Consider the following 115,343-nt stretch of genomic DNA (forward strand, 5'->3'; position numbering starts at 1 on the left):
CGCGTTGGGGGAAGGTTCACAGGGCTCAATTCTCAATGGAAATTATGCGCCTAACCGGCTCAGTTCCGCGTGCAAACTAACACGGATGATTGGAAAAGCCCTTTGAAAATCAACACCTTTTTGATTTCAAACGGGTAATTATGGTCGGAGTGGAGAGATTCGAACTCCCGACCCTCTGGTCCCAAACCAGATGCGCTACCAGACTGCGCTACACTCCGCCGATCGCCGCGAGATACACGCTTCCCGGCACTGCCGCAACCGATAAATCAGAGGCCGGCTGATTCCTCACGATCCACGCGTACAATGCGCGTAAGCCTCTCGCTCATCGAGGCCTCTCCCATGGATCGGGAACAGGCGCCCGTTATGGTCCACCGATCGCCGGCGCCTCGACGCGATCGCCCGGAGCGATCTCAAGCCTCTCCACCGTGCCGGCGGGAAGCTCGAGAACGAAAGCGACGGGCACGCCGGAGTCGATCAGCGCTTCTGAGTGCGGAACCGCGTCCTGGCGAAGCGTCGCAACGACGCCGTCCTTCTTGATGAACAACATGTCGAGCGGAATGAAGGTGTTACTCATCCACATCGTCACGCGACGCGTTTCCGCAAAATCGAACAGCATGCCTCGATCGGCCGCAAGCGCGTGGCGGAACATCAGGCCCCGCGACCGTCGCTCGCTGGTATCGGCGAGTTCCACCGTGAATGGGTGAATTTTTCCGCTCGCAGTGACGATGCGCAAGGGCTGCGTTGGGAAGTCGATCCTGTCCTGCGCCCACAGGTGTCCGGCCATCAGCAATGAAAAAAGCGCCAGAACGGCGCTTCTCATCCGTAGATGCCACGGGCGAGGCATCAATGCGACCGGTTCCCCGGCGCGGGCACGTCGGGATGGATCTCGGCCGCCATCAATCCCTTGTCGCCGTCGCCGAAGCGCACGAGGACGACCTGGCCCGGACGAAGCTCGGTCAGACCGAAGCGACGCAGGGTCTCCATATGGATGAAGATATCCTCGGTGCCCTCGCCTCGCGTCAGGAAGCCGAAACCCTTGGTCCGATTGAACCACTTGACGAGAACCCGCTCCAGCCCGCTCGTCGGCGTGACCTGGACATGGGTCTTGACCGGAGGCATCTGCGAGGGATGAACGGCAGTCGACTGGTCCATCGAAAGGATGCGGAACGCCTGGTAGCCGCGATCGCGCTTCTGAATGAGCGCTACGACGCGCGCGCCTTCGAGAACGGTCTGAAAACCGTCGCGCCGCAAGCAGGTCACATGCAGCAGCACATCCTGCATGCCATTGTCCGGAATGATGAAACCGAAACCCTTGGCGACGTCGAACCACTTGATCACGCCCGTGATTTCCATCAGATCCAGAGCATCGCTGCCGTACTCGTCACGCTGAATGACGTCCTTCGAAGAAAACCTGTCCGCCATGGTTTCGCAGCCCCTCGATTACGCGTCACTCTGAATACGGTTAACTGATTCTTGAAATCAAGATAACATCGTCTCAAGGCGGTCGCGCAAGCCCTTCCGTCAAAATTGCCTGTCTCCGTGCTTACGCCGTCAGCCTTGCCTCTGGCTTGTTCTCCTCTATGGTTCTGCCGCATTCCCGCCACAACACCCGGAGGAAACACCATGCGCTACCTGCACACGATGGTCCGCGTCAAAGACCTCGACGCCGCGCTTCATTTCTACAGCACGCTGTTCGGCCTCGTCGAAACGCGGCGATACGAGAACGAGAAGGGCCGCTTCACCCTCGTCTTCCTCGCCGCACCCGAAGACGTGGAAAGCGCCAAGGCGGGCGCCTCGCCTTGCCTGGAGCTCACCTACAACTGGGACAGCGAGGACTATACCGGCGGGCGCAACTTCGGCCACCTCGCCTACGAGGTCGACGATATCTACGGCTTCTGCCAGCATCTCATGGACAACGGTGTCACGATCAACCGCCCGCCGCGCGACGGCCACATGGCCTTCGTGCGCTCACCCGACGGCATCTCGATCGAAATCCTTCAGAAGGGCGCCCACCTGCCGGCGCAGGAACCGTGGTCGTCGATGGGCAATACCGGCAGCTGGTAAGCCTCGCGCAACCGCGGGCGACGAAGACCCTGTCCTGCCGCCGGCCGGCTCGTCGCCGGCGGCCTTGCCCAAGGGACCGCTGATTTACATTCGCGCGTGTTTTGGCTACAGATCTTAACCGACGTTAACCGGCCGTGATCGGCGACCGGGACAAGGCGTCCGCAGTTGCGCTCCGTCGGCGCCGAACGGGACAGAGATGGACACCACGACCGATACGCCCTCGCCTGCCGGCGACCGGAAACCCTTCGCGCCGCGCCTTCTCGGCGTCTGCATGACCGGGCTGGTGGTGCTGCTGCTGACAGCCTGCTCGGCGACCGACAAGGCACTGACGCTGACGGCCACGGACGCCGCCGACGTCGCGGAGACGGGCGAGACCACGAAGGCGGCGGACGAAACGGCGAAGAACGGGCCCAAGGCGGAGGATATGCGGGTCGCCGCCGCTGCGCCGGCGGCGGGCGAGGATCCGGTCTCACAACCGGGGACCGACGCCCAGGCCTATGCCCCGCCACCCTCGGGTGGCCAGACGGACTCGGTCGTGATGCAGGCGAACGGCCTCAATGCGACCTCCAACAGCATCTTTTCCTCGCGCCCGGTCGCAACAGGCGATACGCCGTCGACCGCCGCCGCGCCGAACAGCCTGTACAAGGCCGCGCCGGCAGCGGCGACATCCGGGGAGCAGCCTCCCGAATTGCCGCTGAAACCGCTCGAAGGCGCCGATGCCGGACAGGCCGCATCCGGCAGGAGCGCCGACACCGAGGCGAAAACGGCATCGGCCGGCGGCGACATCCCGGCAAAGGCGGATGCCGGGGGCAAACAGGACAAGTCGGCGACCGATTCGGCCGACACGACGCTGGTCGCAGCCGGATTGTTCCGCACCAAGCGGCGCGTTGCCGGCAGCTTCGAGAAGGAGCGTTTCGGCAGCGAAAAGCCCCGCCGCAGCCTGACGGGCGCGCGCAGCACGGATACCGCCTCGCTCGCCTACAATGCCCTGCCGGGCGTCAGTACCAATCCGTTGTTCTCGATGACGGGGGAAAGCGAGCTCGACGCGCTCGACGATCATGCCATGCCGCAGGTCGAGGTCGCCTCTCTCTCGGGCCTCGCCCGCCTGGCGCCCAACGGGCTGATGCACCAGACGGCCTCCGTCGACAGCGGCTGCTTCAAGCCGAGACTGATGGGCATGCTGAAGCAGATCGAACAGCATTACGGGCGCAAGGTCATGGTAACCTCAGGCTACCGGCCGCTCCAGGTCAATGCGAGGGTCGGCGGCTCGCGCGCGTCGCGGCACATGAGCTGCGAGGCGGCGGACATCCAGGTCGACGGCGTCAGCAAGTGGGACATCGCGAAATTCGTTCGCTCCATGCCCGGCCGCGGCGGCGTCGGCACCTACTGCCATACGGAATCGGTTCACGTCGACATCGGTCCGTCACGGGACTGGAACTGGCGCTGTCGCCGGGGCAAAAGCTGAGGCCTGTCGCCAAGTTACTGAGAGAAAATGACTTTTTCGCTCTCGTTTTCTTTTTTATTTTTTTGCTGGATTCGGGATTTTGGCGCTTGCGGGAATCCGGGGCGCTGACTATAAGACGCCCACATCGAAGCGCACGCGCCCTTCGTCTATCGGTTAGGACTCCAGATTTTCATTCTGGCAAGAGGGGTTCGACTCCCCTAGGGCGTGCCACCTTCTCTTGAAGCGTGGAAATTCGATGCTACATGAGACCTGAACGCGCCCATCGTCTAGCGGTCAGGACGCCGCCCTCTCACGGCGGTAACACGGGTTCGATTCCCGTTGGGCGTGCCATACTTTCCATACCGACTGCATCGGCCAGACAGGTTCATCGCTAACGCCAAGCCTTTGGCTCGGCATCGTTTTTTCCTGTCAAAAAATGACGGACGAGATGAAAACAAGGCTTGCGGGCGCGAAATCCTGCCTCTATAAGACGCCTATCGAAGCGCAGGCGCCCTTCGTCTATCGGTTAGGACTCCAGATTTTCATTCTGGCAAGAGGGGTTCGACTCCCCTAGGGCGTGCCACTTCCGTACCTCTCTTTTGAATTTAAGACGTCCCATCAGGTGGGCTTTGCCGCATCGATGACGCGCATTTGCACGCGCCGTGTCCCCTGCCAGGAATCGGCGGCGAGAGTGCCCGCAAGGTGGACCGTTGCGCCGCGCGCCGACAGCAGGAAGCGGCCGAGATCCGAATCAAGCGCCCGGAAGGCGATGGCGTCGAGCCTCGCTCCCTCCTGCCCGACCAGGGACAGCTTCACGTGATGGGCGCCCACCTGGCGGGCATCGGCGATCCGGTGGGCAGGAAAGGCGAAGACGGGCTGCGGATGACCGGAGCCATAGGGGCCTGCCCGTTCCAGCTGGTCGATCAGGCTCTCGGTCGCGCCGGAGGCCGAGAGCGCGCCGTCGACCTTCAGCGACTGCGTTGCGGCGAGCGCGGCGACCGGACCGCCGGCCCGCTCGTCGAAGAAATGCCGCAGGCGGCCGAGATCCGCGCGCTGCACCGTCAGTCCGGCGGCCATGGCGTGGCCGCCCCCCTTGACCAGCAGGCCCGCCTCCACGGCCGCGCGCACCAGGCGCCCGATATCGAAGCCGCTGATCGACCGGCCGGACCCCGTGCCGCGACCGTTGGCGTCGAAGGCGATGGCGACGGCGGGACGGCGGAACTTTTCCTTGAGGCGGGCCGCCAGGAGGCCGACGACACCGGGATGCCAGTTCTCGCGCGCGGTGACGATGACGGCGGCCCCCTCGCCCGTGCCGTATTCGGCGATCGCCTCGGCCTCGGCCTCGACGAGCATCGCCGCCTCGATCGCCTGGCGTTCGCGGTTGAGCGTGTCGAGCGTCAGCGCGATCGCCTGCGCCTCGCCGGCATCGTCCGAGGTCAGAAGCCGGCTCCCGAGCGCCGCATCGCCGATGCGCCCGCCGGCATTGATGCGCGGGCCGATGAGGAAGCCAAGATAGTAGGGCGTGACCGGGCCGGAGAGGCCGGCCTGCGAGAACAATGCGGCAAGGCCCGGATTGGCCATCCGCCGCGCGGCGACGAGGCCCTTGACCACATAGGCGCGGTTCAGACCCTTGAGCGGCACGACGTCGCAGACCGTCGCCAGCGCGACGAGGTCGAGAAGACCGAGCAGATCGAGCGAAGCGGCACGCCGGTCTCCGGCCGCGCGCAGCAGGCGCAGCGCGTTGACCAGCACCAGATAGACGACGCCCGCGGCGCAGAGATGCCCCTGTCCGGAAAGATCGTCCTCGCGGTTCGGATTGACCAGCGCCAGTGTCGGCGGCAGGTCGGTGCCGACCTGGTGATGGTCGATCACCACCGTGTCGACGCCGCGCTCGCGCGCCAGCGCGAGCGACTCGTGGCTGGTCGAGCCGCAATCGACCAGAACGATCAGCCCCGCGCCGCCGTCGATCAACTGGCCGATCGCCTGAGGATTGGGGCCATATCCCTCGAAGATCCGGTCCGGAATGTAGACCTCGGGGTCGACACCGAAATGGCGCAGGAAACGGACCATCAGTGCCGCCGAGGCCGCGCCGTCGACATCGTAGTCGCCGAAGACGGCGATCTTCTCGCCGCGCCCGATCGCCGCGACGAGGCGGGCGGCGGCGGCATGGCCGTCGGTGAGTCGGTCGGGATCCGGCATCAGCCGGCGCAGCGTCGGGTCGAGAAAGGCGACCGCATCGTCGAGGGCGACACCGCGACCGGCAAGCACGCGAGCGATCAGCTCCGGGATGCCGTGGATCTGGCTGATCGCCAGCGCCCGGTTCTGCCCGGCGCCGTCGAGACGGGGAAGCCAGCGCTGGCCCGTCGCCGAACGCTCGACGCCGAGGAACGCGCGTTCGACGGGATCGACCATGCCTTGCCTCTCCCCGGGATCCGGATGACGGCGCGCTCAGCGCGTGCGCGGACGCTCGATGCGGATCACCTGCGGCTCACCGAAGAGATAGCCGTCCGAGCGGATCGAGGCGGCAGCCCGGCGCACGGAGTCTTCCGTGGTCGCATGGGTGACGAGGACGATCGTCTGCGGCGCGTCGGTCCGGTCGTGATGCTTCGGCCGCTGCACGATCGATTCGAGCGAGATGTTGTTCTCCGCCATGCGCGTCGCGATGCCGGCAAAGACGCCGGTGCGATCGGCAACCGTCAGGCGGATGAAATAGCCGCCCTCATGGCTCTGCATCTCCGCCTTGACGGAGGGCGTCAATTCGCCGACGGGACGGCCGAACACCGGCACCGTCTGGGCGCCGGGGCGACTCTTGGCGATGTCGGCGATGTCGCCGAGCACGGCGGAGGCGGTCGCGTTGCCGCCCGCGCCGGGGCCGGCCATCAGCAGTTCGCCAAGGATATCGGATTCGATCGCCACGGCATTGGTGACGCCGTCGACCTGGGCGATCACCGACTCGCGCGGCACCATGGTCGGGTGCACGCGCTGCTCGATGCCGCTTTCGGTGCGCTGGGCGACGCCGAGAAGCTTGATGCGGTAGCCGAGATCGGCGGCGGCGTGGATATCCTCGATCGAGATGTTGGTGATGCCCTCGAGGTAGATGTCGTCGGCGGCGATGGCCGTGCCGAAGGCAAGCGAGGTGAGGATCGACAGCTTGTGCGCCGTGTCGTTGCCCTCGATGTCGAAGGCCGGATCGACCTCGGCATAGCCGAGCCGCTGCGCCTCCTTCAGGCAGGCCTCGAAGGACAGGCCCTCCTTCTCCATCTTGGTCAGGATGTAGTTGCAGGTGCCGTTCATGATCCCGTAGACGCGGGAGATGCGGTTGCCGGTCAGCGATTCGCGTAGCGCCTTTATGACGGGAATGCCGCCGGCGACCGCCGCCTCGTAGTTCAGGAGCGCCCCCTCGCCTTCCGCGATCGCTGCCAGCCGCAGGCCATGGGACGACAGAAGCGCCTTGTTGGCGGTGACGACATGCAGGCCGCGCGACAGCGCCGCCTCGACGGCGGAGAGCGCCGGGTCGCCGGCGCCGCCCATCAGCTCGACGAAGACGTCGATCTCGGCCGTGCGCGCCAGTTCCACCGGATCGTCGAACCAAGAGACCGCGGAAAGGTCGACGCCGCGATCGCGCCCGCGATCGCGGGCGGAGACGGCAGCGATCTCGATCGGCCGGCCGCAGGAAACCGCCAGCTCCGCACGGCGCGTCTGCAGGATGCCGACCAGCGCCGCACCCACGGTTCCAAGCCCCGCAATGCCGATCTTCAGCGGTTCAGTCATGGCGATATCCTCTGCGTGAAACAGGCCCGGCGGGGCGGCGGCAGGCGCCGCCGAAACGGACGGCGAAACCGCCGTCCTCCCGGTCACCGGGCGAAAACCTCAACGGCGGGCGTTGAGCGAAATAACGTTGTGCATCGTGTCGTCCGCCGTCGACAGGAACTTCTTGATGCTGCGCGCCGCCTGGCGGATACGGTGCTCGTTCTCGACGAGGGCGAGGCGGACATAATCGTCGCCCTGCTCGCCGAAGCCGATGCCGGGGGCGACGGCGACATGGGCCTTCTCGACGAGGAGCTTGGAGAATTCAAGCGAGCCGAGATGGCGGAACTTCTCCGGGATCTTCGCCCAGGCGAACATGGTGGCGGCCGGCGGCGGCACCTCGAAACCGGCCTTGCCGAAACTGTCGACCATCACGTCGCGCCGGCGCTTGTAGACGGCGCGCACCTCGGCGATGTCGGAACCGTCGCCGTTCAGCGCGTGGGTGGCGGCGACCTGGATCGGCGTGAAGGCACCGTAGTCGAGATAGGACTTCACCCGCGTCAGCGCCGAGATCAGGCGCTCGTTGCCGACGGCGAAGCCCATGCGCCAGCCGGGCATCGAAAAGGTCTTCGACATGGAGGTGAACTCGACCGTCACGTCCATCGCGCCCGGAACTTCCAGCACGGAGGGCGGCGGCGCGCCGTCGAAATAGATCTCCGAATAGGCGAGGTCGGAGAGGATGACGATGTCGTGCTTCTTGGCGAAGGCGACGACGTCCCTGTAGAAATCGAGCGAGGCGACATGGGCCGTCGGGTTCGACGGATAGTTGATAACGAGCGCGATCGGCTTCGGGATCGAGTGGCGGATGGCGCGCTCGAGCGGCGGGAAGAAGGTCTCGTCGGGCTCGACCGAAATCGAACGGATAACGCCGCCGGTCATCAGGAAGCCGAAGGCGTGGATCGGGTAGGTCGGGTTCGGGCAGAGGATGACGTCGCCGGGCGCGGTGATCGCCTGCGCCATGTTGGCAAAGCCCTCCTTGGAACCGAGCGTCGCCACGACCTGGGTCTCCGGATTGAGCTTCACGCCGAAACGGCGGGCGTAATAGGCGGCCTGCGCGCGGCGCAGGCCCGGAATGCCCTTGGAGGACGAGTAACGGTGCGTGCGCGGGTCCTTGACCACCTCGCACAGCTTGTCGACGATCGCCTGCGGCGTCGGAAGGTCGGGGTTGCCCATGCCGAGATCGATGATGTCGGCCCCGCCCGCGCGCGCCGTCGCCTTCAGGCGGTTGACCTGTTCGAAGACATAGGGCGGCAGGCGCCGGACCTTGTGAAACTCTTCCATGTTGAACCCCGTCTGGCGCGCTTCCTGCCGCCGGTCGTTGAGGCAGCGTCCGCCGATCTTGCCATCATGTGGACGGATGCTTGCGTCGGGCCTTCGGCCCATTGACATGGCTTTGCGACCGAATCAGCCGAAAGGCAAGAGCTAATTGGTGATTTCCCTGAGCGTGTCGGCGCCGTGATTGTCGGCGAGCGCCTCCAGTTCGCGCCGACGCCGCTCGTATTCGGCGACCGAAATCGCGCCGCTCGCCCGGGCGGAGGACAGCCGCGACAGGCGCGCCTCCATCGACTGGGCCTCGGCATCCGTCATCTGCGCCGTCGCGCCCTGCAAGGGCGTGTAGACGGAGGGATAGGCCGCCGGCGTTGCGGCAACGGGCGCCGCGTCGTCGAGCGAGGATGAGGTGCAGGCCGACAGGGCGAGACATGCGCCAAGCGCGACGATGCCCGTCAGAAGGCGGCTTGCCGCCGGTCGCGCCCCATATGCTACCATCGTGTCGATCCTCATGCTCGCGCTGGCACTTGTAGACGCTTTGAGGCAGAATGTAAAAATACAAAAAGATCGATGCCGGGGAGGACATGCGTGGCAGCGGAGACCAGGACGGGCGACCCGGCCGGAAGCCGGACGGAAGGCGAGCGGGAGGCGTTTGCGGGTTTCGATGCGAAAAGCGTCGAACCCTATATCGTCAGGGATCCCGAGGCCTTCACCGTCAACCTCGCCCGGGCGGTCGAGCAGGCCGGCAAGGCGGCATCGGCCTGGCTCGCCCCGCGCGAGACCGGCGAGAAGACCGATGTCGTCGCCGAGCCCGTCGTCGACATGGTCAAGACCCTGTCGAAGGTCAGCGAATACTGGCTGAGCGATCCATCGCGCACGCTGGAGGCGCAGACGCACCTGCTCGGCAGCTACATGTCGATCTGGTCGCGCAGCCTGCAGAAGATGGCGGGCGATCCTATGCTGCCGCCGGCGCCGGCCAACACCGACAAGCGATTCTCCGACAAGGACTGGGTCGACAATCCCTTCTTCGACTTCCTGCGGCAGGTCTATCTCGTCACCTCGGACTGGGCGGACCGCATGGCCTCCGGCGCGGAAGGCCTCGACCCCCACACCCGGCACAAGGCGGCCTTCTACGTCCGCCAGCTTTCGAGCGCGCTGTCGCCGAGCAATTTCGTCGCCACCAACCCGCAGCTCTACCGCGAGACGGTCGCCAACAACGGCGCCAACCTCGTCAGGGGCATGCGGATGCTGGCCGAGGACATCGCCGCCGGCAAGGGCGACCTGCGCCTGCGCCAGACCGACACCAGCAAGTTCGCCATCGGCGAGAACATCGCGCTGACGCCGGGCAAGGTGGTCGCCCAGAGCGACATCTGCCAGATCCTCCAGTATGACGCGACGACCGAGACGGTGCTGAAGCGGCCCTTGATGATCTGCCCGCCCTGGATCAACAAATTCTATGTCCTCGACCTCAACCCGCAGAAATCCTTCATCCGCTGGGCGGTGGACCAGGGCCATACCGTCTTCGTCATCTCCTGGGTCAACCCGGACGAGCGGCATGCGGAGAAGGACTGGGAATCGTATGCCCGCGAGGGCATCGGCTTTGCCCTCGACACGATCCGGCAGGCGACCGGCGAAGAGGAGGTCAATGCGATCGGCTATTGCGTCGGGGGCACGCTGCTCGCCGCGACGCTGGCGCTGCACGCGCAGGAGGGCGACACGCGCATCCGCACCGCGACCCTCTTCACCACCCAGGTCGACTTCACCCATGCCGGCGACCTGAAGGTCTTCGTCGACGAGGAGCAGATCGCCCAGATCGAGGCGTCCATGCAGCCGAACGGCTATCTCGAAGGCTCGAAGATGGCAACGGCCTTCAACATGCTGCGCGCCTCGGAACTGATCTGGCCCTATGTGGTCAACAATTACCTGAAGGGCCAAGAGCCGATGCCCTTCGACCTGCTCTATTGGAATTCCGATTCGACGCGGATGCCGGCGGCCAACCACTCCTTCTACCTGCGCAACTGCTACCTCGAGAACACGCTGTCCAGGGGCGAGATGCGGCTTGCCGGCAAGACGCTCTCGCTCTCAGACGTCACGGTGCCGATCTACAACCTCGCCGCCAAGGAGGATCACATCGCGCCGGCGAAATCGGTGTTCGTCGGCTCAGGGCTCTTCGGCGGCAAGGTCACCTACGTCATGTCCGGCTCCGGCCATATCGCCGGCGTCGTCAATCCGCCGGACAAGATGAAATACCAGTTCTGGACGGGGCCGGCACCGAAGGGCGCCTTCGAGGACTGGGTGAAGAAGGCGAAGGAAACGCCCGGATCCTGGTGGCCGCACTGGCACCAGTGGATCGAGAAGCAGGACGGGCGCCGGGTTCCCAGGCGCAAGACCGGGGGGCCGCTGAACTCCATCGAAGAGGCGCCCGGCTCCTTCGTCCGCGTCCGCATCTAGACGGCTGATCCGCGATGCGCTTTGCCCCGCCGCTCGTGCCGGCAACCCTGGTGCGGCGCTACAAACGCTTTCTCTTCGACGCCGTCACCGGCACCGGAGCGGCGATCACCGGCTTCTGCCCGAACACCGGCTCGATGCGCGGGCTGACGGAACCGGGCATCCGCATCTGGATGTCCGAGCATGACAGCCCGGCACGGAAATACCGTCATGCGCTGGAAATGGTCGAGATCGGCGGTGACTTCATCGGCGTCAACACGGCCCTTCCGAACCGGCTTGCGGAGGAAGCGATTGTCGCCGGCCAGGTGGCGGATCTCGCCTCCTATGCGACGCTCGAACGGGAGCGCGCCTATGGCGCGCAATCGCGCATCGACATGCTGCTCACCGACCCGGCGAAGGGCCGGTGCTATGTCGAGGTGAAGAACGTCCATTTCAGCCGCAGCCCGGGCCTCGCGGAATTCCCGGACAGCCCGACGCAGCGCGGCGCCCGCCATCTCGACGAGCTCTCCGCCATGGTGGCGGCGGGCCACCGGGCGGTCATGGTCTACCTGGTGCAGCGCGGCGACTGCGACAGGCTCGCGATCGCCGCCGATTTCGATCCGGCCTATGCCGACGCCTTCCGCCGGGCGCGGGCGGCAGGGGTGGAGGCCTATGCGGTCGCCTGCGCGGTTTCACCGGCGCAAATCACGCCGACCGGCCTGATCGCGATAGACGAGCAGGGTCCGGCTGCATTATGACAGCCGGAAGGAAGAACGGATGTTTCACGGCATGGTCACCTATATCGACGCCGCCTCGGCGCCCAACCGCAACACCGGCGTGATCCGGCTCCACGACGCGGAGGCGTTCGACGGCATGCGCAGGGCCTGCCAGCTGACCGCGCGCTGCCTCGACGCGCTTGCCGAGCGCGTCTCGCCCGGAGTGACCACCAACGAGATCGACCGCTTCGTCTACGAATTCGGACGGGACCACGGCGCGCTTCCCGCGACGCTCAACTATCGCGGCTACACCAAGTTCACCTGTACCTCGATCAACCACGTCGTCTGCCACGGCATTCCCGACGACAAGCCGCTGCGCGAGGGGGACGTCGTCAATATCGACGTGACCTTCATTGTCGACGGCTGGCACGGGGATGCGAGCCGGATGTATCCCGTCGGCCAGATCAAGCGCGCCGCCGAGCGGCTGATGGAGGTGACCTACGAATGCCTGTTGCGCGGCATCGCGGCGGTGAAGCCCGGCGCCCGCACCGGCGCGATCGGCCAGGCGATCCAGTCCTATGCGGAGGCCGAGCGCTGTTCCGTCGTGCGCGACTTCTGCGGCCACGGCGTCGGACGGCTCTTCCACGATACGCCGAACATCCTGCATTACGGCCGCGCCAACGAGGGACCGGAACTGCGCGAAGGCATGATCTTCACCATCGAGCCGATGATCAATCTCGGCCGGCCGCATGTGAAGGTGCTGTCGGACGGTTGGACGGCGGTGACCCGCGACCGCTCGCTCTCGGCGCAATACGAGCACACGGTCGGGGTCACGGCGACCGGCTGCGAGGTCTTCACCCTTTCCCCCGCCGGTCTAGACCGGCCCGGCCTTCCTGCCTGACGCGTCCAGGGCACCGAACCGATGGCCAAGTCTCCCCCGCCGCCGATCGACCCGAACATCGAGGACGGCGACGAGCGGGGTTTCTTCGCCGAGCAGCAGGGCCGCGCTGTCGGGCCCGCAGACGGCGAGCACTACCACGGCCATCGCGACCGGCTGCGGGCGCGTTACAAGGACAACGGCGATGCGGCGCTCGCCGACTACGAGATCCTCGAACTCCTGCTGTTCCGCCTCATCCCGCGACGCGACACCAAGCCGATCGCCAAGGCGCTGATCGCGCGGTTCGGCACGCTTGCCGGCGTTTTCGGCGCGCCTCTGCCGCTGCTCCGGGAGGTCAAGGGCGTCGGGGAGGCGGTCGCGCTGGACCTGCGCCTGGTCGGCACCGCCGCGCAGCGGATGCTGAAGAGCGAGCTTCGCGGCAAGCAGGTGCTGGCCTCCTGGTCGTCGGTCATCGATTATTGCCGCAGCGCCATGGCCTACGAGACGCGCGAGCAGTTCCGCATCCTTTTCCTCGACAAGCGCAACGCGCTGATCGCCGACGAGGTGCAGCAGACCGGCACCGTCGACCACACGCCGGTCTATCCGCGGGAGGTGGTGAAACGGGCGCTGGAACTGTCGGCGACTGCGATCATCCTCGCGCATAACCATCCGTCCGGCGACCCGACGCCGTCGCGCGCCGACATCGAGATGACCAAGCTGATCATCGACACGGCAAAGCCGCTCGGCATCACCGTGCACGACCACATCATCATCGGGAAGGACGGCCAGGTCAGTCTCAGGGGGCTGAAGCTCATCTGAATATTGCCGTCATGTTCACGCAGTAAGGAAAAGCAACCACTCCACCTCCTTCGGGATCAGCCATGACCTTCACGTTCCGCATCCCGCATCTCCTCCGCGACACCCGGCTGCGCCGCACGGCGCTCTGGATCCTCGCCGTGCTCGTCTTCGTGCCCGCGGACCATGCGGTCAGGCTCTATTCGAGCGGCAATTTCCACACGGTCGTCCCCGGGGAGGTCTATCGCTCGGCGCAACTGACGCCGGAAGCGCTGACGGCGATCAACAAGACCTACGGGATCGGCACCGTCCTCAATCTCCGCGGGGAAAGCCGCGGCGCGCCCTGGTACGACCGGGAGCTCGAAGCCACCCGCGCGCTCGGCATCGATCACGTGGATTTCGGCATGTCGGCCAACCGCAAGCTCAGCCAGGCGGAAGCGCAGGCGCTGATCGCCGTGATGCGCGCGGCGAAAAAACCGCTGCTGATCCATTGCAAAGCCGGCGCCGACCGCACGGGCCTTGCCGCCGCGCTCTACCTCGCCGCGATCGACGGCGCTGGAGAAGAGGCCGCGGAAGGCCAGATCTCCATCAATTACGGGCATATCTCCCTGCCCTATGTCGGCGCCTATGCGATGGACGAGACCTTCGAGGACATGGAACCGGCACTCGGTTTTCCCGATTCCTGACGCCGATAACAGATCGGTGAGATTGATTTGTTAACCTTGGCACTCGACACTTCTGTGCAGTGCACAATGATTCTCTCGACCCGACCGGACATCAGCCATGAACCAGTATGACCTCGTCGTCGTGGGCAGCGGGCCCGCGGGCCGCAGGGGCGCCATCCAGGCGGCCAAGCTCGGAAAGAAAGTCCTCGTCATCGAACAGGGAAAGCGGGTGGGCGGCGTCTCGGTCCACACCGGCACGATCCCGTCGAAGACGCTGCGCGAGACCGCGCTCAACCTGTCGGGCTGGCGCGAGCGCGGCTTCTACGGGCGCGCCTACCGCGTCAAGCAGGAGATTTCCGCCGACGACCTGCGCCGCCGCCTACTGATCACGCTCGACCATGAAGTGGAGGTGCTCGAACACCAGTTCGCCCGCAACCGGGTGCAGCACATGCGCGGCAAGGCGAGCTTCCTGTCGCCGAGCACGCTGCAGGTGGTCAAGGACGACGGCGACGTGATCACCGTCAGCGCCGTCAGCATCCTGCTCGCCGTCGGCACGAAGCCGTTCCGCCCCGACTACATGCCGTTCGACGGCGAATCCGTCATCGACAGCGACGAACTGCTCGACATCGGCAACCTGCCGCGCTCGATGGTGGTGATCGGCGCTGGCGTCATCGGGATCGAATATGCGACGATCTTTTCGGCGCTCGACACCAACGTCACGCTGCTCGATCCGAAGGCGACGATGCTCGACTTCATCGACAAGGAGATCGTCGAGGACTTCACCTACCAGCTTCGCGACCGCAACATGAAGCTAATCCTCGGTCAGAAGGCGGCGAAGGTGGAGAAGATCGGCCCCGGCCGCTGCCAGGTGACGCTCGACAACGGCCGGATGGTCCATTCCGAAATGGTGCTGTTCTGCGCCGGGCGCATGGGCGCGACCGATACGCTGAACCTCGACGCCGCCGGCCTTACTGCCGACAATCGCGGCCGTCTCAGCGTCAACCCGGAGACGTTCCAGACCGAGGTTCCGAACATCTATGCGGCCGGCGACGTCGTCGGCTTCCCGAGTCTGGCGTCCACCTCGATGGAACAGGGCCGCATCGCCGCCCGCGTCGCCGTCGGCGCCATCGCCAAGGAGCCGCCGAAATATTTCCCCTACGGCATCTATGCCGTGCCGGAAATCTCCACCTGCGGCCTCAGCGAGGAGGAGGTGAAGGAGCGCGGCATCGGCTACGAATGCGGCATCGCCCGCTTCCGCGAGACCTCGCGCGGCCACATCATGGGGCTCGACTCCGGCCTGCTGAAGCTGATCTTCTCGCTGAAGACGCGCCGCCTCCTCGGCGTCCACATCGTCGGCGAGGGCGCGACCGAACTCGTGCACATCGGCCAGGCGGTGCTGAACCTCAAGGGCACGGTCGAGTATTTCGTCGAGAACACCTTCAACTATCCGACGCTTGCCGAGGCCTACAAGATCGCCGGTCTCGACGCGCTGAACCGCATGGGCGAACCGAAGCCGCCCGCCCCGCCCTCGCCGACGGCGGCGTGACACGCCCACAAAAAAGGCCGCTTCGGAAGCGGCCTTTTTCTTGATCCGGTGAAGGAGATTTACTCCGCGTCTTCGGATGCGGCGTCCTCTGCGGCAGCCTTCTTCTTCGAGGCCGCCTTCTTCTTCGGAGCCGCAGGCTCCTCGCCGGTCACTTCCTCGGAGGCAGCGGCGGCGGGCTTCGTCTCGTCCTCGTCGTCGGCGAGCAGCTCTTCCTTGCTCACTTCACGATCGGTCACGTCGATCGACGACAGCAGGTGGTCGACGACCTTTTCCTCATAGATCGGCGCGCGCAGCGAGGCGGACGCGCCGGGCGTGTTGCGGAAATAGTCGAGGATCTGCTTCTCCTGGCCGGGGAACTGGCGGAGCTGCTCGTAGAGCGAGCGCTGCATCTCTTCTTCGGTCACGTCGATGCCGGCCTTCTCGCCGATTTCGGACAAGACCAGGCCGAGGCGCACGCGGCGCTCGGCGAGCTTGCGGTATTCGACGCGGGCGTCCTCTTCCGTCGTCTCCTCGTCGGCGAAGGTCTTGCCGGCCTGCTGCAGGTCGGTGTTGATCTGGCGCCAGATGTTCTCGAACTCGGCATCGACGAGGCGCGAGGGCGTGTCGAAGGCATATTGCGCGTCGAGCTGGTCGAGGATCTGCCGCTTGACCTTCTGGCGGGTCACCGAGCCGTACTGGCTCTCGATCTGGCCGCGCACGATCTCGCGCAGCTTGTCGGCGGATTCGAGGCCGAGCTTCTTGGCGAGGTCGTCATTGATTTCGACCGGCTGGGCTGCGGCAACGGACTTGACCGTGATGTCGAAAGTGGCGTCCTTGCCGGCGAGGTTCGCGGCCGGATATTCGGCCGGGAAGGTGACGTTGATCACCTTCTCGTCGCCGGCGGAAAGCCCGACGAGCTGCTCCTCGAAGCCCGGAATGAACCGCTTGGAACCGAGGACGAGTTCGGCGTCCTCGTCCTTGCCGCCGTCGAAGGCCTCGCCGTCGACCTTGCCGAGATAGTCGATGGTGACGCGATCGCCGTCTTCGGCGGCGCCCTCCTTCGTCTCGTAGCTGCGGGCGTTCTCGGCGATCTTGAGGATCTGCTCCTCGACCTCCGCATCGTCGATCTTGACGACGTCGCGGGTGATCTTGATGCCGCTGACGTCCTGGAGCTCGAACTTCGGCAGCACTTCATAGGCGAGCGTGAACTCGAAATCGGCCTTGGCATCCAGGATGCGCTCGGCCTCCTGCTGGTCCTCGGTCATCGCCACTTCCGGCTGCGTCGCCGACTTCTCGCCGCGGCCGCTGAGGATCTCGGTCGGCTTGTCGCGGACGATCTCGTTGACGAGCTCGGCCATGATCGACTTGCCATAGACCTTCTTCAGATGCGCGACCGGCACCTTGCCGGGACGGAAACCGTTGATGCGGATGCGGTCCTTGGTCTCCGCGAGGCGCTCGTTCATCCGAGCCTCCATGTCCGCGGCCGGGATGACCACCTTGAGTTCGCGCTTCAGCCCTTCAGCGAGCGTTTCGATAACCTGCATGTTCAAACCTTCGTGTTACGGTGCGGGCGCCAGGCACAGCCTTGGCGCCTGAAGGCACCTGCGCCGATCCTTGTTCCGGGTGTGGCCTTTACGCATGTCGCCCGCCCTGTTGCAAGCAAAATGGCGCCAGAACCGGGCGTTCTGCCAAAAAACTGCATGCCGCAACGCACTCTATCCCGGCGACCGCGCGGCGGCGGAAGCGCGCGAACCCGGACGGCCGGGGACGCGGGCGTCGTGCATGCGATCCGAGGCAAATACGCCATCGCACCGGCCAAGGCAAGGCGGCGACGGACGGCGGCCCGGGCGGGGCTTGCAATGCCCGTGGCCCTTGTTTAACAGGGAACGGCTCCAGCATGCCCGGTTGGTGGAATTGGTAGACACACTTGGTTTAGGTCCAAGCGCGAGAGCATGGGAGTTCGAGTCTCTCACCGGGCACCATTTCCCTCTGCGGAAAAACTCATTTGCGATTTTCCGGCAATAGGTTACGCGCTGTCCGCACCCTATAACGCGCCTCATCTCCTCACCCCACGGTGCCGTTGAAGGGGTTTAGAGACCCCGAAGCGCTGCCCTCACCCATTTGACGCCGATCGGACGCGGCAGTGACGGCTACCGCGGCCGGTGGTGTCGCATGACCTGCGCTGTCTGCAATCCGGGATCAGCGGGACCTGCGGCACCGACGTGCGTATGAAGAAAGAGAGCGCTTGTTCCATGCCGAACCCTTCTCCCGCATCTTCGGCACGTTCCGTCGGAAACCTTTGAAACCGTCGGCCGTTCCCCGGAGATGAGAGGGAGAACCGGCCATGGGACAGATCTGGAAAGCAACGGCGCTGACGATATCGGTCGCGGGCGCCGTCCTGTTTTCGCAGGCGCCGGAATTCGCACAGCAATATCGCCAGCGCATCGGCGGCGCCCTTGACGAACTGCGCGCGATCGTCACCGACTTCGAGGCGCGGGCGCAGGCGGGCGGCCTCGACCGGGAGCGGGCCCTCGACCTCTACGCCAGCTCCACGGAAGGCTTCATCCAAGATCAGGGCCAGGCTATGCGCGCGACCTTCACGCGCTACGAAGTGCTCAGCCGGCAGAGGGAGGCGCTCGACGGCGCGCCGCCGCTGCTGCGTCCCGCAATCCTGATCGCCCACCCCGACGCGGCGCTGATGGCGCGCGCCTGGGAGGATTTCGCCCCCGCCGTTCCGGTCACGCTGGCAGGGCTCGCCTGGGCGGGCGCGGGCGGCCTTGCCGCAGGCCTTCTCGCCGGCGCAGGGCGCGTCGCCTTCCGCCGGCGCCGCCGTCCGGTCGCCCCCCGGGTCGAACCGGGCATCGACGCTACGCTTCCGGCGCCCGTTAACCCTCCCACCCCGCCCTGACCGGCGAGGCCTTGTTTTCGCCGGGATCGTCTTCATCTTCTGTTAACCGAAGACCATCCCGGAGATCTGTTCATGGCGCTCGGCGCGAACCACCGCTTGCAGGACGGCATCGACGCCGTTGAGACCATGACGCGATTCGCGCTCGCCGTGCTGGCGCTCGCCTCCGGCGTCTACACCTATCTCGGCGTGCGCTCGATCCTCGACGGGTCGGCAACCGCCGTCTTCTTCGCCGCGATCATCTATTCGAGCGCCGTCTCGGTCGCCATATACGCCTTCTGGTCCTACATGGCGCGCTTCTATCCGCATGTGACCGGGGCCGCCGGGCGCGGCGCGATGCTCGGGGTCATGGCGCTCGGCTGTGCGATGATCATCGCCATGTCGAGCTGGCTGAACGCGGCGGCGCTCGCCGGCTCCGCCGCGCTCGAGCAGCATCTCGCCGAAACGCTGGAAGACTACACCGCCGACCTCGACAAGGCGCACCAGAATGCGCTCGCCGCCCAGAGCCTGCTGCCGGACATCCAGCGCACCTCGGAACGCTTCGCGCGGCTCGCCGAGGATGAACGCAGCACCGGCGCCCTGACCGGGACCACCGGCGCCGGCAGCGTCGTGCAGTTGCTGAGCCAGATGGCGGCGCAGCTCAAGGAGCTCGAAACCGGCATCGCCACCGCGCGCGAACGGGTGACGACCCTCTTCGACGAGGGCCGGACGCGGCTTGCGACGATGCGGACGCTGGTCTCCGCGCCGGGCGCGATCGAGCCGAGGGCGGACAGCTTCTCCTCCGAGGTGGTGGCGCTGTCCGGCGTCATCGCGGCGCTGGAGCAGACCTCCATCGCCGCCTCGGTCAAGCGTGCGGCCGACGACCTCTCGCTCGGCTTCATCGCCCCGGTCGCCAGCGGCACCGAGGCCGATCTCGCCAGCCGGCAGGACCAGGTGATGGAGACGATCCGCGCCTCGGTCGCGGCGCAATCCAAGGTGCTGTCGCAGGCCGCCGACGAGATCCTCGCCCGCGAGCCTGTCGGCGAGCGCCGCTTCGTGCCGCTCTCCTCGGCGGAAGCGGTGCTGCGCTACGCCTCCGACTTCATCCCGAGCTGGGCCGGCGCCATCTCGATCGATCTTCTGCCCGCCGTTCTCGTCTTCATGCTGTCGATCGTCCATGCGGCGATGCGCCGGCAGGAAAAGGCCCTGCCCTTCGCCGAACGGGTGACGGCCGCGGAACTGTTGCAGGCCCTGGAGGTTCAGCGCGCAATCGCATCCGTCGAGACCGCGCGTCCCGCCGATGCCGCCTCGACGGCCGAGGTGCAGCCCTCTCAGAGTGCCGAGGCGACACCTCCGATACCGACGGCCGATCCGCCGCCGGCGGAACCCTCGAACATCACCAGCCTCGATCTCGCCGGCAAGACGCCGCGAAAGGGGCCGCCGGCATGATGCTCTCCCGCCCGACCGTGGACGGCTGGAAGAGCCGCGTTCTCGCGCTCGACGACGGTGCGCTGATGCGTGCCGCCTTCCTCATCCTGCTTGCAGCCGCCGGCGTCTTCCTTGTCATCGACCTTCGCGAGATCGGGGCCTCGAACGCAGCACGCCCCGGCGCGAGCGCGACGCCGTCGGACATACCGATCCTGCCGCCGGTGCTGACCGGCGGAGAACCCGACGATCCGCCCTCCGAGATCCTGACCGACGCCGAAACCCTGCAGAAGCCGATCACCTTCGAGCTTCTGGCCGGTGGCATCCTCAGTGCCCGTGGCGCCATCGATCCGGGCGCGGCCGCCCGCTTCAGGAGCGAAATCGAGGCGCGCGGCGAATATGTGACGACGGTCGCCCTCGATTCGCCCGGCGGTTCCGTCGAGGACGCGCTGGACATGTCGACGCTGATCCGCGAGCGCAAGCTGTCGACCTCGGTGGCGGGCGGCGCGCTCTGCGCCTCGTCCTGTCCGCTCGTCCTTGCCGGCGGGGTGACGCGCACCGCCGCCGATGGCGCGGTCGTCGGCGTGCACCAGGTCTTCAACGGCTCTGCCGACCGTCCCTCGCCCGAGGAGGCGATGGCGACCGGCCAGCGCCTTGCCGCCCGTATCAGCCGCCATCTCGACGCCATGGGGGTCAAGCCCGGCCTCTGGCTGCACGCGCTCGAGACGCCGCCGGACCGACTCTACTACCTAGACGGCAAGGAGATGCGCGCGCTTGCCCTGACGACGCCCGCCGCCGCGGAGACCGCGAGCGCGAAGAAGAGAAAGTAACGCCGCATCCGCATCGCCGGACGACGCCGCCGGTTGCGCCGTCGCATGTCTCCCGCTCCACAAAGACGACAAAAATCGTGCGTGGCGCGACATTGGCGCTTGCCAATCCATCTGGGTCGCCATTAACTGACGGCGATTGCGTTGGGAGAAACCGGCTTGCCGGTGCCGAAGGAGCAACCGCCCCGGAAACTCTCAGGCCAAAGGACCAGCGCGGTGCTTTCAGGACTCTGGAGAGAAGCGTCACCACGCTCGCCGAAGGGATAACAATCTCAGGCGCCAAGGACAGAGGGGGCTCGAACACGCGGCATTCCCATTGCCGCACGGATGTTGAGCAGGCGCGTCCGCGCCATACCTGGAGGCCGGCCTTGTCCGACGACGCCGATCTGAAGAAGACACCGCTTTACGACCTGCATGTGGCGCTCGGCGCGCGCATGGTTCCCTTCGCCGGCTATCTTATGCCGGTCAGCTATCCGCTCGGCGTGCTCAAGGAACACCTGCATGTGCGCGCCGCAGCCGGCCTGTTCGACGTCTCGCATATGGGACAGGTGGCGCTCCATCCCCGTTCCGGCGACATCGCGGATGCCTGTCTTGCGCTCGAAAGCCTCGTTCCGGCCGATATCCTCGGCCTGAAGCCGGGCCGGCAGCGCTACGGCGTCTTCACCAATGCCAAGGGCGGCATCGAGGACGACCTGATGATCACCCATCGCGGCGACCATCTCTTCCTCGTCGTCAACGCCTCGCGCAAGGACGAGGATGTGGGGCTGATGCAGGCGGCGATCGGCGAGCCCTGCGAGATCCGCCGCCATGACGACCGCGCGCTTCTGGCGCTGCAGGGGCCGGCGGCGGAACGGGTGCTCGCCGAACTCTGGGCCGATGTCGCGTCCCTGCGCTTCATGGATGTCGCGGAGGCCTCGATCCACGACGTTCCCTGCCTCGTCAGCCGCTCGGGCTACAGCGGCGAGGACGGTTTCGAGATCTCGATGCCGGCGAAAAACGCAACGGACGTAGCGAAGCGCCTGCTCGAACATCCCGATTGCGAGGCGATCGGCCTCGGCGCCCGCGATTCGCTGCGCCTCGAAGCCGGCCTCTGCCTCTACGGCAATGATCTCGATCCCGCGACATCCCCGGCCGAGGCCGCAATCGAGTGGTCGATCCAGAAGGTGCGCCGTCAGGGCGGGGCCCGCGCGGGCGGCTTTCCCGGCAGCGACCGCATCCTGACCGAACTCGCCGAGGGTGCGCGCCGCCGCCGTGTCGGCTTGCGTCCCGAAGGCCGCGCGCCGGTGCGCGACGGCGCCACGCTTTTCGCCGACGCTGCGGGCCGCCGGGCCGTCGGCTGCGTCACCTCCGGCGGCTTCGGCCCGAGCGTCGGCGCACCCGTCGCCATGGGCTATGTCGACCACGACGTCGCCACCGTCGGCACGCCGCTTTTCGCCGAGGTGCGCGGGAAATTCCTGCCGCTTGCCGTGTCCGCCCTGCCGTTCACGACCCCTACCTACAAACGCTGATCCGGAGACCCCGACATGCTGAAATTCACCGAAGACCACGAATGGCTGAGGATCGACGGCGACGTCGCCGTGGTCGGCATCACCGCGCATGCGGCGAACCTTCTCGGCGACCTCGTTTTCGTCGAGCTGCCGTCCACCGGCGCCAGCTTCTCGCGCGGCGATTCCGCCGCGACCGTCGAATCGGTCAAGGCGGCCTCCGACGTCTATTGTCCGCTCGACGGCGAGATCACCGAGGTCAATCAGGCCATCATCGACGATCCGGCCCTGGTCAACGCCTCGCCGGAGGCGGATGCCTGGTTCTTCAAGCTGAAACTTGCCAATCCCGCCGATGCCGAAACGCTGCTCGACGAGGATGCCTATCGCGGGATGACCGCCTGATGGCCGATACCGACTTCAAATTCACCGACTATCAGCCCTACGACTTCGCCAACCGCCGCCATATCGGCCCCTCGCCGCGCGAGATGGCCGAGATGCTCTCGGTCCTCGGCTATCCGAGCCTCGACGCGCTGATCGACGATACGGTGCCCGCCTCGATCCGGCAGGCGGAACCGCTCGCCTGGGGCGCGCCGAAGACCGAGCGCGAGGCGCTCGATACGCTGCGCGAGACGGCGGGCAAAAACAAGGCGCTCGTCTCGCTGATCGGCCAGGGCTATTACGGCACGATCACGCCGCCGGTCATCCAGCGCACCATCCTCGAAAACCCTGCCTGGTACACGGCCTACACGCCCTACCAGCCCGAGATCAGCCAGGGCCGGCTGGAGGCGCTGCTCAACTACCAGACCATGGTCTGCGACCTGACCGGCCTCGACATCGCCAATGCCTCGCTGCTCGACGAGGCGACCGCCGCGGCGGAAGCGATGGCGATCGCCGAGCGCGTGGCGAAATCGAAGGCGAAGGCCTTCTTCGTCGATGCGCATTGCCACCCGCAGACAATCGCCCTGATCCACACCCGCGCCGAGCCGCTTGGCTGGGAGGTGATCGTCGGCGATCCGCTTGCCGATCTCGATCCGGCGGCCGTCTTCGGCGCGATCGTGCAATATCCCGGCACCTACGGCCATGTGCACGATTTCACGCCCGTGATGGCGAAGCTCCATGCCGCCGGCGCGATCGGCATCGTCGCGGCCGATCCGCTGGCGCTGGCGCTGCTGAAGTCACCGGGCGACATGGGTGCCGACATCGCCGTCGGCTCGACCCAGCGCTTCGGCGTGCCCGTCGGCTATGGCGGGCCGCATGCGGCCTACATGGCGGTGAAGGACGCCTACAAGCGCTCGATGCCCGGCCGCCTCGTCGGCGTGTCGGTCGACGCGCGCGGCAACCGCGCCTACCGCCTGTCGCTGCAGACGCGCGAGCAGCACATCCGCCGCGAAAAGGCGACCTCCAACATCTGCACCGCGCAGGTGCTGCTCGCCGTGATGGCGTCGATGTATGCCGTCTTCCACGGTCCGGAGGGCATCAAGGCCATCGCCCAGAACGTCCACCAGAAGACCGTTCGGCTCGCCAAGGGGCTGGAGAAGCTCGGCTTCACCGTCGAGCCGGAGGTCTTCTTCGACACGGTGACCGTCGATGTCGGCCAGCTTCAGGGCGTCATCCTGAAGGCGGCGGTGGCGGAAGGCGTCAACCTGCGCCGGATCGGCGAGCGCCGCATCGGCATCAGCCTCGACGAGCGCTCGCGGCCAGTAACGCTGGAAGCGGTCTGGCGTGCCTTCGGCGGCGATTTCTCCGTCGACGATTTTGCCCCAGACTACCGCCTGCCGCGGAGCCTGTTGCGCACCAGCGCCTATCTCACCCACCCGATCTTCCACATGAACCGGGCCGAAAGCGAGATGACGCGCTACATCCGCCGGCTGTCGGACCGGGATCTGGCGCTCGACCGCTCGATGATCCCGCTCGGCTCCTGCACGATGAAGCTGAACGCCACTGCGGAGATGCTGCCGATCACCTGGCCGGAGTTTTCCGAGATCCATCCCTTCGTCCCCGCCGACCAGGCCGAGGGCTACCGGCTGATGATCGACGACCTCGCGGCCAAGCTCGCCCTCATCACCGGCTATGACGCGGTCTCGATGCAGCCGAATTCCGGCGCGCAAGGCGAATATGCCGGGCTGCTGGCGATCCGGCGCTATCACCTGTCGCGCGGCGACGCTCACCGTACCGTCTGCCTGATCCCGACCTCGGCGCACGGCACCAACCCGGCCTCCGCCCAGATGGTCGGCATGACGGTCGTGACGGTGAAGGTCAGCGACAGCGGCGACATCGATATCGCCGACTTTCGCGCCAAGGCGGAAAAATACGCCGAGACGCTCTCCTGCTGCATGATCACCTATCCCTCGACCCATGGCGTGTTCGAGGAGACGGTGAAGGAGATCTGCGAGATCGTCCACGCCCATGGCGGCCAGGTCTATCTCGACGGCGCCAACATGAACGCCATGGTCGGTCTCGCCAAGCCCGGCGAGATCGGCTCGGACGTGAGCCACCTCAACCTGCACAAGACCTTCTGCATCCCGCATGGCGGCGGCGGCCCCGGCATGGGCCCGATCGGCGTCAAGGCGCATCTCGCGCCCTTCCTTCCCGGCCATCCGGAAAAGGGGGATGCGGAAGGCGCGGTCTCGGCCGCCCCCTTCGGCTCGGCCTCGATCCTGCCGATCTCCTGGAGCTACTGCCTGATGATGGGCGGCGAAGGGCTGACGCAGGCGACCAAGGTGGCGATCCTCAACGCCAACTATATAGCCGCCCGGCTGAAGGGCGCCTATGACGTGCTTTACACCTCCAAGAGGGGCCGCGTCGCGCATGAATGCATCATCGACACGCGGCCGCTTGCGGCAAGCGCCGGCGTCACCGTCGACGACGTCGCCAAGCGGCTGATCGACTGCGGTTTCCACGCGCCGACGATGAGCTGGCCGGTCGCGGGAACGCTGATGATCGAGCCGACCGAGTCGGAGACCAAGGCTGAACTCGACCGCTTCTGCGACGCGATGCTGGCTATCCGCGAAGAGGCCCGCGCCATCGAGGAGGGCCGCATGGACCGGGAGAACAACCCGTTGAAGAACGCGCCGCACACCGTCGAGGATCTCGTCGGCGCCTGGGACCGGCCCTATTCGCGCGAAGAGGCCTGTTACCCGCCCGGCGCCTTCCGCGTCGACAAGTACTGGTCGCCGGTCAACCGCGTCGACAATGTCTATGGCGACCGCAACCTCGTCTGCAGTTGCCCGCCGCTCGAGGACTACTCCGAAGCGGCGGAGTGACGCGTCACACCCTGCATGGCCGGCGCAAAGGCCGGCCATGCGTTTAAGCTATTGAATGTTATGAATTAAATCCCGTGTCTTCAGAAATCGATTCAAGACGCTTCAGAATGTGATTCAAGAGCATCGGCGCGTTGCCGGACAGAATCCGGAAGCCGTATTAAATGACTGAAATCATACATATTTATAATTTTAAACCGCTCGGTCAGCCCCGTTCCTTGCGCAGCTTCCCCCACCAGTCGAGCCGCTTGCGGATCTCGCGCTCGAATCCGCGCTCCGGCGGGTCGTAGAAGGTTTGCCGGCCCATCTTCTCCGGAAAATAATCCTGGCCCGAAAACGCGTCCGGCTGATCGTGGTCGTAACGGTAGCCGTCGCCATAGCCTTCGCCCTTCATCAGCTTGGTCGGCGCGTTGAGGATGTGCTTCGGCGGCAGCAGCGAACCGTGCTCCTTCGCCGCCCGGACGGCCGCCTTGTAGGCGGTGTAGACCGCGTTCGACTTCGGAGCGGTGGCGAGGTAGACGCAGGCCTCGGCGAGCGCCAGTTCGCCTTCCGGCGAGCCGAGGAAATCATAGGCATCCTTCGCGGCGGTGCAGACGGCGAGCGCCTGCGGATCGGCAAGGCCGATATCCTCGACCGCCATGCGCACCAGCCGCCTGGCGAGGAAAAGCGGCGACTCGCCGGCGTCGAGCATCCGGCAGAGATAGTAGAGCGCGGCGTCCGGGTCGGAGCCGCGCACGGATTTGTGCAGCGCCGAGATCAGGTTGTAGTGCCCGTCCTGGCTCTTGTCGTAGATCGGCGCGCGGCGCTGCACCACCTCCTGAACGGCCGCCGCATCGAAGACCTCGCCCTTGCGCGCCGCACGCCAGACCTCTTCCGCCAGCGTCAGGATCGCGCGGCCGTCGCCGTCGGCCATGCGGATGAGGCTCGCACGAGCCTCCGCGTCGAGCGGCAGCGGCCTCGCCTCGACGGCCTCCGCCCGCGTCAGGAGCTCCGAAAGGCTCGCCTCCGTGTGCGAATGGAAGGTAAGCACACGGGCGCGCGACAGCAGCGCGGCGTTCAGTTCGAAGGACGGGTTCTCCGTGGTCGCGCCGACGAGAACGATGGTGCCGTCCTCCATCACGGGCAGGAAACTGTCCTGCTGGGCGCGGTTGAAGCGATGGATCTCATCGACGAAGAGCAGCGTCTGCCGTCCCGACATGCGCCGCATCCGCGCCGCCTCGAACACCTTCTTCAGGTCGCCGACACCGGAAAAGATCGCGGAGATCTGCTCGAAGACGAGGCCCGTCTCGCCGGAGAGGAGCCGCGCCACCGTGGTCTTGCCTGTGCCGGGCGGTCCCCAGAAGATCATCGAGCCGAGCGAACCGGCCTCGATCATCCGTGTCAGCGCCCCGTCCGCGCCCGTCAGGTGATCCTGCCCGACGACGTCTGCAAGCCTTTGCGGCCGGAGCCTGTCGGCAAGCGGCCTCGACTTCGCCATCGCCTCCGGCTCGGATGGCGAAAACAGGTCGGTCATCGGAAGAACTGGCGGATGACGCGGCCGTCCCGCTCGATCTCCACCCGCCAGAAGGCCGGATCGTCGTCGACCGCCTTTTCCAGCGTCTCGGACGTTTCGATCGTCGTGCCGTTCACCGAGCGGATGATGTCCTTCGGCGCCAGCCCGATCCGTGCCGCGGGCGAGCCGCGATTGACGGTCGTCACGACGACGCCTACGGAACTCGACGGCATGCGCAGGTCCTCGGCAAGGCGCGGCGACAGGTTGGCGACGACGGCGCCGGCAAAGGGATTGCGTCCCTCGATCAGCCGTTCGTCGGGCGGGGTCGTCTCCGGCGCGCGCGTCAGCGCCAGCGTCACGTCGCGGGTCTTCGCGCCGTCGGCCAGCGTCAGCCGTGCGTCGTGCCCGACGCCGACCGTCGTCAGCCGATAGCCGAGCGCATCCGGATGCTCGACCTCGATGCCGTTGACCGCCGTGATGACCTCGCCCGGGCGAATGCCGGCCTGTTCCGCCGGACCGCCGGGCAGGACGGCGGTGACGAGCGCGCCGCGCGAACGCTTCAGCCCGAGCGCCTCGGCAACTTCGGCGGTCACGGGTTCGAAGCTCGCGCCGATGAAGGGACGGACGAAACCGCCGGCACCATTGGCGGCCGAGGTGACGAAGGCCTTGACCAGGTTGGCGGGAATGGCGAAGCCGACGCCGTTCGAACCGCCGCCGCGCGAGAAGATCGCCGTGTTGATGCCGATCAGTTCGCCCTGCATGTCGATCAGGCCGCCGCCGGAATTGCCGGGATTGATCGCCGCATCGGTCTGGATGAAGAAGCCGAAATCGCCGGACGTCACCTGATTGCGCGCCAGCGCCGAGACGATCCCGCTCGTCACCGTCTGGCCGACGCCGAAGGGATTGCCGATGGCGAGAACGAGGTCGCCGACCTCGACCCGGTCCGAATCGCCGATCGGCATCGCCTCGAACGGCCCGCCGCCCTTGATCTTCAGAACGGCGAGATCGAGCCGGTCATCCTTCAGCACCACGGTCGAGGCAAACTCACGACCGTCGGCGAAGGCGACCTTGATATCGTCCGCACCCTCGATGACGTGATTGTTGGTCACCACCGTCCCGTCCGCGCCGACGACGACGCCGGAGCCGAGCGAGGATTGCTTCTCGCTGCGGTTCGGCATGCGCTGGCCGAAGAACTGCTCGAAGAACGGGTCGTCGCCGAAAAGCGATCGCTGCTGCACCATCCGCTCGGCATAGACGTTGACGACGGAATTGGCGGTCTTCTTCACGAGCGGCGCGAAGGAGAGCTGCATGGCCTCGCGCGAGGGCGGAACCGTGCGTTCGGCGACCTCGCCGGCAGGCGTCGTTACGGCGGCGGTCGCCATGGGATCGAGCGGCGGGCGATCCGTTCCAAAGGAGAAGGCAGCCAGCGCCACAAGCGCGGCGCCGGCCATGGCGATCAGGGGGCGGTAGGGAACGCTCATGCGTGAACGAGCCTCGACATTGTCTCTTCTGGCGATAGTCCGGTGACGGGAGCCGTCATCACTGCAGCGCGGCCATCACCCGGGCGTGCCAGAGATAGGCAACGGACGGCCGAAATCAATAAACCGCCACGATCATCCGCCGCCGGCGGATCCTCAGAACGGAATGTCGTCGTCCATGTCGCGCGAGAAATTGCTGCTGCCGCCGCGACTACCGCCGCTGCCCGAACGCGCCGGCGCCGAGGCCGCCGGCCCGCGCTCGTAATCGTCGCCATAGCCGCCCGACGCGCCGAAATCCTGTCCGCCGCCGCCGCTTCTCATGCCGCCGCCCTCGCCGCGTCCGTCGAGCATCGTCAGCGTCGAATTGAAACCCTGGAGCACGACTTCCGTCGTATAGCGGTCGTTGCCGGTCTGGTCCTGCCACTTGCGCGTCTGGAGCTGGCCCTCGATGTAGAGCTTCGCACCCTTCTTCACATATTGCTCGACGACCTTGCAGAGGCCCTCGTTGAAGACGACGACATTGTGCCATTCTGTCTTCTCGCGGCGTTCGCCGGAATTGCGGTCGCGCCAGGTCTCCGAGGTGGCGATGCGCAGATTGGCGATCGGCCGGCCGTCCTGGGTCCGGCGGATCTCGGGGTCGGCCCCGACATTGCCGATCAGTATCACCTTGTTCACGCTGCCAGCCATGGTCTTCATTCCCGTTTTTCCGGCCCGGAAGGCCGGCAATGTCCATCGATCTGGAGGACTTTAAACGCACCGTCGGCGCCTGACGCCCCGCAGCCGCCGCTCATCCACAACAGTTTTCAATTTTGTTCTTTATATGTTCTACGAAATCGCTAATATCCTGTCAATGCCGCGACGAAGGGACAGGTTTGCTGCATTGCGGCTCGACATCGTTTTGCCGGCCGTTACATAAGGTGCCAGGGCCCTTCACGGGCGGGATTTCAAGAAGCGACAGCCGGATGAGCGAACTGAAGACCATTTCCGTGCGCGGCGCGCGCGAGCACAACCTGAAGGGCATCGACCTCGACCTTCCCCGCAACAGCCTGATCGTCATGACCGGCCTGTCCGGCTCGGGCAAGTCCTCGCTCGCGTTCGACACGATCTATGCCGAGGGGCAGCGGCGCTATGTCGAGAGCCTGTCGGCCTATGCCCGCCAGTTCCTCGAGATGATGCAGAAGCCGGATGTCGACCAGATCGACGGCCTGTCGCCGGCGATCTCGATCGAGCAGAAGACGACCTCGCGCAACCCGCGCTCGACCGTCGGCACCGTTACCGAGATCTACGACTACATGCGCCTGCTCTTTGCCCGCGCCGGCGTGCCCTATTCGCCGGCGACGGGCCTGCCGATCGAGAGCCAGACCGTCAGCCAGATCGTCGACCGCATCCTCGGCTATGACGAGGGTACACGGCTTTACATCCTCGCGCCGCTGGTGCGCGGCCGCAAGGGCGAGTACCGGAAGGAACTCGCCGAGCTGATGAAGAAAGGCTTCCAGCGCGTCAAGGTCGACGGCCAGTTCTACGAAATCGCCGAAGTGCCGGCGCTCGACAAGAAGTACAAGCACGACATCGACGTGGTCGTCGACCGCATCGCGGTCAGGTCCGACCTCGCGCAGCGGCTCGCCGATAGCGTCGAGACCTGCCTGAGGCTCGCCGACGGCCTCGCGATCGCGGAATTTGCCGACAAGCCGCTGCCGGAGGGCGAGACCGCCGCGGGGGGTGCGGCGAACAAGTCGCTGAACGAGACCCATGAGCGGGTGCTGTTTTCGGAGAAATTCGCCTGCCCCGTCTCGGGCTTCACGATCCCCGAGATCGAGCCGCGGCTGTTCTCGTTCAACAATCCCTTCGGCGCCTGCCCGACCTGCGACGGCCTCGGCAGCCAGCAGAAGATCGATGAGGCGCTGATCGTGCCGGAGGCCCAGCGCACGCTACGCGACGGCGCGATCGCGCCCTGGGCGAAATCGACCTCGCCCTATTACAACCAGACGCTGGAGGGCCTTGGAAAAGTCTACGGATTCACGCTGAAGAACCGCTGGAACGAGCTTTCTTCCGCCGCACAGAAGGCGATCCTGCACGGGACCGACGAGAAGATCGAGTTCCACTACAAGGATGGCGCCCGCTCCTACAATGCGACCAAGACGTTCGAGGGCATCGTGCCCAACCTGGAGCGGCGCTGGAAGGAAACGGATTCGGCCTGGGCGCGCGAGGAGATCGAGCGCTACATGTCGTCCGCCCCCTGCCCCGCCTGCAACGGTTTCCGCCTGAAGCCGGAGGCGCTGGCCGTCAAGATCGCCGGCCTGCATATCGGCCAGGTGACCGAGATGTCGATCCGGGTCGCGCGCGACTGGTTCGAGGTTCTGCCGGACAAGATGACTGCGAAGCAGAACGAGATCGCCGTACGCATCCTGAAGGAGATCCGCGACCGGCTGCGCTTCCTCAATGATGTCGGCCTCGACTATCTGAGCCTCGCGCGCAATTCCGGCACGCTGTCCGGCGGCGAGAGCCAGCGCATCCGGCTTGCCTCCCAGATCGGCTCGGGGCTGACGGGGGTTCTCTATGTGCTCGACGAGCCGTCGATCGGCCTGCACCAGCGCGACAATGCGAGGCTGCTCGATACGCTGCGCCATTTGCGCGACATCGGCAACACGGTGATCGTCGTCGAGCATGACGAGGATGCCATCCTGACGGCCGACTATGTCGTCGACATCGGCCCTGCGGCGGGCGTCCATGGCGGCCAGGTGGTGGCGCAAGGCACACCCGCCGAGATCATCGCCCATCCGACGTCGCTGACGGGAAAATATCTTTCCGGTGAACTCTCCGTCGCCGTGCCGCAGGAGCGGCGCAAGCCGAAGAAGAAAAAGGAAATCCTCGTCGTCGGCGCCCGGGCGAACAACCTCAAGAACGTCACCGCCGCGATCCCGCTCGGCGTCTTCACCGCCGTCACCGGCGTTTCCGGCGGCGGCAAGTCGACCTTCCTGATCGAAACGCTCTACAAGGCGGCCGCCCGCCGCGTCATGGGCGCGCGCGAGAACCCGGCCGAGCACGACCGGATCGACGGTTTCGAGCATATCGACAAGGTGATCGACATCGACCAGTCGCCGATCGGCCGCACGCCGCGCTCGAACCCGGCGACCTATACCGGCGCCTTCACGCCGATCCGCGACTGGTTTTCCGGCCTGCCCGAAGCGAAGGCACGCGGCTACCAGCCCGGCCGCTTCTCCTTCAACGTCAAGGGCGGGCGCTGCGAGGCCTGCCAGGGCGACGGCGTCATCAAGATCGAGATGCATTTCCTGCCGGACGTCTATGTCACCTGCGATGTCTGCCACGGCAAGCGCTACAATCGCGAGACGCTCGACGTCACCTTCAAGGGCAAGTCGATCGCCGACGTGCTCGACATGACCGTCGAGGAAGGCGTCGAGTTCTTCGCCGCGGTCCCCGCCGTGCGCGACAAGCTGCAGGCGCTGCAGGATGTCGGCCTCGGCTACATCAAGGTCGGGCAGCAGGCGAACACGCTGTCGGGCGGCGAGGCGCAACGCGTCAAGCTCGCCAAGGAACTGTCGAAGCGTTCGACCGGCCGCACGCTCTACATCCTCGACGAGCCGACGACCGGCCTGCATTTCCACGACGTCGCCAAGTTGCTGGAAATGCTGCACGAGCTGGTCAACCAGGGCAATTCGGTGGTGGTGATCGAGCACAATCTCGAGGTGATCAAGACCGCCGACTGGGTGATCGACTTCGGCCCCGAGGGCGGCGACGGCGGCGGCGAGGTGATCGCGGCCGGGACACCGGAGGAGATCGTCCGCGAGCCGCGCTCCTACACCGGGCAGTTCCTGAAAGACCTTCTGGAGCGGAGGCCGGTGCGCAAGATTGCGGCGGAGTGAGACGATGATCCTGATCGGCCAGTATGATTCCTCCTTCGTCCGCCGGATCGGCATCGCGCTGACGCTCTACGGCATCGCCTTTAAGCATCGGCCCTGGTCCATCGTCGGCGACGCGGAAAGGATCCGCGCGGTCAATCCGCTGATCCGCGTGCCGACGCTCATCCTCGACGACGGCGACGTGATCGTCGACAGTCCCTCGATGATCGACCATATCGACGGACTTGTCGTGCCGGATGACAGATTGCTGCCGCAGGCGGAACCGGAGCGGCGCCGGGCGATCCGCATCATGGCGCTGGCGACAGGCCTTGCCGACAAGGGCGTCAGCCTTTTCTACGAGACGCGGCTGCACGATGCGCCGTCTCCGGTCTGGGCGGAGCGCTGCCGTGTGCAGATCGCCGGCGTCCTGGCGGCGCTCGAAACAGACCGCGCCGCGCTCACGACTCCCTTCTGGTTCGGCGCGGCGCCGGGACATGCCGACATCGCCGTCGCCTGCGCCATCCGCCATGTGTCCGAAGCCCATCCCGGTCTTATCGCGGCCGAGGCCTATCCGGCTGTGTCGGCCCATTGCGCGACGCTGGAGGCCCTGCCGGTCTTCCGGCAGATTTCCCAACCCTTCATCGCACCGGCCTGACCGGCCGAGGAGACATGATCATGGCGACATCTGGCGTCATCCGCACCGGCATCGGCGGCTGGACCTTCGAACCCTGGGAGGGCAGCTTCTATCCCGACACGCTGCCGAAGAAGTGGCAGCTCGAATTCGCCAGCCGAAAGCTGACGGCGATCGAGGTGAACGGCACCTATTACAGCTCGCAGAAGCCGGAAACCTTCGCCAAATGGGCGGCGGAGGTGCCGGAGGATTTCGTCTTCTCGCTGAAGGCCAGCCGCTTCGTGACCAATCGGCGCGTCCTCGCGGATGCCGGCGAGTCGATGCGGAAATTCCTGACGCAGGGCCTGACGGAACTGGGGACCCGTCTCGGGCCGATCCTCTGGCAGTTCGCGCCGACGAAAAAATTCGATGCCGACGATTTCGCGGCCTTTCTCGCGCTGCTGCCGGAGACGCAGGATGGACTGGGGCTGCGCCATGTCGTCGAGGTACGGCATCCCTCGTTCCAGGTGCCGGAATTCATCGCCCTTCTTGCCCGGCACAACGTCGCCGTCGTCTGCGCCGACCACGCCGACTATCCGATGCTGCCGGACGTGACGGCGGATTTCGTCTATTGCCGCCTGCAGAAGGGATCCGACGATGTCTCGACCTGCTATCCCGAGGACGATCTCGCCGCCTGGGCGACGCGGCTGAAATGCTATGCCGGCGGTGGACGGCCGGGCGACCTTGCCGCGATCGCCCCGGAACGCCAGGCGGATGCAGCACCCCGCGACGTCTTCGCCTTCTTCATCACCGGCGGCAAGGTCAATGCGCCGGCCGGCGCGCAGAGGCTGCAGGAGCGGCTTGCGGCGGACGGCTGATCCGGCGCGCGCCTCTCGCTCATCAGGGCATGCGAGCATGACGTCGCGCGCTCGGCTTGCCGGTGATGATCACCTCGCCCGGTTTCATCGATCCTGGCCGATGTCTCCTCAGCGACGTCGCCGTCTTGCCGCCCGGCGACACCCCTCGACAGTCCTCGTCCCGCCGGTTCTCTCACGCGATCCAAAGATCGATGCACCGGCAGGAGCTTCTGCCCGGTTTTTTTGATGCATTTCAGGAAAATACAACCTTTGATATGTAAATTATGACAGTGTCGTGAATGCGCCAGCCGGCGTCGCGGCCTTGCGGGCAGCGCCCCGCAGCAAGACCCAAGGTGAGCGATCGCCAATGCCGGCCTTTGCCGGCAGCGGCGCGGGCTCGTGTTGAGCATTGCGGGATCGGTTCGGCGTTGCATTGCCGAAAGAACGAGAAAAGAGAGCATGTCCGGTGACTGCGATGTCACGGGAAAGGCTCCAGGGGCACGAGGTTGGCGGCATGACGGGCTCCATCGTTTTCATCAATCTCGCCGGGGCGGTCGCCCTGCTTCTCTGGGCCTCGCGCATGGTCCGGACCGGTATCGAGCGCGCCTATGGCAACCTGTTGCGCGAAAAGCTGCGTCTCGCCGTCGGCCATCGGGTGACGGCGGCGATCGCCGGCTTCCTCTTCGCCATCGGCCTGCAAAGCGCCACGGCGGTCGCCCTGATCGTCTCCGGTTTCGTCGCCAGCGCCTACATCACCCCGGCGATCGGCATCGCGACGCTGCTCGGCGCCGATCTCGGCTCGGCCTTCGTGGCGCGGCTGTTGCGGCACGACCTGTCGATCTTCATTCCGATCCTCCTGCTGATGGGCACGGTCTCGTTTCGCGCGACCGAGGCGCGCGACTGGCGGCAGGCAGGCCGCATCTTCTTCGGTCTCGGCCTGCTGCTCCTGTCGCTGCGGCTGATCGGCGAGGCGTCCGATCCGCTGAAGACCAGCGAGCTGCTGCCGGTCGTCATCAATTACCTGTCGCGCGACTGGATCACCGCCTTCCTGCTCGCGGCGCTGATGGCATGGCTGTTCCATTCCAGCGTTGCCAGCCTGCTGCTGCTCGCCTCGCTTGCCGACCGCCATCTGCTGGCACCCGTCTTGATCATTCCGATGGTGCTCGGCATCAATTTCGGCGCGGCCGTCATCGCGGCGGTGCTGACGCGCAACGAGGCGCGTGATGCCCGCATCGTGCCGCTCGGCAATGTCGCCATCCGCGGGCTCGGCACGCTTTTGGCGCTCGCCGGCCAGTTCGCCTCTCCGCTGTCTCCGGACCTGTTCTCGAGCCATCCCGGTGACGCGGTCGTGCTCGTCCACCTGGCGCTGAACGCCGCCGTCGTCCTTCTCGGCCTGCCCTTCTGCGGCACGGTCGCCCGCCTGCTCGACCGCTTCCTTGCCGTCCCGGCGACCGAAGCCAAGCCGCTCGACTATCGCCGCTCCGCGCTCAATCCGGACGATCTTTCCGATCCCCGGCAGGCGATCAACAGCGCCACGCGCGAGGTGCTGACCGTCTGCGACCGGATCGAGCTGATGCTGGTGCAGATCTTCGAAGCCTATGAAAAGCCCGATCCACGCGCCATGGAGCGCATCGAGATGCTGGACGACGAGATCGACCGCATCCATCGCGACATCAAATTCTATCTCGCCCGCATTTCGGCGACGACGCTGGATCCGGCGACGGCCGCCGAATGCCAGGACCTGCTCGGCGCGACGATCAAGCTCGAACAGGCCGCCGACATCATTGCCCAGAACATGCTGACGCGGGCGCGCAAGAAGCAGGCGCGCGGTGTCGCGTTCTCGTCGGAGGGCTGGCGTGAACTGTCGGAAATGCACGACGAGGTGATGAAGAATGCCCGCCTCGCCTTCAATCTCCTCGTCAACAGGGATGTCGAGCATGCGCGCCAGCTCGTCGCCCAGAAGGAGATCGTGCGCAATCTCGTGCGCGTCAGCGAGGAACACCACCTGCAGCGGCTGCGCGACGGCAATGTGGCGAGCTACGATTCCAGCTCCATCCACCTCGACACGATGCGGGACCTGAAGGAGATCAACTCACTCGTCGTCTCGATCGCCTATCCGGTGCTCGAAGGCGCGGGCATGCTGCGCGCGAGCCGGCTGCGGTAGGGCGCCGTCAGCGAAGCGGCGGGATATGGTCGACGAGACTGTCCGCCGTCAGGCCCTCGCCCGCGGCGCTGCCTGCCGCGCCATGCCGCCAGACGCCGGCGGCGGCCGCCTCGAAGGCCGGCAGTCCGTTCGCCATATGGGCGGCGATGATGCCGGCGAGCACGTCGCCCGATCCGGCGGTGGCGAGAAAAGGCGGCGCGTTGCCGTTGACGACGGCGCGCCCGTCCGGGGCGGCGATCACGGTGTCCGCGCCCTTCAGGACGACCACGCCATGGCTGCGGCGCGCGGCGGCGATGGCCTTGTCGATCTTCGAGGCAGAAGGGTCGTCGGCGATATCGGGAAAGAGCCGCCGGAATTCGCCGTCATGCGGCGTCATCACCAGCCGTACCGGCCCCTCGGCGAAGGCGGAAAACAGGGCGGCCGGATCCCCGGCGAAGGCGGTGAACCCGTCCGCATCCAGCACGAGGTGACGATCGGAGAGCGCAGCCGCGTAGGACCGCAGCCGTCCGCCGTCGCCGAAACCCGGGCCGAGCACGAAGGTGTTGATCCGCCGGTCGCCGATCCATCCGGCGAGATCCTGCGCGCCGGCGATCTCGCGCAGCATGATCGCGGTGACGTGGGCGGCGTGCACGGCGAGCGCGCCGGCGTCCCCCGCAAGCGTCACCAGCCCGGCGCCCGCCTTCAGCGACGCCATCGCCGAAAGCCGCGCGGCTCCGGTGGTGCAGGCCCCGCCGGAGAGGACGGCAACATGCCCCCGGCGATATTTGTGATCGCTTGACGCGGCGGGCGGCAGGGCATCGGCCCAGACAGGCGGTCCGTTTTCGCAAACGGCGGACGCGTTCGCGGAGAGGATGCGCGCGGGGATGCCGATGTCGGCGATCTCGACCACGCCGCAGGCCGAGCGCCCGGGCAGAAGCACATGGCCGAACTTGCGCGCGGCGAAGGTCACGGTCCGCGCGGCCTGGAAGCTTGCGCCGAGAACGGCGCCCGTGCGTCCGTCGATGCCGGAGGGCAGGTCCACGGCCAGAACCGGCACGCCGGCGGCATCGACGCGGGCAATCACGGCCCGCAACACCTCAGGGACCGCCCGGGACAGGCCGGCGCCGAAAACCGCATCGACGACCACGTCGCCCGGCAGGGGTGCATAGTCGGTCAACGGGCGCGAGGTCATGGCGGCAGCGCGGAATGCCTCGGCCACAGCCCCCGTAAGCCGGTCGGGATCGGCAAGGTGGAACACGGCGACCTCGGCTCCGGCGTCGCGCAGCCCCGCCGCCGCGATCCACCCGTCGCCGCCATTGTTGCCGGGACCGCTGAGGACGACGAACCGCGACGCCCCGGCGAAATGGCGAAGGGCGGCCGCGCAAACGGCAAGGCCCGCACGCCGCATCAGCGCGGAGACGGCAATTCCTGATTGTGCGGCCGCCCGGTCGACGGCGGACATGTCGAGGGGCGAAAGGAGGGGTGGAACAGTGTCGCGCATGCGCCATCATCTACCGTCAAGACGGCGAAACGCAAGCCGCGCCGGCCCACCGGATCCGGAGGAAACTGCACGTTAAATCATCATTTGCTCATAAAAAATGCTTAAATAGCGTGCTCGTGAACACAGTCATTGGCCAGTCGACTGCTGCAATGCAGCATTTTTCTGCGTCGACGCAAAATTTAGGCAGAGGCGAGCGAATATTTTCCCGGAAAAAGCCGCCGGCGCATGGTGCGGCGATGGGAACGGTGTAAAGTGCGGCAGGAGGCGCGTAGACTGGCATAATACGTGCATAACACGGGCGGGCGGGTATGTTCCTGCTTTAACGGGAGAAGCGGAGAGCCAATTTCTCATGAAAAAGATCGAAGCGATCATAAAACCCTTCAAGCTCGACGAAGTGAAGGAAGCCCTTCAGGAAGTCGGCCTGCAGGGGATCACGGTCACGGAGGCGAAGGGTTTCGGCCGTCAGAAGGGCCATACGGAGCTCTATCGCGGTGCGGAATATGTCGTGGACTTTCTCCCGAAGGTGAAAGTAGAAGTTGTCCTGGCGGACGAGAACGCCGAGGCTGTGATCGAGGCGATCCGCAATGCCGCCCAGACCGGCCGCATTGGCGATGGAAAGATTTTCGTCTCCAATGTAGAAGAGGTCATTCGTATCCGCACCGGTGAAACGGGGATCGATGCCATCTGACGCACCGGGCATGCCAGCCGGGTGAAACGCGCCATAACCGCGAAGAAAAACAAGGACCTCTAGGGATATGACGACTGCAAGCGACATTCTGAAACAGATCTCGGACAACGACGTGAAGTTCGTCGATCTGCGCTTTACCGACCCCAAGGGCAAGCTGCACCACGTGACCATGGACGTCTCCTGTGTCGACGAGGACATGTTTGCCGATGGCGTGATGTTCGACGGTTCGTCGATCGGCGGCTGGAAGGCGATCAACGATTCGGACATGGTGCTGATGCCGGATGTCGAGACGGTCCACATGGATCCGTTCTTCGCGCAGTCGACCATGGTGATCCTCTGCGACATCCTCGATCCGATCTCGGGCGAGGCCTACAACCGCGATCCGCGCGGCACGGCGAAGAAGGCGGAAGCCTATCTGAAGTCTTCGGGCATCGGCGACACGGCCTTCTTCGGCCCCGAGCCCGAATTCTTCGTCTTCGACGACGTCAAGTACAAGGCCGATCCCTACAATACCGGCTTCAAGCTCGACTCCTCCGAACTGCCCTCGAACGACGACACCGACTACGAGACCGGCAATCTCGGCCATCGCCCGCGCGTCAAGGGCGGCTACTTCCCGGTCCCGCCGATCGACAGCTGCCAGGACATGCGCTCCGAGATGCTGACGGTCATGAAGGAGATGGGCGTCGTCGTCGAGAAGCAGCACCACGAAGTGGCCGCCGCCCAGCACGAGCTCGGCGTGAAGTTCGACACGCTGGTCGTCAATGCCGACAAGGTGCAGATCTACAAATATGTCGTGCACCAGGTCGCCAACGCCTATGGCAAGACGGCGACCTTCATGCCGAAGCCGATCTTCGGCGACAACGGCTCGGGCATGCACGTGCACCAGTCGATCTGGAAGGACGGCAAGCCGACCTTTGCCGGCGACCAGTATGCCGGCCTCTCCGAGACCTGCCTCTACTATATCGGCGGCATCATCAAGCATGCCAAGGCGATCAACGCCTTCACCAATCCGACGACCAACTCCTACAAACGCCTGGTTCCGGGCTACGAGGCGCCGGTGCTTCTCGCCTATTCGGCCCGCAACCGCTCGGCCTCCTGCCGCATCCCCTTCGGCTCGAACCCGAAGGCGAAGCGCATCGAGATCCGCTTCCCCGACCCGCTGGCCAACCCCTATCTCGGCTTTGCCGCCATGCTGATGGCCGGCCTCGACGGCATCAAGAACAAGATCCATCCCGGCAAGCCGATGGACAAGGATCTCTACGACCTGCCGCCGAAGGAATTGAAGAAGATCCCGACGGTTTCGGGTTCGCTGCGCGAGGCGCTGGAAAATCTCGACCGCGACCGCAAGTTCCTGACAGCCGGCGGCGTCTTCGACGACGACCAGATCGACGCCTTCATCGAGCTGAAGATGGCGGAAGTGATGCGCTACGAGATGACGCCGCACCCGGTCGAGTTCGACATGTATTACTCGTCGTAATCGCGCCGATAGGTGCGGACGAAAGGCGGCATCGACGATGCCGCCTTTTTTCATGCCCGCCGCACGCCGCAGGGATTGAGAATTGACGACGGCCGCCGCAGCGACCGCCGACGGGACGAGACAGAGCATCTCCGTTTTCTGTATCGCCCCGACATCACATCCGTTCCGGGGCCGACGGGACACGCGCCAAGACGCGGAGAATGTCAGTTCTGCTTGAGGCGCTGCTTCAAGAGGTCGAGATATTCCTCGTTGCCGCCGCTCGCGTCGTCGGGCGCGCCTTGCGCGATGCAGGCCGGCCTGTAGTCGAGGGCCATGCCGGCGCGGACGCAGACGCCGACCTGCCAGCCGGGCGGCAGGGCCGTCAGATCGACATCCTTCCATTTCGGATGGCCGTTTTCCTTCAGCCGGTCGAGATTGTTCAGAATCAGGCTGGAGAAATCCGAGACGGCCTTGCAGCTCTCGCGCTGGTAGGCATTGCGCGTGACGTCGTAGTCATAGGTCATCATCACCGCCTTGACGGCGATCAGGTCGACGGGCTCCGTCTGGAAATCATAGGTGCCGCGCTCAATGCGCGAGCGGATGTAGGTGGCGAGCAGCGGCGCGTCGGTGATCGGCAGCAGGTGGAATTTTGCGCCGTCGATCCGGTTGTCGCGGAAGAGCGGCGCCGGGGCGCCGGCGACATAGAAGAGCGCGTCGATCTCGCCCGATTGGAGCTTCGGCAAGGCCGCATCCGGATTGACGAGCACGCGCTCGCCGAGCTTCACCTGGAGGATGTCGAGGATCAGCGAGGCCGTCAGAAACGTGCCGCTGTCCTTGACGCCGATCGCCACTTTCTTTCCCGCGAGCTCGGCGACGGACCGGATGTCGCTGCGCGCCAGAAGGTGCACTTCCTCATTGTAGAGCGGGAACATGATGCGCACGCCGCGCACCGCCTGCTGCACCTCCGGATCGTTCGCCTCGAAGGTCTTCAGGTATTCGAGCACGTCGTTCTGGACGATGCCGAACTGGGTGTTGCGCCGGTTGCGCACGCCGACGAAATTCTCGAGCGAGCCCGCCGTCTCTCGCACGTTCAGTGTCAGTCCACAGCTCTTGCCGAGATCGGCGATGTCGCGGCCGATGCGGATATAGGTCCCTTGTGGTCCGCCCGTCATGATGTTCTTCTCGAACTCGGCGGCTTTCCCCAGCCCCGGAACGAGCAGAGCAACAAACGCGACCAGCGCCGCAACGCATTTGAACATCGGCGAAACTCCCCTGCCGTCGATCGTCGGACAAGACTATAGGTCCGCGCGGCAAATTCAACGCGGCGCGGACAACCAATGCGCCTGTTTCAGCAGCCGCTTTCGAGGCCGCGGATGAGGTTGCGCATGACGATGATCGGAACCCGGTCATAGACGCTCTCCAGCGCCTGCGTGACACAGGCGCCCTCGATCAGGCGGTCGCGCAGGCGCAGCCGGTCCGCGGCCGCGAGGCCGGACATTCCGGGTGTCTGCGACAGGACCGCATCCACCCGCGCCGGATCGCGCGGCGTTGCAGCGCGGTCGGCGGCGGGCGCCTCGTCCGTCCCGGCAGGGGCCTGGGTCGTCCCGGCAGGGGCCTCGGTCGTGCCCGCAGGGGCGGTGTCCGCCGCGCGCAGCAAGGCGTCGCGCTCGGCCTCGACGCCGCGCCGGGCGGAACGCTCCGCCGTCAGTGCCTCGCCTGCCTCAGCCGCCGCCGCGCGCGCGGCATCGCGCTCCGCACGCAACGCGTCGCGTTCCTCCTCGGCTTTCGCATCCGTCACCGCATCGTCTGCCTGCGCGGCCTGCCGGGCCTGCGCAAGCTCCGCCTCCAGCGCGCGGACCCGCTGGCGAAGCGCGTCGATCTGCTGCCGGCTTTCGGCGCCGGCGGCGTCGGCTGCCCGGTCCTGCCCCGCCCGAAGCGCAGCCAGGGCGCTTTCCGCTGCCGCGAGACGGTCACGGAGTTGCGTCGTCTCGGCCGCGTAGGCTTTCGCCTCGCCTTCCCGCGCGGTGTCGGCCTCACGACGCGCGGCGTCGCCTTTCGCGACCTCCGCCTTCAGCGCCGCTTCGGCGCGGCGCGCGGCATCGGCCTCCTTCGCCGCCCGCGCCTCGACGGCGGCCTTCTCCTTCTGCAGCGCGTCGAGATCGGCGTCGCGCTTGTCGAGGAGGCGCGTCAGCTTCGGCAATTCGTTGAGTTTCAGCTCGGCATAGTCCTTCTCGAGCTGTTCGGCCCAGTCGCCGGCGTTCCTCTTGAGATCGCCAAGACGTGCCTCGAGATCCTGATGGGCCTTCGCCGCCTCGACGAGGCGTTCACGCGCGTCATCCCGCTCGGCCGTCAGCGCGGCGATGCGCCCGTTCAGCCCCTCGCGCGTATACCAGCCATAGCCGATGCCGCCGAGGATGACGACGAGGAGAGCCGCCGCCAGCAGGAAACCGCCGCCAGGCCCCGATGGACGGGCCTGAACGCCGCCGCTGTTTCTGCCCCACTGATTGACCACGAAATGCCGCCCTCGCTGCTCGCCGCGCCGATGACGGATGCGGATCCCGCCGGACACGACCGGCTGATGGGATGCACCCGTCAGCCGAATTTAAAGCGCGGCCGGCCCCTCGCAAAGGTCGAGACACCGCGAAGACGAAAGAAAGATCAAAGAAAGATCATCAGCGGCGGGAAAGCGGCAGGAACCGAAGGCCGCCCTTGATGTCGGGGCGAAAACCACCACATGATAAGGCGAAAGGATGTTCAGCCATGAAACAAAGACACGCGAAATTTCAGATCGGTCAGGTCGTGCGTCATCAGATGTTTCCGTTCCGCGGTGTCATCTTCGACGTGGATCCTGAATATTCGAATACGGAGGAATGGTGGAATTCGATTCCGGAAAACCTGCGCCCCTCCAGGGACCAGCCGTTCTACCATCTTCTGGCGGAGAACGACGAGAACGAATACATCGCCTACGTCTCGGAACAGAACCTCGTTTCCGACGAAAGCGGCCTTCCCGTGCGTCACGCCAAGGTCGATGCCTTCTTTGATCCCGGCGCCGATGCCGGCCACTACAAGCCGAAGATCGTGCACCAGCACTGACGAAGGCCGGATCCGGACGACAAAAAACCCCGCAGTCTCCTGCGGGGTTTTTGTTGTCCGGACCGTCAGGGATCCGAAACGGATCAGCGCGAATAGAATTCGACGACGAGGTGCGGCTCCATGACGACCGGATAGGGGACGTCGGAGAGGCCGGGAACGCGCGCGAAGGTCGCGGTCATCTTGTTGTGGTCGGCTTCGATATAGTCCGGAACGTCGCGCTCGGCGAGCTGGACGGCTTCGAGGACGGACACGAGTTGGCGGGACTTCTCGCGCACGGCGATGACGTCACCGGCCTTGCAGCGATAGGAACCGATGTTGACGCGCACGCCGTTGACCGTGACATGGCCGTGATTGACGAACTGGCGGGCGGCGAAGACCGTCGGCACGAACTTGGCGCGATAGACGATGGCGTCGAGGCGCGACTCGAGCAGGCCGATCAGGTTCTCCGACGTGTCGCCCTTGCGGCGGTCGGCCTCGGCGAAGATGGCGCGGAACTGCTTTTCGCGGAGATCGCCGTAATAGCCCTTAAGCTTCTGCTTGGCGCGCAGCTGAACGCCGAAGTCGGAGAGCTTGGACTTGCGGCGCTGGCCGTGCTGGCCCGGACCGTATTCGCGGCGGTTCACCGGGGACTTCGGACGGCCCCAGATGTTTTCGCCCATGCGGCGGTCGATCTTGTACTTGGACGATTCGCGCTTGCTCATCGCATTTCCCTTCTTTGTTCTTGTCGGCCCGTTACCGGGCCGGTTTCAGGAAACACGCCCTCCTCTGGCCCCTTCTTGAGGCCTGACAGACGTCCCGCGATCACGCAGGCCGGGGACGTCACGGGACATGTCAAATAAAACACCGGGCGTTTCCGCCCGGCGCTGGGCGGGTCTTTAGGCAAAGATGACGGAATTGTCAACGGCGGGCCGGGCGAACATCGCTATTCGGCCGCGGCTGCCGCCGGTGCCGCATCGCCGGGCGCATTCGGGTCGCCCGCCGCCGTCTCGCAACCGAGATCGGGGAAGGCGACGATGCGCAGGCCGAAGCCGGTCGTGCGCAGCACGATCAGGCCCTGCTCCTCGAAATAGCCGAGAAAGCGGCGGGCGCGACGGGCGGAGTGGGTGCCGTAGGCGCGCGCGAGCGCCATGTCGGAAGGACAGGGCGCGCCGGTGAGCGCGCCGACAGCGAGACGCAGGAAGATCGCCTGCAGATCCTCGCTGACCCCGCCCATGAGATCGAGCGCCTTCGCCCAGCCCTCGCCGGCCGCCGTTTCGGCATCGACGCCGGACCGGGCGATCGCGAGCCGGCGGCGGAAATCGGCGAGCGGCGGCGGCGTGCCCGGCAGACGGCGCATGCGCAGCCGCACGAGGAAATCCTGGTAAAGCGCCGCATCGGTGGCGAAGCCGCCGTCGGAGGCCGCATGGATCGCCTCCAGCACCTCCCCGATCGCCGCCTCGCGCTCCTCCTCGGACATGTCCGGCTTCTGGAGACGGGGTGCGGCCGGCAGGGCCGGCTCCGGCGCCGGCCGGGAAAGTTCCGCGAGAATGTCCGTGGCGGGACGCGGCTGCGGCGCGATCCTGCGGGCCGGCCGCATGGCATCCTCGGGATCGGCGCTGAAGATCAGCGCATCGACATCCTCGACCGCGTCCGGCAACGGCATCAGCATCGGGCTGGTCGATCGGGCCGAGGTCTCGACCGGGCCGATGGTCACCTTCAGCGGCCGACGCGACAGAGCCGGGCCGAGCGCGACGAAGGAACCCCGCTTCAGGTCGCGAAACATCTCCGAGGTGCGGCGGTCCATGCCGAGAAGGTCGGCGGCGCGCGCCATGTCGATGTCGAGGAAGGTGCGGCCCATCAGGAAGTTCGAGGCCTCCGCCGCGACGTTCTTGGCGAGCTTCGCTAGGCGCTGCGTGGCGATGACGCCGGCAAGGCCGCGCTTGCGGCCGCGGCACATCAGGTTGGTCATGGCGCCGAGCGACAGACGGCGCACCTCCTCCGCCACGTCGCCGCTCGCCGACGGTGCGAAAAGCTGCGCCTCGTCGACGACGACCAGCATCGGATACCAGTGGTCGCGGTCCGCGTCGAAAAGGGCGTTGAGGAAAATGCCGGCACTGCGCATCTGCTGTTCGGCATCCTGGCCTTCGAGCGACAGCACGCAGGAGACGCGATGCTGGCGCACGCGCGAAGCGATGCCGGTCAGTTCCTGGTCGGTGCGCTCGCCGTCGATGACGACATGGCCGTAGCGGTCGGCGAGCGTGACGAAATCGCCCTCGGGGTCGACGATGCATTGCTGCACCCAGCGCGCCGACTGTTCCAGCAGGCGGCGCAGGAGATGCGACTTGCCCGAGCCGGAATTGCCCTGCACCAGCAGCCGCGTCGCCAGCAGTTCCTCGATATCGAGCGATGCGGCCGATCCCTCGGACGTCGTTCCCATGTCGATGCCGACCTTCACCGTCTGCGAACCCCCATGCCTTCAAATGAAAGGGCGACCGCCCCGGCCGTCGCTCCCCGCGTCTGGCAGACCGTCTTTATCAGACACGGCCGCCGGTTTCTCCGATGCAATCGCTTAACCCACAGGCGATTGCGCGGCTTCCCTACCAGAGGGTCTTGCCGTCGATGACCTCGACCGGAAGATCGGCGGCCTCGATGCCATCGACGAGGCGGGCATTGATGCTGACCTGCCGCGTCGCGCCGTCCCAGGATCCGTCCATCTCGAAGGCGGGGCTGTCGGTGAAGGTGGTGCAACCGCAGCGGCCGCAGAAGTGATGCGCCAGGAGTCCGCTCTGCCAGCGATAGATCCTGTCATGGGCGGCCGTCCCGGTCAGGCGAAGCTGCTCCGGCCTGTAATAGGCCCGCAACACGCCGGCCTTCGAGCAGAAGCTGCAGGTGCAGCGCGTCAGCGCGGCCGGCAGATCGCCGTCCACCTCGAAGACCGTATCCCCGCAATGGCATCGTCTGCTCAGCATGCGCGCCTCCTTCGGTTCCGCGCCCGAGAAGGTATCGCGGCGTCTCACGCCGTCAAGCCGAAGCCCTGCATCAGCCGGCGCGTGGTGAAGTCGGGATGGCCCGAGGTGAAGATCGCCGGGTCGGGGCCGCTGATCGGCGTGAACGTCGCCGGCAGCGTCACCAGCGAGCGGGCACGCCGCGCGATCGCCTCCGCGGGGTCGATCCAGTCGACCGGCCAGGGCGCCAGGCGGCGGAACACATTGGCGAGGAAGGGATAATGGGTGCAGGCGAGCACGACGATGTCCGTCCTTCGCCCGCCCTCCTCGACGAAGCAGCCGCCGATCTCCGCGCGGATATCGTCGTCGGCAATCGTCTCGCCGCGGATATAGGCCTCGGCCATCCGCGCCAGCCGATGCGAGCCGACGAGGCAGACATCGCATTGCGAGGCGAAGGACTGGATCAGCTCGCGGGTATAGGCGCGGCGCACCGTGCCCGGCGTCGCCAGCACCGAGACGAGGCCGGAGCGGGTGCGCTCGGCCGCGGGCTTGATCGCCGGCACCGTGCCGACGAATCGCATCTGCGGATAGGCGGCACGCAGCGCCGCGCCGGCGACGGTGAAGGCGGTGTTGCAGGCAATCACGCAAACCTCGGGATCATGGGCCTGGAGAAGAACGCCGAAGAGATCGACGACCCGCGCATTGAGCTCCGCCTCGCCCCAGCCGCCATAGGGAAAGCCGGCATCGTCGGCGACGTAGATGAAGTGCCGCTCGGGGATCAGCACGCGCAGTTCACGCAGGACCGTCAGCCCGCCGATGCCGCTGTCGAAGACGAGGATCGGCTTGGGCTCAGCCGTCATCGCCCTCTCCCGCCGGACGGCCGGACCGCCCGCCCTCCGGGGCGCCCGCACCGCGCGGCACGTCGCGGGTAAAGCGGTCGAGCACCGAGACGACGCCGCGCAGCAGCCGGATCTCCTGTTCGGTGAAGGCCGGGCGGGTCAGCACGGTGCGCAGGTTCTCGACCAGCTTCGGCTTCTTCTCCGCCACGCGGAAATAGCCGCGCGCGTCGAGCGCCTCCTCGACATGATCGAACAGGCCCTGCAGATCCTCCTTCGTGGCGGCACGCTGGGGAAGCGCCTGGAACGCGGTCTCCTCCGGCGAGGCCATGCCGCTCTTCAGCCATTCGTAGGACATCAGCAGCACGGCCTGGGCGAGGTTCAGCGAGGCGAATGCCGGGTTGACCGGAAAGGTGACGATCTCGTCGGCGAGCGCGATCTCTTCGTTGGTGAGGCCGGTGCGCTCGCGGCCGAACAGGATGCCGGTCGCCTCGCCGGCGCCGAACCGGCCGCGCAGGGTGCGGACGGCGACTTCCGGACCGCGCACCGGCTTGTAACCGTAGCGGTCGCGCGCCGTCGTCGCATAGACGAAGTTGAGGTCGGCGATCGCCGCCTCCAGACTGTCATAGACCTTCGCACCGTCGATGACATGGTCGGCCCGGCTTGCGGCGGAGCGCGCCTTCTCGCTCGGCCAGCCGTCGCGCGGATTGACAAGGCGCAGCTCGCCGAGGCCGAAATTGGCCATGGCACGGGCGACCATGCCGATATTCTCGCCGAGCTGGGGGTGAACGAGAATGATCGCCGGCCCCTCCGCCAACAAGGGCCGCTCGCTGTTGGTTCCTGCCATGCCGTCCTGTCCGGTGTCGATTTGAAAGCCGACTCCCTCGCACAAATGCCGGGCGTTGAAAAGACGGATCAGCCCGGCGTGACGGGCTTCAGCCGGTCGAGCAGCAGGCCGACCATCTCCAGGGCCAGCGCGGCCTTGCGTTCCGAGAGCGGCAGATGCCGCCGCGTCACGCTGCGCACCGGGCGCGGCACGTAGAAGCATTCCGATCCGCTCGCGCGCAACGCCGCAAGGCGCGCCTTCGCCCCGTCGAGCGCCGCCGGGTCCGGGCTATCCCCGCCGGCGCCCTGCACGGCCATCTTCGCCCAGTAGGTTGCGGCCATCATCAGCGCAAGCGTCTGCCGGACATGTCCGGGCCGGGTGACCACCTGCCAGGAGGAGCCGAGCGGGCGGGCGGCGGCGGCGACGTCGCGGTAGGCGCGCTCCAGCGCCTGGGCCTGCGCCAGCGCCTGGGCCTCCGCCAGCGCGGAAACGCCGTCCCGCGGACCGGCTGACAGCAGCGCATCCATCGCGTCGTACCAGCCGGTCAGCGCCGCATCGAGGGTCGCGCGCGTGCGGGTCGGGAACACCAGGAAAGCGACGGCCATCCCGGCGGCCGAACCGATCAGCGTCTCCTCCAGCCGCAGCACCATCAGTCCGGGGGTCAGCACCCCCATCATTCCGTAGGCGAGCGCGAGCACGATGGACACGAAAAAGGTCATCGCCGCATAGGAGACCTGCAGCATATAGAAGGCGAGAAAGATGCACGACAGGGCGACGAGCGCCGAGATCGCGACGTGACCGGAGAGAAGGGCGGCAACACCGACGCCGGCGACGAGCCCGAGCAGCGTGCCGCCCGAGCGCTGGAGCGCGCGCAGCATCGTGTCGCCGCGCGAGCGGGTGTTGGTGAAGACGAGGAAGGCCGACAGCACCGCCCAGAACCAGCGCTCGCGCGACAGCATCAGGCCGAAAACCATGGCGACGGCGGCGGCGAGCGTGATCTGGATCGCGCTGCGCATCGCGGGCGCGTCCAGCGAGATGCGGCCGCCGGAGGGCGCGGGCGGAACCGGCGGCGCCGGCGGCCTCAATCCTTCGGCGGAGAGGACGGCGGCGACGTCCTGCGTCACCGCGCGCCGGGCACGGTCGAGCCAGACGAGGCTGCCGGCGGTCTCGGCCGCAGGTCCCGGCGGCATCGCTTCCGCAAGCCGCGCCAAAGCCGCGCCGTCGCGGCCGCGCACCGCATCGAGCATGGCCGGCTGCGGCGGGGACTGAAGGCCGAGGACGGCGGCGCTTTCGACCGCAAGATGCAGATCGAACAGCGCCAGCGTCAGCCGCAGCGCCGGATCATCCCCGGCCGGTGCCTCGCTTGCGGGACGCGGCAGCAGGCTTTCGGCCATCAGCATCGCATCCTTGAAGTGAGAGACGCGGGCCATCACCTGCCGGCGCCGCGCCGGCGGCACCTCTCCCGTTGCCGAGATGGCGGCGAGATCGTCGAGAATGCCGCCGATCCGCGCATCGAGGGCGACGAGCGTGCGGGAAAGATCCCGCTGCCAGCGATCCGGCAGGATGACGGTGGACACCAGATGGGCAACGAGGGCGGCCGTCAGGACACCGGCCGCAACCGCCGGAATCTGATCCGGCGACGGATGCAGGTAGGCGCCGATGAAATAGGACATGAAGGCGAACATGCCGACCGCCATCCAGCGCGGGCCGTAGGACCGGGCGAAGCTGGCGGCGAAGACGACCGCGAGAAAGACAAGGTCGGAGACCATACGGTAGGGCTCGAGCAGGGCGGCGAGCGTCACGATCACGAGCGCCGCGCCGCAACCGATCAGCCGCGTGACGAACTGGCGCGCCGGCCCGAGGTCGCGCACCGAAAGGCCGCTCTGGATCGCCAGCGTGATCGCAAGTCCGTAGGCTGCGGGCGGCAGCGCCCAGACCTGCGCCATCGCGGCAAGCATGGCGAGCGTGACGAGGATGGTGACCGTCACCCGGCCGGCCATGCGCACGCGCGAAAAGGCCGGATCGTTCGCCAGAAGCCAGTCGCGCAGTCGCCGTATCGTCACGTTCCCGCCTTTCACCGACGGCCGGCGCGCTGCCGCGCATTGCCCGCCGCCCGGCCTAGCACGCAGCCCCGCCGGCCGGCAATCCGGGCGTCGCAGCGATGGTCGGCGACACCCGCATATGCTTGCAATCGCGGCGAAAACAATCGGACCCCGCCTTAAGTTTCATGGCCCCCGCGCTTTGCCTTGCCGGCCGTGGATGCTATAGCCGCAACGATCGCAGTTTTCCCGCCACGGGGGCGCCCGGCCCCCACAGACCCAACGAGGTTTCCATGGTCAAGATCAAGGTCGCCAACCCCGTCGTCGAGCTCGACGGCGACGAGATGACGCGCATCATCTGGCAGTTCATCAAGGACAAGCTGATCCATCCCTATCTCGATGTCGACCTCGAATATTACGACCTTTCCGTCGAGAACCGCGACGCCACCGGCGACCAGGTGACGATCGATGCCGCCAACGCGATCAAGAAGCACGGCGTCGGCGTCAAATGCGCGACGATCACGCCGGACGAGGCCCGCGTCGAGGAATTCAACCTGAAGAAGATGTGGAAGTCGCCGAACGGCACGATCCGCAACATCCTCGGCGGCGTCATCTTCCGCGAGCCGATCATCTGCAAGAACGTGCCCCGCCTCGTTCCGGGCTGGACCAAGCCGATCATCGTCGGCCGCCACGCCTTCGGCGACCAGTACCGCGCCACCGATTTCAAGTTCCCCGGCAAGGGCAAGCTCTCGATCAAGTTCGTCGGCGACGACGGTCAGACGATCGAGCACGACGTCTATGACGCGCCCGGCGCCGGCGTGGCGCTCGCCATGTACAATCTCGACGAATCGATCACCGAATTCGCCCGCGCCTCGCTGAACTACGGCCTGCAGCGCCAGGTTCCGGTCTATCTCTCGACCAAGAACACCATCCTCAAAGCCTATGACGGCCGCTTCAAGGACCTGTTCCAGAAGGTGTATGACGAGGAATTCGCCGAAAAGTTCAAGGAAGCCAAGCTCTGGTACGAACATCGCCTGATCGACGACATGGTCGCCTCGGCGCTGAAGTGGTCGGGCGGTTACGTCTGGGCCTGCAAGAACTATGACGGCGACGTCCAGTCCGACATCGTCGCCCAGGGCTTCGGCTCGCTCGGCCTGATGACCTCGGTGCTGATGACGCCGGACGGCAGGACCGTCGAGGCCGAAGCCGCGCATGGCACGGTGACGCGCCACTACCGCCAGCACCAGAAGGGCGAGCAGACCTCGACCAACTCGATCGCCTCGATCTTCGCCTGGACCCGTGGCCTCGCCCACCGCGCCAAGCTCGACGACAATGCGGAGCTGGCAAAGTTCGCCGATACGCTGGAGCGGGTCTGCATCGAGACGGTCGAAGCCGGTTTCATGACCAAGGACCTGGCGCTGCTGATCGGCCCCGACCAGCCGTGGCTTTCCACCACCGGCTTCCTCGACAAGATCGACGAGAACCTGAAGGCGGCGATGGCCGCGTGAGCAGCGCGCCTTCCCTGACCTCTGCGGAACCCGGCCTCGCGGCCGGGTTTTTTCATGTCCGAGATCCTACTGAGACGGAAAAAGGCCGCATCGTCTCCGATGCGGCCTTTCTGAATGTCTGCCTTCGCCTGCGAGGGATCAGTGCTCCTTGCGGGCGTAGATCGACTTCTTCGTCAGGTAGAGAAGGATGGTGAAGATCACCAGGAAGACCATGACCATGAAGCCGGTCCGCTTGCGCTCCTCCAGATGCGGCTCGGCTGCCCACATCAGGAAGGCGGAGACGTCCTTGGCATACTGGTCGAGCGTCTGCGGCGCGCCGTCGTCATAGGTCACCTGGTCGTCGCCGAGCGGCGGAGCCATCGCGAGCGCCGCGGCATTGGCGAAATAGGGATTGTAATGCGTCCCTTCCGCCACCTGCACACCTTCCGGCGGATCCTGGTATCCGGTCAGGAGCGAGTAGATATAGTCCGGCCCGCCTTCCTGATACTGCGTGAAGATGTCGAAGACGAACTGCGGGAAGCCGCGGGTGATGCCGCGCGCCTTCGCCAGCAGCGACATGTCCGGCGGGGCGGCGCCGTTGTTGGCGGCGGCGGCGGCCTCGTGGTTGGCAAAGGGCGACGGGAAGTGGTCCGATGGGACCGCCTTGCGTGTGAACATCTCGCCGTCGGCGTTCGGGCCGTCCTGGACCTCGTAATTCGCGGCGAAGGTCTTCACCTGCGCCTCGCTGTAGCCGAGAGCCTCGAGCGTGCGGAACGGCACGAGGTTCATCGAGTGACAGGCGGCACAGACTTCCGTGTAGACCTTGAGGCCGCGCTGGAGCTGGCCCTTGTCGTATTTTCCGAACGGTCCGGCGAAGGACCAGTCGACATGCTTCGGATGGTGGATCGGGTAGTGCGGCGTGGCGCCCTCGCCTTCCTCCGCGGCACGGGCGACGCCCATGCCGAGGCCGGCGATCATTGCGAGCGACAGGATGCCTGCGACAAGCTTCTTCATGTTCTTTTGACCTCTCTGTCGCCCGTTCACGCTTTTGCCGGAGCGGCCTTGCCGCTCTTTGCCAGCACCGCTTCGGTGATCGAGCCGGGCAGCCGCTTCGGCGTCTCGACGAGACCGAGGACGGGCATGAGCACGAGGAAGAAGCCGAAGTAATAGAGTGTGCCGAGCTGCGACATGACGACGTAGATGCCTTCCGCCGGCTGGGCGCCGAGCCAGCCGAGCATGATCGCATTGGCGACGAAGATCCAGAAGAACAGCTTGTACCACGGACGATAGACGGCCGAGCGCACCTTCGACGTATCGAGCCAGGGCAGGAAGAACAGCACGATGATCGCGCCGAACATCACCAGCACGCCGCCGAGCTTGGAGTCGATGAACCAGATGTTGAAGGTGATGGCGCGCAGCATCGCGTAGAACGGCAGGTAGTACCATTCCGGAACGATGTGGGCGGGCGTCTTCAGGGCATCGGCCGGGATGTAGTTGTCCGGATGGCCGAGATAGTTCGGCATGTAGAAGATGAACCAGGCATAGACGATCAGGAAGACCGAGACGCCGAGCGCATCCTTCAGCGTCGCATAGGGCGTGAAGGGAACGGTGTCGGTCTTCGACTTCACCTCGACGCCGGTCGGGTTGGTCTGGCCGGTGACGTGCAGCGCCCAGATGTGCAGGACGACGACGCCGGCGATCATGAAGGGCAGCAGGTAGTGCAGCGCGAAGAAGCGGTTCAGCGTCGGGTTGTCGACGGCGAAACCGCCGAGGAGCAGCTGCTGGACCGGCTCGCCGATGCCCGGAAAGGCGGTGAAGAAGCCGGTGATGACGGTCGCGCCCCAGAAGGACATCTGCCCCCAGGGCAGGACATAGCCCATGAAGCCGGTCGCCATCATCAGGAGGTAGATGACGACGCCGAGGATCCAGAGGATCTCGCGCGGCGCCTTGTAGGAGCCGTAATAGAGGCCGCGGCCGATATGCAGGTAGACCGCGATGAAGAAGAAGGACGCCCCGTTGGCATGCATGTAGCGCAGCAGCCAGCCGTGGTTGACGTCGCGCATGATCTTCTCGACGGAATTGAAGGCGACGGTCGTCTCGGCCGCGTAATGCATGGCGAGGACGACGCCGGTGACGATCTGCACGATCAGCATCACCGACAGCATGGCCCCGAACGTATAGGCATAGTTCAGGTTGCGCGGCACCGGATAGGAGATGAAGCTGTCATGGATCAGCCGCGGCAGCGGCAGGCGGGAGTCCACCCATTTCTCGATGCCGGTCGAAGGCGTATAGGTCGAATGTTCGGCACTCATAATCAGTTTTCCCCTCAACCGATCTTGATCACTGTATCGGATACGAACGAAAAGGTCGGGATCGCCAGGTTCTGGGGAGCGGGGCCCTTACGGATACGGCCGGCCGTATCGTAATGCGAGCCGTGGCAGGGACAGAACCAGCCGCCGAATTCGCCCGCCTGCCCGAGCGGCACGCAGCCCAGATGGGTGCAGGAGCCGATCATGACGATCCAGTTTTCCTTGTCCTTGCCCGCGGACCGGTCGACGTCGGTCGCCTGGGCGTCCGCCGGAAGATTGCTGTTGCGCGCGACGGGATCCTTGAGATCCGACAGCGCCACGGCATTGGCTTCCTCGATTTCCTTTTCCGTCCGGTTGCGGATGAAGATCGGCTTGCCGCGCCACTTCGCCGTCAGCGACATCCCCGGCTGCAGGCTCGAGACGTCGACCTCGATCGAGGCGAGCGCGAGCGTCGACGCATCCGGCCGCATCTGGTCGATGAACGGCCAGGCAACGGACGCGGCGCCAACGGCGGCAGCCATCCCCGTCGTCAGGTAGAGGAAATCGCGGCGAGTGGGCTCGCCATGGGCTTGGCTGGTGGTCTCGGTTTCGCTCACGGCTATACCATCCTCTTCAACGAAATGTTTCGCGGGGGAGACGCTATTCCCCCCGGACGCCGCGCGAGATGCTCGACACCCTCGACTGCTAACGTCACACACGGCCTTCACTTCAAGCGAAAGACATGCGCCAAATCAATAAGGCGATGCGGCAATCATCGTTCATTGTCGAACTTTTGCCCGGGCGTCACCGATAGGCGACAGGCTCGAGACATGAAATTGCCACAGATTCCCCTCCAATGCGGCGGTTTCTATGCCCGATCGACCCTGTTGTCCAGTGTCGCCCCCGGTCCCGGTCAGAATGTCGCGGGTCAATTCAGCGCAGGCGTCTTGACGTCGCCCGAAAGCGTTTCGCCGGCCTGTTGCGCCGCGTCGTCGCGGGCGAGGAAACCGCCGGATTGCCGCCGCCAGAGGTCGGCGTAAAGCCCTCCGCGCGCGACCAGCTCGGCATGGGTGCCGTCCTCGACGATGCGGCCCGCATCCATAACGATCAGGCGATCGAGCGCGGCGATGGTGGAGAGCCGGTGCGCGATGGCGATCACCGTCTTGCCGCGCATCAGGCCCTCGAGATTTCCCTGGATCGCCGCCTCCACTTCCGAATCAAGCGCCGAGGTCGCCTCGTCGAGCACGAGGATCGGCGCGTCCTTCAGCATGACGCGGGCAATGGCGATCCGCTGGCGCTGGCCACCGGAGAGCTTGACGCCGCGCTCGCCCACATGGGCGTCGAAGCCGCGCCGCCCGCGCTGGTCCTCCAGCGTACGGATGAAATCATAGGCTTCCGCCTCGCGGGCGGCCGCCACCAGCCTGCCCTCGTCGGCATCCGGTCGGCCGAAGAGGATATTGTCGCGGACCGAGCGGTGCAGCAGCGAGGTGTCCTGGCTGACCATGCCGATCGCGGCGCGCAGCGATTCCTGCGTGACGGCGGCGATGTCCTGGCCTCCGACGAGGATGCGGCCGCCCTCGACGTCGTAGAAGCGCAGCAGCAGGTTGACGAGCGTCGACTTGCCGGCGCCGGAGCGCCCGACGATCCCGACCTTCTCGCCGGCGCGGATCGTCAGCGAGAGGTGGTCGATGACGCCGCCGCCCTTGCCGTAGTGGAAGCTGACATCCTCGAAACGGATCGACGGATCGCTGACCGCGAGCGTTCCGGCATCCGCTCGATCCGTCAGGCTGATGGGCCGCGAGATCATGTCGGCGCCGTTCTGGATGGTGCCGATATTGCGCATGATGCCGTTGAACTGCGTCATCATCCGGCCGAGCAGGAAATTGAGCCGCAGGACGAGCGCCAGCGTGAAGGCGACCGCGCCGGAGGTCACCTCGCCCTTCAGCCAGAGGTCGACCGCAAGGGCCGCGAGCGTGACGATCATGATGCCCGAGAGAAACGCCATCGACGCGCGCACCCCGGTCAGAAGACGGGTGAAGCGGAAGGTCGCCTCCTGAAAGATCTCGAATCCCTCGCGCATGTAGCGGTCGTTGGTGTCGTCGCGGCCGAAAAGCTTCAGCGTGTGGATATTGGCATAGGCATCGACCATGCGTCCGCTGACCATGGAGGCGGCATCGGCGGAGGCGCGGGCATGTTCGCGGATGCGCGGCACGAAGTAACGGGCAAGCAGGCCGAAGGCGACGAGCCAGACGAGGACGACGAGCGCCAGGCGAAGATCGAGCCCGCCGACCAGCGCCAGCGTCGAGACCGCATAGATGCCGACGAACCAGACGCTTTCCATCAGCGAGGTGACGAGATCGCCGGTCGCCTGCCCCGCCGACCAGACCTTCGTCACGATGCGGCCGGAAAAATCGTTCTGGAAGAAGGACAGTGACTGGCGGGCGACGTGACGATAGGACTGCCAGCGCACGAGATTGTAGAAGCCCGGCGTGATGATCTGCTGGTCGATGAGCGCGGTGAGCAGCGCGACCAAGAAACGTATGCCGGCGATCAGCACCAGCATGAAGACGAGTTCGCCGCCATGGGCGGCAATCAGTCCCGACCAGCCGTCGCCCGGTTTGACCCCGTCGAGGATGTCGACGATGCGACCGACGAACCAGAACAGCGCCGCCTCGATCGCCGCGGTCAGTCCGCCGAGAACGAGCATCGCCACGAAAGGCAGTTTCGCCTGGCGAACATAGAACCAGATGTAGCGCAACAGGGATTGCGGCGGCTGCAGCCGATCGCGCCCGGCAAAGGGGTCGATCCAGGACTCGAAGGCCTTGAACAGCGTATGAACGATCATGCCGCCGATATAGGCGGTTTTGCCGGCGCAGCAATCGGCTTTCGCCGCAATCGGCCACGCCGCGAATTAATCTTTGGTCATCCGGCCCACAGGTCGCGGCGTCGAAACGCCGCGACCTGTGGCACCGCGCACTCAGGCGACGATGATGAAATCGGCGGCGGTCGCCGTCGCGCCGTTGGCGAGCGTGGCGAAATGGATCGCCGCCGCATTGCCGGTTCCGTCCCGGTCGTAGAAGAGCTTGCCGGTCGTCGTCTGCAGCATGATCCGGTCGTTGCCGTCGAGGGCGACGCCGGCCGTGCTGGCGACGAAGCGGCTGTTGGCGAGCGTTCCGAGCGACAGCGCCGTGAAGATGTCCCGATCGAGCGAGATCGTGTCATCGGCGGCGAAATCGGTGATCGTGTCGACATTGTAGCGGGAGAAGGCCGTGTCGAAGACGAAAGTGTCCCGCCCGCCGCCGCCGGTCAGGGTGTCGGTGTTTGACCCGCCGGCAATGAGGTTGTCGCCGACGTTTCCGACGATGGTGTTGGCCAGCGACTGGCCGGTCGCGTTGATGTCGCCGTTGCCGGTGAGGGTCAGCCGCTCGATATGCTGGCCGCGCAAGCTGAAGGATACGGAGGCAAAGACATGGTCATTGTCCCCCTCGCCCTTCGCCTCGATGACCCGGTCCTTGAACGCATCGACGATGTAGGTGTCATTGCCACCCTTGCCGATCATGAGATCATGGCCGATGCCGCCATCGATGCGGTTGTCGCCGGAATTCCCGGTGATCGTGTTGCGCATCGATTGTCCGGTCGCATTGATATTTGCCGTCCCGGTCAGCGTCAGGAACTCGATATGCTGCCCGCGCAGGTTGAAGGACACGGAACTGAAGACATGGTCCTTGCTCCCTTCCCCCTTTGCCTCGATCACGCGGTCGTTGCTGTCGTCGACAATGTAATGGTCATCGCCGGCGCCGCCGTACAGGATATCCTTGCCTGCGCCGCCATCGAGGTAATCGTCACCGGCGCCGCCATAAAGCGTATCGACGCCGGCATGACCGTAAAGGCTGTCCGTTCCCGCGCCGCCCTCAAGGAAATCGTCCCCGTCAAACCCTTCCAGACTGTCCGCCTCGTCCGAGCCGAAGACGATGTCGGTTCCCGAGGTACCGGAGAAGATGCCTGCGGCGCTGAAGAGCGCGACGTTGAAATCGACGCGGATGAACGTGCCGTCATTGTGATCGTTGAGCTCGTAATATCCCGCGGCCGACTGTCCCGGCGTCAATGTGGCGGAGTAAGACAGATCCATCGGGCGATCGACGTCCTGGTAATAATAGTCGCCCTCTTCGCCGATCATCGAGCCTATGTCGCCGGCCCAAAGATAATAGCCGGCCTCCTCGTCATAATAGCCTGAAAGACCGTAGTACAAGTCCACAGACACCGACGAACCGACACGGTCGATCGCGAATCCGGCTGAAATATGAGTCACTTCATTGGAAATACGCATCGCTCCCCCTTCTGCGCAAAAACTGACGCATTCTTATACATTTGCATAAATAATGGACAGTGGATAGAGCAAATGGCGGCGCGTCGTCTGGACACGCACCGACGTGACGTATGCGCGACCTGAAAAGACGTCTTCAACCGGGTCCGTGCTCAGGGCGACGCAAATCCTCGATACCGGAGCGACCCTCCTGACGACTGCGCGGCCGAGAAAATGGCGCAGTGCATTCTCCGGGCGTCGCTCTACCCGTTTGCCGCACGGCAGGCCCGGCAGCGCATACGGCCGGGGAGATGGCGCACAACGCGTCCGCGTCAGCCGGCGATCGCCGCCGCGACAGCCTCGATGGCGGCCTCGGCGCGGCTCCCGTCCGGCCCGCCGGCCTGGGCCATGTCGGCGCGGCCGCCGCCGCCCTTGCCACCGAGCGCCGCGGAGGCGACCCTGACGAGATCGACCGCGCTGAAGCGCGCCGTCAGATCCTCGGTGACGGCAACGACGGCGCTTGCCTTGCCGTCGGCGGACAGGCCGATCAGGGTGACGATCCCCGAGGCGATGCTTTTCTTTCCGTCGTCGGCGAGACCTTTGAGGTCCTTGGCCTCGACCCCGGTCACGACCTTGCCGAGGAAGGACACGCCGGCAACATCGCGCACCGGATCGCTGCCGCCGGCCGAACCGCCACCGCCAAGCGCCAGCTTCCTGCGCGCCTCCGCGAGTTCCCGCTCCAGCTTGCGCTTCTCGTCGATGAGCGCCTCGACGCGCGGAACGATCTCCGCCGGCCCCACCTTCAGCGCCCCCGCAAGGGCGCGAACGCGGTCATCCTGCTCGGCGAGATAGCCGCGCGCCGCCTCCCCGGTCAGCGCCTCGATGCGGCGCACGCCCGCCCCGACCGCACTTTCCGCGACGATCCGCACCAGACCGATATCACCCGTCGCCCCGACATGCGTTCCGCCGCAAAGCTCGACGGAATAAGGCTTGCCGGCCTTGTCGCCGGTGACCGCGCGCCCCATCGACACGACACGCACCTCGTCGCCGTATTTCTCGCCGAACAGCGCCATCGCGCCTTCCGCGATCGCATCGTCGACGCTCATCAGGCGGGTCGTGACCGGCTGGTTCTGGACGATGATCTCGTTCGCCATCTCCTCCACCTGCCTCAATTCGTCCGCCGTCATCGGCTTGGGATGCGAGACGTCGAAGCGCAGGCGCTCCGGCGCGACGAGCGAGCCCTTCTGCGCCACATGGGTGCCGAGCACCTCCCGCATCGCCTCATGCAAAAGATGGGTTGCCGAATGGTTGGCGCGCAGGCGGCCGCGGCGACCATGATCGACCGTCAGCACCGCCGGATCGCCGGGCGCCACCCGGCCGGCTTCGACCACCGCGCTGTGAACGAAGAGCCCCTCGCCGCGCTTCTGCGTGTCCGACACGACAAGCCGCGCATGCTCCGTGACGATCGTGCCCGCATCGCCCATCTGGCCGCCCGACTCGCCATAGAAGGGCGTCTGGTTGACGACGACCTGAACGGTCTCGCCGGCGCCGGCCCCGGCGATCTCGACACCGTCGCGCACAAGCGCGCCGATCACGCCTTCCGCGGTCTCCGTGTCGTAGCCCAGAAATTCCGTCGCCCCGAGCCTCTCGCGCAGCTCGAACCAGATCGTCTCCGCCGCCTTGTCGCCGGACCCGGCCCAGCTCGCGCGGGCTTCCGCCTTCTGCCGCTCCATGGCGGCATTGAAGCCGGCGACATCGACGCCGATGCCACGAAGGCGCAGCGCGTCCTGCGTCAGGTCGAGCGGGAAACCATAGGTATCGTAGAGCTTGAACGCCGTCTCTCCGCCGAGCTCGCCGCCTTCAACCAGATCGGCGGACGCGTCGGCCAGCAGGCCGAGGCCGCGTTCCAGCGTCTTGCCGAACCGCTTCTCCTCAAGCTTCAGCGTCTCGGAGATCAGCGCTTCGGCGCGCACCAGTTCCGGATAGGCGCGGCCCATCTCGCCGACAAGCGCCGGCAGCAGCTTCCACATCAGCGGCTCCTTCGCCCCGAGAAGCTGCGCGTGGCGCATGGCGCGGCGCATGATGCGCCGCAGAACGTAGCCGCGCCCTTCATTGGACGGCAGAACGCCGTCGGCGATAAGGAAAGCGGAGGAGCGCAGGTGATCGGCGATGACGCGATGGCTCGCCCGCCGTTCACCCTCGGCCGGGACGCCGGTCGCCTCGACGGACGCCGCGATCAGGGTCCGGAACAGGTCCGTGTCGTAATTGTCGTGCTTGCCCTGCAAGAGCGCCGAGATCCGTTCAAGCCCCATGCCGGTGTCGATCGAGGGGCGCGGAAGCGAAAGCCGCTCCTCCTTGCTGATCTGCTCGAACTGCATGAAGACGAGGTTCCAGATCTCGATGAAACGGTCGCCGTCCTCTTCCGGAGATCCTGGCGGGCCACCCCAGATATGGTCACCGTGATCGTAGAAGATCTCCGAGCACGGACCGCAGGGGCCGGTATCGCCCATCGCCCAGAAATTGTCGCTTGTCGGGATGCGGATGATGCGGTCGTCGCTGAAGCCGGCGATCTTCTTCCAGAGATCGAAGGCCTCGTCGTCGGTGTGGTAAACCGTGACGAGCAGGCGCCTGCTGTCGATGCCGAACTCCTTCGTGATCAGGTTCCAGGCAAGCTCGATCGCGCGCTCCTTGAAGTAGTCGCCGAAGGAAAAATTGCCGAGCATCTCGAAGAAGGTGTGATGGCGGGCGGTATAGCCGACATTGTCGAGATCGTTGTGCTTGCCGCCGGCGCGCACGCATTTCTGCGCCGTCGCCGCCGTCGAATAGGGGCGGCTCTCAAGGCCGGTGAAGACGTTCTTGAACTGCACCATGCCGGCATTGGTGAACATCAGCGTCGGATCGTTGCGGGGAACGAGCGGGCTCGACGGCACGATCTCATGGCCGTTCTTCCTGAAATATTCGAGGAATGTCGACCGGATGTCGTTGACGCTGCTCATCTGCCCCTGCCCTTTCACCAACACTGACCGCCGCGGGCCTCACGCGCCCGCCAAAGCCTCCCGACCGGCGGGAAACACAGGCTTTTATCGTCCGGGCAAATGCCTGTCCAGACGGCAAAAGAAAACCGGCCGCCATGGCAGATAGCGGCCGGCCGAGACGCGAAGAAAGCCGCGTCCGCTTTACATTTCCGCAGCGTCGTCCGTGTCGTCGCCGGCCTCGGGGCCACCATTCTTCAAGAGCTTGTCGGCGATCAGGCCGGCATTCTGGCGAAGCGCCAGCTCGATCTCGCGCGCCGTCTCCGGATTGTCGCGCAGGAACGTCTTGGCGTTCTCACGCCCCTGGCCGAGACGCTGGCTGTTATAGGAGAACCAGGCGCCCGACTTCTCGACGATCCCGGCCTTGACGCCGAGGTCGACAAGCTCGCCGGTCTTCGAGACACCCTCGCCATACATGATGTCGAACTCGACCTGCTTGAACGGCGGTGCCATCTTGTTCTTCACCACCTTGACGCGGGTCTGGTTGCCGACCACCTCGTCGCGCTCCTTGACCGAGCCGATGCGGCGGATGTCGAGCCGGACGGACGCATAGAACTTCAGCGCGTTGCCGCCCGTCGTGGTCTCGGGCGAGCCGAACATCACGCCGATCTTCATGCGGATCTGGTTGATGAAGATCACCATGGTGTTGGACTTCGAGATCGACGCGGTCAGCTTGCGCAGCGCCTGGCTCATCAGGCGCGCCTGCATCCCAGGCAGACTGTCGCCCATCTCGCCCTCGATTTCGGCACGCGGCGTCAGCGCGGCGACGGAATCGACGACGAGCACGTCGATCGCGCCCGAACGCACCAGCGTGTCGGTAATCTCCAGTGCCTGCTCGCCGGTGTCCGGCTGGGAAATCAGCAGGTTTTCGAGATCGACGCCGAGCTTGCGCGCATAGACCGGGTCGAGCGCGTGTTCCGCATCGACGAAGGCGCAGATGCCGCCGTTCTTCTGCGCCTCGGCGATCGTCTGCAGCGCCAGCGTCGTCTTGCCCGAGCTTTCCGGCCCGTAGATCTCGATGATGCGGCCGCGCGGCAGGCCGCCGACGCCGAGGGCGATGTCGAGGCTCAGCGAACCGGTCGACACCGTCTCGATCTCGACGATGCTGTCCTTGCCGCCGAGCTTCATGATCGAGCCCTTGCCGAAGGATCTCTCGATCTGCGAAAGTGCCGCGTCGAGCGCCTTGCTTTTATCCACCGCTTTGTCCTCTACCAGCCGCAAACTATTCTGTGCCATTGCATCCACCTTTAGGTTATTGAAGCTGTCGAGGCAATCTCGCTTCCTGTTGCGTTTTGTACACTTTTTGTTCTCATCTGGCAAGCGGTGATCAAGGCTATGATCGTGCATTCCAAATTCCCGTTCGTTCACAGTCTGTTCGTGGCGCTCGCTCAGGGCATGGAGAGCGGGCCGGCCGGTGACGGTCGGCAGGTGCCGGACGGCGATTCGAAAAGGAATTCCGGAGGCCGGGCGTGAGCCGCATCGCCGTCTTCGGCGGCGCCCATCTCGACCGTCGCGGCCGCATCAGCGGGGAGACCGCGCCGGGTGCCAGCAACCCGGGAACCTGGTTCGAGGAGCCCGGCGGTGGCGCGCTGAATGCGGCGCGCACGCTCGCCCGCCTCGGCCACCAGGTTCGGCTCGTCAGCGCACGCGGCGGCGACGAGGCGGGCGAACGCGTCGGATCGGCCGCGGAAGCCTCGGGCGTGATCGACTGTCCTGTGACGTTCCTCGACCGGAGGACGCCGAGCTATACCGCGATCCTCGCGCGCAACGGCGACCTGATCGTCGCGATCGCCGACATGGATCTCTATCAGCTGATGCATCCGCGGCGGCTCGCCCGCCGCGCGATCCGCGACATCATCGAGGACGCCGATACGCTCCTGATGGATGCCAACCTCCCGCCGGATACGCTGAACGCCCTTGCCGAGAAGGGCGGAGGGACACGATGCGTCGCCGCAATCGCGATCTCGCCGGCAAAGGTGGTGCGCTATCGCGACTGCCTCGCGTCGCTCGACTTTCTGTTCATGAACCGTGCCGAGGCACACGCGCTGACGGGCGAGACCTCGGCCGATGGCACGGAGCTGATCGCGGCCCTTCGCGCGCGCGGGCTGCGCGGCGGCGCCATCACCGACGGGGCGGCGGCCACCTTCGCCTTCCGCGACAGCGAGATCGCGCGCGTCACGCCGCCCGTCATCGAGGCCGTATCCGACGTCACCGGCGCCGGCGACGCGCTTGCGGCGGGTTTCCTGCATGGCGTCAGCGCGGGCCTGCCGCTCGAAGCGGCGCTGCGCCACGGCGTCGCCGCGGCGGCGATCACCGTCCGCTCGCCGCTTGCCGTCGCAGACGACATGTCGCCGGCCTCGCTGTCGCTGATGCTCGCTGGCATTCCCTTCTGAAACTGCCTTTCCGCCACACTGCAAGGACGCTTTCCCGATGACCGCTCCCGATCCCCTCGCCCCGACGATCTCCTACGCGCCCGAGGTGGCGGCGGCCAAGGCGGAAGGGCGCCCGATCGTCGCGCTCGAATCGACGATCATCACCCACGGCATGCCGTTTCCCGGCAACCTGACCATGGCGCGCAGCGTCGAGGCGATCATCCGCGCCGAGGGCGCCGTCCCGGCGACGATCGCGGTCATCGACGGCGTCCTGCATGCCGGCCTCGACGACGGCCAGCTCAAGGCGCTTGCCCGGACCAAGGGGGCGATGAAACTGTCGCGCGCGGATCTCGCCTTCGCGATCGCCGAGGGAAAGACCGGGGCGACGACCGTGGCGGCGACGATGATCGGCGCGGCGCTTGCCGGCATCGGCGTTTTCGCCACCGGCGGCATCGGCGGCGTGCATCGCAACGCCGAGAACACCTTCGACATCTCGGCCGATCTCGAGGAACTGGCCCGAACGGCGGTCATCGTCGTCTGTGCCGGCGCCAAGGCGATTCTCGACATTCCGAAGACACTCGAAGTGCTCGAGACGCGGGGCGTCCCCGTCGTCACGCTCGGAAGCGTCGAGTTCCCCGCCTTCTGGTCGCGCGGTTCGGGGCTGACAAGTCCGCTCACGCTCGACGATGCGGAGGCGATCGCGCGGTTCCAGGCCGTGCGCCGCACGCTCGGGCTCGGCGGCGGCGTCCTCGTGGCAAACCCGATCCCGGAGGAATATGAGATCCCGCGCGAAACGATGGAAACGTTCATCGCGCGCGCGCTCGGCGATGCGGACGCGGCCGGCATCTCCGGCAAGGCGGTAACACCCTACCTGCTCGGCCGCCTGTTCGAAATCACCGAGGGTCGCAGCCTCGCCGCCAATATAGGACTGGTGGAAAACAATGCGCGTCTTGCGGCAAGGATCGCCGTGGCGATGCGCGACACGGCGTAACCCTCATCTTGTGAAGGAGAATCACTGTCGACGCGCAAGCCTCTGATTGTGCGTTCTTTTCCGGTACGGCAATCGCCCGCCCGACCGCCTGTTCCAGACGGTCAGTTGTCCAGCATCTCCCGGACCGCGACGGCAAGCTGCTTCAGCGAGAACGGCTTCGGCAGGAAGCCGAATTTCGCGTCGGCGGGCAGATTGCGGGCAAAGGCATCCTCGGCATAGCCCGAGACGAAGATGAACTTCATGTCCGGATAGGTCTTGCGCAGTTCGGAAAGCAGCGTCGGTCCGTCCATTTCCGGCATCACCACATCCGAGACGACGATGTCGACGGCGCCGTTCAGCTCCTCCATCACCGCCAGCGCCTCGACGCCGGAGCCGGCTTCATGGACCGTGTAGCCGCGCGTCTCGAGCATGCGCTTGCCGCCGCGGCGCACCGCTTCCTCGTCCTCGACCAGGAGGACCACGGCCGAATCGCCGGTGAGGTCGGCGGGCTCGCTCGCCTTTTCGGGCACGGAGGACGGCAGGGCCGGCCGTTCGGCCACGGCCTCGGCCTGCGGCGCGGCCTCCTCGACGTGGCGGGGGAGGAAGATGCGGAAGGTCGTTCCCTTCCCGACCTCCGAGACGGGATAGATATAGCCGCCGGACTGCTTGACGATGCCATAGACCATCGACAGGCCAAGGCCGGTTCCCTTGCCCACCTCCTTCGTCGTGAAGAAGGGCTCGAAGATCTTGTCGAGGATGTCGGGGGCGATCCCCGTGCCGTTGTCGGCGACCTCGACCAGCACGTAGTCGTCAACCGGCACCTCGCGCCGGTTCAGCGAGGCGACGTCCGCCGCCGGGAAATTGCGCGTGCGCAGCGTGATCGCGCCGCCCTCCGGCATGGCATCGCGCGCATTGACGGCGAGGTTCAGCAGCACTTGCTCGAACTGGCCGAGATCGGTCCTGACCGGCCAGAGGTCCCGGCCGTAATCGACGTCGATCCTGACATGGGTGCCGGTCATCCGGTCGATCAGCATGCGGACGTCGCCGATGACGTCGGTGAGGTTCAGCACCGTCGGACGCATCGTCTGCTTGCGCGAGAAGGCGAGGAGCTGGCGCACCAGCACCGCGGCGCGGTTGGCGTTGCGCTTGATCTCCATCAGATCGGCAAAGCTCGCATCGGCCGGCCGGGCGGAGAGGAGGAGATGGTCGGAGGAGAGCAGGATCGCCGTCAGCACATTGTTGAAGTCATGGGCGATGCCACCGGCAAGCGTGCCGACGGCATTCATCTTCTGGGTCTGCGCCATCTGCGTCTCGAGCGCCTTCTGCTCGGTGATCTCGACCGCATAGACGATGGCCGCCTCCTCCGGCGCCTGTTCGTTGTGGTCGATGACGGCGTTGACGTAGAAGCGGAAATAGCGCCCCTCGTCGCGCGGATGGCGCGAATCGATCGGCGGGATGTCGCTCTGCCGGTCCTTGGCGGCGGCGAGCGCGGTCAGGAGCTGCGGCCGGTCCTGCTCGTGGACGATCGCCTCGAGAAGCGCGCCCTTTTCCATGTCGCCCTGCGACACGACGCCGGAGAAGAGCTTGAGGAAAGGCGCGTTGGTGCTGAGGATGCGGCCGTCGCCATTGACGGAGGCGATCGCCATCGGCGTGTTGTTGAAGAAGCGGGTGAAGCGCATGGCGGCGGCCGAGGCCGACTGGCCGGCATCGTCCTCGTTGCCGCGCGAGAGCACGATCGTCCGACTTTCGCCGGGAGCGCCGTCGCGGGTCGAGGACACGCGATGCACGAGGCGCACCGGCAGGCTCTGCCCGTTGGCCTTGCGCAGGTCGAGGTCGATCATCTTGGTCTTTTTCAGGCCGGGCTCGGCCTGCACTGACTGGATCAGCGCCAGCCCTTCGCCGGCGACGATATCGGCGACGGTCATGCTGCCCGACTGGAATTTCGTCAGGTCGATCGACAACCAGTCGGCAAGCGTGGCGTTGATGTAGAAGACCTCGCCCTTGCGGCCGGCCGAGAAGAAGCCGGCCGGCGCATGGTCGAGATAGTCGATGGCGTTCTGCAATTCCTTGAAGAAGCGTTCCTGCTCGTCGCGCTCGGAGGTGATGTCGGCGATCTGCCAGAGATAGAGCGGCTGGCGTGCGGGGCCGGCGACCGGCATCGTCTGGGCGCCGAGCCGGAACCAGTGCGCACCCGATCCACCGGACGAATGGGGCGCGAGCGGGCGCGGCAGGCGGAACTCCTCGCTGCCACCTTTGCCCTCGTGCAGCCCGTTGGTCAGCCGATAGACGGCCTCCGTCGCCTCGCGGTTGCGCGACAGAACCGCTTCCAGCGACTGCACCTCGGCGGCGCCGGCCGCACCCGTCAGCGCGCCATAGGCGGCATTGGCATAGACGATGCGCCCCTTTCGGTCGGTGACGAGCATGCCGTCCGCGTGGGAATCGAGGAAGGCGCGTCCGAGATCGTCCGGACGGGACTGCGGCATGACCTCGATGAAACCGATGACGGAGGAGACGAGAAAGAAGATGCCGGCCATCGCCAGCACGCCCAGAATGCCGAGGACGACCTCGCTTTCGAGCTGGTCCTTGAAGACGACGAAAGCGAGCGCCGAACCGGTGAGCACGATCGCCAGCAGGATGATGCGCAGCACGGTTCCCGGCCGCGTTCCACGGTCGACGATCGGCACCTGGTAGTCCGCGGCCTCGCGCAATCTCGTCATCCGTTTCCGCTTCCTCAAAAACCGCCGCCGCGCGCCGCAATGCCGTGACGAACGGTCCCGACGCTGCCCGGGCATGCCGGCCGCGACCATGGTCCCCGCGCCGGGCATTCCTTCTTTAACAGCGCTGCCGCATCGGACAAAGCATTTCGGCCGCGCCCCGTCGCGCCAATTCACAAGCGAATGGCCGAAAGCCGCCGCATTTGCGCAGAAATGCAGGACTACCCTTGTGCCGGGCTGAAAAAAGCCTTCAAATGCAGTCACATTTAGACCGAACGGAGCATGCGGCGATGGAAGAGATGGTGGGCGTGGACCCGAACCGGCTGATCCTCGCCGTGGCGATCGTCGCGGTCGCGCTGGTGCTTCTCGTCGTCGTGCTGTGGTTCCTGCGCAACCGGCCTTCGTCCCCCTTCATCCGTGGCGGAAAGAATCGCCAGCCGCGCCTTGCCGTGCTCGACGCCGCGGCGATCGACACCCGCCGGCGGCTCGTGCTGGTGCGGCGCGACGACGTCGAACATCTCGTCATGATCGGAGGCCCAACCGACATCGTCATCGAAAGCCGGATCGTCGCGCGCCCGCCGCAACAAGCACCTGTGCCACAGGAGCAGGCCGCAGCGCCCCGCGCGGAACCGAAGCCGGTGGCAGCCATGCCTTCGCCGGCCGCCCAGCCGCCGGTCTCGGCCATGGGACCGGCGCTTTACGGGGAGGCCATGGAGAGCACCCCGCAGCGCCGCGCCGTGGCGGCGCCCCCGCAGGCGGCGGCACAGCAGCGCCCGCCGGCGGAGACGGCAGCGCGACGCCCGGCGGAAGGCGCCCCCCTTCCTGCCGCCGCCGCGACGCCGGTCCGCCAGCCGCAGACCGCCCCCTCGCCGGTCACCGTGCAGAAGCGTCCCGAAGACATTCTCGATGCGGCGCGCGACCGTGTGCTGGCGCCTGTCTCCGCTCCCGGCGGAGGCCAGCGCCCGGTCGCGGCAACAGACGGTGCCCGGCCGGGCGCGCCGACGGAGTTCGAGCGCGTCCTCGACGCCGAGATCTCGGGCGACCTGCAGAGGCTCGCGCCCGAGCCACGGCGGGCCGATACGCCGCCGCGCGTCACGCCGCAGGCCGCCCCCCAGCGCCGCGAGCCGGTGCTCGGCGTTGCCTCCGCCCCGCCTCAGCGGCAGGAGCCGACGATCGAGGAGGAGATGAACCGCATGCTGAACGAGATGGCCGAAAACCGGAAATCGTGAGGAAGCCGCGCGGAAGGCTTGGAGACGTTACAAGAGGGGTCACGGGGCGGGACCCGTCGCCGCTCTTAATTGCAGAAACCGATGAAATTCCGCTCCGGTTGCTCTGCGTTTCATTCGGTGAACGCTGTGCATACAGGAGATCGTCGTCGATCGCGGAGAGAAACGCCGCAGGCGCCACACAGGCTCGCAAGGATCGGATGAGGACTGAGGGAATCTCTGAGAAAAACGCCTGACGAGTCGCGGAACGACCAGCGATCGGGCGGATCCTCGGATACCCGGAACGCCAACACCGTCCCGACGAGGCCGTCCCGAAGACAGGAACGTTTGACGATGGTCACGCGAGCAGGAGGTGAAAACACGCCTCCCGTCAGGCCGGCGGGGCCGCCGCCATGGCGGCCCGAAATGTCACTCGTCGCGATAGACCTTCTCGCGCCGCTCGTGCCGCTCCTGCGCCTCGATCGACAGCGTCGCGATCGGACGCGCGTCCAGCCGGCGGAGGCCGATCGGCTCTCCCGTCTCCTCGCAATAGCCGTAGGTGCCCTCGTCGATGCGCTGCAGGGCAGCATCGATCTTGGAGATCAGCTTGCGCTGGCGGTCGCGGGCCCTGAGCTCGATCGCACGGTCGGTTTCGGAGGAGGCGCGGTCGGCAAGGTCGGGGTGGTTCGCGCTTTCTTCGGCCAGATGGTCCAGGGTTTCGCGCGCTTCCCTCAGAATGTCGTTCTTCCAGGCATTGAGCTTGGCTCTGAAATATGCTCGGTGATTGGCATTCATGAATTCCTCGTCCTCGGAGAGGACGAATTTACTAAGATCGATCTTCTCACTCAACGCGATTCTCCTGAAGAACATCTCACGAGCGGTGTATAGTCCTATGTTCAGGCCGATTCAAGCCTGTGCCGGAGGGGCCATCCCGGTGGCCGTCTGGGCGGAAATCAGGCTAACCGATTAACATTTCAGCAAAATTACAACGCGGCGATCGGAGACTTGGGAATCACCCAATAAGGGGCGTGGAGAACGGCCATGCCCATTCAAACGCCATGCATTATTTTTAGGCATGATATTTTCACAAGGCTCCCCTGTTTCGAAGCGGGACAGGGGAGCCGTCGAAGGGTCGCGCCGTGCGCATGACAGCAATACCGCTACCGCCGCTTGATCTTTGCCGGCGCAGGGGTGAGAAGGACGATGCGCGGCCGTTCTCATTCCCGCGTGCCGGCGTGGACTGATGAACAGGTCGCGCCCCGACCGGCAGACCCAGCGGCCTTGCGGATCTTCCCCGATGTCCACCGACGCCGCCCCCGCCTTCCGCCTTTTCCTGTTCCGCCATGCCCAGGCCGCCTGGGCGACCAGCGGCATGCGCGACTTCGACCGGGAACTGGACGATGGTGGTTTCGCGGATGCGGACGTCATCGCCGACAGGCTGGCCGATCTGAGGCTCGTCCCCGAGCGGATCCTGTGCTCGACGGCGCGTCGCTGCCGGCAGACCGCCGACGCGCTGAAGCGCTCGATGAGCGAGGATCTCGATATCCGCTATGTCGATTCGCTTTATTCCGGCGGGATGACCGTCTATCGCGACCTGATCGCCGGCCAGCCCGACATCGCCTCGCTGATGGTCGTCGGCCACAATCCGGTGCTCGAGGAACTGCTGCGCGAGCTCGTCGCGCCAGCGCGGATCGGCGAGGAGCGCCCGGGCGCCTATCCGCCGGCCGGCCTTGCCGTCATCGACTTCGACCGCCCGCCCGCCGAGGGCGACTGGCCCTTCGGCCGCCTGTCGCTGTGGATCGAGCCGCGACGCTGAGGGTTCTTTTCCCGGCGCGCGCGCGCCCCTATATCGGCGGACGGGCCGGCATGCTCCCCCTCGGGCCGGCGACAGCGCGAAAGACAGATCTTGGCATCGATTTTCTCGACCCTGAAGGACGACACGCTCGCCGCCTTCGACACGCTCGGCAGCCGCGCCGCCGATTTCGTCCATCCGACGCTGCGCCTCGGCGTCACCGGCCTGTCGCGCGCCGGCAAGACCGTGTTCATCTCCTCGCTCGTGCACAACCTGCTGAACGGCGGCCGCCTGCCGGTCTTCGAGGCGATGCGCTCCGGCCGCGTCTCGAAGATCCGGCTGGAGCCACAGCCCGACGACGCCATCGCCCGCTTCCAGTACGAGGATCACATCGCCGCCCTCGTGCGCGACCGGATCTGGCCCGATTCGACGCGGGCGATCGCCCAGCTCCGTCTGACGATCGACTATGAGAGCGCCAGCGGCTGGAACCGGATGTTCTCGCCCGGCACGCTTTCCGTCGACATCGTCGATTATCCCGGCGAATGGCTGCTCGACCTGCCGCTGCTGTCGCAGGATTTCCGCACCTTCAGCGCCGGTACGCTTGCGCGCGCCGACATCGGCCTGCGCCGTGACCTTGCGCGCGACTGGCTCGCGCTGACGGCCGCCCACCCGGCGACCGGCGAGGCGCGAGAGGCCGACGCCAGGGCGCTTGCCGAACGTTTCACCGCCTATCTGCGCGCCTGCCGCGCCGACGGCCGCTCGCTCTACACGCTGCCGCCGGGGCGCTTCCTGATGCCCGGTGACCTCGAGGGCTCGCCGGCGCTCACCTTCGCGCCGCTCGCCGACCTGCCCGAGGGGCGTGCTCCGAAGGGCTCGCTCTTCGCGATGATGGAACGGCGCTACGAAGCCTACAAGACCCATGTGGTGAAGCCGTTCTTCCGCGAGCATTTTGCCAGGCTCGATCGCCAGATCGTGCTGATCGACGCACTGCAGGCGATCAATCGTGGCGCAGAATCGCTTGCCGACCTCGAAAACGCCCTGACCGACGTGCTCGCCTGCTTCCGCGCCGGCACCAATTCGTTTCTCTCGTCTCTCGTGACGCGCCGCATCGACAAGGTGCTGATCGCCGCGACCAAGGCGGATCACCTCCACCACGAGAGCCACGACCGGCTGGAGGCGATTACCCGCCGCCTCGTCCAGCGCGCCGTCGAGCGGATCGGCGGCAGCGGCGCGGGTCTCGAGGTGATGGCGCTCGCCTCCGTCCGCGCCACGCGCGAGGCGACCGTCGACCATGGCGGTCAGGCGCTGCCGGTGATCGTCGGCACGCCGATCGCCGGGGAAAAGATCAACGGCGAGGTCTTCGACGGCCGGCGCAAGACGGCGATCTTCCCCGGGGACCTGCCGGCCGATCCCGACGCGCTTTTCAGGCCCGGCACGGAAGGCCTCGATCCGGGCGTCAGCTTCGTCCGGTTCCGCCCGCCCCATATCGAGGAGACCGGCGGCGGCCTGAAGCTTTCCGTCCCGCATATCCGCCTCGACCGCGCCATGCAGTATCTCATCGGAGACCGGCTCGCATGACCGACACGATCCCGCCGCGCCGCCCGGCCGCCTTCGCCATCGATCCCGATCCCGTGCCGGAGGTGCCGCCGGCCGCGCCGCGCCGGCCGGCCCATTTCGACGAGGGGATCGTCATGACGCCGGAGACGGAGGATCCCTTCGGCGATCCGGTCTCGCCGGAAACCATCGCCGAGGCCCTGCCTCGAAGGCGGCGCCTGTCGCTCGGGGCGATCGCGGCGGCGGCCTTCGGCGTCCTCGTCTCGCTGGCGGTCGGCGTCTGGGTCGATGCCTTTATCCGCGATCTCTTCACCCGCGCCGACTGGCTCGGCTACACGGCGATCGGCGTGACGGCTGTCCTCGTCCTTTCGCTTGTCGCCCTTATCGGGCGCGAGGCGCTCGGCATCATGCGCCTCGGCGCGGTACAGGCGCTGAAGCGGGACGTGGCCGAGGCCGCCGCCGGCAGTGCCGCGGCGCCGGCCCGGGCCGTGACGCGACGTCTTCTGGAGCTGGTTTCGGCCCGGCCGCAGACGGCGCGCGGCCGGGAACGGCTGAAGGAAAGCGACGACGACATCATCGACGGGCCGCAGCTGATCGATCTCGCCGAACGCGAACTGATGGCGCCGCTTGACCGCGACGCGCGCGCCCTCGTGCTCTCGGCCGCCCGGCGCGTGTCAATCGTCACGGCGGTCTCGCCGCGCGCCCTCGTCGACCTCGGCTACGTGCTCTACGAATCGACGCGGCTGATCCGCGCCGTCGCCGACCTCTACGGCGGACGGCCGGGCACGCTCGGCATGATCCGGCTCGTGCGTGACGTCGTCGCCCATCTGGCGGTCACGGGCTCGATCGCGGTCGGCGACAGCCTGATCCAGCAGGTGCTCGGCCACGGTCTCGCCTCGCGGCTCTCCGCCCGCCTCGGCGAGGGCGTGCTGAACGGGCTGATGACCGCGCGCATCGGGATCGCCGCGATCGACCTCTGCCGGCCAATGCCGTTCCGGGCGATCCGGCGCCCCGGCATCGGCGATTTCCTGAGCGACCTTGCGCCCTCGGCCCGCAGTGGCGATTCCGCGACGTGATCGACGGTCGGGACACCCGTGCATTCGAATAAAATATTGAAGATCAATGGCTTCTTCGCAATTCTCCGTCGCTGGAGCGCGGCGGCGGGGTAAGGAACCAAGGGCGGCTGCGACTTCGCAGGGCCTCCGCGAAACCGTCCATTAACCATTTCAGCGCAAATGTAGCCTTACAGACAAAGCCGCAATGCGCGCCGTCTCTCGCAGCAAGGGTCGGGGCTCCCGTACAGTCTCGCGTTTACTTCAAGGATCGTTCATGTTGTCGCGTGCCTCCTCGATCGTCTGCAGCCTCGTGGCGGCTGCGCTCCTGATTCCCGCCACCGCCTCGGCCAACAGCGGCGACAAGGCCTTCTTCGAGCGCATCGCCGGCCAGTGGAAGGGCCCGGGCGAGATCGTCGCCGGAAAGTACAAGGGGACGAAGTTCACCTGCGACCTGACCGGCGAACCGGCCGACGGCAAGGAGGCGGGCATCACCCTGCAGGGCTTCTGCCGCGTCGGCGTGTTCAAGCAGCCGATGTCGGCGACGATCACCCGCAAGGGCAAGAGCTATGCCGGTACCTTCCTCGACGGCGCCGAGGGCAAGGGCCTCGACATCGTCTCCGGAACCGTCGCCGGCGACAAGGCCGTCGTCGGCATCAGCCGGAAGAAGCTGAACGGCGCCATGGTGGCGCGTCTCCATGACGAGGAGACGATGAACATCACCATCTCCGTCAAGGTGGAGGAAACCATGGTCCCGGTGATCGGCGTCAACCTGAACCGGCAGGTCGACGACATCGCCGTCGGCTCGATCAAGTAGCATCGCGTCCCGTCAGGCGCGGCGCCACCAGTCCCGATCCGCGTCCGCGACCGCGATGCCGGCGACGTCGGCATCGTCCAGCCATGCCCGGACCGTCCGTCCCTCGACGGCAAGGTCGGGCGCGATGTCGGCAAGCGGCATCAGCACGAAGCCGCGTTCGGTCATGCGCGGATGCGGGATCGACAGCGCCGGATCAGGGCTCGACACATCGCCATAGGTCAGCACGTCGATGTCGATCGTGCGCGGACCCCAGCGCTCGATGCGCTCGCGCTTCATGTCCCGCTCGATCGAGAGGCAGAGATCGAGCAGCGCCTTCGGCGCAAGCGCGGTCTCCAGGCTCGCGCAGGCATTGAAGAAATCGGCCTGGTCCGTCCTGCCCCAGGGCGGCGTGCGGTAGAGGCGGGAGACCGCCACGACGCGGCAGTCCGCATGGCGGTCGATCGCCGCGAGCGCCTCGGCCATCGCCAGCCGCGGCTCGCCGATATTGCCGCCAAGCCCGAGCGTCGCCAGTGTCCACGCCGTCATGGGGCGCGATGCTCGACCGTGACCTCGACATAGTCGAGCACGCCCTGCACCGGCGCGTTCGGCTTTCGGATCGACACCCGTGCCGCCCGGATCTGCGGAAAGACGGAACAGAGGGTGCGGGCCACCTCGAGCGCCAGCGCCTCGATCAGATAATGCCGCCGGCCGGTGACGATCTTCTCGATCTCGGCGAAGGCGACGCCGTAGTGCACCGTGTCCCCGATCGAATCGGTGTCGAGCGCCGAGCCCTGCTCGACCTCCATCGCGGCATCGACGAAGAAGCGCTGGCCGAGGAACTCCTCCTCGTCATGCACGCCGTGCCGGGCAAAGAAGGCGCAGTTCTTCAGCGTGATCGTGTAGGTCGCCGTCATGATCCTGTCTCCTCCGGCGGCGCGGGGCGCGGATTTTTGAGCCTGACGGCGAGCATAGCATCGGCAAGCCGCAGCGCGTCCCTGTTGAATGCGACATTGTGAACACGGAAAATCGCCGCGCCCGCGACGCGCAGCAGCGCGGTCGAGGCGGCGGTCGCGACGTCGCGTTCGCCCGCCTCCCGCGCGGTGACGGCGCCGAGGAAACGCTTGCGCGAGGCGCCGGCGAGAATCGGCAGGCCGAAGCCGTGCAACGCGCCGAAACGCGCCATCAGATCGAGGTTCTCATCCGTGTCCTTGGCGAATCCGAAGCCGGGATCGAGCACGATCCGCTCGTCCGCGACGCCGGCCGTCCGCGCGAGGGCGATCGAGCGGTCGAGAAAAAGCAGCTGGTCCTCGATCACGTCGGCGAGGCGTTCGCGGCCCCGCCCCGTATGCATGATGCAGACGCCCGCCCCGGACCGCGCGACGACATCCGCCATCGCCGGATCGCGCTGCAGGCCGTGCACATCGTTGACGATATGAGCGCCGGCGGCCACCGCGAGCCGCGCCGTGCCCGAACGGTAGGTGTCGACCGAGATGACCGCCGCGCCGTCGCGCGCCAGCGCCTCGATCACTGGCATCACGCGATCTTCCTCCTCTTCGGCCGAGACGGGCGCCGCGCCTGGCCGCGTCGACTCGCCGCCGATGTCGAGGATCGCGGCACCCGCATCGGCACAGCGGCGGGCATGGTCGAGCGCGGCCGTCCGCGTCGCGTGCATCCCGCCGTCAGAGAAGGAATCCGGCGTGACGTTGACGATCGCCATGAGGAGGCCGGCGGGTCCGAGCGTCAGGTGCCGGCCATGGGCGAGCCGCCACGGGACGGGGGCGAAAGGATCATGCATCTGTCGTCATCCGGGCCATGGACGTCTTTCGGAGCCGTTAACGCCGCCGCCGGCCGGAAGGGCCGGACTGCGGAACGCGCGATGCCGCCGTTCACCATGCCCGGCGTTTTACGGGCATCGCAACAGGGCGTGTCGCGGCATCGGCGCCTTTGCGGTTGCGCTGCGGCCCGCTATGCCCCAAGCTTGCCGGAACTTCAACCGGGAGGCGGGCCGATGGCGGCGCGCCGCTTCAGTCAAAGATGCCGTCCATCATGCCGCAGTTTCCCTGGTCCCCCATCACGTCCGGCGCAAGAGCCTTCGCTCCGCGCCGCCTGTGTGCGGCGATCCTCGCGACAGCCGCCGCCGTCCTCCCGGCGTCGGCCCGCGCCGACATGGTGGCAACGAAGACCTTTTCCTATTTCGCCGTACATGGCAGCACCGCCGAGGAACTCGATCGCGGCCTCGCCCGGGGCGGTCCGCTGATGAAGTCGACCGGGGCGCGTCATCCGGGCGCGACGCGCATCAAGTTCGGCGGCACGGTCAGCTATGTCACGCGCAAGGGCGGCTGCGCGGTCGGCACAGCGCGCGTCACGCTCTCGACCAAGATCATCCTGCCCCGCTGGACGAACCGAAAGCGCGCCTCGCGCGACCTCGCGCTCGTCTGGGACACGCTCGCCGCCGACATCAAGCGTCACGAGGAGCGTCACGCGGAAATCGCCCGCAACCACGCGCGCGATCTCGAACGTGCGCTGAACCGGCTGCGTCCCGAGGCAAGCTGCGCGGCGCTCCAGGCACGGGTTTCGCGGCTGAGCCAGGAGGCCGTCGAGGCGCACGACCGCGACCAGGCGCGCTTCGACCGGACGGAGGCCGCAAATTTCGACCGGCGCATCCTGCGGCTCCTGCAGCACCGGCTGAACGCGCTGAAGGCCGAGCGCTGACCTCGCAGAAGACCTCGATGGAGCGGGGATGCCCCACCTCGGCACGCGCTTCTCTCGTGGCGGCGATTCATCATATTCAAAAGATTGAATATTTCGGCACATTGTCAGGACAATCGGTCGGCATCCGTACCGAATAGCCGCAGGCGGACATGGTATAAGTCACTGGTGAATTCTAGCGATGGCCGAACTTCAAATGTTCAGCTATAGTCTATTCAACAATTCGGTAGCGGAGTTCATGAAGAACCCGATACGGCCCTGAAGACCCGGATGCGCTGTCCTTGGCGTTGATCCGCACTTTCTCCGGCCGACGCCCTATCGTTTCGTGCCATCGGCTCGCTCGACGTCGGAGCCCTGGCTGTTGCGTCACCCTGTTCTCCCGGCGTGTCTTGATGCCTGCGGATGTCCCCTCCCTCATCCGCAGGCGACCGCCCTCCTTGCCTCGCTCTTCCGGAAGGACGGGCGAGGCATTTTTTCATGCGTCATCGGTTGAGTGGAAGTATGCGGCCGCTCAGGCCTGCCGCTCGGGCACATGGACGACCAGCCCGTCGAGGGCGCCGGTCATCTTGATCTGGCAGGACAGACGCGACGTCGGCCGGACGTCGTAGGCGAAGTCGAGCATGTCCTCCTCCATCGGATCGGGTCGGCCCGCCGCCGCCGCCCAGTCGGCGTCGACATAGACGTGACAGGTGGCACAGGCGCAGGCGCCGCCACATTCCGCCTCGATGCCGGGTACGGAATTGCGAACCGCGGTTTCCATCACGGTCGTGCCGTTTTCCACATCGAAGTCATGGCGCGTGCCGCCAAACTCAACAATCGTCAGTCGTGTCATGATCGTTTCCGCAAAGAGTGTTCCGATTGCGCTTCTAGGCCGTGCCGCGCGACAGGCCCGGCGGCTGCGGCGTCGGGCGGGACACCTGGACCCGACCCGCGCCGGGCTCGTCCATACGCACGGCAACGCGCGCCAGGCGCGTTTTTCCGGAAGCGTTCATCCCGCAAAAGCGGCGTGCCGTCAACTCGGGCGCCGCACCCTTCGCGCTATGGCGTCGTCCGTCAGCGGCAGAGCTTCAGGATGAAGAGTTCCGCCTCGATCACGGCGGCGCTGAGGCCGGCCAGGGCGGCCGAACTTTCCGGCGCGTCCTCGACGGCCGCCGCCGCCCGCGCCACATCGCCGGCGCCGACGGCGCGGGCGGCACCCTTCAGCCGATGGGCGGCGGCCAGGCGCTGGTCGCTCCCGCCCTCGCCGATCTCCTTCATCGACTGCCGGGACTGCCGGGCGAAGATCTGCAGCACTTCCAGTTCGAGCGCCTTGTCGCCCATCGTCTGCGTGGCGAGATGCACGAGATCGATCGGCCGTGCGCGCGGCATCGAAGAGGAAGGCAGGTTGTCGGGCGCCTCGAAGGCGATTTTCAGTGCGGCCATCGGCCCGTGTCCTTATGTGTTTTACGGCCGCCCGGCGCCCGGAAAGCCCGGCTGCGGCCCTGTCCCTGTCATCGCCGCCCGGCGGGCGCTGTTGCCGCCAGGCGTATGTCCGTCCTCCACGGTTACGCGGGGGCGCCTGCCATCCGCTTAAATCGGGGCGTATTCGCGGCGGAAATCCGCGAAAATGGTTAACATCGATTAAATGGCGTCCGCGACTTGTGTTTTTGCGGGTCAGCGACGGAAATCCGTTAACAATCGGTTAGGATTTTAACAAATGGCAGAGCGGCTTAATTGTAAGGTCTCCGCTAATGTGTCACTACGATACGGTAGCGGGCAGAGTTGGACATTCCGTCTCCGGCATGACGCCGGACGGACTGTAAAAGCCGGCTTTGCGACGTGGTGTAGACGAGTAAAGCGTCAAGGTATTGCGTAGTGTGATGCGTGTATCTTGCCGTCATGTCCTCGATCCGGGACCGGGTCCGCGCGTGCAGGCGGCGTGGCGGAGCGGGGCATCGGCGAGAGCAGAGTGTAGCGAGGCGTATCCGCATGGTGACGAACAAGGGCAATGAGTCGATCGACGACAAGGCGTTCCAAGCCTTGGAGGACGCTCTGAAGATCGACTTCGACGAATTGAAGCCGGCAACGCCTGCAGCTTCCGCCAGGACGGGCGCTGAAAAGCCCGCAAGCGCCGCACCCGACAGCGAGGACGGCGACGACGAGGCGGCGGATGCGAGGGCGCAGGCGAGAGCCCAGCGGATTGCCGCCCGCGCCGAGACGCGCCGGACGCTCGCTCCCGAGCCCGCACCGAAATCCCCGGCTCTGACGCCCGCCAATGACGACGGCCGCAAATCCCCGGCCGCCCTTCTGAAAGGCGTCGAGACGCGCGCCGGGCGCACCGCCATCCGCGTCGCCGCCGTGGTTTCGCTCGTCTGGGTGGTGGCCGGCCTCGGCGTCACCAATCTCCTCTATGGACCCGAAATCTGGCAGATCGCGTCGCTCGCCGCGCTTTCGGCCATGCCGGGCGCGATCGGCGCCGCGCTCTGTATCGTCATCCCCGTGATGCTGTTCTTCTCCTTCGCCATCATGATCGCGCGCGCCCAGGAGATGCGCAGCGCCGCGCGGTCGATGGCCGAGGTGGCGATCCGGCTTTCCGAGCCCGAGACCATCGCGACCGAACGGCTGATGACCGTCGGCCAGGCGGTGCGGCGCGAAGTCTCCGCTATGAACGAAGGGATCGAACGGACGATCGCCCGCGCGACGGAACTCGAGGCCCTCGTCCATTCCGAAGTCAATGCGCTCGAACGCAGCTACACCGACAACGAACTCAGGGTGCGCACCCTGGTGCAGGAACTCGGGCTCGAGCGCGAGGCGATCGTCGGTCACGCCGAGCGGATCCGCTCCTCGATCGCCGGCGCCCATACCCAGATCCGCGACGAACTGGCCCAGGCGAGCGAGGACATTGCCGGCCGGATCGCCACCTCCGGCGAGGCCTTCGCCTCGCTGATCGAGACGCGCGCAGCGCTGCTGACGGAAAAATCCGACCATGCGGCCCAGACGATCGGCGCGGTGCTGTCGACGCGCACGGATGCCCTCCTGTCGGGCCTCACCACCGCCGGCCTTCATCTCTCCACCGAGTTCGACGCCCGGCTCGACACGCTGAGCGAGACGCTGCAGCGGCGCGGCCAGCAGTTGCTGAACCAGTTCGAGACCCGCGCCTCGACGCTCGACGCGAATACGGAAAAGCTCAACGCCGCGCTGAACGAACGCGCGCGACAGCTCAACGAGACGCTGATCTCGCGCACCCGCGAGCTGAACGAGACGCTGAGCATCGGCCAGCAGGCGGTCACCACCGGCCTTGAGGACGCGCTGAACGCCATGAACGGTGCGCTGGACGAAAAGGGCGCGCGCTTCCGCCAGACGCTGAAATCGGCGTCCGACGACATGATCATGGACCTCGACTTGCGCTCGGGCTTCTTCGAGGAGAAGCTGCAGACGACCGTCGGCCAGTTGCAGGGCGCCTTCGACAGCCGCTTCCACGAATTCGCCAGCGCCTTCGACAAGCGCGCGAGCCTGCTCGACGCCAAGCTTGGCGAGGGCCTCGCCCGCATCGACGAAACGGTCGCCGGCGGTACCGACGCGATCGGCAAGGCGATCGACGGCAGCCTCGGCACGATGCGCGCTGCACTCTCCGACCAGGCGCTGACGCTTGCGACGACGATCGGCACGACGCAGGAATTCATCGTCGATGCGGTCGGCAGCAAGGCCGGCGAACTGACGCAGGCGCTCGGCTCCGCGCATGAGCGGATCGACGCGGTGCTCGGCGAGCGCTCGAAGACGCTGCTGTCCGGCCTCAGCGAGACGACGGACCGGCTGGACAAGGGGTTTGGCGCCCGCGCGGATGCGCTGGGCATTGCGTTGGCAACCAGCGAGGAGCGGATCGGCAAAGCGTTCGACGGCCGTGCCGCAGGCCTCGCCGAGACCCTGCAGACGGCGCAGAGCCGGCTGGAACAGGCCCTGGACGGGCGCGCCGCCGAGATCACCCAGGCCGTCAGCGGCACGCATGCGCGGCTCGAGGCGACGCTCGACGAGCGTGGCGCGGCGCTCGCCTCGACTCTGGCGCGGGCGACGGAAGCGATCGAGGGTTCGATCGACGAGACTGCCCGTCGGCTCGACACGCGCTTCGCCGGCCCCGCCCGTGAGCTGGCCGAAAGCATCGGCACCAGCACGACGGCGCTGGAGACCGCGCTGGCAGAGCGCACCGCCGCGATCGCCACGGTCTTCGAGACCGGTACCGGCGCGATCGACAGGGCCGTCGGCGGCACCGCCGAGCGGCTACAGGCGGTGTTCGATGCCCGCGGCCAGGATCTCGCGGCGAAGCTCGCGGGCGAGACGGCAACGCTCGACGGCATGCTCGCCGCCCGCGGCGCCGAGATCGCCAACACGCTTTCGAGCCATGGCCGCGAAATGCGCGAGACCGTGGTTGCGCAGGCCGAGGAGATCGCCGAATCGATGTCCTTCCGGGCGATGTCGATCGCCGACACGATGAACGAGCGGGCGACGAGCATCGCCGAAAGCCTGAGAGCGCAGACCGGGGAGATCGTCCAGACGATGTCGGCGACCGCCGAGGACATCGCCGCCAATCTCGGCCGGCAGACGGCGGAGGTTGCCGAAACCCTCTCCTTCCAGGCCATGGCCGTGTCGAGCGCGATTGCGGATCATGCCGCCGAGGCGGAACGGACGCTGACGGCAAAGGGCGAAGCGCTCTCTGCCACCTTCGCCGGCAAGGCCGGGGAGTTTGCCGGAACGCTGTCCGGTGCCGTCACCGAGGCCGCGACCTCGCTGGAGAAGCAGGCGAACGAGGTTGCCGGCTCGCTTTCGCTGCAGACCATGGCCGCCGCAAGCGCCATTGCCGAACGCACGGCGGAAGCCGAGCGCATGCTGCTCACGCGGGGCGAGAGCCTGTCGTCCAACTTCGCCGGCAAGGCGGAGGAATTCGCCGGCACGATCAGCACCGCCGTCTCCGGCTCGACCGCCGCGCTGGAGAAGCAGGCGAACGACGTCGCCGACACCCTCTCCTTCCAGACCATGGCCGCCGCAAGCGCCATTGCCGAACGCGCCGCGGAAGCCGAGCGCATGCTGCTCACGCAGGGAGAGAGCCTGTCGTCGAATTTCGCCGGCAAGGCGGAGGAATTCGCCGGCACGATCAGCACCGCCGTCTCCGGCTCGACCGCCGCGCTGGAGAAGCAGGCGAACGACGTCGCCGACACCCTCTCCTTCCAGACCATGGCCGCCGCAAGCGCCATTGCCGAACGCGCGGCGGAAGCCGAGCGCATGCTGTTCACGCGGGGTGAAAGCCTGTCGTCCAACTTCGCCGGTAAGGCCGAGGAATTCGCCGGCACGATCAGCACGGCCGTCTCCGGCTCGACCGCCGCGCTGGAGAAGCAGGCGAACGACGTCGCCGACACGCTCTCCTTCCAGACCATGGCCGCCGCAAGCGCCATTGCCGAACGCGCGGCGGAAGCCGAGCGCATGCTGCTCACGCGGGGCGAGAGCCTGTCGTCCAACTTCGCCGGCAAGGCCGAGGAATTCGCCGGCACGATCAGCACCGCCGTCTCCGGTTCGACCGCCGCGCTGGAAAAGCAGGCGAACGACGTCGCCGACACCCTCTCCTTCCAGACCATGGCCGCCGCAAGCGCCATTGCCGAACGCGCGGCGGAAGCCGAGCGCATGCTGCTCACGCAGGGAGAAAGCCTGTCGTCCAACTTCGCCGGCAAGGCCGAGGAATTCGCCGGCACGATCAGCACCGCCGTCTCCGGCTCGACTGCCGCGCTGGAGAAGCAGGCGAACGACGTCGCCGACACCCTCTCCTTCCAGACCATGGCCGCCGCAAGCGCCATTGCCGAACGCACGGCGGAAGCCGAGCGCATGCTGCTCACGCGGGGTGAAAGCCTCTCGTCGAATTTCGTCAGCCGGGCGGAGGAATTCGCGACCGCCATGTCCGGAGCGGCGAGCGCAGCCGAACAGGGCCTTGCCGCGCGCAGCGAAGAGATGGCGGGCGCGATCGATGCACGATCGAACGCGCTTGCCGATCGGCTCAACGCGGCGGCCGCCGACATCGCCACCAATCTCGGGCGCCAGGCCGGCGAAATCGTCGAAACCCTGTCGTTCAGCACGATGACGGCATCGAGCACCCTGGCGAATCGCGCGGCCGAGGTGGAGCAGACGATCCTTGCGCGCAGCGACGCCGCCGCGACGAGCCTGCGTCAGGCCGCCGCCGACCATGCCGAGCGGATCGCGGCCGCCTCCGGCGAGGCCGCCGACCGGGTGATCCGCAGCGCCGACGAGGCGGCCGAGCGGGTCTCGGGCAGCGCGCGGGCCTCCGCAGAGACGATCGGTGCCGGCACGTCGGAAGCGGAGCGCGCCGTCGCGGCGCGCGCCAGCGACCTCGCCCAGCGGATCCAGATGAGCGGCGGCCTCCTGGCGCGCTCGATCACCGAAAGCGCCGAACATGCGGCCCTTTCCGTCGGCGAGGCCGCAACCCGGTTTTCGAGCGCCGTCGCCAGCCGCGCCGACGACATGGAACGCACGCTCGCAGATGCCGGCGCGACACTCGCGGGCCGCATCGCCTCCGTCGACGACCAGATCCGCGCGACGCTCGACGAGCGCGTTCGCGCCGTCAACACGGCGATCCTCAGCGGCCGGCGCGACCTCGGCACCATGCTCGACGAACAGTCGACATCGATCGCAACGACGCTCGCCGCCAGTGTCGGCATGCTGGAAATGACGCTCGACGAGCGCAAGGCCGCGATCGCCGAGGCGATCGATTCGGGAACGGGCGCGCTCGAGGAACGGCTGCGGGCAAGCACCGCCGCCGTCGCCGAGCGCATCGGCGACACTGCCGCCGAGCTCGGGCGCATCACCGACACGATGTCGGAGCGGATGGATCTCTCGGTGTCGACGATCAATGCGCGCTTCGACGATGCCGCAAGCGCGATCGACGTTCGCCTCGGCACCATGGAAGCCCGGATCCGTGAAAGCGCCGACGAGGTTGGTGCCTACGCCCAGCAGGCGACCACGCGCATCACGGGAACCCTCTCCGAACGGCTCGCCGACATCGACCGCGTCAGCGAGGAGGCGGCCTTCCGCCTTGCAGGGACGCTGTCCGGCAGCACGACCGAATTCACCCGCGCCGCCGAGGCCGCGACCGTCCGCATCGCCGAGACGGTGACAGGCCGCGTCGCCGATATCGACGAGATCAGCACGGCCGCCGCCGATCGCATCGCCGAGACGCTCGACAGGGGGACCGGCCGCATCGAGGAACGCCTCGGCACGATGGACCGGGCGCTGACGATCGGCCTCGAAAACGTCAACCGCACGATCGAAGGCAAGGCGGCCAGCCTTGTCACCAGCCTGCGCAGCGCCGTCGGCGACAGCGTCGAGGAAATCGATGCGGAGGCGGCGCGCGCCGCCGAGCAGCTGGCCCGCACCGGCGAGCGCTTCTCCGATGCGATGGCCGAGCGGCAGACCGCCTTTGCCGATGCGCTTGGCCGCACCAGCGAAGACGTCGCTGGGAAGGCGACGGAACTCGCCCGGGCCATCGGCGATGCGGCCGAGGAATCGGTGCGCCGCGCCGGCGATCTCGCCCGCTCCGTCGAGCAGGCCTCGGCGGAAAACCTGCGCCGGCACACAGAGCTTGCCCGCGGCCTCAGCGACACGGCGGAAAGCGCGCTTGCAAGGATCGCGGCGACGCGCCAGCGGGCAATCGACGAGACCGAGCAGTTCCAGAAAAACCTCTCCGATGTCGAGAAGGCCCTCGATGCCCGCGGCAACGCGATCCGGGCCGCGCTCGACGAACGTACCCGCGACCTCAACACGATGCTCTCCGGCCATTCGGCCGAGCTGTCGCGCCTGATCGAGACGGAGGCGCGGCCGGTGGTCGAGCAATATGCGGCGACCGGCCGCGAGGCCGCCGAGCGCATCACCGCCGCGACGCAGGACAGCGCCGAGCGTCTGCGCGCCGGCAGCGCCTCGCTCGTCAGCGCGCTCGGCCAGCGCACCGGCGAGGCGCTGAACGCGCTCTCGACCCGCGCAGAGGAAACGGCGATGGCGATGAAGATGGTCGAGAACCGGCTGCAGTCGACGGCGTCGGCCCTGATCGGTCAGCTCGCCGAAAGCAATGCGGCGATCGCCTCCCTCGTCGACCAGGCCGGCGAGACCCTCGCTGCCATGGACGACAAGCTCGACGGCACCGCCTCGCGCTTCTCGGAGACGGCGGAGCGCGCCTCCGACCTGCTGTCGACCTCGGCCCGCCTCGTCGAGGGCAAGGCCGACAAGCTCTCCGACATCTCCAACACGACCCTGTCGCAGATCGTCGGCATCGTCGGCAAGTTCGAGGATCACTCGAAGGTGCTGGGACAGGCCTCCGACCTGCTCGCCGCCGCCCAGTCGAACCTCGTCGGCACGCTGGAGGAACGGCAGGAGACGCTGCGCACGCTGTCGATCGGGCTGGTGCGCCGGTCCGAGGATATCGAGAAGACGATGCAGGCCGTCGAAGGCTTTGTCGATGGCGCCTTCGGCCGGGCGGAGGAACGCTCGAACCAGATCGCCGCCAATCTGCGCCAGGGCATCCAGTCGTCCTTCTCCGATGTCGGCCGCATTCTCTCCGAGGCCGAGCAACGCAGCGCCAGCGTCGCCGAGACCATGCGCGCCCGCGCCATCCAGGCAGGCGAGGAAGCGGCAAAGGCGGTGGAATCGATGATCGGCCGCGCCGAGCAGCGCAGCGCCGGACTGGCCGAAAACCTGCGCTCCGGCGTCGAGAATGCCTATGGCGATATCGACCGCACGCTCGGCGACACCGAACAGCGCGCGGCGCGCGCGGCCGAGGCGATGCGTACCAGCATTCTCGGCGTCGGCGACGAGGTCGGCCGCTCGCTCGACAACACGTTCGGCCGCGCGGAGGAGCGCGCGCGCGACGTCGCGGCACGGCTGCGCGGCAGCGTCGCCTCGTCGCTGTCGGACATCGACGGCATCCTGGCCGAGACCGGGCGCAAGTCGGACGAGACGGTGCAGCAGATGCGGGATGCGCTGAAGCAGTCGATCGAGGACGCGCTGAAGCGCTTTGCCGGGGCGACCGACGAGATCCGCCGCTCGGCGAACGAGATCCGCAACGAGCTCGGACTCACCCGGGAAGAGCTGAAGCGCGGTGCCTTCGATCTGCCGGAGGAGGCCAAGGAGAGCGCCGCCGCCATGCGCCGGGCCGTCTCCGAACAGATCCGCGCCCTGCAGGATCTCTCGGCGATCATCGGCCGCTCCTCATCGGAACTCGACGTGGCGGTCAGGCGCGAGCAGCCTGCCCCGTCGCGTGCCGCCCTTGCGCCCCAGCCGGCCGTCCAGGCCCGCCCGGCCGAGCCGGCGATCGAGCAACGCCGCGCCGAACCCGAGCCGCAGCGTCCCGTCGCGTCCGAACCGCTGCTGCGCGGGAGCCTTGGTCTCGACCGGCCGGCAGCGGGCCCGGCCCAGCCGGCAGCGGCGCGTCCGGCTCCGTCGCCCGCCCAGCCCGAGACCGCCGCCCGCGCCGAGGACGCCGCCGGCAGCGGCTGGATGCGCGACCTGCTGCGCGCAGCGTCGCGGGACGAGCAGGCGGCCGCACCCGCGCCGCAGCCCCAGCAGAGGCCGGCAGAGACGGCGCCGCAGGCACGCCCGGCCGGCGACACGCGCAACCCCCGCCATGTGGTCGAATCGCTGAACTCGCTGTCCGTCGACATCGCCCGGGCCATCGATCACGATGCCTCCGTCGATCTCTGGCGGCGCTACCAGCGGGGCGAGCGGGATGTGTTCACCCGCAGGCTCTACACGCTGAAGGGCCAGCAGACCTTCGACGAGATCAAGCGGAAATACGAGCGGGAGGCGGAATTCCGCACGGCCGTAGACCGCTACATCGCCGATTTCGAGAAGCTGCTTGCCGACGTGACCCGCAACGACCGCGACCGGACGCTGACGCAGAGCTATCTGACCTCGGACACGGGCAAGGTCTACACGATGCTCGCCCACGCCGCCGGCCGCTTCAACTGACGCCGAAGCCCAGCACGTTTCCAGCCGAGGCGGGATCGCTTCGGCGTCGGGCAATGCGGCAAAACAGAGGGAGAGGGCACGTTCGGTGAAGCGGTATTCACCGAACGTGGTCTTCCCGGGATGACGGTTTGAGGCCCGCTGCCCTTTACGGTGCAGCGGGCCTTCCTGTTTCAAAGACGAAAATCGGCTCTCGCCGAACCTGTTTTCAGGGTTTCACTGACGGGATCCGCCGCAGCCGGGCGCGGATATCAAAGAAGCGGAGAGGCGAGCCACAGGGCCCGGTTCAGGATGCGGCTCGGCCAGGGCTTGCGGCGCAGGTCGTCGAGAAGAACGGGAGAAGCGCTCTTCAGGGCCTCGCCGATGCGCGCCGAGATGATCTCGGCGAACGGCGTGTCCAGCACCTCGAGGTCGATCTCGAAATTGAGGCGGAGCGAGCGCGAATCAAGATTGGAGGAGCCGACGAAGGCCCAGCGATCGTCGACGGTCAACAGCTTGGAATGGTCGAAACCGCCATGGGCGCGCCAGACGCGGCAGTCGCCGCGCAGCACCTGATCGAACTGGGAGGTCATGGCGCGGTCGACGAGCCGCAGGTTGTTGTTTCCCGGAACGACGATGTCGACCTCGACGCCGCGCCGGGCGGCCGTGACGAGAGCGCTGATCAGTTCACGATCCGGCAGGAAATAGGGCGACATGATGCGGATCGACCGGTGGGCCACGGAAAAGGCGCCCATCAGCATGCGATGATTGGTTTCCATGCTGCGATCCGGCCCGGACGGAACGGTGCGGACCAGCATCGGCTCGACGGCGTCCGGATGCGGGCTGTCGGGAACCGCGGCATGCAGCGCGCTGCCGGAGGCGATTGGCAGATGCGGCATGTCGTCGGTGCCGAGGTCGAGCGCCCATGCCGGCCCTTCCAGGGGTTCGTCGCTGGCAAACTGCCAATCTTCCGCCGCCGCATGGAACAGGCCGGCGACCGCGGGGCCGCGGACGCGGAAATGCGTGTCGCGCGCGCTTGCGGGCGCGCCGCCGTCGCTGACGAAGGCCTCGCGGATGTTCATGCCGCCCATGAAGCCGACATGGCCGTCGACGACGAGGATCTTCCGGTGCGTGCGCAGATTGGCATAGGGCAGCCTGAGCCCCATGATGATGTTGCCGTTGAAGGCCTTCACCGCGACGCCTCCATCCCGCAGTTCACCGACGATGCTCGGCACGGAGTATCGCACGCCGACGGCGTCGATCAGGACGCGCACGGCGACACCGCGCGATACGGCATCGACGAGGGCGGTGACGAAGCGCGCTCCGGCCCGGTCGCGGTCGAAGATATAGGTTTCGAGGAGCACGCTGCGGCGCGCGCCCTCGATCGCGCGGATCATCGCGTCATAGGCCTCGTCGCCGCCGTCGAGCACCGCGATGCGGTTCCCGTCGGTCATGACATGGGAGCAAACGCGATCACCGAGGCGCATCATGGCGGAGAAGCGCTCGCCGAAATGCTGGTCGACATAGGCCTGCGATATGGCCGAGCGCGGCTCGCCGCGCCTGCGGCCGGCGGCGATCAGCGTGCGCTGCTGCTCGATCGAGACGACGCGCATGCGGTTGATCCCGGCAACCGCGTAGAACAGCGCGCCGACGATCGGCGACAGCACGATGACGCCGACCCAGCCGGCGGCCGCGCGCACGTCCTGCTTGGTCATCGCCGCATGGATGGCCGCCGGAACGCCGAGAAGGAAAGAAAGCGCCGCAAGCACATGCGGCCAGTAGGTCTGGAATGCGTCGATCATGCCAGAACTATAGGGTCACGGCGGGAAGAGGCAATTCAGCCCCCGCGCAATTTCATGATGGCCCGCGCCCCTTCGGGCGCAGTCCGATCCCGTTCCATCAGAGCGGCGCTCCCGACGCTTTCTTTCGAAGCCTCCTCCGGCCGATCCTCGTGTCACTCCGGTCGGATGAGGCGCTGACGCACCGGGCGGTCGCGCGGGCCGTCAGTGGCCGCCATCGGCGGCGAGCGCGGCCTCGCGGGCGCCGGCATCGCTCGTCGCCGCGCCGTTGAAGAAGAGGTTCAGGCCCACCGCCGCGACGGCTGCGAGCAGGATGCCGGAATCGATCAGCGGATGCAGGTCGTGCGCGAGCCACTGCTTGAAGTTCGGCGCGATCAGCGGGATCATGCCGAAACCGAGCGAGACGGCGACGATGAAGAGGTTGTTGCGGCTGGTGCGGAAATCGACGGCCGAGAGGATGCGGATGCCCGTCGCCGCCACCATGCCGAACATGACGATGCCGGCGCCGCCGAGAACCGCGACCGGCAGCGATTCGATGAGCGCCGCCATCTTCGGCAGGAGGCCAAGCACGACGAGAATGAGGCCCCCGGCGACGCAGACATAGCGCGATTTCACCCCGGTGACGCCGACGAGGCCGACATTCTGGGAAAAGCTCGTATAGGGAAACGTGTTGAAGATGCCGCCGATCAGGGTGCCGAGCCCATCGGTGCGCAGGCCGGCGGAGAGCACCGGCTGGGTCACCGGCCGGTTGGTCATGTCGCCGAGCGCCAGGAACATGCCGGTCGATTCGATCATCACCACGATCATCACAATGCTCATGGTGAGGATCAGGATCGGATCGAAGACCGGCGGGCCGAAATGGAAGGGAAGGATCGGCGCGAACCAGGCCGCGGCTACAACCTTGTCGAAATGCATCATGCCGGCAAGCGCCGCGACGATGCCGCCGGCGACGATCCCGATCAGCACCGCGATATTGGCGGCGAAGCCGCGCCCGAAGCGCGAGACCAGCAGGATCACGGCGAGGACGAAGGCCGAGACCGCCATGCCGGAGACCGGCGCATAGGCCGGGTTCGGAACGCTCGGGGCGAGCGCAAGCCGTTCCGGCAGCGCTGTGCCGTTCGCCACCGCGAGCGTCCGCATCTCCTCCAGCCAGGCGGCATGGGCGGGATCGACGATCGAGGGCGCGGTGGGGCCGACTGGAGTGCCGAAGATCCAGTTGATGCCGATGCGCATCAGCGTGACGCCGATGACGAGGATGATCGTGCCCGTCACCACGGGCGGGAAATAGCGCAGCATGCGGCTGACGAGCGGCGCGATGATCATCGCGACGATGCCGGCGCCGATGATCGAGCCGAAGATCAGCTGCGCGCCTTCCGCGCCCGGCACGATATTGGCCATCGACACCATCGGCCCGACGGAGGCGAAGGTGACACCCATCATCACCGGCAGGCGGACGCCGAACCATTGGGTGACCCCGAGCGACTGGATCAGCGTGACGATGCCGCAGGCGAAGAGATCGGCGGAAATCAGGAAGGCGACGTCTTCCGGCGGCAGTTTCAGCGCCCGGCCGACGATCAGCGGCACGGCGATCGCGCCGGCATACATCACCAGCACATGCTGGAGACCGAGGGTGGCGAGGCGCGCGGCCGGCAATTTCTCGTCGACGGGATGGACGGAGGATGGCGTGGTCATGAGGTTCCCCTGCGTTTCGGTGATCAGAGCGTGACGCTCACATCGATGGTTGCAGCAGCGGCGACGCCCTGACGCCTCTCATGGGCCTCTTGCGGCACGTTCCGCACCCGCTGCTCCTCCCCGGCGGCGGGCAGGACCAGAATGCCGCACGGCCGGCATTTGTCAAAAGAAAAGGCAGGCGCTACAAGGTGTTCCGCGGCGCCGAGAGCGAGGGATCACGGGATGAAGATCGTTACCTGGAACATCAACGGCATCAAGGCGCGCATCGATGCGCTGACCGCCTGGCTGAAGGAATCGGCGCCCGACATCGTCTGCCTGCAGGAGCTGAAGTCCGTCGACGAGGGCTTTCCGCGCGCCGAGATCGAAGGCCTCGGCTACCATGTCGAGACGCATGGCCAGAAGGGCTTCAACGGCGTGGCGATCCTGTCGCGGCTGCGGCCGGACGAGGTCCATCGCGGCCTGCCCGGCGAGGACGAGGACACGCAGTCGCGCTTCATCGAAGCCGTCTTCTCGGTGTCCGGCGGAGCGCTTCGCGTCTGCTCGATCTACCTGCCGAACGGCAATCCGCCGGACACGGAGAAATATCCCTACAAGCTGCGCTTCATGGAACGGCTCGTCGCCTTCGCCGAAAGCCGGCTGTCGCTCGAGGAGCCTTTGATCCTCGCTGGCGACTACAATGTCATTCCCGAGGGCAAGGACTGCTGGGATCCGGCGGTCTGGGCGAACGACGCCCTCTTCCTCCCCGACACGCGCCGCCGCTTCCGCCGGCTTGCCCATCTCGGCTTCACCGACGCGCTGAGGGCGACGACGGACGAGCGGGCCTATACGTTCTGGGACTATCAGGCCGGCGCCTGGCAGAAGAATTTCGGCATCCGCATCGACCACCTGATGCTGTCGCCGGAAGCCGCCGACCGTCTGGTGTCGGCCTCGGTCGAACGCCATGTCCGCGCCTGGGAACGGCCTTCGGACCATGTGCCGATGGTCGGGCACTTCGCCTTCACGCCCGCCTGACCGGCACGCAACTCTCTAAAGCGTGTCGCGATCTTTCAGATTCGCTCTTACGCTTTAGGTCTTTGTTTTTACGCGTGTCACTTCGCAAAACCGCTGCACACTTTTGCGAGACACGCTTTAAGGGTAAAGCAGGTTTCCGTGACCGCCTCAGTCGGCGTCGCTGCCGGCGTTGAGGTCACGCGACATGACGATCGCCAGACGGCGCTCGTCCTCGCTCGCGAGCGAGAAGGCCTGCTCCTGCATCGACTGCACCCAGGGCCGCTCCTTCGGCGTGCACTGGTCGAGAGCGGCCGTCATGAAGGCGAGGCCGCGCACGGTCTGCCCCTCCTCGAAAAGCACGTTGCCGAAGACGCCCATGGCCCCGGCATGGCCGTTCTTGCGGGCGCGGTTCAGCCATTTCTTCGCCTGCTGGACGTTGACGGAGCCGCCCTCGCCCGAAAGCAGCATGCGGGCAAGCTGGAACTGGGCCTCGGCGACGCCGAAGGCAGAGGCCGCCTGGAAATAGAGCTGGCGGGCCTGGCTGAGATCCATCTTCACCGGGCTGCCGGGAATGCCGCGCCGGTAATATCCCGCGAGCGAAACCAGGGCATTGGCGAAATAGCCGGTGTCCTCGGAACCGGGCTCGACACCCTGGCGGGCGATGTCGCTGTAGATCTTGAAGGCCTCGAGGTCGTTCTCGGCGACGCCGTCGCCATCCTCGTACATGTTGGCGAGCGCCCAGCGCGAGCCTGTATGCCCTTTTTCGGCCGCGTAGCGATAGGCTTCCATCGCCTCGTCCTTGCGACCCTTTTTGTAAGCGGAGAAACCGAATTTGAAGAGATCGAAGGGGCCGGATTCACGATTGACGCCGGCGTCGGGATCGAAGGCCCGGGCGGGGCCTCCCGTACAGACGCCGAGGGCAAGGCCGACCATGGCAATTTTCAGCGACCTCGATGCACGCATCCACATAACAGTCTGCTTCTTCCGTTCCTGCCGGTGCAACCCGGACCCACGCGCCCCGAGCCTTTCGGCTCCCTGACAAACGACGGGCTGCCCCCACAGCCGGACCGTCGTCACGCTATCCGCCCAATCCGGCGGCAATGGGGCTGCAAAACGGAGCTTTTCCGGCACGCGCGGACTTACGGCCGAATGGCGGCTCCGCCATCTCGTCCTTCGTCGCCTGACCGGAGATGAATCCCCTTCGAGCAGCACCCCGAGCCGCCGCCACGATGACCGCGCGGCTTTGCTGGCCCCATCGCTGCGCCCAGTTTGTGGCGGGAAGTGGACATAATCCAGAGCGCAATCGCCACGATCGGCCGTGTCTTAGGGGGTGTTGCGGAATCGTCACAAAAACACACGCGTCGATTCCGAAAAGCGCGTGATTTTACACGGCGTTAACCTTACCGAAACATTGAGCGTGGCGGCCCGCGCGCGGCCGCCCCGCCGCCTCAGAACCGGACTTTCAGCGATGTCGAGAGCGCACCGACGACGTCGGTGCCGTAGCGGTAGGAGATATCGTCGCCATAGGTGATGCCATCCTGCACCTTCGACGACGAGCTGCCGGAGGTGAGCAGACCGAGCGTACCGGCGAAGACCACCTCCAGCTTCGGCGTCGGCTTATAGGACACGCCCGAGGTGAGCGTCCAGGTGTCGGACGACGTGCCGACCCCCGTGCTCGTGCCGCGGTCCCAGGTGACGCCGACGGCGCCCGCCCACTGGTCGTTGAACCTGTGGCCGATGCCGCCGCCGATTTCCCAGCCGTCGCGGTAAAGAAGATCGAAGGAGGTTGCGACAGCCGGGCTGCCGGGAACGCAGGCCGCAAGGCCCTTGGTCGCCACGGGGCAGAAGGGCAGGCTCTGGATCACGCTCCAGTCCGTCCACTTCACCGAGCCGAAGACGAGCCAGTCGGGGGCGATGCCGGTCTGCAGCTTGAACTCGAGCGCGCTCGGGATGGTGGCTGTGCCGTAGATCGGGCTGACGACCCCGAGCGTGGGGTTGGCCGGATTGAGCGCCTTCGGGATCTGCGTCAGATCGATCTCGCCGGTCATCTCCCCGAGATCGATCTCATTGTTGTAGACGAGGCTCGCCCGGAAAGCATAGTCGGGGATCTCGTAGGCGATGCCCGCCCGCCAGCCCCAGCCGCTCCCGGAAAGGTCGATCCTGCCGACGCCGCCGCCCGGCACCGGCGCGACGAACTGCTCCTTGTAGCCGTCGATCGTCTGGTAGGAGCCGCCGCCGATCAGCTTCAGCACGCCCTGCCCCACGTCGACCCCGTAGGAGCAGGTCAGCGCATAGGCATCGCTGACGATCTTCGTCTCGATGTTGCTGTTGGCGCCGACCCAGTCGCGACCGGGATCGAGATGCGCGCCCCAGGGCTGCGAATAGTCCGCCATGCAGTCGACATCCGGACCGATCGCGGCCTTGAAGCCGATGCGCGGCGAGAAATAGGATTCCGTATCATCCGCCCGCGTCGCCCCGCCGCCGATGCCGTCGCTGCCGAGGCCATCGGAGGGATCGGTATCGACCACGTCCTTCAGGCGCCGCCGGGGCATCACCGCATCGGTCGCCGCCTCGAAGACGTAGTCCGCCGGATCGAACAGCAGATCGATGTTATAGCCGGACCGCTCCAGGCCGCCCGCCTGCGCCTCCCCGGCGATGGTCGCCATCGCGATTGCCAGTCCAAGCCCACGCTTCTTCCATGCCATTCCCTGTCCCCACCGCCAGAATGCCGCACGTCATCCTGTCAGACTATCCTTGTGCGAGGGACGCTTGGCAAACGCCGAATGCACGGCGATCCGCAGCCGAGGTCGACAGCGGGCGGGGACCACGGCGCCAAGGACCGCCATGGACGCAAAGCCGTTCTATAAAGCCCTAAGGCGGCCGGCCAGATGGGCCTCGCGCATCAGAAAAGAGGAATAAAACCGCGCGAGATCGCGAATGTGCTCTCGCGGCCACAAATCATAAGGTTTGCACGGGACCGCGCGCGGATGGTTTGCGCGCCCCCCTCTTTCACGACCGCGCACGGCGTCTCGGCCCCGACGGAGCGGGGCCCGATTCGCCTCAGGCAGCACCTTCGAGGCGTGCGAGCGCCGTTGCGAGCGAGGCCTTCTGCACATCAAGCTCGGCCAGCCTTTCGCGCTCGGCCTCGACGAGCTCCGGCTTGGCATTCGTCACGAATTTCTTGTTGGCGAGCTTGCCGAGAATGCGGGCGCGCTCGGCCTCGACCTTGGCATCCGCCTTCTGCAGCCGCTGAGTCTCTGCCGCAAGATCGATGAGCCCGCCGAGCGGCAGGCAAGCAAGCGCCTCGCCGGCGACGATCTGGGCGCTGCCGCGCGGCGCGGCATCGGCGAAATCGATCGGCTCGACGCGGGCGAGCCGGCCGATCGCCGCCACATGGCGCGAAAACCTTTCCCGCGTCAGGGCGTTGGCGCCGACCACGACGAGCGGCGCGACGGCGCCCGGCGGCACGTTCATCTCGGCGCGCGCGGAGCGGATGCCGGAGACGAGATCGATCAGCCAGTTGATCTCTTCGGCCGAGGCATCGTCCGAAAGGCCTGCCGCCGGCCACGCCGCATGGCAGAGAAGCGTGTCGCGGCGCCGGCCCTCGCCGGCGGTCTGCGCCCACAGCTCCTCGGTCATGAAGGGCATGAAGGGATGCAGCAGCCGGTAGATCTCATCGAGAACATAGGCCGCGCAGGCCTGCGACTCGCGCTTCGCCGACGCGTCGTCGCTGGCAAAGACCGGCTTCAGCAGTTCCAGATACCAGTCGCAGAAACTGTTCCAGACGAAGCGGTAGAGGCTGCCGGCCGCCTCGTTGAAGCGGTAGGATTCGATCGCCGTGGTGACGTCGGCAATGGTCCGCGACAGTTCCGTCAGGATCCAGCGGTTGAGCGTCAGCACCGCCGCCTCGGGCACGAAGCCGTCGGCGCCGCCGGCGCCGTTCATTTCGGCGAAGCGCGTGGCGTTCCAGAGCTTGGTGCCGAAATTGCGGTAGCCGGCGATACGGGCCGGATCGAGCTTCACGTCGCGGCCCTGCGCCGCCATGATGGCAAGGGTGAAGCGCAGGGAATCGGCGCCGTACTGGTCGATCAGCTCCAGCGGATCGATGACGTTGCCCTTCGACTTCGACATCTTCTGCCCGTTCTTGTCGCGCACCAGCGCATGGACATAGACGGTGTGGAAAGGCTCGACGGGGTTGCCGGAGCCGTCCTTCATGAAGTGCAGCCCCATCATCATCATCCGCGCGACCCAGAAGAAGATGATGTCGAAGCCGGTGACGAGAACGTCGGTCTGGTAGTAGCGCGCCAGTTCCGGCGTCTCGTCCGGCCAGCCGAGCGTCGAGAACGGCCAGAGCGCCGAGGAAAACCAGGTGTCGAGCACATCCTCGTCGCGCGTCAGGATCTCGCCGGGACGGAAATTCTCCAGGAGATCCTCGACATAGGCCTTCATCGGCCCTTCATGGGCGAGGTAGTGCTGGATGGCGGCGTGCAGGGCTTCTTCTTCCGTCTTTTCGACGAAGACCTGGCCGTCCGGCCCGTACCAGGCGGGAATCTGGTGGCCCCACCAGAGCTGACGCGAGATGCACCAGGGCTGGATATTTTCCATCCACTCGAAATAGGTCTTTTCCCAGTTCTTCGGGACGAAATTGGTGCGGCCCTCGCGCACCGAATCCATCGCCGGCTTCGCCAGCGTCGCGGCGTCGACATACCATTGTTCGGTCAGGCGCGGCTCGATCGGCACGCCGCCGCGGTCGCCATGGGGCACCATATGCGTGTGCGGCTCGATGCGGTCGAGATACCCGCCCTCCTCGAAGACGGTAACGACGAGCTTGCGCGCCTCGAAGCGGTCGAGCCCCTCGAACTGCTCCCAGAGGCCGCGCTGCATCTCGCTCGGCGTGAGGCCCTCGAGGAACTCCTCGTTCTCCGCAAGCGTCACCCGGCCGTCGACGGTCAGGATGTTGACGGCGCGAAGACCGGCGCGCCGGCCGACCTCGAAATCGTTGAAGTCGTGCGCCGGCGTCATCTTGACCGCGCCGGTGCCGGCCTCCGGATCCGGATACTCGTCGGCGACGATCGGGATTCGGCGGCCGACGATCGGCAGCACGACATGCTTTCCGACGAGGTCGCGGTAGCGTTCATCGGAGGGATGGACGGCGACGCCGGTATCGCCGAGCATGGTTTCGGGCCGCGTCGTCGCGACGACGAGGTAGTCCCGGACCTCCCATTCGGTCGGCCTGCCCTCCGCGTCGAAGGCGACGGGATGACGGTAGGTGACGCCCTCCTCCAGCGGATAGCGCAGGTGCCAGAGGTTGCCCTTGACCTCGACCTGCTCGACTTCGAGGTCGGAGATCGCCGTCAGCAGTTTCGGGTCCCAGTTGACCAGCCGCTTGTCCTTGTAGATCAGGCCTTCCTTGTAGAGCGAGACGAAGACCTCGATGACGGCGCGGGACAGGCCCTCGTCCATGGTGAAGCGCTCGCGCGACCAGTCGCAGGAGGCGCCGAGGCGTTTCAGCTGGTTGAAGATCAGGCCGCCCGATTCGGACTTCCACTCCCAGACCTTGTCGATGAAGGCCTCGCGACCCATCTCGCGGCGGCCGGGCAGCCTCTCCTGCGCCAGCTTGCGCTCGACGACCATCTGGGTGGCGATGCCGGCATGGTCCATGCCCGGCTGCCACAGCACGTCCTTGCCGCGCATGCGCTCGAAGCGGACCATGACGTCCTGCAGCGTGTTGTTCAGCGCGTGGCCCATGTGCAGCGAGCCGGTGACGTTCGGCGGCGGGATCACGATGGAAAAGCTGTCCGCCCCCGGCTTCGCGCCGGCGCCGGCGCGAAATGCATCCGCCTCGTCCCAGATGCGGGCGATCTTCGGTTCGGTCGTGGCGGAATCGTAGGTCTTGTCGAGCATGTCTGGCCAGGATCTCCGGATCGCACCGGGAACCGGCGGTCACCGCCCGGCGCGCTCGCATGAAAAGGGGGTGGGGGAAACCGGGCGACGCCCTTCCCGAGTGCGGCGTGTCTCCCTCCCGTCGAGGGGGCTTTGTAAACCCGGCACGACGCAAGTCAACACAAGATGCGACAAAGCCGCCGGGCGACCGGCGGCTTGCCTCAAAAACGAAGCGTTGCGCCGATCAGCGGCGCGGGCCGCGCGCCACGCGCTCGATTTCCTCGCGCACCAGCCGCTCGACCAGCGTCGGCAGATTGTCGTCGAGCCACTCCTGCAGCATCGGCCGCAGCATGTCCTCGGCGATCTCGTCGAAGGAGCGGCGCGGGCCGTGGTCGACCGCATGGGCGAGCGCATCGAAGGAACGGGCCACCTGCTGGCCGGTTTCCGCCGAAAGGATCGACGCGATCGCCTTGTCGGCCGGCTTTTCCTCCCTCGACGCCGCGGTGACCGGCGCGGGCGGCAGGTCGCGCGGTTCCGGGATCGTCTCGCGCACCGGCTCCGATGCTGCGGCCACGGGAACCGGCTCGGCGGTCACCTCCCGGTCCTGCGGCCGAACGAGACTGACGGGAGGCTCGGGCGCCACCGGCGCCGGACGCGGATCCGGGCTGCGCGCCGGCGCGTCGCGGGACGGCATGGCGGATCCATGGCGCTCGGAGGCGGCGCGGACGCGCGCGGCGACGTCGGCGAGCGACAGCGGCGCAGCACCCTGCGCCTGCGGCTCGACGGCGACCGGCCTCTGCACCGGCTCGACCGGCGGAACGGGCCGGGTTTCCGCCTCGAAATCGGCCACGAGGTCGGTGTCCTCGATCGTCAGGTGAATGTCGCCGTCGTCGTCGAAGGCACGGTCGGTGGAGGGTTCCGAAACGGGGCTGAAACCCGGAAGGCCGGGCTCGTTGCTTTCGATGATCTTCCGGATCGAGGCCAGAATTTCATCCATGGACGGTTCACGCGCGACATTGGACTGAGCCATTTTCTTCCCCGTTGCATCCGCTGACTGCTGACATGACGTTCGAGCGATGCCGATCGACCCTAGGCGAACCCGCGCGCGATGAAAACAGCGCGAATCACATGCCCGGAATCATGCACAGATTTCTCCGGCGCGTCACGCGTGCCGCGCCCATGCAAAAGGCCGGCGCGACGGCACCGGCCTCCCTCTCCGTCCCGTGGCGGTCGTCTCAGCGCCCGTCGACGGTGCGCAGGCCGAACCACTTGTCCTTGACTTCCTCGTAATGGTCTTCCGCCCGGTATTCGGCGACCTTCAGACCCTGCGACCGCACCGTCAGCTGGCCGGTGGCGGCGAGCACGGAATAGCTCGCGACGACGGCGTCGCGCTGGGCGGCGACGAGGCTCTCCTGGGCGGAGAGCACCGTCTGCTGCGCGTCGAGAACGTCGAGGGTGGTGCGCTGGCCGACCTTGCGTTCCTCGATCACGCCCGACAGCGCCATGTTGGCGGCGCTGATCTGCTGCTTGGTGGCGGAGATGACCGCGAGCGCGGCCTCGAGCTGCGCATAGGCCGAGACGACCGTCTGCTGCACCGAGGCGCGGGCCGAATCGACGAGGATGCGCTGCTGGCCGAGCCTTTCCTTCGCCTGGCGGATCTGGCCGTATTCGGCACCGCCCTGGTAGATTGGCACTTCGAGACGCGCTGTGATGCTGGCGGTCGTGTTCGGGGAACTGGACGAGGCGTTGCCGGTGTTACGCGTCACCGCGCCCTGGACGACGACACCGGGCAGCATCGCGCCTTCGGCCGACTTGACCTGGAAACCCGCGGCGTCGACGGAATATTGCGCGGCGATGATCGTCGGATTTTCCCGCATGCTGATCGCCACGGCCTGATCGAGCGAGCGCGGCAGCGACTTCGAGGCGGGCGAGGGCTGCTTCACGCCGCGCGGCGCGGCGCCGACGATCTGGACGAACACGGCCTCGGACTGCTTCAGCTGGGCGACGGAGGTGACGAGCAGCGCCTGCGCATTGGCAAGCTCTGCCTCGGCGAGGCTGACATCGGTGCGGGTGCCCTCGCCCACTTCGAGGCGCGCATTCGCGGCATTGAGCTGCTCGCGCAGGAAGGCGAGGTTCTGCTTGCGGATCGAGACGATCTGCTGGTCGCGGGCGATGTTGGCGTAGGACTGGGCGGCGGAGAGCAGGATGGTGATCTCGTTCGCCTTCAAGGTCTCGCGGCTGGAGAAGACGTTCGATTCGGCCGCCCTGACGTTGTTCAGCGTCTGGAAGCCGTCGAAGATCTGCTGGGTGATGGTGATGCCGGCGGAGCCGCTGTAGAAGTCGGCGCCTCCGGTTGCCCGTTCGAGCCGCGTCAGCGTGCCGCTTGCGCTCGCCGCCACCTGTGGCCGCATCGCCGCCTTGGCGATCGGCACGCCCTCGTCCGTCGCGCGCAGCCCGGCGCGCGCCGCGTTCAGATCCGGATTGTTCTGGTAGGCCTTGGCCATCGCGTCGAAGATCGTTTCGGCCATCGCGCCCTGCGGGGCGATCAGAAGGACCGAGGAAAGAGCTGCCATCATGGCCATGCTGCGGAATTTCGACACAATTCTCACTCCGAAAAAGGGTGACGGACGGTCGGCCCGTCCGCGTCCCGCACATCTCCCCGCCTGCCGGCCTCATGCCGGCGATCGGAGCATGCAACGCTGATTTCTGGAAACGACGACTCAGCTCCGCCCCGAACCGGCCGCAACGCTTCTTAACCCTTTTGAAACCCGGAATGCGGCGGCGGACAACTGACCTCTCGTGCTGCGGCGCAGGTTTTCAGCAAGTTTCGGCCGACACGTTGCCATTCAGCAACATTACAACTTTAACGGTAAATTGAAATAGTGAGCACCCTCAACAAGAGGGCACATCAAAAAACGAATTCACGCGCGAGACGGAAGCCCGGCAGCGGACGGACAGCGGTGTTGAAGGCGACGCGCTCGGAGACGATGCCGAGCTCCTTGAGGAAGAGCCGGGCCCGAGAGGCATTGCCCTCGCCGATCACCGCGACAAGCCGTCCGCCCTCGGCGAGCTGGGCGACCAGCGCGTCGGGCACGAACTCGACGGCGCCGTTGACGAAGATGACATCGAAGGGCGCCTTCGCCGGCACGCCTTTCTCCAGGTCGCCCTCCACGAGGTCGGCGGCATAGCCGAGGCGCGCGAGCGTCTCGCGCGCCGTCGCAACCAACGCGGCATCGCTTTCCAGCCCGACGACCGAAGCGGCGACCCGCGAGAGGATGGCCGTGGCGTAGCCGGTTGCGGCGCCGACCTCGAGAACCCGGTCGGTCGGCTTGATCTCGGCAAGCTGCAGCAGCTTGGCGAGCGGCGACGGCTCCATCAGGTAGCGTCCCGGGGCGAGCGCGATGTCGGTGTCGATATAGGCGAGCAGCGCCTTGGCGTCCGGAACGAAGGCCTCACGCGGAACCGTCAGAAAGGCGGACAGGATCGAGTGGGACGTGACGTCGGTCGGACGGATCTGGTTGTCGACCATCTTGATGCGCTGCGCTTCGAAATTCATCGTCCATACCCCTTGAAAGGCCGCGCAGCGCGCGACATCGCCAGGAAAGCTCTTAATTCCGCCCCGCAGCGGTTTCAAGCATGCGCAGGACACCGGTGGCAAAATTCGCAGAGGCCGGGATCGCACAGGGCGCGGCGGACGGGAGGCACTCGCGAGGGGAAATCCGAGAGAATTGTTTTATGTCAGATATTTGCAAGGATATCCGGAGGCGGGGAATCCGCCGCTTCACGTATCGAATCAGGTCTGACTCCCGATCAGGGCGCGACGCCCGCCGCGGGCGCCGACTCAAGGCCGACCAGCGCCAGCCTGGAATATCCCGCACGCTGGATGAGGTTCATCACCTCCATGACGTCGCCGTAATCGACCGCCCGGTCGGCACGCAGCAGGATTCTCGTCTCCCTGTTGCCCTCCGTCACCGCGTCGAGGGCGGTGGCGAAAGCCTCGCGCGCCGTCTCCTCGTTGCCGATGCCGAGCGAAAGGTCGCTCTTCAGCGTGATGAAGACCGGCTTGTCGTCGCGCGGCTGCGGGCGCGCCGCCGATTGCGGCAGATCGACCTTGATGTCGACGGTGGCAAGCGGTGCGGCCACCATGAAGATGATGAGGAGGACGAGGATGACGTCGATGAACGGCGTGACATTGATGTCGCTGATGTCGCCGTCGCCGTCGCCGTCGTCGCCGCCGAGTTTTGCCGCCATGGCGTCACACCCTCCGTGCCAGCGGCGCTTCGCCGGGGCCGTGCGTCCGGCGTCGCGCCGCACGCAGGTCGAGATCGCGGCTGACCAGGCGCTCGACGGCCGCGGTCGCGTCGGCGAGCAGAAGCCGGTAGCCGCCGATCGCGCGGTTGAGGCCGTTATAGAAGATGACGGCGGGAATCGCCGCGACGAGACCGATGGCGGTGGCGAGCAGCGCCTCGGCGATGCCCGGCGCCACCACTGCGAGATTGGTGGTCTGCGCCTGGCTGATGCCGATGAACGCATTCATGATGCCCCAGACGGTGCCGAACAGGCCGACGAAGGGGCCGATCGAGCCGATGGTGGCGAGAATGCCCGTGCCGGCGGTGATGCGCTTGCCCTCGCCGGCCTCGATGCGGGCAAGATGCGAGGCGAGACGCTCCTTGACGCCGGCCGGGGAGACGTCGTCGAGCGTCTCGGCGGATTTATCGAGTTCGTCGGTGGCCGCCGCGAGCAGCCGCGCGCCGGGCGCACCGCCGGCACGGGCACGACCGGAAATATCGGCGAGACCGCGCGCCTCGCCGAGCGCCCGCACGAAGCGGCGCAGGCTGCCCTTGGCGGCGCCGATCTCGATCGCCTTGACGACGAGCACCGCCCAGGTGACGACGGAGGCGAGCGCCAGGCCGATCATGACACCTTTGACGATGATGTCGGCCGCAAGAAACATGCCCATCGGCGACAGGTCGTGCGGCAGGTTCGGGTCGGGAGCGCCACGCGTCAGGTCCGGGACCTCCTGCGCGATGATCGTCGCGCCATCGCCCGCGGCGGGCCCGGCAGCGGCGTCGGCTGACGGCTCGGCTGCGGGACCCGGACGTGTCGCATCCGCGACGGGTGCGTTCTCAGCGGGCGCCTGCGCCACGGTCACGGACGTGCCCGGCCTCTCCTCGGCCATCGCCGGGGCGGCGGCGATGAGGCTCCATGCCAGCCCGAAGGCGGCGCAGGCCGTGAAGAGCCTCGAATATGTCATCGTGCATCCCTTTCCATCCCGCCTGGCGCCGGCTGACGCAAAGGCGCCGGCGGCGTCGGCGCTCCTTACGACAGAAGAGGCGGCAGCGGCAAGTATTTCTAGAGTATTTTTATCATGATTTTGGCTCCGGGCTTTCGCTGCGCCCATCGAGGGCTGCGTCGAAGCGGCCGGTGCGCCAGTCGTAGAGCCGGTGGCGGGACCAGGCGGCCGGCAGATCCGAAATGGCCGGGACCAGCTGCATGCGCATCGCCTGCGAGGCCGGGTCCGGGGAGGATAGGATTTCCAGCGCACCGCTTCGCCGCAGGGTCCGCCCGGTCACGATGAGGGCGGCCGAGCGGCACCGCGCCAGCCGCACCATCGCCGCCGTGACGACCAGGTCAGCAGCATCGCAGGCGGCACCGAGGAAGCGCAGGTCGGCGACCACCACCACGCGCCAGTTTTCACGGCTGAGGCCGGCGCAGGCCTGCCCGCGGATGCAGGAGAACCGCCCGGGCTTGCCCTCGTCGATGAGACGGCGCAGCGATGCGGCGATCGCCTGGCGCTGCGCCGCGTCGAGCGGCGGGGCACGGCGCTCGCCCTTCACCGTCTCGGGCAGGGCGACGGCGAGATCGGCGCGCGGCTGCGGCGGATGAACGGCGCCGAGAACGAGCGCGCGCCGCCACTGGTCGAAGACGAAAGCCGGCGGCCGGTCGCGGTTGAGCGCCGCGTCGCCCTCCGCGACGAGGGCGACGAGGCCGCCATCCTCGGAAATGACGACCGAAGGGACCGGCGGGCGGTCCAGGAACCAGATGAGGGCGCCCGCCGCGACGAGAAGGCCGCCTGTCGCGGCAAGCCAGGTCCTCAGAATGCAGGCAAGGATACCGCCCGCCGCGACGAGCAGGAAGGCCGCCGGCGGGACCCGTCCCGTAACGATTTCCCCGCCCCAGGAGGCGACGAGCCGCGCCAGGGCGAGCACGCCGTCAAGGGCACCCCCCATGACCAGAAGCGGCCATCGATCGAGACCGAAGGGCATGAGCAGCATGGCCACCAGCCCGGCCGGCATGACGACGATACCGATGAGCGGCATGGCGAGCAGATTGCCGACAAGGCCATAGGCCGGGAGCCGGTGGAAATGGGCGGCGGAATAGATCAGCGTGGAGAAGCCGCCGATCAGCGAACTGACGAGGAGGCCGAGCAGGAAGCGGCCGGCGAGGCCGGCAAGCGCGAAGACCATGGGCCGTTCGTCGTCCCGGCCCGGCCCCTCGCCGCTCCAGCGACGATAGCCGGCGACAAGGGCGACGGTCGCGGCGAAGGACATCTGAAAGCCCGGTCCGGTCACGGCCGACGGCGTGACGGCGATGATCAGCAGGCCGGCCAGCGCGACGTTGCGCAGGCTGATCGAGGGCCGGTCGACGAGGATCGCGCCGAGCATGATCACGATCATGATGTAGGAGCGGACGGCCGAGACCGCGCCCCCGGAAATGAGGATGTAGAAGGTCACCATGAGAAGCGCCCCGGCGGCGGCGATCTTCTTCACGGCAAAGCGGTGGGCAAGGCCCGGCACCAGCACCAGCAGCGTCCGTGCACCGACGAGGAAGGTGCCGGCCGCGAGCGCCATGTTGAGACCGGAAATCGCCAGCACATGGGCGAGCCCCGACTGGCGCAGCGCCTCGACCGTCTCGCGATCGATGACGCGCTCCTCGGCGGTGACGAGGGCCGCGCCGATCGCGCCGGCCTCACCGCCGATCGTCTCGCGGATCCGCCGGCCGATGTCTTCCCGGAGCGTCGCGAGCCGATCGAAACCTCTTGCCAGAACGCCGTTGCCGGCGGCGTCCGGCCCCATCCGCCGCTCGGGCGCGCCATAGAAGAAGCCGGTTGCGCCGATGCCTTTCATATAGGCGTCGAAAGCGAAATCGTTGAGCCCCGGCAGGGCCGGTCCCGACGGTGGCGACAGCCGCGCCCGGCCGCCGATGCGCTCGCCGAGCGCAAAGGGAACATGCCGGCTGCGCGCGATCAGCGTCGCGATCTCCGGCGGCCGGCCGAGCCGCGGCGACTCGGTCGCGTCAATCCTCACCCTATAGCGCCAGCGGCCCCGATCGTCGGTCTCCCGCCCCGTGACCGTGCCGGCGATGGTGGTCGTCACCGGCTGGTCGAGGAGGACGGTCTGCCGGCGTGCGGTCTCGATCGCGGCCGCCAGCATGCCCGAGAGGACCAGAGCGAGCAGCGCGAAGGGCAAGCCGACGCGAAGGGAAACCCTGCGCGCCAGCCACAGACCCATGCAACAGGCGCAGAGGAGCCCTGCCGTTACCGCATATCCCGGCCTTTCCGGCAGGTGGAACCAGACAAGCGCGCCGGCTGCGACGATGACGGGAACAAGAAGAAAGGGCGTGCCGAAAGCGGCCTCGACGTCGAGCGCCCGACGGAGAGCCTCTGCCGCCGAGCCGCCTGCCTCGCGACGGCGGGCGAGCGCCTGCCGCAGAGCGATACGAGATCGCGGCGCAGGAGGGAAAGGGGCGAGCGACGGAGGCGGCGGCCGGCCGGCCGCGACAGGCGACCGGCGAACTCCGCCGTCCGCGCCGTCCTCTTCCGCACTGCGCGCCTGTCCGGTCCCGTCCACGCTGTCGCCTGCTCCCGCCCGGAGGCAATTCTGCAACCGAAAGAGAAAAATTGCAACTCCAGGCTTTCTTGCACAAAATTCAGGCAAACCAGCGAAGCGCTGGATTCAAGGCCGCCGATACGGGCCCCAGAGCGCATGGACATCTCGCCGGAACCTGCAATTATGGCCGTGCAAATCCCCGATTTTGCGGCGCACAATTTACCTTTGGTCGCGCTTGGCAGAGGGGGGAAATTCCTATAGCAAATTGGCAACCTTGCTCTTTCTGGCACATTTCTGTGCGAATTTGCGCAAAACGGAGGACTACCCATGACTGGAACAAACGCGGTCGTCACGCTTGGCGAAAAAGCGGTGGAGTTGCCCGTACGGTCGGGGTCGATCGGGCCGGATGTCGTCGATATCGGCTCGCTCTACAAGCAGACCGGCGCGTTCACCTATGATCCGGGCTTTACCTCGACGGCCTCCTGCGAAAGCAAGATCACCTATATCGACGGTGATGAGGGCATCCTCCTGCACCGCGGCTATCCGATCGAGCAGCTCGCCGACCATGGCGATTTCCTGGAAGTCTGCTACCTGCTGCTCTACGGCGACCTGCCGACCAAGGCGCAGAAGGCGGACTTCGACTATCGCGTCACGCACCACACCATGGTGCACGAGCAGATGAGCCGCTTCTTCACCGGCTTCCGCCGCGACGCCCATCCGATGGCGGTCATGTGCGGCACGGTCGGCGCGCTCTCGGCCTTCTACCACGACTCGACCGACATCACCGATCCGCACCAGCGCATGGTCGCCTCGCTGCGCATGATCGCCAAGATGCCGACAATCGCGGCGATGGCCTACAAGTATCATATCGGCCAGCCCTTCGTGTATCCGAAGAACGACCTCGACTACGCCTCGAACTTCCTGCGCATGTGCTTCGCCGTGCCGTGCGAGGACTATGTCGTCAATCCGGTGCTCGCCCGCGCCATGGACCGCATCTTCATCCTCCATGCCGATCACGAGCAGAACGCCTCGACCTCGACCGTGCGCCTCGCCGGCTCGTCGGGCGCCAATCCGTTCGCCTGTATCGCCGCCGGCATTGCCTGCCTGTGGGGGCCGGCCCATGGCGGCGCCAACGAGGCGGCCCTCAACATGCTGTCCGAGATCGGCACGGTCGACCGCATTCCGGAATATGTCGCCAAGGCCAAGGACAAGAACGATCCGTTCCGCCTGATGGGCTTTGGCCATCGCGTCTACAAGAACTACGACCCGCGCGCCAAGATCATGCAGAAGACGACGCATGAGGTGCTGGCGGAACTCGGCCACAAGGACGATCCGCTCCTGGAAGTGGCGATGGAGCTGGAGCGCATCGCGCTGACCGACAGCTACTTCATCGAGAAGAAGCTCTATCCGAACATCGACTTCTATTCCGGCATCACGCTGAAGGCGCTGGGCTTCCCCACGACGATGTTCACGGTGCTCTTCGCGCTCGCTCGCACGGTCGGCTGGATCGCCCAGTGGAACGAGATGATCGAGGATCCCGAACAGCGCATCGGCCGTCCGCGCCAGCTCTATGTCGGCGAGCCCGCGCGCGACTACGTGCCGATCTCCAAGCGCTAAGCTCCCGAAGCGTTACGTCACCCGTCGCGATGCGGCGGGTGATTTTTTGTGTCCCGGACAAGGTGGCGGGAAAAATCGCGTGAACGTCGCTTAAGCATGTCCTGCGAACACGGGTTCACCGGACATGCTCTCTCTCCTTTTTCGCGCATTGTCCCGACGTCAGATCCGCTCCCAATCTGACCGGACATGGGCTAGCGGCGGTCGACCAGCGACAGGACGACGCCGGCTGCCCGGTCGCCCGGGGCGACGTTCGTCGCCATCGCCTGCTCGACCGCATCGAAGCCGGAGAGCATCGCCGCGCGCTCCGGCGTGTCGCCGGTCAGCCGCTCCACCCAGCGCGACAGGCTGCCGGGACGGATCTGCTCGTTGAGATATTCCGGGATCACGGGATAATCGGCGATCAGGCTCGGAAGCGCGCCGGTCCAGGTCTTGATGCGGCTGTGCATCAGCCGGACCAGCCAGTCGACCTTGTAGGTCGAGACCGTCGGAATGCGGCAGAGTGCCAGTTCGAGGATCACCGTGCCGGAGGCGGCGATCGCCGCATCGGCGCTGGCGAAGGCCTGCCACTTTCCCGCGGCGCCGACGGCAATCTCCGGCTGTTCCGGCCAGCCGGCGACGATGCCGCGGATGCGCCGCTCCTGGCGCGGCACGGCGGGCAGGACGAAGCGCATGCCGGAATGGCGCGCGCGCAGTTCGCGCATCGTCTCGCCGAAGACCGGCAGCAGTTTCTCGACCTCGCTGCCGCGAGAGCCCGGCACGAGGAGGCATGTGGCGGCATCGGCCCCGGTCGCCAGGCGCTTCTCGCGCTGCCGCTCGCGGATCGCGACGACATCGCGATCGACGACGAGGCGGTGGCCGACATAGGTGGTCGGCGGGCCGCCGAGCCGCTGCATCACGGCCGGCTCGAAGGGAAGCACGGCGAGCACATGGTCGACATAGGCGCGCATGCGCGGCGCCCGCTCTTCCTTCCAGGCCCAGACGCTCGGGCAGACATAGTTGACGACCGGAAGGCCGGGCAGCGCGCGGCGCACCCGGCGCGCGACCCTGTGGGTGAAATCGGGGCTATCGATGATCAGGAGCAGGTCCGGCCGGGCGGCGATGATCGCGTCGGCCGTCTGGCCAATGCGCCGCACGAGCAGCGGCAGTTTCTTCAGAACCTGCGTCAGCCCCATGATCGACAGTTCAGAATAGTCGAAGAGCGACACCAGGCCCTCCGCCTGCAGGCCCTCGCCGCCGACGCCGACAAGGTCGACCGGCCGGTCCGTCATCCTCTTCAGCGAGGCGACCAGATCGGCGCCGAGCAGGTCGCCGGACACCTCGCCGGCGACGACGGCGAGCCGGATCGGCGCGCCGCTCATGGTCGCGACCCGAGCATGTGCCGTTCGGCGCCGAGAATGAAGACGCCGGCAGCATCGGCCTCCGCCGCCATCCGTGCCCTCTCCAGCACCAGCGCCCTGCCCGCCTCGATCACGATGCCGGCAAGGCCGGCCGCCTTCGCGCCGGCGACCGTCGAGGGGCCGACGGAGGGCAGATCGGCGCGCAGATCCTGCTGCGGCTTGCAGAGCTTGACGAGGACGCCCTTGCGCCGTTGCGAAATACGGCCGGAGGCGCGAAGCTCCGCCACCCGGCCGAGCATGGCGTCTGTCCCCTCCGGCCCCTCCAGGGCGACCACCCGGCCACCGACCGCCACCGCGCCCTGCCCGACATCGAGCGCGCCGAGCGCATCGGCGGCGGCCGCTGCCGCCGCGATGTCGCGCCGCGCCTCCTCGCCAGGCTCCATCTGGCCGAGCGGCCCGACCTCCGCGAGAAGATCCGGCACGATCTCCTGCACGCCGACGACGCGCGCGCCGCTCGCCTCGATGAGGTCGATCGCCATCTTGAGCACGGCATCGTCGCCGCCGGAGATCAGCGTCTTCAACACCGCCGGCACGCGCGCCAGCGTCTTCAGCGTCGGGCGGATGTCGCGCCAGTCCGGCCGGCGCCGGACGCCGCCGGACAGCACCACGCGGTCAATGCCCTCGCGGCGGAACAGCCCGCTGATGCCGGAAAAATCGCCGATGCCCATGACGCGCATGTCGTAGCCGGCCCAATCGGCGCCGGCCTCGCCGGTCAGCGCGATGATGAAGGGATCTTCTCCCTGCAGGCGCGCCGCGTCCGCGACATGATGGGGCAGCATGCCGCCGCCCGCGATGATGCAGAGCCGCCCCGTCGCCCGTTCGGGGAGAGACGGCGGCGCGGGCATGACGGCCTCAGGCCTTGCCACGATGCGGCGAGGACAGCGACCGGTCGCTGTCGGCGGCGATGAAGTCGAGGATCTCGATCACCGGCGCGCATGCGGCATAGGCCTCGCGGATCGCCGCCGCATTGGCGCGCACCGTGCCCTCGCCCTCGAAGATTTGCCTGTAGGCGCGGCGCACCTCGTGGATGACCGGCCGCTCGATGCCGGCACGCGTCATGCCGACGACGTTGAGGCCGCTCAGCACGCCGGGATTGCCGTTCAGCATGCCGTACGGAATGACATCGTAGCTGACCGCCGACAGGCCGCCGATGAAGGCCTGGCGACCGATGCGGGTGAACTGGTGCACGGCCGAGCCCCCGCCGAGGATCGCCCGGTCGCCGATCGTGACATGGCCGGCGAGCATGACATTGTTGGAGAGGATGACATTGCTGCCGATGCGGCAGTCATGGGCGACGTGGGAGCAGGCGAGGAAGAGATTGTTGTCGCCGATCACCGTCGCGCCGCCATGCTCGACGGTGCCGGTGTTCATCGTCACGCCCTCGCGGATCGTGCAATTGTCACCGATGACGAGCGTCGTGTCGACGGCGCTGTGATGCACGCTCTGCGAATCCCCGCCGATCACCGCGGTCGGCCAGATCTTCGCCCCGCGGCCGATCGTCGTCCGGCCGAGAAGCACGACATGGCTGATCAGCTCGCAACCGTCGCCAAGCGTCACCTTCGGCCCGACATGGCAGAACGGGCCGATCCGGACGTTGTCGCCGATCACCGCCCCGTCCTCGACGACGGAAAGCGGATGGATGGTGGCGCTCGCGGCAATCATCTTCCGACGTCTTCCCTATTGACGATCATCGCGCCGATATCAGCTTCGGCGACGAGTTGCCCGTCAACTTTTGCGTCACAATGAAATTTCCAGATATTGCCGCGCTGCTTCAGCTTCTGCACATGATATTCGATGCGGTCGCCGGGCACGACCGGCTTGCGGAAGCGGGCATTGTCGATCGTCATGAAGTAGACGAGATTGGTACCATCGCCGGTCTTGCGGGCGCAGATCGCGCCCGCCGTCTGCGCCATGCCCTCGATAATGAGCACGCCGGGCATGATCGGCTTCTCGGGGAAATGCCCGGTGAAATGCGGCTCGTTGGCGGTCACGTTCTTGATGCCGATCGCCGACGTGTCGCCGTCGATCTCGACGATGCGATCGACGAGCAGGAACGGGTAGCGATGCGGCAGAAGCTTCATGATCTCCAGGATGTCCGCCGCGCCCAGGGCAGCCTTGCTGTCGTCACTCATGGGGTGCCTCCCGTCTTCTTTTTTCTCGTGTTCGAGCGTGCGATGGTCTCGGCCATGTCGCGCAGGAAATCCTTCATCGGGCGGGCCGGAATGCCGCCATAGCGCTCGCCGGGCGGCACGTCCGAGGCGACACCGCTCATCGCGGCGATCTGGGCGCCGTCGCCGATGGTGATGTGCCCGTTGACCGCCGCCGCGCCGCCGATCATCACACCGTCGCCGATGCGCGTCGATCCGGCGATACCGACATTGGCGACGATGCCGCAATGGCGGCCGATGCGAACGTTGTGGCCGATCTGCACGAGGTTGTCGATCTTCGTGCCCTCGCCGATGACCGTGTCGTCCATCGTGCCGCGGTCGATCGTCGTATTGGCGCCGATCTCGACGTGATCCTGCAGGATGACCCGGCCGATTTGGACGATCTTGATCATGCCGCCGCGCGGGCCCGGCGCATAGCCGAAGCCGTCCTGGCCGATGCGGGCGCCCGGATGGACGATGACGTGATTGCCGAGATAGGCGCAGAGAATGCTCGCGCCGGGCGCGATCGTGCAGTGGCGGCCAATGCGCACGCCCGGCCCGATCACCGCGCCGGCGCCGATACGCGTGCCTTCTCCGACCTCGGCCTGCGCGCCGATCACCGCCATGGGTTCGATATCGACGCCGGCCTCGATCCTTGCCGTCGGGTCGATCGCGGCGGCGGGATAGCTGCCGGGACCCAGAAGCGGCTGCGGCCGCATCGCCGCCGGATGCAGGATCTCGCCCGCGAGCGCGAAGGCCGTGTGCGGATACCGCGCCTTGAGCACGGCGATGTGGGAGGGGATGAGAGCCGCGATCTCGGCATCGCAGATGATCGCCGTCGCCTGCGACGTTTCGAGTTCGGCGGCATTCCTGCGCGACAGGATGTAGGCGATATCGCCCTCGCCGGCCCTGTAGACGGGCGACACGGACCGCGCGATCCGCCCTTCGAAGGCAAGGTCCGTCAGCTCGCAGCCGATACGGGCTGCGAGCTCACCCAGCGAAACTCCGCCATGCGGAGGAAAAAACCGGTCTTCCACCATGAAGGCGCTCCAGAACAGATGGGACAGACAGTTCTGGACTGCCGGCGTCAGAAGGTCGAGGAGATGCCGAACTTGAAGTTCTGCACGTTGTCGAAGTCTTCCTTCGCGATCGGCACGGCATAGTCGACACGCAGCGGACCGAAGGGCGAGGCCCAGATCAGGCCGACACCGACGGAGGCGCGCAACGAGGAATCCAGACCTTCGGCCTTTTCGCCAAAGAGGTTCACCGTGTTGCCGTAGAGCGTCCCGGCATCGGCGAAGACCGCGCCGCGAAGACCCGTGTCGCGCGGCAGGCCCGGAAGCGGGAACGTCGCCTCCGCAGACGCGGTGAAGTAGGTCTGGCCGCCCAGCGCATCGCCATTGGCCATGCGCGGACCGATGCCGTTGCGCTCGAAACCGCGGATGTCGTTGCTGCCGAGCTGGAACTGGTCGAAGACCTCCATCTGGCCCGTCGTCTTGACAACGTGACCGGCGCTGCCGCCGATCGAGCCGATCAGGTCGGCTTCGTCGTTCAACGTATAGTAGAACTTCGCCTTGCCGCTGATCTTGTAGAAATCCGAGGTGCCGCCGAGACCGGCGAACTCGTTGGTGACGGAGGCGAGGATGCCTTCATGCGGCAGGGTCGCGTCGTCGAGCGAGTTGTAGGTCAGCGTGTTGGAGATCGACGAGCGCGTCCAGGGGCTGTCGCGGACGACGCGGCGATACGGCGCCGAAAGCTCGGCAAGGTCACCGCTGTAGTCGAGCTGCGTGAAGTTGTAACGGAACGTCGTCGACAGGTTCTCGGTGATCGGCGCGGCGACGCGCAGGCTGAAGCCCTGATCCTCGTAGCGGTAGTTGTCGTCGTCGAAATCCGTCTCGTTCTTGAACAGATCGAAGCCGGCCGCCAGACGATAACCGAGGAAATAGGGCTCGGTGAACGAGATGTTGTAGGTCCGGCTGTCGGTGCCGCGACCCGCGGCGACGCGGATATACTGGCCGCGGCCGAGGAAGTTCTTTTCCTCCACCGAAGCCTCAAGCAGCAGGCCGCCGCCGCTGCCGGCCGCATAGCCCGCGCCGATGCCGAACGCGCCGGTCGACTGGTCCTGCACGTCGACCACGACCACGACGCGGTCCGCCGCCGTCCCCTGGGCCGTCGTGATGTTGACGGCGGAGAAATAGCCGAGCGCCTCGAGGCGCCGCTTGGCGCGCGCAATCATTTCCTGGTTGAAGGCATCGCCTTCGCTGACGTCGAACTCGCGGCGGATGACGTAGTCGCGCGTGCGGGTGTTGCCGCGGATCTCGATGCGCTCGACATAGGCACGCTCGCCCTGATCGACGAGATAATCGACGGCGATCGTGCGGCTGCCGAAGTCGCGGTTGCCGCGCGGCGTGACGCGGGCGAAGGGATAGCCCTGCGATGCGACGCGACGCGAAATCTCGCTGATCGTCTGCTGGACGTCCTTCGCCTTGTAGATATTGCCCTCGCGGCTGGCGACGAGCCCCTTCAGGTCGTCGGAGCTGACGCCCTCGACGGTCGATTCCACCGTGACGGGGCCGAAATCATAACGATCGCCCTCCTCGACGGTGATGGTGATCGTATATTCGTTGGTGGACGGATCGAGCGTCGCGTCGGAGGATACAACTCGGAAATCCGCGTAGCCGCGATTGTAGTAGAACTGGCGCAGCAGCTCCTCGTCGGCCCGAAGCTTGTCCGGATTGTAGACGTCCTTGCGGGTGATGAAGGAGAAGAGGCCGGATTCCTTGGTGGCGATCACCGACTGGAGCCGGCCGTCGCTGTAGGCGCTGTTGCCGACGAAATCGATCTGCGCGATCTTCGTGCGCTCGCCCTCGTTGATGACGAAGGCGAGGTTGACGCGGCCTTCGGCGACCGGGGCCGTCTGCGTCGTCACCGTGATGTCGCTGCGGCCGATCGCGGCATAGGCGGCCTTGATCGCCTGGATGTCGCTCTCGATCGTCGTTTCGCTGTAGGGGCCGAGCGGCTGCGTGCGGACGGCCGCCTGCAGCTTGTCGTCCTTGATCTTGCGGTTGCCGTTGAAGACGACCTGATTGACGAGCTGGTTCTCGCTGACGCGGACGACGAGCGTCCCGCCGGATACGGTAATGTTGACGTCGGAGAAATAGCCGGTTGAGAACAGCCGCTTCACGGATGCGTCGATGTCGGTATTGCTGAACGCCTTGCCCGGCACGATCGTGATGTTGGCGCGCACGGTTTCCGGACTGACGCGGGTTGCACCACGAACCTCGATGTTACGGACAACCGCCGCTTCGGCAATCGACGTTCCCGCGATGGTCGCGACACCGGCACCGGTAACGACAAGCCCGGTCGACAGCGCAAACGCCGACACCGCGTTCAAAAACCTCGAACCAGCTTTCATGTTCACTTCTTACCTTTTTCCAATGTCCCGCAGCGCACTCGAAACCGACTCCGGTCACTGTTTGCCGTTTTAACCGCTTTTCCCATACAAGCAAGGGAGGGGGTTAATTTCTGTTTACTTCAATTGGAACCGTGTCCTTATGGACACTACGGGCTTGCGTTATGCTGAACAAATCCTTTCGAACCAAGGGCTTGATTCCCGCATCCCCGTCAAGTCGCCCATAGCGGCGAAGCGACGTCCCTCAGCCTGCCAGCATGCTGATGTCGTTCCAGGTGGCAAAGACCATCAGCATCAGGACCATGGCGAAACCGATGCGGAATGCAATGTCCTGCGTGCGCGGACCCACCGGTTTTCCACGGATCGCCTCGACCGCGTAGAAGACGAGATGGCCACCGTCGAGAACGGGCACCGGCATCAGGTTGAGGAGCCCGATCGAGACCGAGAGGACGGCGGCGAGCTGGAGGACGGCGGCGACACCGAGCGTCGCCATCTGGCCCGAGGCCTGCGCCACCCGGATCGGGCCGCCGAGCTGGTCGGCCTTCATGTGGCCGGTGACGAGGTTCCACAGATAGTTGAACGTGCCCGTGACGATGTGCCAGCTCTGCAGCGCGCCCTGCCCGACCGCCTCGACGGGGCCGTATTCGATGACGCGGAAGTTGCCGGCCTCCTGATTCGTGACGATGCCGATGAGGCCGACTTCCATCTTGTTGCCGAACTCGTCGGTGAGCTCGGTGCGCTCCGGCACCATGGTCAGGTCGAGGAATTCGCCGCCACGCTCGATGCCGATGGTGATCGGCTGCTCCGGACGGACGCTGACATAGCGGCGCACGTCGTCGAAGGTCGTCACCGTCGTTCCGTCGATCGAGACGAGCCGGTCGCCGGGCAGCACCCCGGCCTTCGCGGCCGCGCTTCCGGGCTTCAGCTCCGCGACCACCGGATCGGCGACCTGCCGGCCGTAGATCGAGAAGATCACCGCGAAGATCGCGATCGCCAGTAGGAAATTGGCGATCGGACCGGCGGCGACGGTCACCGCGCGCTTCCAGAGGGTGGCGCCGAGGAAGGTGCGGTCTCGGTCGCCGGGCGCAAGCCGCGCCAGCGCTTCATAATCCGGCCGGCTTGCCGCGTCCTCGTCGCCGTAGAACTTGACATAGCCGCCGAGCGGAATGGCGCTGATCTTCCACCGCGTGCCGTGGCGGTCGTTGAAGCCGAGAAGCTCCGGGCCGAAGCCGATCGAAAAGGCGGTGATGCGGATGCCCGACCAGCGGCCGGCAAGATAATGGCCCATTTCGTGGACGAACACGATCAGCGTCAGCACGAGCAGGAAGGGGATGATGTAGCCAGTGATGAACTGGAACAGATCCGTGATATAGGCCATCGTCTATCCTTGTTCCCGCCGGAACGCGCGCCTGCAGCCGCAGGACCGGCAGCGCGCGGATCTCCGGCTCAAAGCCCGAGCAGCAGGGCCCCGGCGCTCGCCCCAGTTGCCCCGCCCGTCATGGTGACAAGCAAGACCAAGAAGAGCGCGGCAACGCAAGCGAAAATTAACCCGTCCGCCCGGTCCATCACGCCTCCGTGACCGGGAATGAGCCGGCCGGAGTCCTTGACGCCGAAGCGGCGCTTGATGTGCGATTCGAAAAGGTCGCCGCACTGGCTGAGAACGGACAGCACGAGGGCGACGAGCGGCAGGCGGATGCCGTCGAGCGGAACGACGCTGCCGACGACCAGCGTCGCGATCGCGACCGCCGCGATCGCACCGCCGATTGCGCCCGACCAGGTCTTGCCCGGCGAAATGCGCGGCGCGAGCTTCGGCCCGCCGATGGCGCGGCCGACGAAGAAGGCAAGGATGTCGGTCGACCAGACGACCGCGAAGACGAAGACCATCGCGATCAGCCCGGCGGCGTCATCGCCGCGGATCACCGCCAGCGACAGGCTGGCAAGCCCGGCATAGGCAAGCCCGCCGGCGAGCCAGCGGCTGCCGTTCGGCAGGACGAGCGATGCAAGAGCGGTGGAAAGAACGGCGATACCGATCACGCCGCCGGCGATGCGGTCTGCCCCCGTCAGGATGGCGACGGATGCAAGCGCCATGGCGGCCCATCCGAGGAAGGTGCCGATCCGGTCCCGCGTTGCAAGACCGGTGATCGTCGTCCATTCGTAGAAGACAAGAAGACCGATCAGGACCGAGAGCACCCGGAACGCCAGACCTCCGGACCAGGTGGCCGCGAGCGTCACCGCCGCCATGACGATGCCCGACAGGATCCTCAGCTTCAGTTCACTGCGCATCAGGAACCGGCGACGGCGCGCGGCTGTGGCGACAGCCCGCCGAAGCGACGTTCGCGCGCCGCATAGCGCTCCAGCGCCGACAGAAAGACGTCGCGGGTGAAATCCGGCCAGAGTTCCGGCACGAACATCAGCTCGGAATAGGCACCCTGCCACAGCAGAAAGTTCGACAGCCGTTCCTCGCCGCTGGTGCGAAGGATGAGGTCGGGATCCGGGATGCCGGCCGTGTCGAGCCGCGCCGAAATGCAGGCGGGCGTGATCTCCTCCGGCCGCAGCCGCCCGTTGGCGACATCGATCGCGAGTGCCCGGACGGCACGCGCCATCTCGTCGCGCGCACCGTAGTTGAAGGCGATCACGAGGGTGATGCCCGTATTGTTCCAGGTCGTCTCCTCCGCCTCGACCAGAAGCGGCAGGATGTCGGAGCGCAGCCCGTCGCGGTCGCCGATCACCCGGATGCGCACGTTCTCCCGGTGAAGGTCCGCGAGATCGCGCCGGATGAACATCTTGAGGAGACCCATGAGGTCGGAGACCTCCTCCTCCGGCCGGCGCCAGTTCTCGGAGGAAAACGCGAAGAGCGTCAGGTAGCGCACGCCCGCGCCGCCCGCGGTGCGGACCGCCTCGCGCACCGCCTCGACACCCTTGCGGTGGCCCATGGTCCGCGGCAGGCCGCGGGCATTGGCCCAGCGGCCATTTCCATCCATGATGATGGCAACGTGGGCCGGGACGGGTCTGGATTGAATTTTCGACATGAACGGCCCACGTTTGAGACGGAATCGACGGCGTCT

At 66.6% G+C, this 115,343-nt stretch carries 86 protein-coding genes, 5 tRNA genes and 1 riboswitch; of the genes, 37 read left to right on the forward strand and 54 right to left on the reverse strand.

Features of this window, described 5'->3' with window-relative positions; all coding sequences use genetic code 11:
- Window positions 1-141: 141 nt before the first annotated feature.
- The 3 genes from ACEVQ6_RS13240 to ACEVQ6_RS13250 form a co-directional block, all read right to left on the reverse strand.
- Window positions 142-218 (reverse strand) — tRNA-Pro (locus ACEVQ6_RS13240).
- Between the two features lie 143 nt (window positions 219-361).
- Window positions 362-820 (reverse strand): DUF192 domain-containing protein, encoded by a 459-nt coding sequence (locus tag ACEVQ6_RS13245; RefSeq protein ID WP_374889471.1) that lies wholly within the window; start codon window positions 818-820, stop codon window positions 362-364.
- 23 nt (window positions 821-843) lie between these two features.
- Window positions 844-1,422 (reverse strand): cold-shock protein, encoded by a 579-nt coding sequence (locus ACEVQ6_RS13250; protein WP_374889472.1) that lies wholly within the window; start codon window positions 1,420-1,422, stop codon window positions 844-846.
- 201 nt (window positions 1,423-1,623) lie between these two features.
- Here ACEVQ6_RS13250 and ACEVQ6_RS13255 point away from each other — a divergent pair, with 201 nt between their 5' ends.
- The 5 genes from ACEVQ6_RS13255 (at window position 1,624) to ACEVQ6_RS13275 (ending at window position 4,091) form a co-directional block, all read left to right on the forward strand.
- Window positions 1,624-2,064, forward strand: coding sequence for a VOC family protein (locus ACEVQ6_RS13255; protein ID WP_374889473.1), 441 nt, complete (start codon window positions 1,624-1,626; stop codon window positions 2,062-2,064).
- Between the two features lie 196 nt (window positions 2,065-2,260).
- A complete protein-coding gene (locus ACEVQ6_RS13260) occupies window positions 2,261-3,529 on the forward strand; it encodes a YcbK family protein (RefSeq protein ID WP_374889474.1) in 1,269 nt (422 codons plus the stop codon).
- Window positions 3,530-3,664: 135 nt separating this feature from the next.
- A tRNA-Glu gene (locus ACEVQ6_RS13265) sits at window positions 3,665-3,739 on the forward strand.
- A 45-nt stretch (window positions 3,740-3,784) separates the two neighbouring features.
- A tRNA-Glu gene (locus tag ACEVQ6_RS13270) sits at window positions 3,785-3,859 on the forward strand.
- Between the two features lie 157 nt (window positions 3,860-4,016).
- Window positions 4,017-4,091: transfer RNA gene (locus ACEVQ6_RS13275), tRNA-Glu, on the forward strand.
- Window positions 4,092-4,126: 35 nt separating this feature from the next.
- Here ACEVQ6_RS13275 and recJ read toward each other — a convergent pair.
- The 4 genes from recJ to ACEVQ6_RS13295 form a co-directional block, all read right to left on the reverse strand.
- Window positions 4,127-5,920, reverse strand: coding sequence for a single-stranded-DNA-specific exonuclease RecJ (recJ, locus tag ACEVQ6_RS13280; RefSeq protein WP_374889475.1), 1,794 nt, complete (start codon window positions 5,918-5,920; stop codon window positions 4,127-4,129).
- A 36-nt stretch (window positions 5,921-5,956) separates the two neighbouring features.
- A complete protein-coding gene (locus ACEVQ6_RS13285; RefSeq protein ID WP_374889476.1) occupies window positions 5,957-7,279 on the reverse strand; it encodes a homoserine dehydrogenase in 1,323 nt (440 codons plus the stop codon).
- A gap of 99 nt (window positions 7,280-7,378) precedes the next feature.
- On the reverse strand, window positions 7,379-8,596 hold the full coding sequence (locus tag ACEVQ6_RS13290) for an LL-diaminopimelate aminotransferase (RefSeq protein WP_374889477.1): 1,218 nt from the start codon (window positions 8,594-8,596) through the stop codon (window positions 7,379-7,381).
- Between the two features lie 141 nt (window positions 8,597-8,737).
- Window positions 8,738-9,082, reverse strand: a complete 345-nt coding sequence (locus ACEVQ6_RS13295) for an SHOCT domain-containing protein (RefSeq protein WP_374889478.1) — start codon at window positions 9,080-9,082, stop codon at window positions 8,738-8,740.
- Window positions 9,083-9,154: 72 nt separating this feature from the next.
- On the opposite strand from ACEVQ6_RS13295, the gene phaC reads away from it, so the two are divergent.
- The 6 genes from phaC (at window position 9,155) to sthA (ending at window position 15,610) form a co-directional block, all read left to right on the forward strand.
- The gene (gene phaC / locus ACEVQ6_RS13300) at window positions 9,155-11,035 is read left to right on the forward strand and encodes a poly(3-hydroxyalkanoate) polymerase subunit PhaC (RefSeq protein ID WP_374889479.1); all 1,881 of its coding nucleotides are present in this window, start codon (window positions 9,155-9,157) and stop codon (window positions 11,033-11,035) included.
- Window positions 11,036-11,049: 14 nt separating this feature from the next.
- Window positions 11,050-11,769, forward strand: a complete 720-nt coding sequence (gene sfsA, locus ACEVQ6_RS13305) for a DNA/RNA nuclease SfsA (protein ID WP_374889480.1) — start codon at window positions 11,050-11,052, stop codon at window positions 11,767-11,769.
- Window positions 11,770-11,800: 31 nt separating this feature from the next.
- Window positions 11,801-12,628, forward strand: a complete 828-nt coding sequence (map, locus tag ACEVQ6_RS13310; protein ID WP_374889729.1) for a type I methionyl aminopeptidase — start codon at window positions 11,801-11,803, stop codon at window positions 12,626-12,628.
- Window positions 12,629-12,649: 21 nt separating this feature from the next.
- Window positions 12,650-13,423 (forward strand): RadC family protein, encoded by a 774-nt coding sequence (gene radC / locus ACEVQ6_RS13315; RefSeq protein WP_374889481.1) that lies wholly within the window; start codon window positions 12,650-12,652, stop codon window positions 13,421-13,423.
- A gap of 62 nt (window positions 13,424-13,485) precedes the next feature.
- Window positions 13,486-14,085, forward strand: a complete 600-nt coding sequence (locus ACEVQ6_RS13320) for a tyrosine-protein phosphatase (RefSeq protein ID WP_374889482.1) — start codon at window positions 13,486-13,488, stop codon at window positions 14,083-14,085.
- Between the two features lie 97 nt (window positions 14,086-14,182).
- Entirely contained in the window at window positions 14,183-15,610 is a 1,428-nt protein-coding gene (sthA, locus tag ACEVQ6_RS13325) for a Si-specific NAD(P)(+) transhydrogenase (RefSeq protein ID WP_374889483.1), read from the forward strand.
- Window positions 15,611-15,669: 59 nt separating this feature from the next.
- On the opposite strand, the gene tig is transcribed toward sthA, so the two are convergent.
- Entirely contained in the window at window positions 15,670-17,133 is a 1,464-nt protein-coding gene (gene tig, locus ACEVQ6_RS13330; protein ID WP_374889484.1) for a trigger factor, read from the reverse strand.
- 355 nt (window positions 17,134-17,488) lie between these two features.
- Here tig and ACEVQ6_RS13335 point away from each other — a divergent pair.
- The 7 genes from ACEVQ6_RS13335 (at window position 17,489) to gcvP (ending at window position 25,472) form a co-directional block, all read left to right on the forward strand.
- Window positions 17,489-17,571, forward strand: a tRNA-Leu gene (locus tag ACEVQ6_RS13335).
- A gap of 362 nt (window positions 17,572-17,933) precedes the next feature.
- The gene (locus tag ACEVQ6_RS13340; protein WP_374889485.1) at window positions 17,934-18,497 is read left to right on the forward strand and encodes a DUF2937 family protein; all 564 of its coding nucleotides are present in this window, start codon (window positions 17,934-17,936) and stop codon (window positions 18,495-18,497) included.
- 72 nt (window positions 18,498-18,569) lie between these two features.
- Window positions 18,570-19,922: a hypothetical protein gene (locus ACEVQ6_RS13345; RefSeq protein ID WP_374889486.1), complete on the forward strand. Its 1,353-nt coding sequence runs from the start codon at window positions 18,570-18,572 to the stop codon at window positions 19,920-19,922.
- The gene (locus ACEVQ6_RS13350; RefSeq protein WP_374889730.1) at window positions 19,922-20,728 is read left to right on the forward strand and encodes a COG3904 family protein; all 807 of its coding nucleotides are present in this window, start codon (window positions 19,922-19,924) and stop codon (window positions 20,726-20,728) included. The genes ACEVQ6_RS13345 and ACEVQ6_RS13350 overlap by 1 nt, the downstream gene beginning before the upstream one ends.
- Window positions 20,729-20,860: 132 nt before the next feature.
- Window positions 20,861-20,946: riboswitch (glycine riboswitch) on the forward strand.
- A 147-nt stretch (window positions 20,947-21,093) separates the two neighbouring features.
- Window positions 21,094-22,233 carry a glycine cleavage system aminomethyltransferase GcvT gene (gcvT, locus tag ACEVQ6_RS13355; RefSeq protein ID WP_374889487.1) on the forward strand — a complete coding sequence of 380 codons (1,140 nt, stop codon included), beginning with the start codon at window positions 21,094-21,096 and terminating at the stop codon, window positions 22,231-22,233.
- 15 nt (window positions 22,234-22,248) lie between these two features.
- Complete coding sequence (gene gcvH, locus ACEVQ6_RS13360) at window positions 22,249-22,611, forward strand: glycine cleavage system protein GcvH (RefSeq protein WP_374889488.1); 363 nt, start codon at window positions 22,249-22,251, stop codon at window positions 22,609-22,611.
- Window positions 22,611-25,472, forward strand: a complete 2,862-nt coding sequence (gene gcvP, locus ACEVQ6_RS13365) for an aminomethyl-transferring glycine dehydrogenase (protein WP_374889489.1) — start codon at window positions 22,611-22,613, stop codon at window positions 25,470-25,472. The genes gcvH and gcvP overlap by 1 nt, the downstream gene beginning before the upstream one ends.
- 202 nt (window positions 25,473-25,674) lie before the next feature.
- Here the strand turns inward: gcvP and ACEVQ6_RS13370 are convergent, their stop codons facing one another.
- From ACEVQ6_RS13370 to ACEVQ6_RS13380, 3 genes are all read right to left on the reverse strand, one after another.
- On the reverse strand, window positions 25,675-26,982 hold the full coding sequence (locus ACEVQ6_RS13370; RefSeq protein WP_374889490.1) for a replication-associated recombination protein A: 1,308 nt from the start codon (window positions 26,980-26,982) through the stop codon (window positions 25,675-25,677).
- Window positions 26,979-28,343 carry a DegQ family serine endoprotease gene (locus ACEVQ6_RS13375; protein WP_374889731.1) on the reverse strand — a complete coding sequence of 455 codons (1,365 nt, stop codon included), beginning with the start codon at window positions 28,341-28,343 and terminating at the stop codon, window positions 26,979-26,981. Before ACEVQ6_RS13375 ends, ACEVQ6_RS13370 begins: the two co-directional genes overlap by 4 nt.
- Before the next feature lie 252 nt (window positions 28,344-28,595).
- Window positions 28,596-29,126 carry a single-stranded DNA-binding protein gene (locus tag ACEVQ6_RS13380; RefSeq protein WP_374889491.1) on the reverse strand — a complete coding sequence of 177 codons (531 nt, stop codon included), beginning with the start codon at window positions 29,124-29,126 and terminating at the stop codon, window positions 28,596-28,598.
- A gap of 275 nt (window positions 29,127-29,401) precedes the next feature.
- Here ACEVQ6_RS13380 and uvrA point away from each other — a divergent pair, with 275 nt between their 5' ends.
- From uvrA to ACEVQ6_RS13400, 4 genes are all read left to right on the forward strand, one after another.
- On the forward strand, window positions 29,402-32,320 hold the full coding sequence (uvrA, locus tag ACEVQ6_RS13385; RefSeq protein ID WP_374889492.1) for an excinuclease ABC subunit UvrA: 2,919 nt from the start codon (window positions 29,402-29,404) through the stop codon (window positions 32,318-32,320).
- A 4-nt stretch (window positions 32,321-32,324) separates the two neighbouring features.
- A complete protein-coding gene (locus ACEVQ6_RS13390) occupies window positions 32,325-32,951 on the forward strand; it encodes a glutathione S-transferase family protein (RefSeq protein WP_374889493.1) in 627 nt (208 codons plus the stop codon).
- Window positions 32,952-32,971: 20 nt separating this feature from the next.
- Window positions 32,972-33,784, forward strand: coding sequence for a DUF72 domain-containing protein (locus ACEVQ6_RS13395; protein ID WP_374889494.1), 813 nt, complete (start codon window positions 32,972-32,974; stop codon window positions 33,782-33,784).
- A gap of 493 nt (window positions 33,785-34,277) precedes the next feature.
- Entirely contained in the window at window positions 34,278-35,927 is a 1,650-nt protein-coding gene (locus ACEVQ6_RS13400) for a Na/Pi cotransporter family protein (RefSeq protein ID WP_374889495.1), read from the forward strand.
- Window positions 35,928-35,934: 7 nt separating this feature from the next.
- On the opposite strand, the gene ACEVQ6_RS13405 is transcribed toward ACEVQ6_RS13400, so the two are convergent.
- Window positions 35,935-37,407 carry an NAD(P)H-hydrate dehydratase gene (locus ACEVQ6_RS13405; protein WP_374889496.1) on the reverse strand — a complete coding sequence of 491 codons (1,473 nt, stop codon included), beginning with the start codon at window positions 37,405-37,407 and terminating at the stop codon, window positions 35,935-35,937.
- 349 nt (window positions 37,408-37,756) lie between these two features.
- Between ACEVQ6_RS13405 and ACEVQ6_RS13410 the strand changes: the two genes are divergently transcribed.
- Entirely contained in the window at window positions 37,757-38,095 is a 339-nt protein-coding gene (locus tag ACEVQ6_RS13410) for a P-II family nitrogen regulator (RefSeq protein ID WP_011975544.1), read from the forward strand.
- Window positions 38,096-38,162: 67 nt separating this feature from the next.
- Window positions 38,163-39,572, forward strand: coding sequence for a type I glutamate--ammonia ligase (gene glnA, locus ACEVQ6_RS13415; RefSeq protein WP_374889497.1), 1,410 nt, complete (start codon window positions 38,163-38,165; stop codon window positions 39,570-39,572).
- A gap of 203 nt (window positions 39,573-39,775) precedes the next feature.
- Here the strand turns inward: glnA and ACEVQ6_RS13420 are convergent, their stop codons facing one another.
- Both ACEVQ6_RS13420 and ACEVQ6_RS13425 read right to left on the reverse strand, forming a co-directional pair.
- Window positions 39,776-40,810 carry a TAXI family TRAP transporter solute-binding subunit gene (locus ACEVQ6_RS13420; protein ID WP_374889498.1) on the reverse strand — a complete coding sequence of 345 codons (1,035 nt, stop codon included), beginning with the start codon at window positions 40,808-40,810 and terminating at the stop codon, window positions 39,776-39,778.
- An 89-nt stretch (window positions 40,811-40,899) separates the two neighbouring features.
- Entirely contained in the window at window positions 40,900-42,063 is a 1,164-nt protein-coding gene (locus tag ACEVQ6_RS13425) for a coiled-coil domain-containing protein (protein WP_374889499.1), read from the reverse strand.
- Window positions 42,064-42,311: 248 nt separating this feature from the next.
- Between ACEVQ6_RS13425 and hspQ the strand changes: the two genes are divergently transcribed.
- Entirely contained in the window at window positions 42,312-42,644 is a 333-nt protein-coding gene (gene hspQ / locus ACEVQ6_RS13430; protein ID WP_374889500.1) for a heat shock protein HspQ, read from the forward strand.
- Between the two features lie 83 nt (window positions 42,645-42,727).
- Here the strand turns inward: hspQ and rpsD are convergent, their stop codons facing one another.
- The 6 genes from rpsD to ACEVQ6_RS13460 all read right to left on the reverse strand — a co-directional run bounded on the left by rpsD (window position 42,728) and on the right by ACEVQ6_RS13460 (window position 49,293).
- Complete coding sequence (rpsD, locus tag ACEVQ6_RS13435) at window positions 42,728-43,345, reverse strand: 30S ribosomal protein S4 (RefSeq protein WP_374889501.1); 618 nt, start codon at window positions 43,343-43,345, stop codon at window positions 42,728-42,730.
- 221 nt (window positions 43,346-43,566) lie between these two features.
- Entirely contained in the window at window positions 43,567-45,078 is a 1,512-nt protein-coding gene (locus tag ACEVQ6_RS13440) for a helicase HerA domain-containing protein (RefSeq protein ID WP_374889502.1), read from the reverse strand.
- Between the two features lie 142 nt (window positions 45,079-45,220).
- On the reverse strand, window positions 45,221-45,592 hold the full coding sequence (locus tag ACEVQ6_RS13445) for a GFA family protein (protein ID WP_374889503.1): 372 nt from the start codon (window positions 45,590-45,592) through the stop codon (window positions 45,221-45,223).
- A gap of 44 nt (window positions 45,593-45,636) precedes the next feature.
- Complete coding sequence (murI, locus tag ACEVQ6_RS13450) at window positions 45,637-46,428, reverse strand: glutamate racemase (RefSeq protein ID WP_374889504.1); 792 nt, start codon at window positions 46,426-46,428, stop codon at window positions 45,637-45,639.
- Window positions 46,418-47,251, reverse strand: coding sequence for an RNA methyltransferase (locus tag ACEVQ6_RS13455; protein WP_374889505.1), 834 nt, complete (start codon window positions 47,249-47,251; stop codon window positions 46,418-46,420). The genes murI and ACEVQ6_RS13455 overlap by 11 nt, the downstream gene beginning before the upstream one ends.
- Window positions 47,252-47,319: 68 nt before the next feature.
- Window positions 47,320-49,293 carry an FUSC family protein gene (locus tag ACEVQ6_RS13460; protein ID WP_374889506.1) on the reverse strand — a complete coding sequence of 658 codons (1,974 nt, stop codon included), beginning with the start codon at window positions 49,291-49,293 and terminating at the stop codon, window positions 47,320-47,322.
- Window positions 49,294-49,562: 269 nt separating this feature from the next.
- On the opposite strand from ACEVQ6_RS13460, the gene ACEVQ6_RS13465 reads away from it, so the two are divergent.
- A complete protein-coding gene (locus ACEVQ6_RS13465; RefSeq protein ID WP_374889507.1) occupies window positions 49,563-50,777 on the forward strand; it encodes an NADP-dependent isocitrate dehydrogenase in 1,215 nt (404 codons plus the stop codon).
- A 138-nt stretch (window positions 50,778-50,915) separates the two neighbouring features.
- Here the strand turns inward: ACEVQ6_RS13465 and ACEVQ6_RS13470 are convergent, their stop codons facing one another.
- The 7 genes from ACEVQ6_RS13470 to recA form a co-directional block, all read right to left on the reverse strand.
- Window positions 50,916-51,770, reverse strand: coding sequence for a cytochrome c1 (locus ACEVQ6_RS13470; protein ID WP_374889508.1), 855 nt, complete (start codon window positions 51,768-51,770; stop codon window positions 50,916-50,918).
- A gap of 26 nt (window positions 51,771-51,796) precedes the next feature.
- Window positions 51,797-53,068 carry a cytochrome b gene (locus ACEVQ6_RS13475; RefSeq protein WP_374889509.1) on the reverse strand — a complete coding sequence of 424 codons (1,272 nt, stop codon included), beginning with the start codon at window positions 53,066-53,068 and terminating at the stop codon, window positions 51,797-51,799.
- Between the two features lie 14 nt (window positions 53,069-53,082).
- Window positions 53,083-53,661 (reverse strand): ubiquinol-cytochrome c reductase iron-sulfur subunit, encoded by a 579-nt coding sequence (gene petA / locus ACEVQ6_RS13480; protein WP_374889510.1) that lies wholly within the window; start codon window positions 53,659-53,661, stop codon window positions 53,083-53,085.
- 311 nt (window positions 53,662-53,972) lie between these two features.
- Window positions 53,973-55,889, reverse strand: a complete 1,917-nt coding sequence (locus tag ACEVQ6_RS13485) for an ABC transporter ATP-binding protein (protein ID WP_374889511.1) — start codon at window positions 55,887-55,889, stop codon at window positions 53,973-53,975.
- A gap of 132 nt (window positions 55,890-56,021) precedes the next feature.
- On the reverse strand, window positions 56,022-57,305 hold the full coding sequence (locus tag ACEVQ6_RS13490; RefSeq protein ID WP_374889512.1) for a calcium-binding protein: 1,284 nt from the start codon (window positions 57,303-57,305) through the stop codon (window positions 56,022-56,024).
- A 374-nt stretch (window positions 57,306-57,679) separates the two neighbouring features.
- Window positions 57,680-60,343, reverse strand: a complete 2,664-nt coding sequence (alaS, locus tag ACEVQ6_RS13495; RefSeq protein ID WP_374889513.1) for an alanine--tRNA ligase — start codon at window positions 60,341-60,343, stop codon at window positions 57,680-57,682.
- Window positions 60,344-60,523: 180 nt separating this feature from the next.
- Window positions 60,524-61,615 carry a recombinase RecA gene (gene recA, locus ACEVQ6_RS13500; RefSeq protein ID WP_374889514.1) on the reverse strand — a complete coding sequence of 364 codons (1,092 nt, stop codon included), beginning with the start codon at window positions 61,613-61,615 and terminating at the stop codon, window positions 60,524-60,526.
- A 233-nt stretch (window positions 61,616-61,848) separates the two neighbouring features.
- Here recA and ACEVQ6_RS13505 point away from each other — a divergent pair, with 233 nt between their 5' ends.
- Together ACEVQ6_RS13505 and ACEVQ6_RS13510 are read left to right on the forward strand one after the other, a co-directional pair.
- The gene (locus tag ACEVQ6_RS13505) at window positions 61,849-62,772 is read left to right on the forward strand and encodes a carbohydrate kinase family protein (RefSeq protein ID WP_374889515.1); all 924 of its coding nucleotides are present in this window, start codon (window positions 61,849-61,851) and stop codon (window positions 62,770-62,772) included.
- A 37-nt stretch (window positions 62,773-62,809) separates the two neighbouring features.
- Window positions 62,810-63,742 carry a pseudouridine-5'-phosphate glycosidase gene (locus ACEVQ6_RS13510; protein WP_374889516.1) on the forward strand — a complete coding sequence of 311 codons (933 nt, stop codon included), beginning with the start codon at window positions 62,810-62,812 and terminating at the stop codon, window positions 63,740-63,742.
- 101 nt (window positions 63,743-63,843) lie between these two features.
- Here the strand turns inward: ACEVQ6_RS13510 and cckA are convergent, their stop codons facing one another.
- Complete coding sequence (cckA, locus tag ACEVQ6_RS13515) at window positions 63,844-66,438, reverse strand: cell cycle histidine kinase CckA (protein WP_374889517.1); 2,595 nt, start codon at window positions 66,436-66,438, stop codon at window positions 63,844-63,846.
- A 287-nt stretch (window positions 66,439-66,725) separates the two neighbouring features.
- On the opposite strand from cckA, the gene ACEVQ6_RS13520 reads away from it, so the two are divergent.
- Complete coding sequence (locus ACEVQ6_RS13520; RefSeq protein WP_374889518.1) at window positions 66,726-67,664, forward strand: flagellar biosynthetic protein FliO; 939 nt, start codon at window positions 66,726-66,728, stop codon at window positions 67,662-67,664.
- 405 nt (window positions 67,665-68,069) lie between these two features.
- Here ACEVQ6_RS13520 and dksA read toward each other — a convergent pair whose 3' ends face one another.
- On the reverse strand, window positions 68,070-68,489 hold the full coding sequence (gene dksA / locus ACEVQ6_RS13525) for an RNA polymerase-binding protein DksA (protein ID WP_374889519.1): 420 nt from the start codon (window positions 68,487-68,489) through the stop codon (window positions 68,070-68,072).
- A gap of 448 nt (window positions 68,490-68,937) precedes the next feature.
- Between dksA and ACEVQ6_RS13530 the strand changes: the two genes are divergently transcribed.
- From ACEVQ6_RS13530 to ACEVQ6_RS13545, 4 genes are all read left to right on the forward strand, one after another.
- Entirely contained in the window at window positions 68,938-69,456 is a 519-nt protein-coding gene (locus tag ACEVQ6_RS13530; protein ID WP_374889520.1) for a SixA phosphatase family protein, read from the forward strand.
- Between the two features lie 90 nt (window positions 69,457-69,546).
- Window positions 69,547-71,010 (forward strand): YcjX family GTP-binding protein, encoded by a 1,464-nt coding sequence (locus tag ACEVQ6_RS13535; protein WP_374889521.1) that lies wholly within the window; start codon window positions 69,547-69,549, stop codon window positions 71,008-71,010.
- Complete coding sequence (locus ACEVQ6_RS13540; RefSeq protein WP_374889522.1) at window positions 71,007-72,062, forward strand: YcjF family protein; 1,056 nt, start codon at window positions 71,007-71,009, stop codon at window positions 72,060-72,062. Before ACEVQ6_RS13535 ends, ACEVQ6_RS13540 begins: the two co-directional genes overlap by 4 nt.
- A gap of 253 nt (window positions 72,063-72,315) precedes the next feature.
- Complete coding sequence (locus ACEVQ6_RS13545; RefSeq protein WP_374889523.1) at window positions 72,316-72,855, forward strand: hypothetical protein; 540 nt, start codon at window positions 72,316-72,318, stop codon at window positions 72,853-72,855.
- 12 nt (window positions 72,856-72,867) lie between these two features.
- Here ACEVQ6_RS13545 and folK read toward each other — a convergent pair whose 3' ends face one another.
- The 3 genes from folK to folP are packed head-to-tail and all read right to left on the reverse strand — an operon-like array spanning window position 72,868 to window position 74,629.
- Window positions 72,868-73,380 (reverse strand): 2-amino-4-hydroxy-6-hydroxymethyldihydropteridine diphosphokinase, encoded by a 513-nt coding sequence (gene folK, locus ACEVQ6_RS13550; protein WP_374889524.1) that lies wholly within the window; start codon window positions 73,378-73,380, stop codon window positions 72,868-72,870.
- The gene (gene folB / locus ACEVQ6_RS13555; protein ID WP_374889525.1) at window positions 73,377-73,748 is read right to left on the reverse strand and encodes a dihydroneopterin aldolase; all 372 of its coding nucleotides are present in this window, start codon (window positions 73,746-73,748) and stop codon (window positions 73,377-73,379) included. The genes folK and folB overlap by 4 nt, the downstream gene beginning before the upstream one ends.
- Complete coding sequence (gene folP, locus ACEVQ6_RS13560; protein WP_374889526.1) at window positions 73,745-74,629, reverse strand: dihydropteroate synthase; 885 nt, start codon at window positions 74,627-74,629, stop codon at window positions 73,745-73,747. Before folP ends, folB begins: the two co-directional genes overlap by 4 nt.
- Before the next feature lie 251 nt (window positions 74,630-74,880).
- Here folP and ACEVQ6_RS13565 point away from each other — a divergent pair, with 251 nt between their 5' ends.
- On the forward strand, window positions 74,881-75,546 hold the full coding sequence (locus ACEVQ6_RS13565; RefSeq protein WP_374889527.1) for a DUF922 domain-containing Zn-dependent protease: 666 nt from the start codon (window positions 74,881-74,883) through the stop codon (window positions 75,544-75,546).
- A 508-nt stretch (window positions 75,547-76,054) separates the two neighbouring features.
- On the opposite strand, the gene ACEVQ6_RS13570 is transcribed toward ACEVQ6_RS13565, so the two are convergent.
- Both ACEVQ6_RS13570 and ACEVQ6_RS13575 read right to left on the reverse strand, forming a co-directional pair.
- Window positions 76,055-76,375 carry a 2Fe-2S iron-sulfur cluster-binding protein gene (locus tag ACEVQ6_RS13570; protein ID WP_374889528.1) on the reverse strand — a complete coding sequence of 107 codons (321 nt, stop codon included), beginning with the start codon at window positions 76,373-76,375 and terminating at the stop codon, window positions 76,055-76,057.
- A 221-nt stretch (window positions 76,376-76,596) separates the two neighbouring features.
- Window positions 76,597-76,965, reverse strand: a complete 369-nt coding sequence (locus ACEVQ6_RS13575; protein ID WP_374889529.1) for an Hpt domain-containing protein — start codon at window positions 76,963-76,965, stop codon at window positions 76,597-76,599.
- 546 nt (window positions 76,966-77,511) lie between these two features.
- Between ACEVQ6_RS13575 and ACEVQ6_RS13580 the strand changes: the two genes are divergently transcribed.
- On the forward strand, window positions 77,512-85,536 hold the full coding sequence (locus tag ACEVQ6_RS13580; RefSeq protein WP_374889530.1) for an apolipoprotein A-IV repeat region-like domain-containing protein: 8,025 nt from the start codon (window positions 77,512-77,514) through the stop codon (window positions 85,534-85,536).
- Between the two features lie 248 nt (window positions 85,537-85,784).
- Here the strand turns inward: ACEVQ6_RS13580 and ACEVQ6_RS13585 are convergent, their stop codons facing one another.
- Entirely contained in the window at window positions 85,785-87,314 is a 1,530-nt protein-coding gene (locus tag ACEVQ6_RS13585) for a phospholipase D-like domain-containing protein (protein WP_374889531.1), read from the reverse strand.
- 201 nt (window positions 87,315-87,515) lie between these two features.
- Window positions 87,516-89,003, reverse strand: coding sequence for a nucleobase:cation symporter-2 family protein (locus ACEVQ6_RS13590; protein ID WP_374889532.1), 1,488 nt, complete (start codon window positions 89,001-89,003; stop codon window positions 87,516-87,518).
- Between the two features lie 222 nt (window positions 89,004-89,225).
- Between ACEVQ6_RS13590 and xth the strand changes: the two genes are divergently transcribed.
- Window positions 89,226-90,014, forward strand: coding sequence for an exodeoxyribonuclease III (xth, locus tag ACEVQ6_RS13595; RefSeq protein ID WP_374889533.1), 789 nt, complete (start codon window positions 89,226-89,228; stop codon window positions 90,012-90,014).
- 147 nt (window positions 90,015-90,161) lie between these two features.
- On the opposite strand, the gene exoR is transcribed toward xth, so the two are convergent.
- The 9 genes from exoR to ACEVQ6_RS13640 all read right to left on the reverse strand — a co-directional run bounded on the left by exoR (window position 90,162) and on the right by ACEVQ6_RS13640 (window position 103,726).
- Window positions 90,162-90,956 (reverse strand): exopolysaccharide production regulator ExoR, encoded by a 795-nt coding sequence (gene exoR / locus ACEVQ6_RS13600; protein WP_374889534.1) that lies wholly within the window; start codon window positions 90,954-90,956, stop codon window positions 90,162-90,164.
- A 485-nt stretch (window positions 90,957-91,441) separates the two neighbouring features.
- Window positions 91,442-92,698, reverse strand: coding sequence for an OmpP1/FadL family transporter (locus ACEVQ6_RS13605; protein WP_374889535.1), 1,257 nt, complete (start codon window positions 92,696-92,698; stop codon window positions 91,442-91,444).
- Window positions 92,699-93,053: 355 nt separating this feature from the next.
- A complete protein-coding gene (locus tag ACEVQ6_RS13610; protein WP_374889536.1) occupies window positions 93,054-95,897 on the reverse strand; it encodes a valine--tRNA ligase in 2,844 nt (947 codons plus the stop codon).
- 223 nt (window positions 95,898-96,120) lie between these two features.
- On the reverse strand, window positions 96,121-96,906 hold the full coding sequence (locus tag ACEVQ6_RS13615; protein WP_374889537.1) for a DUF2497 domain-containing protein: 786 nt from the start codon (window positions 96,904-96,906) through the stop codon (window positions 96,121-96,123).
- Between the two features lie 205 nt (window positions 96,907-97,111).
- Window positions 97,112-98,458 (reverse strand): TolC family outer membrane protein, encoded by a 1,347-nt coding sequence (locus ACEVQ6_RS13620; protein WP_374889538.1) that lies wholly within the window; start codon window positions 98,456-98,458, stop codon window positions 97,112-97,114.
- 326 nt (window positions 98,459-98,784) lie between these two features.
- Window positions 98,785-99,432: a protein-L-isoaspartate O-methyltransferase family protein gene (locus ACEVQ6_RS13625; protein WP_374889539.1), complete on the reverse strand. Its 648-nt coding sequence runs from the start codon at window positions 99,430-99,432 to the stop codon at window positions 98,785-98,787.
- Window positions 99,433-99,686: 254 nt separating this feature from the next.
- A complete protein-coding gene (gene exbD / locus ACEVQ6_RS13630) occupies window positions 99,687-100,127 on the reverse strand; it encodes a TonB system transport protein ExbD (RefSeq protein WP_374889540.1) in 441 nt (146 codons plus the stop codon).
- A 4-nt stretch (window positions 100,128-100,131) separates the two neighbouring features.
- A complete protein-coding gene (gene exbB, locus ACEVQ6_RS13635; protein WP_374889541.1) occupies window positions 100,132-101,130 on the reverse strand; it encodes a tonB-system energizer ExbB in 999 nt (332 codons plus the stop codon).
- A 112-nt stretch (window positions 101,131-101,242) separates the two neighbouring features.
- Window positions 101,243-103,726, reverse strand: coding sequence for a ComEC/Rec2 family competence protein (locus ACEVQ6_RS13640; protein ID WP_374889542.1), 2,484 nt, complete (start codon window positions 103,724-103,726; stop codon window positions 101,243-101,245).
- A 306-nt stretch (window positions 103,727-104,032) separates the two neighbouring features.
- Between ACEVQ6_RS13640 and gltA the strand changes: the two genes are divergently transcribed.
- Window positions 104,033-105,322, forward strand: coding sequence for a citrate synthase (gene gltA / locus ACEVQ6_RS13645; RefSeq protein WP_374889543.1), 1,290 nt, complete (start codon window positions 104,033-104,035; stop codon window positions 105,320-105,322).
- Between the two features lie 191 nt (window positions 105,323-105,513).
- Here the strand turns inward: gltA and lpxB are convergent, their stop codons facing one another.
- The 9 genes from lpxB to ACEVQ6_RS13690 form a co-directional block, all read right to left on the reverse strand.
- Window positions 105,514-106,680 (reverse strand): lipid-A-disaccharide synthase, encoded by a 1,167-nt coding sequence (gene lpxB / locus ACEVQ6_RS13650; protein WP_374889544.1) that lies wholly within the window; start codon window positions 106,678-106,680, stop codon window positions 105,514-105,516.
- A complete protein-coding gene (locus ACEVQ6_RS13655) occupies window positions 106,677-107,564 on the reverse strand; it encodes an LpxI family protein (protein WP_374889545.1) in 888 nt (295 codons plus the stop codon). Before ACEVQ6_RS13655 ends, lpxB begins: the two co-directional genes overlap by 4 nt.
- A 7-nt stretch (window positions 107,565-107,571) precedes the next feature.
- On the reverse strand, window positions 107,572-108,381 hold the full coding sequence (gene lpxA, locus ACEVQ6_RS13660) for an acyl-ACP--UDP-N-acetylglucosamine O-acyltransferase (RefSeq protein ID WP_374889546.1): 810 nt from the start codon (window positions 108,379-108,381) through the stop codon (window positions 107,572-107,574).
- Window positions 108,378-108,851 (reverse strand): 3-hydroxyacyl-ACP dehydratase FabZ, encoded by a 474-nt coding sequence (gene fabZ, locus ACEVQ6_RS13665; protein WP_374889547.1) that lies wholly within the window; start codon window positions 108,849-108,851, stop codon window positions 108,378-108,380. Before fabZ ends, lpxA begins: the two co-directional genes overlap by 4 nt.
- On the reverse strand, window positions 108,848-109,906 hold the full coding sequence (gene lpxD, locus ACEVQ6_RS13670; RefSeq protein WP_374889548.1) for a UDP-3-O-(3-hydroxymyristoyl)glucosamine N-acyltransferase: 1,059 nt from the start codon (window positions 109,904-109,906) through the stop codon (window positions 108,848-108,850). The genes fabZ and lpxD overlap by 4 nt, the downstream gene beginning before the upstream one ends.
- Window positions 109,907-109,953: 47 nt before the next feature.
- Window positions 109,954-112,281 (reverse strand): outer membrane protein assembly factor BamA, encoded by a 2,328-nt coding sequence (gene bamA, locus ACEVQ6_RS13675; protein ID WP_374889549.1) that lies wholly within the window; start codon window positions 112,279-112,281, stop codon window positions 109,954-109,956.
- A gap of 241 nt (window positions 112,282-112,522) precedes the next feature.
- Window positions 112,523-113,656, reverse strand: a complete 1,134-nt coding sequence (gene rseP, locus ACEVQ6_RS13680; protein WP_374889550.1) for an RIP metalloprotease RseP — start codon at window positions 113,654-113,656, stop codon at window positions 112,523-112,525.
- A 68-nt stretch (window positions 113,657-113,724) separates the two neighbouring features.
- Window positions 113,725-114,561 carry a phosphatidate cytidylyltransferase gene (locus ACEVQ6_RS13685; RefSeq protein WP_374889551.1) on the reverse strand — a complete coding sequence of 279 codons (837 nt, stop codon included), beginning with the start codon at window positions 114,559-114,561 and terminating at the stop codon, window positions 113,725-113,727.
- Complete coding sequence (locus ACEVQ6_RS13690) at window positions 114,561-115,307, reverse strand: isoprenyl transferase (protein WP_374889552.1); 747 nt, start codon at window positions 115,305-115,307, stop codon at window positions 114,561-114,563. The genes ACEVQ6_RS13685 and ACEVQ6_RS13690 overlap by 1 nt, the downstream gene beginning before the upstream one ends.
- Window positions 115,308-115,343 lie beyond the last annotated feature (36 nt).

Origin of the sequence: Ensifer soli, assembly GCF_041928815.1 — a bacterium.
Classification (GTDB): domain Bacteria; phylum Pseudomonadota; class Alphaproteobacteria; order Rhizobiales; family Rhizobiaceae; genus JBHFEI01.

Excerpts from the sequence above, each read along its gene's own strand:
- phaC (WP_374889479.1), top strand. The coding sequence starts at position 9,155 with ATGCCGGGGAGGACATGCGTGGCAGCGGAGACCAGGACGGGCGACCCG.
- ACEVQ6_RS13380 (WP_374889491.1), bottom strand. The coding sequence starts at position 29,126 with ATGGCTGGCAGCGTGAACAAGGTGATACTGATCGGCAATGTCGGGGCC.
- ACEVQ6_RS13470 (WP_374889508.1), bottom strand. The coding sequence starts at position 51,770 with ATGAAGAAGCTTGTCGCAGGCATCCTGTCGCTCGCAATGATCGCCGGC.
- ACEVQ6_RS13605 (WP_374889535.1), bottom strand. The coding sequence starts at position 92,698 with ATGGCATGGAAGAAGCGTGGGCTTGGACTGGCAATCGCGATGGCGACC.
- ACEVQ6_RS13545 (WP_374889523.1), top strand. The coding sequence starts at position 72,316 with ATGTTGTCGCGTGCCTCCTCGATCGTCTGCAGCCTCGTGGCGGCTGCG.
- ACEVQ6_RS13295 (WP_374889478.1), bottom strand. The coding sequence starts at position 9,082 with ATGGTAGCATATGGGGCGCGACCGGCGGCAAGCCGCCTTCTGACGGGC.
- ACEVQ6_RS13320 (WP_374889482.1), top strand. The coding sequence starts at position 13,486 with ATGACCTTCACGTTCCGCATCCCGCATCTCCTCCGCGACACCCGGCTG.
- alaS (WP_374889513.1), bottom strand. The coding sequence starts at position 60,343 with ATGAGCAGCGTCAACGACATCCGGTCGACATTCCTCGAATATTTCAGG.
- glnA (WP_374889497.1), top strand. The coding sequence starts at position 38,163 with ATGACGACTGCAAGCGACATTCTGAAACAGATCTCGGACAACGACGTG.
- ACEVQ6_RS13400 (WP_374889495.1), top strand. The coding sequence starts at position 34,278 with ATGACGGGCTCCATCGTTTTCATCAATCTCGCCGGGGCGGTCGCCCTG.
- folB (WP_374889525.1), bottom strand. The coding sequence starts at position 73,748 with ATGACGGCGACCTACACGATCACGCTGAAGAACTGCGCCTTCTTTGCC.
- ACEVQ6_RS13510 (WP_374889516.1), top strand. The coding sequence starts at position 62,810 with ATGACCGCTCCCGATCCCCTCGCCCCGACGATCTCCTACGCGCCCGAG.
- tig (WP_374889484.1), bottom strand. The coding sequence starts at position 17,133 with ATGCAGGTTATCGAAACGCTCGCTGAAGGGCTGAAGCGCGAACTCAAG.
- lpxB (WP_374889544.1), bottom strand. The coding sequence starts at position 106,680 with ATGAGCGGCGCGCCGATCCGGCTCGCCGTCGTCGCCGGCGAGGTGTCC.
- ACEVQ6_RS13370 (WP_374889490.1), bottom strand. The coding sequence starts at position 26,982 with ATGACCGACCTGTTTTCGCCATCCGAGCCGGAGGCGATGGCGAAGTCG.
- ACEVQ6_RS13350 (WP_374889730.1), top strand. The coding sequence starts at position 19,922 with ATGCTCTCCCGCCCGACCGTGGACGGCTGGAAGAGCCGCGTTCTCGCG.
- ACEVQ6_RS13405 (WP_374889496.1), bottom strand. The coding sequence starts at position 37,407 with ATGCGCGACACTGTTCCACCCCTCCTTTCGCCCCTCGACATGTCCGCC.
- folP (WP_374889526.1), bottom strand. The coding sequence starts at position 74,629 with ATGCATGATCCTTTCGCCCCCGTCCCGTGGCGGCTCGCCCATGGCCGG.
- ACEVQ6_RS13540 (WP_374889522.1), top strand. The coding sequence starts at position 71,007 with ATGACCGACACGATCCCGCCGCGCCGCCCGGCCGCCTTCGCCATCGAT.
- gltA (WP_374889543.1), top strand. The coding sequence starts at position 104,033 with ATGACTGGAACAAACGCGGTCGTCACGCTTGGCGAAAAAGCGGTGGAG.
- ACEVQ6_RS13260 (WP_374889474.1), top strand. The coding sequence starts at position 2,261 with ATGGACACCACGACCGATACGCCCTCGCCTGCCGGCGACCGGAAACCC.
- ACEVQ6_RS13420 (WP_374889498.1), bottom strand. The coding sequence starts at position 40,810 with ATGTTCAAATGCGTTGCGGCGCTGGTCGCGTTTGTTGCTCTGCTCGTT.
- fabZ (WP_374889547.1), bottom strand. The coding sequence starts at position 108,851 with ATGAGTGACGACAGCAAGGCTGCCCTGGGCGCGGCGGACATCCTGGAG.
- ACEVQ6_RS13290 (WP_374889477.1), bottom strand. The coding sequence starts at position 8,596 with ATGGAAGAGTTTCACAAGGTCCGGCGCCTGCCGCCCTATGTCTTCGAA.
- exbB (WP_374889541.1), bottom strand. The coding sequence starts at position 101,130 with ATGACATATTCGAGGCTCTTCACGGCCTGCGCCGCCTTCGGGCTGGCA.
- exoR (WP_374889534.1), bottom strand. The coding sequence starts at position 90,956 with ATGCGTGCATCGAGGTCGCTGAAAATTGCCATGGTCGGCCTTGCCCTC.
- hspQ (WP_374889500.1), top strand. The coding sequence starts at position 42,312 with ATGAAACAAAGACACGCGAAATTTCAGATCGGTCAGGTCGTGCGTCAT.
- ACEVQ6_RS13690 (WP_374889552.1), bottom strand. The coding sequence starts at position 115,307 with ATGTCGAAAATTCAATCCAGACCCGTCCCGGCCCACGTTGCCATCATC.
- ACEVQ6_RS13625 (WP_374889539.1), bottom strand. The coding sequence starts at position 99,432 with ATGAATTTCGAAGCGCAGCGCATCAAGATGGTCGACAACCAGATCCGT.
- radC (WP_374889481.1), top strand. The coding sequence starts at position 12,650 with ATGGCCAAGTCTCCCCCGCCGCCGATCGACCCGAACATCGAGGACGGC.
- ACEVQ6_RS13410 (WP_011975544.1), top strand. The coding sequence starts at position 37,757 with ATGAAAAAGATCGAAGCGATCATAAAACCCTTCAAGCTCGACGAAGTG.
- map (WP_374889729.1), top strand. The coding sequence starts at position 11,801 with ATGGTCACCTATATCGACGCCGCCTCGGCGCCCAACCGCAACACCGGC.
- ACEVQ6_RS13590 (WP_374889532.1), bottom strand. The coding sequence starts at position 89,003 with ATGACCACGCCATCCTCCGTCCATCCCGTCGACGAGAAATTGCCGGCC.
- ACEVQ6_RS13390 (WP_374889493.1), top strand. The coding sequence starts at position 32,325 with ATGATCCTGATCGGCCAGTATGATTCCTCCTTCGTCCGCCGGATCGGC.
- ACEVQ6_RS13655 (WP_374889545.1), bottom strand. The coding sequence starts at position 107,564 with ATGCCCGCGCCGCCGTCTCTCCCCGAACGGGCGACGGGGCGGCTCTGC.
- sfsA (WP_374889480.1), top strand. The coding sequence starts at position 11,050 with ATGCGCTTTGCCCCGCCGCTCGTGCCGGCAACCCTGGTGCGGCGCTAC.
- ACEVQ6_RS13580 (WP_374889530.1), top strand. The coding sequence starts at position 77,512 with ATGGTGACGAACAAGGGCAATGAGTCGATCGACGACAAGGCGTTCCAA.
- ACEVQ6_RS13465 (WP_374889507.1), top strand. The coding sequence starts at position 49,563 with ATGGTCAAGATCAAGGTCGCCAACCCCGTCGTCGAGCTCGACGGCGAC.
- ACEVQ6_RS13520 (WP_374889518.1), top strand. The coding sequence starts at position 66,726 with ATGGAAGAGATGGTGGGCGTGGACCCGAACCGGCTGATCCTCGCCGTG.
- ACEVQ6_RS13285 (WP_374889476.1), bottom strand. The coding sequence starts at position 7,279 with ATGACTGAACCGCTGAAGATCGGCATTGCGGGGCTTGGAACCGTGGGT.
- ACEVQ6_RS13620 (WP_374889538.1), bottom strand. The coding sequence starts at position 98,458 with ATGGCCATGATGGCAGCTCTTTCCTCGGTCCTTCTGATCGCCCCGCAG.
- cckA (WP_374889517.1), bottom strand. The coding sequence starts at position 66,438 with ATGACGAGATTGCGCGAGGCCGCGGACTACCAGGTGCCGATCGTCGAC.
- ACEVQ6_RS13250 (WP_374889472.1), bottom strand. The coding sequence starts at position 1,422 with ATGGCGGACAGGTTTTCTTCGAAGGACGTCATTCAGCGTGACGAGTAC.
- murI (WP_374889504.1), bottom strand. The coding sequence starts at position 46,428 with ATGACGGCTGAGCCCAAGCCGATCCTCGTCTTCGACAGCGGCATCGGC.
- ACEVQ6_RS13255 (WP_374889473.1), top strand. The coding sequence starts at position 1,624 with ATGCGCTACCTGCACACGATGGTCCGCGTCAAAGACCTCGACGCCGCG.
- recJ (WP_374889475.1), bottom strand. The coding sequence starts at position 5,920 with ATGGTCGATCCCGTCGAACGCGCGTTCCTCGGCGTCGAGCGTTCGGCG.
- ACEVQ6_RS13530 (WP_374889520.1), top strand. The coding sequence starts at position 68,938 with ATGTCCACCGACGCCGCCCCCGCCTTCCGCCTTTTCCTGTTCCGCCAT.
- ACEVQ6_RS13585 (WP_374889531.1), bottom strand. The coding sequence starts at position 87,314 with ATGATCGACGCATTCCAGACCTACTGGCCGCATGTGCTTGCGGCGCTT.
- ACEVQ6_RS13445 (WP_374889503.1), bottom strand. The coding sequence starts at position 45,592 with ATGCTGAGCAGACGATGCCATTGCGGGGATACGGTCTTCGAGGTGGAC.
- ACEVQ6_RS13375 (WP_374889731.1), bottom strand. The coding sequence starts at position 28,343 with ATGGCGACCGCCGCCGTAACGACGCCTGCCGGCGAGGTCGCCGAACGC.
- rpsD (WP_374889501.1), bottom strand. The coding sequence starts at position 43,345 with ATGAGCAAGCGCGAATCGTCCAAGTACAAGATCGACCGCCGCATGGGC.
- ACEVQ6_RS13340 (WP_374889485.1), top strand. The coding sequence starts at position 17,934 with ATGGGACAGATCTGGAAAGCAACGGCGCTGACGATATCGGTCGCGGGC.
- lpxD (WP_374889548.1), bottom strand. The coding sequence starts at position 109,906 with ATGGTGGAAGACCGGTTTTTTCCTCCGCATGGCGGAGTTTCGCTGGGT.
- recA (WP_374889514.1), bottom strand. The coding sequence starts at position 61,615 with ATGGCACAGAATAGTTTGCGGCTGGTAGAGGACAAAGCGGTGGATAAA.
- ACEVQ6_RS13245 (WP_374889471.1), bottom strand. The coding sequence starts at position 820 with ATGAGAAGCGCCGTTCTGGCGCTTTTTTCATTGCTGATGGCCGGACAC.
- ACEVQ6_RS13455 (WP_374889505.1), bottom strand. The coding sequence starts at position 47,251 with ATGGCAGGAACCAACAGCGAGCGGCCCTTGTTGGCGGAGGGGCCGGCG.
- xth (WP_374889533.1), top strand. The coding sequence starts at position 89,226 with ATGAAGATCGTTACCTGGAACATCAACGGCATCAAGGCGCGCATCGAT.
- uvrA (WP_374889492.1), top strand. The coding sequence starts at position 29,402 with ATGAGCGAACTGAAGACCATTTCCGTGCGCGGCGCGCGCGAGCACAAC.
- ACEVQ6_RS13615 (WP_374889537.1), bottom strand. The coding sequence starts at position 96,906 with ATGGCTCAGTCCAATGTCGCGCGTGAACCGTCCATGGATGAAATTCTG.
- ACEVQ6_RS13565 (WP_374889527.1), top strand. The coding sequence starts at position 74,881 with ATGCCGCAGTTTCCCTGGTCCCCCATCACGTCCGGCGCAAGAGCCTTC.
- ACEVQ6_RS13345 (WP_374889486.1), top strand. The coding sequence starts at position 18,570 with ATGGCGCTCGGCGCGAACCACCGCTTGCAGGACGGCATCGACGCCGTT.
- ACEVQ6_RS13610 (WP_374889536.1), bottom strand. The coding sequence starts at position 95,897 with ATGCTCGACAAGACCTACGATTCCGCCACGACCGAACCGAAGATCGCC.
- ACEVQ6_RS13570 (WP_374889528.1), bottom strand. The coding sequence starts at position 76,375 with ATGACACGACTGACGATTGTTGAGTTTGGCGGCACGCGCCATGACTTC.
- ACEVQ6_RS13395 (WP_374889494.1), top strand. The coding sequence starts at position 32,972 with ATGGCGACATCTGGCGTCATCCGCACCGGCATCGGCGGCTGGACCTTC.
- lpxA (WP_374889546.1), bottom strand. The coding sequence starts at position 108,381 with ATGATTGCCGCGAGCGCCACCATCCATCCGCTTTCCGTCGTCGAGGAC.
- ACEVQ6_RS13575 (WP_374889529.1), bottom strand. The coding sequence starts at position 76,965 with ATGGCCGCACTGAAAATCGCCTTCGAGGCGCCCGACAACCTGCCTTCC.
- gcvP (WP_374889489.1), top strand. The coding sequence starts at position 22,611 with ATGGCCGATACCGACTTCAAATTCACCGACTATCAGCCCTACGACTTC.
- exbD (WP_374889540.1), bottom strand. The coding sequence starts at position 100,127 with ATGGCGGCAAAACTCGGCGGCGACGACGGCGACGGCGACGGCGACATC.
- folK (WP_374889524.1), bottom strand. The coding sequence starts at position 73,380 with ATGACGGCGTGGACACTGGCGACGCTCGGGCTTGGCGGCAATATCGGC.
- ACEVQ6_RS13485 (WP_374889511.1), bottom strand. The coding sequence starts at position 55,889 with ATGATCGTTCATACGCTGTTCAAGGCCTTCGAGTCCTGGATCGACCCC.
- ACEVQ6_RS13475 (WP_374889509.1), bottom strand. The coding sequence starts at position 53,068 with ATGAGTGCCGAACATTCGACCTATACGCCTTCGACCGGCATCGAGAAA.
- bamA (WP_374889549.1), bottom strand. The coding sequence starts at position 112,281 with ATGAAAGCTGGTTCGAGGTTTTTGAACGCGGTGTCGGCGTTTGCGCTG.
- sthA (WP_374889483.1), top strand. The coding sequence starts at position 14,183 with ATGAACCAGTATGACCTCGTCGTCGTGGGCAGCGGGCCCGCGGGCCGC.
- gcvH (WP_374889488.1), top strand. The coding sequence starts at position 22,249 with ATGCTGAAATTCACCGAAGACCACGAATGGCTGAGGATCGACGGCGAC.
- rseP (WP_374889550.1), bottom strand. The coding sequence starts at position 113,656 with ATGGCCTATATCACGGATCTGTTCCAGTTCATCACTGGCTACATCATC.
- ACEVQ6_RS13685 (WP_374889551.1), bottom strand. The coding sequence starts at position 114,561 with ATGCGCAGTGAACTGAAGCTGAGGATCCTGTCGGGCATCGTCATGGCG.